Source organism: Undibacterium sp. TJN19, from assembly GCF_049339485.1.
In the GTDB taxonomy this organism is placed as follows: Bacteria; Pseudomonadota; Gammaproteobacteria; order Burkholderiales; family Burkholderiaceae_D; genus Undibacterium.
Window position 1 is genome coordinate 227,547 of sequence record NZ_JBMPPL010000002.1, and the last position, 115,343, is coordinate 342,889.

At 51.1% G+C, this 115,343-nt stretch carries 95 protein-coding genes and 1 other RNA gene (2 of these 96 cut by a window edge); 65 read left to right on the plus strand and 31 right to left on the minus strand.

The features are described 5' to 3' along the window. The 8 genes from aspS to ACO0LH_RS09305 all read left to right on the plus strand — a co-directional run. A protein-coding gene (gene aspS / locus ACO0LH_RS09270; RefSeq protein ID WP_422940790.1) for an aspartate--tRNA ligase crosses the window boundary here: on the plus strand, nucleotides 1-1,466 show its 3' portion. Its footprint begins 337 nt before the window's first position; 1,466 of the gene's 1,803 nt are visible here — the last part of the coding sequence; its start codon lies beyond the left edge, outside the window; it ends in the stop codon at nucleotides 1,464-1,466. Nucleotides 1,467-1,507: 41 nt separating this feature from the next. Then, complete coding sequence (locus ACO0LH_RS09275) at nucleotides 1,508-2,311, plus strand: CsgG/HfaB family protein (protein WP_422940791.1); 804 nt, start codon at nucleotides 1,508-1,510, stop codon at nucleotides 2,309-2,311. A gap of 246 nt (nucleotides 2,312-2,557) precedes the next feature. Then, the gene (locus ACO0LH_RS09280; protein ID WP_422940792.1) at nucleotides 2,558-3,049 is read left to right on the plus strand and encodes a cache domain-containing protein; all 492 of its coding nucleotides are present in this window, start codon (nucleotides 2,558-2,560) and stop codon (nucleotides 3,047-3,049) included. A gap of 165 nt (nucleotides 3,050-3,214) precedes the next feature. Beyond that, nucleotides 3,215-3,658 (plus strand): dihydroneopterin triphosphate diphosphatase, encoded by a 444-nt coding sequence (gene nudB / locus ACO0LH_RS09285; protein ID WP_422940793.1) that lies wholly within the window; start codon nucleotides 3,215-3,217, stop codon nucleotides 3,656-3,658. A gap of 16 nt (nucleotides 3,659-3,674) precedes the next feature. Continuing rightward, the gene (locus ACO0LH_RS09290; protein ID WP_422940794.1) at nucleotides 3,675-4,490 is read left to right on the plus strand and encodes an endonuclease/exonuclease/phosphatase family protein; all 816 of its coding nucleotides are present in this window, start codon (nucleotides 3,675-3,677) and stop codon (nucleotides 4,488-4,490) included. Further along, nucleotides 4,487-5,650 (plus strand): cardiolipin synthase ClsB, encoded by a 1,164-nt coding sequence (gene clsB, locus ACO0LH_RS09295; protein ID WP_422940795.1) that lies wholly within the window; start codon nucleotides 4,487-4,489, stop codon nucleotides 5,648-5,650. Before ACO0LH_RS09290 ends, clsB begins: the two co-directional genes overlap by 4 nt. After that, a complete protein-coding gene (locus ACO0LH_RS09300) occupies nucleotides 5,647-6,456 on the plus strand; it encodes a DUF429 domain-containing protein (RefSeq protein ID WP_422940796.1) in 810 nt (269 codons plus the stop codon). Before clsB ends, ACO0LH_RS09300 begins: the two co-directional genes overlap by 4 nt. A gap of 64 nt (nucleotides 6,457-6,520) precedes the next feature. After that, on the plus strand, nucleotides 6,521-6,949 hold the full coding sequence (locus ACO0LH_RS09305) for a VOC family protein (RefSeq protein ID WP_422940797.1): 429 nt from the start codon (nucleotides 6,521-6,523) through the stop codon (nucleotides 6,947-6,949). A 71-nt stretch (nucleotides 6,950-7,020) separates the two neighbouring features. Here ACO0LH_RS09305 and ACO0LH_RS09310 read toward each other — a convergent pair whose 3' ends face one another. Genes ACO0LH_RS09310 through ACO0LH_RS09320 form a run of 3 tightly spaced genes read right to left on the minus strand, consistent with a single transcriptional unit; the run spans nucleotide 7,021 to nucleotide 8,915 of the window. After that, nucleotides 7,021-7,788 carry a tRNA(His) guanylyltransferase Thg1 family protein gene (locus ACO0LH_RS09310; RefSeq protein ID WP_422940798.1) on the minus strand — a complete coding sequence of 256 codons (768 nt, stop codon included), beginning with the start codon at nucleotides 7,786-7,788 and terminating at the stop codon, nucleotides 7,021-7,023. Beyond that, nucleotides 7,785-8,225 carry an AAA family ATPase gene (locus tag ACO0LH_RS09315; protein WP_422940799.1) on the minus strand — a complete coding sequence of 147 codons (441 nt, stop codon included), beginning with the start codon at nucleotides 8,223-8,225 and terminating at the stop codon, nucleotides 7,785-7,787. The genes ACO0LH_RS09310 and ACO0LH_RS09315 overlap by 4 nt, the downstream gene beginning before the upstream one ends. Nucleotides 8,226-8,276: 51 nt before the next feature. Further along, nucleotides 8,277-8,915 (minus strand): TetR/AcrR family transcriptional regulator, encoded by a 639-nt coding sequence (locus ACO0LH_RS09320; RefSeq protein WP_422940800.1) that lies wholly within the window; start codon nucleotides 8,913-8,915, stop codon nucleotides 8,277-8,279. 269 nt (nucleotides 8,916-9,184) lie between these two features. Here ACO0LH_RS09320 and ACO0LH_RS09325 point away from each other — a divergent pair, with 269 nt between their 5' ends. From ACO0LH_RS09325 to ACO0LH_RS09360, 8 genes are all read left to right on the plus strand, one after another. After that, nucleotides 9,185-9,568, plus strand: a complete 384-nt coding sequence (locus ACO0LH_RS09325; RefSeq protein WP_422941167.1) for an RNA-binding S4 domain-containing protein — start codon at nucleotides 9,185-9,187, stop codon at nucleotides 9,566-9,568. A gap of 231 nt (nucleotides 9,569-9,799) precedes the next feature. Beyond that, nucleotides 9,800-10,402: a TetR/AcrR family transcriptional regulator gene (locus ACO0LH_RS09330; RefSeq protein WP_422941168.1), complete on the plus strand. Its 603-nt coding sequence runs from the start codon at nucleotides 9,800-9,802 to the stop codon at nucleotides 10,400-10,402. Nucleotides 10,403-10,494: 92 nt separating this feature from the next. After that, nucleotides 10,495-12,285, plus strand: coding sequence for an acyl-CoA dehydrogenase C-terminal domain-containing protein (locus ACO0LH_RS09335; RefSeq protein ID WP_422940801.1), 1,791 nt, complete (start codon nucleotides 10,495-10,497; stop codon nucleotides 12,283-12,285). Between the two features lie 57 nt (nucleotides 12,286-12,342). After that, entirely contained in the window at nucleotides 12,343-14,730 is a 2,388-nt protein-coding gene (locus ACO0LH_RS09340; protein WP_422940802.1) for a 3-hydroxyacyl-CoA dehydrogenase/enoyl-CoA hydratase family protein, read from the plus strand. Nucleotides 14,731-14,745: 15 nt separating this feature from the next. Then, nucleotides 14,746-15,942 carry an acetyl-CoA C-acyltransferase gene (locus ACO0LH_RS09345; protein WP_422940803.1) on the plus strand — a complete coding sequence of 399 codons (1,197 nt, stop codon included), beginning with the start codon at nucleotides 14,746-14,748 and terminating at the stop codon, nucleotides 15,940-15,942. Nucleotides 15,943-16,013: 71 nt separating this feature from the next. Next, nucleotides 16,014-16,886 carry an alpha/beta fold hydrolase gene (locus ACO0LH_RS09350; RefSeq protein WP_422940804.1) on the plus strand — a complete coding sequence of 291 codons (873 nt, stop codon included), beginning with the start codon at nucleotides 16,014-16,016 and terminating at the stop codon, nucleotides 16,884-16,886. A gap of 40 nt (nucleotides 16,887-16,926) precedes the next feature. Continuing rightward, nucleotides 16,927-17,703, plus strand: a complete 777-nt coding sequence (locus tag ACO0LH_RS09355; RefSeq protein ID WP_422940805.1) for an enoyl-CoA hydratase — start codon at nucleotides 16,927-16,929, stop codon at nucleotides 17,701-17,703. A gap of 459 nt (nucleotides 17,704-18,162) precedes the next feature. Next, nucleotides 18,163-19,239 (plus strand): diguanylate cyclase domain-containing protein, encoded by a 1,077-nt coding sequence (locus ACO0LH_RS09360; RefSeq protein WP_422940806.1) that lies wholly within the window; start codon nucleotides 18,163-18,165, stop codon nucleotides 19,237-19,239. A gap of 243 nt (nucleotides 19,240-19,482) precedes the next feature. On the opposite strand, the gene ACO0LH_RS09365 is transcribed toward ACO0LH_RS09360, so the two are convergent. From ACO0LH_RS09365 to ACO0LH_RS09375, 3 genes are all read right to left on the minus strand, one after another. Further along, nucleotides 19,483-20,817 (minus strand): alpha/beta hydrolase family protein, encoded by a 1,335-nt coding sequence (locus tag ACO0LH_RS09365; RefSeq protein WP_422940807.1) that lies wholly within the window; start codon nucleotides 20,815-20,817, stop codon nucleotides 19,483-19,485. Between the two features lie 282 nt (nucleotides 20,818-21,099). Then, nucleotides 21,100-22,389: an LLM class flavin-dependent oxidoreductase gene (locus ACO0LH_RS09370; protein WP_422940808.1), complete on the minus strand. Its 1,290-nt coding sequence runs from the start codon at nucleotides 22,387-22,389 to the stop codon at nucleotides 21,100-21,102. A 4-nt stretch (nucleotides 22,390-22,393) separates the two neighbouring features. Then, nucleotides 22,394-24,649 (minus strand): TonB-dependent receptor, encoded by a 2,256-nt coding sequence (locus ACO0LH_RS09375; protein ID WP_422940809.1) that lies wholly within the window; start codon nucleotides 24,647-24,649, stop codon nucleotides 22,394-22,396. Nucleotides 24,650-24,859: 210 nt separating this feature from the next. Between ACO0LH_RS09375 and ACO0LH_RS09380 the strand changes: the two genes are divergently transcribed. From ACO0LH_RS09380 to ACO0LH_RS09390, 3 genes are all read left to right on the plus strand, one after another. Next, on the plus strand, nucleotides 24,860-25,903 hold the full coding sequence (locus tag ACO0LH_RS09380; protein WP_422940810.1) for a LacI family DNA-binding transcriptional regulator: 1,044 nt from the start codon (nucleotides 24,860-24,862) through the stop codon (nucleotides 25,901-25,903). A gap of 42 nt (nucleotides 25,904-25,945) precedes the next feature. Then, entirely contained in the window at nucleotides 25,946-26,899 is a 954-nt protein-coding gene (locus ACO0LH_RS09385; RefSeq protein WP_422940811.1) for a sulfonate ABC transporter substrate-binding protein, read from the plus strand. Between the two features lie 134 nt (nucleotides 26,900-27,033). After that, the gene (locus ACO0LH_RS09390; RefSeq protein ID WP_422940812.1) at nucleotides 27,034-30,843 is read left to right on the plus strand and encodes an ATP-binding protein; all 3,810 of its coding nucleotides are present in this window, start codon (nucleotides 27,034-27,036) and stop codon (nucleotides 30,841-30,843) included. Here the strand turns inward: ACO0LH_RS09390 and ACO0LH_RS09395 are convergent. After that, on the minus strand, nucleotides 30,827-31,651 hold the full coding sequence (locus ACO0LH_RS09395) for a DUF72 domain-containing protein (protein ID WP_422940813.1): 825 nt from the start codon (nucleotides 31,649-31,651) through the stop codon (nucleotides 30,827-30,829). The genes ACO0LH_RS09390 and ACO0LH_RS09395 overlap by 17 nt on opposite strands. A gap of 208 nt (nucleotides 31,652-31,859) precedes the next feature. Then, nucleotides 31,860-33,134, minus strand: a complete 1,275-nt coding sequence (oxlT, locus tag ACO0LH_RS09400; protein WP_422940814.1) for an oxalate/formate MFS antiporter — start codon at nucleotides 33,132-33,134, stop codon at nucleotides 31,860-31,862. 235 nt (nucleotides 33,135-33,369) lie between these two features. Here oxlT and ACO0LH_RS09405 point away from each other — a divergent pair, with 235 nt between their 5' ends. The 3 genes from ACO0LH_RS09405 to ACO0LH_RS09415 all read left to right on the plus strand — a co-directional run bounded on the left by ACO0LH_RS09405 (nucleotide 33,370) and on the right by ACO0LH_RS09415 (nucleotide 36,820). After that, a complete protein-coding gene (locus ACO0LH_RS09405; RefSeq protein WP_422940815.1) occupies nucleotides 33,370-34,158 on the plus strand; it encodes a fumarylacetoacetate hydrolase family protein in 789 nt (262 codons plus the stop codon). Next, complete coding sequence (locus ACO0LH_RS09410; RefSeq protein WP_422940816.1) at nucleotides 34,155-35,156, plus strand: 2-dehydropantoate 2-reductase; 1,002 nt, start codon at nucleotides 34,155-34,157, stop codon at nucleotides 35,154-35,156. Before ACO0LH_RS09405 ends, ACO0LH_RS09410 begins: the two co-directional genes overlap by 4 nt. Before the next feature lie 140 nt (nucleotides 35,157-35,296). Beyond that, nucleotides 35,297-36,820: an acyl--CoA ligase gene (locus ACO0LH_RS09415; RefSeq protein ID WP_422940817.1), complete on the plus strand. Its 1,524-nt coding sequence runs from the start codon at nucleotides 35,297-35,299 to the stop codon at nucleotides 36,818-36,820. 81 nt (nucleotides 36,821-36,901) lie between these two features. Here the strand turns inward: ACO0LH_RS09415 and ACO0LH_RS09420 are convergent, their stop codons facing one another. The 5 genes from ACO0LH_RS09420 to msrB form a co-directional block, all read right to left on the minus strand. Continuing rightward, nucleotides 36,902-37,672 carry a phosphate/phosphite/phosphonate ABC transporter substrate-binding protein gene (locus tag ACO0LH_RS09420; RefSeq protein ID WP_422940818.1) on the minus strand — a complete coding sequence of 257 codons (771 nt, stop codon included), beginning with the start codon at nucleotides 37,670-37,672 and terminating at the stop codon, nucleotides 36,902-36,904. A gap of 357 nt (nucleotides 37,673-38,029) precedes the next feature. Beyond that, nucleotides 38,030-39,472, minus strand: a complete 1,443-nt coding sequence (locus ACO0LH_RS09425) for a coniferyl aldehyde dehydrogenase (RefSeq protein ID WP_422940819.1) — start codon at nucleotides 39,470-39,472, stop codon at nucleotides 38,030-38,032. A 155-nt stretch (nucleotides 39,473-39,627) separates the two neighbouring features. Continuing rightward, a complete protein-coding gene (gene msrA / locus ACO0LH_RS09430; RefSeq protein ID WP_422940820.1) occupies nucleotides 39,628-40,335 on the minus strand; it encodes a peptide-methionine (S)-S-oxide reductase MsrA in 708 nt (235 codons plus the stop codon). A 21-nt stretch (nucleotides 40,336-40,356) separates the two neighbouring features. Beyond that, the gene (locus ACO0LH_RS09435) at nucleotides 40,357-42,195 is read right to left on the minus strand and encodes a cytochrome c biogenesis protein DipZ (RefSeq protein ID WP_422940821.1); all 1,839 of its coding nucleotides are present in this window, start codon (nucleotides 42,193-42,195) and stop codon (nucleotides 40,357-40,359) included. A gap of 21 nt (nucleotides 42,196-42,216) precedes the next feature. Beyond that, nucleotides 42,217-42,705, minus strand: a complete 489-nt coding sequence (msrB, locus tag ACO0LH_RS09440) for a peptide-methionine (R)-S-oxide reductase MsrB (protein WP_422940822.1) — start codon at nucleotides 42,703-42,705, stop codon at nucleotides 42,217-42,219. Nucleotides 42,706-42,851: 146 nt separating this feature from the next. Between msrB and ACO0LH_RS09445 the strand changes: the two genes are divergently transcribed. Continuing rightward, a complete protein-coding gene (locus ACO0LH_RS09445; protein ID WP_422941169.1) occupies nucleotides 42,852-43,568 on the plus strand; it encodes a response regulator transcription factor in 717 nt (238 codons plus the stop codon). Beyond that, nucleotides 43,565-45,040, plus strand: coding sequence for a HAMP domain-containing sensor histidine kinase (locus ACO0LH_RS09450; RefSeq protein ID WP_422940823.1), 1,476 nt, complete (start codon nucleotides 43,565-43,567; stop codon nucleotides 45,038-45,040). Before ACO0LH_RS09445 ends, ACO0LH_RS09450 begins: the two co-directional genes overlap by 4 nt. 5 nt (nucleotides 45,041-45,045) lie before the next feature. Here ACO0LH_RS09450 and ACO0LH_RS09455 read toward each other — a convergent pair whose 3' ends face one another. Continuing rightward, complete coding sequence (locus ACO0LH_RS09455; protein WP_422940824.1) at nucleotides 45,046-47,334, minus strand: tetratricopeptide repeat protein; 2,289 nt, start codon at nucleotides 47,332-47,334, stop codon at nucleotides 45,046-45,048. A gap of 356 nt (nucleotides 47,335-47,690) precedes the next feature. After that, on the minus strand, nucleotides 47,691-48,917 hold the full coding sequence (locus ACO0LH_RS09460; RefSeq protein WP_422940825.1) for a Yip1 family protein: 1,227 nt from the start codon (nucleotides 48,915-48,917) through the stop codon (nucleotides 47,691-47,693). Nucleotides 48,918-49,303: 386 nt separating this feature from the next. Here ACO0LH_RS09460 and ACO0LH_RS09465 point away from each other — a divergent pair, with 386 nt between their 5' ends. Continuing rightward, nucleotides 49,304-50,224, plus strand: a complete 921-nt coding sequence (locus tag ACO0LH_RS09465; RefSeq protein ID WP_422940826.1) for a GNAT family N-acetyltransferase — start codon at nucleotides 49,304-49,306, stop codon at nucleotides 50,222-50,224. Between the two features lie 64 nt (nucleotides 50,225-50,288). On the opposite strand, the gene rtcR is transcribed toward ACO0LH_RS09465, so the two are convergent. Continuing rightward, nucleotides 50,289-51,899 carry an RNA repair transcriptional activator RtcR gene (gene rtcR / locus ACO0LH_RS09470; RefSeq protein WP_422941170.1) on the minus strand — a complete coding sequence of 537 codons (1,611 nt, stop codon included), beginning with the start codon at nucleotides 51,897-51,899 and terminating at the stop codon, nucleotides 50,289-50,291. Between the two features lie 526 nt (nucleotides 51,900-52,425). Here rtcR and ACO0LH_RS09475 point away from each other — a divergent pair. From ACO0LH_RS09475 to ACO0LH_RS09505, 7 genes are all read left to right on the plus strand, one after another. Beyond that, the gene (locus ACO0LH_RS09475; protein ID WP_422940827.1) at nucleotides 52,426-53,991 is read left to right on the plus strand and encodes a vWA domain-containing protein; all 1,566 of its coding nucleotides are present in this window, start codon (nucleotides 52,426-52,428) and stop codon (nucleotides 53,989-53,991) included. 857 nt (nucleotides 53,992-54,848) lie between these two features. Then, a complete protein-coding gene (locus ACO0LH_RS09480; protein WP_422940828.1) occupies nucleotides 54,849-56,084 on the plus strand; it encodes an RtcB family protein in 1,236 nt (411 codons plus the stop codon). A gap of 128 nt (nucleotides 56,085-56,212) precedes the next feature. Then, nucleotides 56,213-57,244: an RNA 3'-terminal phosphate cyclase gene (gene rtcA / locus ACO0LH_RS09485; protein WP_422940829.1), complete on the plus strand. Its 1,032-nt coding sequence runs from the start codon at nucleotides 56,213-56,215 to the stop codon at nucleotides 57,242-57,244. A gap of 13 nt (nucleotides 57,245-57,257) precedes the next feature. Then, nucleotides 57,258-57,710, plus strand: a complete 453-nt coding sequence (locus ACO0LH_RS09490) for a DIP1984 family protein (protein WP_422940830.1) — start codon at nucleotides 57,258-57,260, stop codon at nucleotides 57,708-57,710. 750 nt (nucleotides 57,711-58,460) lie between these two features. Continuing rightward, nucleotides 58,461-59,669, plus strand: coding sequence for an RtcB family protein (locus ACO0LH_RS09495; RefSeq protein WP_422940831.1), 1,209 nt, complete (start codon nucleotides 58,461-58,463; stop codon nucleotides 59,667-59,669). Nucleotides 59,670-59,679: 10 nt separating this feature from the next. After that, complete coding sequence (locus tag ACO0LH_RS09500; protein ID WP_422940832.1) at nucleotides 59,680-59,853, plus strand: hypothetical protein; 174 nt, start codon at nucleotides 59,680-59,682, stop codon at nucleotides 59,851-59,853. Between the two features lie 259 nt (nucleotides 59,854-60,112). Then, nucleotides 60,113-61,246 carry a DUF1624 domain-containing protein gene (locus tag ACO0LH_RS09505; RefSeq protein ID WP_422940833.1) on the plus strand — a complete coding sequence of 378 codons (1,134 nt, stop codon included), beginning with the start codon at nucleotides 60,113-60,115 and terminating at the stop codon, nucleotides 61,244-61,246. Between the two features lie 62 nt (nucleotides 61,247-61,308). Here the strand turns inward: ACO0LH_RS09505 and ACO0LH_RS09510 are convergent, their stop codons facing one another. After that, nucleotides 61,309-63,006: a thiamine pyrophosphate-binding protein gene (locus ACO0LH_RS09510; RefSeq protein WP_422940834.1), complete on the minus strand. Its 1,698-nt coding sequence runs from the start codon at nucleotides 63,004-63,006 to the stop codon at nucleotides 61,309-61,311. A gap of 136 nt (nucleotides 63,007-63,142) precedes the next feature. Here ACO0LH_RS09510 and rnpB point away from each other — a divergent pair. From rnpB to ACO0LH_RS09600, 18 genes are all read left to right on the plus strand, one after another. Then, nucleotides 63,143-63,494, plus strand: an RNA gene (gene rnpB, locus ACO0LH_RS09515) — RNase P RNA component class A. 243 nt (nucleotides 63,495-63,737) lie between these two features. Next, the gene (locus ACO0LH_RS09520) at nucleotides 63,738-66,917 is read left to right on the plus strand and encodes a bifunctional diguanylate cyclase/phosphodiesterase (protein WP_422940835.1); all 3,180 of its coding nucleotides are present in this window, start codon (nucleotides 63,738-63,740) and stop codon (nucleotides 66,915-66,917) included. 527 nt (nucleotides 66,918-67,444) lie between these two features. Continuing rightward, nucleotides 67,445-67,873, plus strand: a complete 429-nt coding sequence (gene mraZ, locus ACO0LH_RS09525; RefSeq protein WP_422940836.1) for a division/cell wall cluster transcriptional repressor MraZ — start codon at nucleotides 67,445-67,447, stop codon at nucleotides 67,871-67,873. 9 nt (nucleotides 67,874-67,882) lie between these two features. Beyond that, nucleotides 67,883-68,842, plus strand: coding sequence for a 16S rRNA (cytosine(1402)-N(4))-methyltransferase RsmH (gene rsmH / locus ACO0LH_RS09530; protein WP_422940837.1), 960 nt, complete (start codon nucleotides 67,883-67,885; stop codon nucleotides 68,840-68,842). Then, nucleotides 68,839-69,114: a cell division protein FtsL gene (ftsL, locus tag ACO0LH_RS09535; RefSeq protein WP_422940838.1), complete on the plus strand. Its 276-nt coding sequence runs from the start codon at nucleotides 68,839-68,841 to the stop codon at nucleotides 69,112-69,114. Before rsmH ends, ftsL begins: the two co-directional genes overlap by 4 nt. Further along, complete coding sequence (locus ACO0LH_RS09540; RefSeq protein WP_422940839.1) at nucleotides 69,111-70,874, plus strand: peptidoglycan D,D-transpeptidase FtsI family protein; 1,764 nt, start codon at nucleotides 69,111-69,113, stop codon at nucleotides 70,872-70,874. Before ftsL ends, ACO0LH_RS09540 begins: the two co-directional genes overlap by 4 nt. Then, nucleotides 70,874-72,424 (plus strand): UDP-N-acetylmuramoyl-L-alanyl-D-glutamate--2,6-diaminopimelate ligase, encoded by a 1,551-nt coding sequence (locus ACO0LH_RS09545; RefSeq protein ID WP_422940840.1) that lies wholly within the window; start codon nucleotides 70,874-70,876, stop codon nucleotides 72,422-72,424. Before ACO0LH_RS09540 ends, ACO0LH_RS09545 begins: the two co-directional genes overlap by 1 nt. Continuing rightward, nucleotides 72,424-73,824 (plus strand): UDP-N-acetylmuramoyl-tripeptide--D-alanyl-D-alanine ligase, encoded by a 1,401-nt coding sequence (locus tag ACO0LH_RS09550; protein WP_422940841.1) that lies wholly within the window; start codon nucleotides 72,424-72,426, stop codon nucleotides 73,822-73,824. The genes ACO0LH_RS09545 and ACO0LH_RS09550 overlap by 1 nt, the downstream gene beginning before the upstream one ends. A 1-nt stretch (nucleotide 73,825) precedes the next feature. Then, nucleotides 73,826-74,995: a phospho-N-acetylmuramoyl-pentapeptide-transferase gene (mraY, locus tag ACO0LH_RS09555; RefSeq protein WP_422940842.1), complete on the plus strand. Its 1,170-nt coding sequence runs from the start codon at nucleotides 73,826-73,828 to the stop codon at nucleotides 74,993-74,995. A 63-nt stretch (nucleotides 74,996-75,058) separates the two neighbouring features. Continuing rightward, nucleotides 75,059-76,582 carry a UDP-N-acetylmuramoyl-L-alanine--D-glutamate ligase gene (murD, locus tag ACO0LH_RS09560; RefSeq protein ID WP_422940843.1) on the plus strand — a complete coding sequence of 508 codons (1,524 nt, stop codon included), beginning with the start codon at nucleotides 75,059-75,061 and terminating at the stop codon, nucleotides 76,580-76,582. Nucleotides 76,583-76,665: 83 nt separating this feature from the next. Beyond that, nucleotides 76,666-77,799, plus strand: coding sequence for a putative lipid II flippase FtsW (gene ftsW / locus ACO0LH_RS09565; RefSeq protein ID WP_422941171.1), 1,134 nt, complete (start codon nucleotides 76,666-76,668; stop codon nucleotides 77,797-77,799). Beyond that, complete coding sequence (gene murG / locus ACO0LH_RS09570; RefSeq protein ID WP_422940844.1) at nucleotides 77,796-78,905, plus strand: undecaprenyldiphospho-muramoylpentapeptide beta-N-acetylglucosaminyltransferase; 1,110 nt, start codon at nucleotides 77,796-77,798, stop codon at nucleotides 78,903-78,905. Before ftsW ends, murG begins: the two co-directional genes overlap by 4 nt. After that, the gene (murC, locus tag ACO0LH_RS09575; protein WP_422940845.1) at nucleotides 78,902-80,287 is read left to right on the plus strand and encodes a UDP-N-acetylmuramate--L-alanine ligase; all 1,386 of its coding nucleotides are present in this window, start codon (nucleotides 78,902-78,904) and stop codon (nucleotides 80,285-80,287) included. Before murG ends, murC begins: the two co-directional genes overlap by 4 nt. 21 nt (nucleotides 80,288-80,308) lie before the next feature. Further along, on the plus strand, nucleotides 80,309-81,274 hold the full coding sequence (locus ACO0LH_RS09580; protein WP_422940846.1) for a D-alanine--D-alanine ligase: 966 nt from the start codon (nucleotides 80,309-80,311) through the stop codon (nucleotides 81,272-81,274). A 15-nt stretch (nucleotides 81,275-81,289) separates the two neighbouring features. Further along, a complete protein-coding gene (locus ACO0LH_RS09585; protein WP_422940847.1) occupies nucleotides 81,290-82,072 on the plus strand; it encodes a cell division protein FtsQ/DivIB in 783 nt (260 codons plus the stop codon). Further along, entirely contained in the window at nucleotides 82,069-83,301 is a 1,233-nt protein-coding gene (gene ftsA / locus ACO0LH_RS09590) for a cell division protein FtsA (RefSeq protein WP_422940848.1), read from the plus strand. Before ACO0LH_RS09585 ends, ftsA begins: the two co-directional genes overlap by 4 nt. A 123-nt stretch (nucleotides 83,302-83,424) precedes the next feature. Further along, a complete protein-coding gene (gene ftsZ, locus ACO0LH_RS09595; RefSeq protein ID WP_422940849.1) occupies nucleotides 83,425-84,621 on the plus strand; it encodes a cell division protein FtsZ in 1,197 nt (398 codons plus the stop codon). A 407-nt stretch (nucleotides 84,622-85,028) separates the two neighbouring features. Continuing rightward, nucleotides 85,029-85,535 carry a peroxiredoxin gene (locus ACO0LH_RS09600; protein ID WP_422940850.1) on the plus strand — a complete coding sequence of 169 codons (507 nt, stop codon included), beginning with the start codon at nucleotides 85,029-85,031 and terminating at the stop codon, nucleotides 85,533-85,535. A gap of 99 nt (nucleotides 85,536-85,634) precedes the next feature. On the opposite strand, the gene ACO0LH_RS09605 is transcribed toward ACO0LH_RS09600, so the two are convergent. Next, nucleotides 85,635-86,129 carry a GNAT family N-acetyltransferase gene (locus ACO0LH_RS09605; RefSeq protein ID WP_422940851.1) on the minus strand — a complete coding sequence of 165 codons (495 nt, stop codon included), beginning with the start codon at nucleotides 86,127-86,129 and terminating at the stop codon, nucleotides 85,635-85,637. Nucleotides 86,130-86,199: 70 nt separating this feature from the next. On the opposite strand from ACO0LH_RS09605, the gene lpxC reads away from it, so the two are divergent. Further along, a complete protein-coding gene (lpxC, locus tag ACO0LH_RS09610; protein WP_422940852.1) occupies nucleotides 86,200-87,135 on the plus strand; it encodes a UDP-3-O-acyl-N-acetylglucosamine deacetylase in 936 nt (311 codons plus the stop codon). A 68-nt stretch (nucleotides 87,136-87,203) separates the two neighbouring features. Here lpxC and ACO0LH_RS09615 read toward each other — a convergent pair whose 3' ends face one another. Beyond that, nucleotides 87,204-87,707, minus strand: coding sequence for a DciA family protein (locus tag ACO0LH_RS09615; RefSeq protein ID WP_422940853.1), 504 nt, complete (start codon nucleotides 87,705-87,707; stop codon nucleotides 87,204-87,206). 70 nt (nucleotides 87,708-87,777) lie between these two features. On the opposite strand from ACO0LH_RS09615, the gene ACO0LH_RS09620 reads away from it, so the two are divergent. Beyond that, entirely contained in the window at nucleotides 87,778-88,725 is a 948-nt protein-coding gene (locus tag ACO0LH_RS09620; protein WP_422940854.1) for a M23 family metallopeptidase, read from the plus strand. A gap of 201 nt (nucleotides 88,726-88,926) precedes the next feature. Further along, nucleotides 88,927-91,686 carry a preprotein translocase subunit SecA gene (gene secA, locus ACO0LH_RS09625; RefSeq protein WP_422940855.1) on the plus strand — a complete coding sequence of 920 codons (2,760 nt, stop codon included), beginning with the start codon at nucleotides 88,927-88,929 and terminating at the stop codon, nucleotides 91,684-91,686. A gap of 99 nt (nucleotides 91,687-91,785) precedes the next feature. On the opposite strand, the gene ACO0LH_RS09630 is transcribed toward secA, so the two are convergent. Next, a complete protein-coding gene (locus tag ACO0LH_RS09630) occupies nucleotides 91,786-92,793 on the minus strand; it encodes a hypothetical protein (RefSeq protein WP_422940856.1) in 1,008 nt (335 codons plus the stop codon). A gap of 218 nt (nucleotides 92,794-93,011) precedes the next feature. On the opposite strand from ACO0LH_RS09630, the gene ACO0LH_RS09635 reads away from it, so the two are divergent. The 4 genes from ACO0LH_RS09635 to ACO0LH_RS09650 all read left to right on the plus strand — a co-directional run bounded on the left by ACO0LH_RS09635 (nucleotide 93,012) and on the right by ACO0LH_RS09650 (nucleotide 96,962). Continuing rightward, complete coding sequence (locus ACO0LH_RS09635; RefSeq protein WP_422940857.1) at nucleotides 93,012-94,205, plus strand: acyl-CoA dehydrogenase family protein; 1,194 nt, start codon at nucleotides 93,012-93,014, stop codon at nucleotides 94,203-94,205. A gap of 204 nt (nucleotides 94,206-94,409) precedes the next feature. Beyond that, a complete protein-coding gene (argJ, locus tag ACO0LH_RS09640) occupies nucleotides 94,410-95,648 on the plus strand; it encodes a bifunctional glutamate N-acetyltransferase/amino-acid acetyltransferase ArgJ (protein ID WP_422940858.1) in 1,239 nt (412 codons plus the stop codon). Between the two features lie 11 nt (nucleotides 95,649-95,659). After that, a complete protein-coding gene (locus ACO0LH_RS09645) occupies nucleotides 95,660-96,529 on the plus strand; it encodes an ATP-binding protein (protein WP_422940859.1) in 870 nt (289 codons plus the stop codon). Nucleotide 96,530: 1 nt separating this feature from the next. Further along, a complete protein-coding gene (locus ACO0LH_RS09650; protein WP_422940860.1) occupies nucleotides 96,531-96,962 on the plus strand; it encodes an NUDIX domain-containing protein in 432 nt (143 codons plus the stop codon). A 61-nt stretch (nucleotides 96,963-97,023) separates the two neighbouring features. On the opposite strand, the gene ACO0LH_RS09655 is transcribed toward ACO0LH_RS09650, so the two are convergent. Genes ACO0LH_RS09655 through ACO0LH_RS09670 form a run of 4 tightly spaced genes read right to left on the minus strand, consistent with a single transcriptional unit; the run spans nucleotide 97,024 to nucleotide 101,576 of the window. After that, nucleotides 97,024-97,650, minus strand: a complete 627-nt coding sequence (locus ACO0LH_RS09655; protein ID WP_422940861.1) for a hypothetical protein — start codon at nucleotides 97,648-97,650, stop codon at nucleotides 97,024-97,026. Then, nucleotides 97,650-99,236: a substrate-binding and vWA domain-containing protein gene (locus ACO0LH_RS09660; RefSeq protein WP_422940862.1), complete on the minus strand. Its 1,587-nt coding sequence runs from the start codon at nucleotides 99,234-99,236 to the stop codon at nucleotides 97,650-97,652. Before ACO0LH_RS09660 ends, ACO0LH_RS09655 begins: the two co-directional genes overlap by 1 nt. An 8-nt stretch (nucleotides 99,237-99,244) precedes the next feature. After that, nucleotides 99,245-100,444 carry a toxic anion resistance protein gene (locus ACO0LH_RS09665; protein ID WP_422940863.1) on the minus strand — a complete coding sequence of 400 codons (1,200 nt, stop codon included), beginning with the start codon at nucleotides 100,442-100,444 and terminating at the stop codon, nucleotides 99,245-99,247. A gap of 25 nt (nucleotides 100,445-100,469) precedes the next feature. Further along, nucleotides 100,470-101,576: a hypothetical protein gene (locus ACO0LH_RS09670; RefSeq protein WP_422940864.1), complete on the minus strand. Its 1,107-nt coding sequence runs from the start codon at nucleotides 101,574-101,576 to the stop codon at nucleotides 100,470-100,472. Between the two features lie 418 nt (nucleotides 101,577-101,994). Here ACO0LH_RS09670 and alr point away from each other — a divergent pair, with 418 nt between their 5' ends. Genes alr through ACO0LH_RS09695 form a run of 5 tightly spaced genes read left to right on the plus strand, consistent with a single transcriptional unit; the run spans nucleotide 101,995 to nucleotide 106,629 of the window. After that, nucleotides 101,995-103,098, plus strand: a complete 1,104-nt coding sequence (gene alr / locus ACO0LH_RS09675) for an alanine racemase (protein ID WP_422940865.1) — start codon at nucleotides 101,995-101,997, stop codon at nucleotides 103,096-103,098. Next, complete coding sequence (locus tag ACO0LH_RS09680; RefSeq protein WP_422940866.1) at nucleotides 103,076-103,198, plus strand: hypothetical protein; 123 nt, start codon at nucleotides 103,076-103,078, stop codon at nucleotides 103,196-103,198. The genes alr and ACO0LH_RS09680 overlap by 23 nt, the downstream gene beginning before the upstream one ends. Beyond that, nucleotides 103,195-104,487: a D-amino acid dehydrogenase gene (locus ACO0LH_RS09685; protein WP_422940867.1), complete on the plus strand. Its 1,293-nt coding sequence runs from the start codon at nucleotides 103,195-103,197 to the stop codon at nucleotides 104,485-104,487. Before ACO0LH_RS09680 ends, ACO0LH_RS09685 begins: the two co-directional genes overlap by 4 nt. Further along, nucleotides 104,484-105,053: a hypothetical protein gene (locus ACO0LH_RS09690; protein WP_422940868.1), complete on the plus strand. Its 570-nt coding sequence runs from the start codon at nucleotides 104,484-104,486 to the stop codon at nucleotides 105,051-105,053. The genes ACO0LH_RS09685 and ACO0LH_RS09690 overlap by 4 nt, the downstream gene beginning before the upstream one ends. A 16-nt stretch (nucleotides 105,054-105,069) precedes the next feature. Further along, on the plus strand, nucleotides 105,070-106,629 hold the full coding sequence (locus tag ACO0LH_RS09695) for a sigma-54-dependent transcriptional regulator (RefSeq protein ID WP_422940869.1): 1,560 nt from the start codon (nucleotides 105,070-105,072) through the stop codon (nucleotides 106,627-106,629). A 29-nt stretch (nucleotides 106,630-106,658) separates the two neighbouring features. Here ACO0LH_RS09695 and ACO0LH_RS09700 read toward each other — a convergent pair whose 3' ends face one another. From ACO0LH_RS09700 to ispB, 7 genes are all read right to left on the minus strand, one after another. Continuing rightward, the gene (locus tag ACO0LH_RS09700) at nucleotides 106,659-106,841 is read right to left on the minus strand and encodes a DNA gyrase inhibitor YacG (RefSeq protein WP_422940870.1); all 183 of its coding nucleotides are present in this window, start codon (nucleotides 106,839-106,841) and stop codon (nucleotides 106,659-106,661) included. A gap of 2 nt (nucleotides 106,842-106,843) precedes the next feature. After that, complete coding sequence (gene zapD / locus ACO0LH_RS09705) at nucleotides 106,844-107,599, minus strand: cell division protein ZapD (RefSeq protein ID WP_422940871.1); 756 nt, start codon at nucleotides 107,597-107,599, stop codon at nucleotides 106,844-106,846. A 156-nt stretch (nucleotides 107,600-107,755) separates the two neighbouring features. Continuing rightward, nucleotides 107,756-108,370 (minus strand): dephospho-CoA kinase, encoded by a 615-nt coding sequence (gene coaE / locus ACO0LH_RS09710; RefSeq protein WP_422940872.1) that lies wholly within the window; start codon nucleotides 108,368-108,370, stop codon nucleotides 107,756-107,758. Beyond that, nucleotides 108,370-109,233, minus strand: coding sequence for a prepilin peptidase (locus tag ACO0LH_RS09715; RefSeq protein WP_422940873.1), 864 nt, complete (start codon nucleotides 109,231-109,233; stop codon nucleotides 108,370-108,372). Before ACO0LH_RS09715 ends, coaE begins: the two co-directional genes overlap by 1 nt. Then, nucleotides 109,233-110,465, minus strand: a complete 1,233-nt coding sequence (locus tag ACO0LH_RS09720; protein WP_422940874.1) for a type II secretion system F family protein — start codon at nucleotides 110,463-110,465, stop codon at nucleotides 109,233-109,235. Before ACO0LH_RS09720 ends, ACO0LH_RS09715 begins: the two co-directional genes overlap by 1 nt. A gap of 15 nt (nucleotides 110,466-110,480) precedes the next feature. Then, the gene (gene pilB, locus ACO0LH_RS09725) at nucleotides 110,481-112,208 is read right to left on the minus strand and encodes a type IV-A pilus assembly ATPase PilB (protein WP_422940875.1); all 1,728 of its coding nucleotides are present in this window, start codon (nucleotides 112,206-112,208) and stop codon (nucleotides 110,481-110,483) included. Nucleotides 112,209-112,405: 197 nt separating this feature from the next. Next, entirely contained in the window at nucleotides 112,406-113,386 is a 981-nt protein-coding gene (gene ispB, locus ACO0LH_RS09730) for an octaprenyl diphosphate synthase (RefSeq protein WP_422940876.1), read from the minus strand. A gap of 255 nt (nucleotides 113,387-113,641) precedes the next feature. Here ispB and rplU point away from each other — a divergent pair, with 255 nt between their 5' ends. The 3 genes from rplU to obgE form a co-directional block, all read left to right on the plus strand. Beyond that, nucleotides 113,642-113,953 carry a 50S ribosomal protein L21 gene (gene rplU / locus ACO0LH_RS09735; RefSeq protein WP_110255243.1) on the plus strand — a complete coding sequence of 104 codons (312 nt, stop codon included), beginning with the start codon at nucleotides 113,642-113,644 and terminating at the stop codon, nucleotides 113,951-113,953. Between the two features lie 46 nt (nucleotides 113,954-113,999). After that, nucleotides 114,000-114,257 carry a 50S ribosomal protein L27 gene (gene rpmA / locus ACO0LH_RS09740; RefSeq protein ID WP_186946996.1) on the plus strand — a complete coding sequence of 86 codons (258 nt, stop codon included), beginning with the start codon at nucleotides 114,000-114,002 and terminating at the stop codon, nucleotides 114,255-114,257. Nucleotides 114,258-114,511: 254 nt separating this feature from the next. Beyond that, a protein-coding gene (gene obgE, locus ACO0LH_RS09745; protein WP_422940877.1) for a GTPase ObgE crosses the window boundary here: on the plus strand, nucleotides 114,512-115,343 show its 5' portion. It continues 284 nt past the right edge of the window; 832 of the gene's 1,116 nt are visible here — the first part of the coding sequence; its start codon is at nucleotides 114,512-114,514; the stop codon falls past the right edge of the window.

Below are 115,343 nucleotides of genomic sequence, written 5' to 3' on the forward strand. Positions count from 1 at the left end.
AGCTCGATGACGACAACCTCTCTGAAACCACACGCCTGACCCATCGCGTGCTGGATCTGCGCCGCCCGCAAATGCAAAACAACCTGCGCCTGCGTTATAAAGTAACGATGGAAGTACGCAAGTTCCTCGATGCGAACGGCTTTATCGATATCGAAACACCGATGCTGACCAAGTCCACGCCTGAAGGCGCACGTGACTATCTGGTGCCATCCCGCGTCAATGCGGGTAACTTCTTTGCTTTGCCGCAATCCCCGCAATTGTTCAAACAATTGCTGATGGTGGCCAACTTTGACCGTTACTACCAGATCACCAAATGCTTCCGTGATGAAGACTTGCGTGCTGACCGCCAGCCAGAATTTACCCAGATCGATTGCGAAACTTCGTTCATGAATGAACAGGAAATCCGCGATATGTTTGAAGGCATGATACGCCTGGTCTTCAAAAACACGCTGGACATCGACCTGCCAAACCCTTTCCCTGTCATGGAATACGCAGAAGCCATGGGCCTGTATGGTTCAGACAAGCCAGACATGCGCGTCAAATTGCAATTCACGGAATTGACAGACATCATGAAAGACGTGGATTTCAAAGTCTTCGCCGGTGCTGCCAACATGGTGAATGGCCGTGTCGTTGGTTTGCGTGTTCCTGGTGGTTCTGCCATCACTCGTGCAGAGATCGATGCCTATACCCAGTTCGTCGGTATCTATGGTGCCAAAGGCCTGGCTTACATCAAGGTCAATAACAAGTCACAGGGCCGTGATGGTTTGCAATCACCTATCGTCAAAAACATCCATGATGCTGCTCTGGCACAAATCCTGGAACGCACAGGTGCACAAGATGGCGACCTGATTTTCTTCGGTGCTGACAAAGCCAAAGTCGTCAATGACGCCATCGGCGCATTGCGCGTCAAAGTTGGCCATAGCGAATTCGGCAAAGGCAATGGCTTGTTTGACGACGTATGGAAGCCATTGTGGGTCGTTGACTTCCCGATGTTTGAACATGATGAAGAAAACGACCGCTGGACAGCGACTCACCACCCATTTACGGCACCAAAAGATGGTCATGAAGATTTGATGGAAACTGATCCGGGCAAATGTATTGCCAAGGCCTACGACATGGTTCTGAACGGTTGGGAACTGGGTGGCGGTTCTGTCCGTATTCACCGTGCTGATGTACAAAGCAAAGTCTTCCGTGCCTTGAAGATTGATGATGCAGAAGCGCAATTGAAGTTTGGTTTCCTGCTGGATGCGTTGCAATACGGCGCGCCTCCACATGGTGGCCTGGCTTTCGGTCTGGACCGTATCGTCACCATGATGACAGGTGCTGAATCCATTCGTGACGTGATCGCTTTCCCGAAAACACAGCGTGCCCAATGTCTGTTGACGCAGGCACCGTCTGAAGTCGACGAAAAGCAATTGCGTGAACTGCACATCCGTCTGCGTGCAGCTGAACCAAAGATCGCGTAATCTGGGTGCATCGTTTTTAATCTGCAAAGCGGGAAACATCAATGAATTTGACAATGCAAGGTAGTAGCAAGAAAGCGCTGTTTTTATTGTTAAGCACAAGCTTGTTTCTCGCTGGTTGCGGAGAAAAGAAAACCGAACTCGGTGAAGGTTCTTCCGAAGTGACAGGTGCGGCTGGTCCCGCCGGTGCCAAAGGGGCCAGCAAGAGCCTGGTCAAGTGTGATGCACCTGTTGCGACGCTGTCTCTGGTGGAAAACCCGAACGGTTACACCATGAGCAGCCAGTACAACCTGCCTTCATCGCCAGTGCCTTTGATACGCCTGCTGGCGCAGCAAAGTGGTTGTTTCCGCGTGGTTGACCGTTCCTCAGGCCTGAAAGCCGTCATACAGGAACAGGAACTGAAAGACCAAGGCATCATCCGCAAGAATTCCACGGTGGCCAAGGGCAAGGGCTATGAAGCGCAATACACCATTACCCCCAGCCTGACTTTTTCTGAAAGCAAGGCCGGTGGCGGCATTGGTGCCATCATGGGCATGATACCCATTGTGAGAAATTTCACCGGTTATGCAGAAAAGGTCAGCTTCAAGGAGGCACAGGTTGTCTTGTTATTGACTGACAATGAAACGACAGAGCAGCTGGCAGCAGCCACCGGTTCTGCCAAATCGACTGATCTTGGCATGGGCGGCCTGAGTTTTGGTGCTGCTGGTGGTGGTTTTGGTGCAGGCTGGAGCAATACCAACGAAGCCAAGGTGATTGTCGCTGCTTTTCTTGACGCACATAATAAACTGGTGCTGCAGGTAAGACATTTGCAGGAAAAAGAATTGCCGCCAGCTGTGCCGACCAAGTAAGTGCGTTAAGCCGGGATGACAAGATGAAAGTTTGAAAAGGGGTCTGCGATTGCAGGCCCCTTTTGTTTTATTTGCTGCTGGATTTCACAGAAATTGCATCGCAGTGCAGCATGATATGTGTTGTCAACTCTTGTTTCTTTTATGTTTTATTGCTGATGAAGCTGCTATAAAGAAACATGCAAAGACTATTTGCATCGGGATGTAGCCAGGATGGCGCAGCTGTGACCACAGAAAAGGAGATAAAGAATGAACGGTTTTGCATATGTGAAGAAGTGCGGCTTCACTGCTATGGCAGTGATTACGATTTTATGCACACCGCTGGCGCATGCAGCAGGTGAACACGGGACCGAGGCAGAAGCTCAGGACATGGTGAAAAAAGCAGTGGCATTGGTCAAATCAGCTGGTGCAGAAAAAGCTCACAAGGTATTTACCGATCACCCCGACGGCGCCTTCAAGGAAAAAGACTTGTATGTATTCGTCTATGATTTTGAGGGCAACTGCCTGGCTCAAGGCGCTAACGCCAAAATGGTAGGGAAGAACCTGATCACTATGAAAGATGTGGATGGTAACGCCTTCATCAAAGGCATGATAGACATGGTGAAAACCAGCTCCAAAGGCTGGTACGGCCCCTATAAATTCAATAATCCTGCCACGCAGACGTATGAACTGAAACGTTCGTATTGCGAGCGCGGAGCCGGTGACAGCATGATTTGCGTGGGTACCTATTTCGCCAAATAGTACATTCACAGTCGAAAATCAGGCAATATTTTTTCGATAAGCGCCAAACTGCCAGACAATGGCGGGGTTGGCGCTTATTTACTTTGTATAACTATAAAAAATGAATTCCATAAAGGCGCTAGAATGGTGTTCTTGAAAATGCTGCATCGCGCTATCTGATCCAACATGCAATTGTATAAAATACCTGAATCCGTACTCGTTGTTATTTATACGCCAGCACTCGACGTATTATTGCTGGAACGTGCTGACAAGCAAGGTTTCTGGCAATCCGTTACCGGCTCCAAAGACACACTGGAAGAAAACTTGCTGGTAACAGCCAGTCGTGAAGTGCATGAAGAAACTGGTATTGATACGGATAAGTTCACTTTAAGCGACTGGCAACTGGTGAACGTCTATGAAATTTACCCGGTATGGCGACATCGTTATGCACCTGGCGTGACAAAAAATACGGAGCATGTGTTCGGCCTTCGTGTCAGTCGTGATGTCCCCATAACGCTGGCACCACGTGAACATTTGCAATATGAATGGTTGCCCTGGCGTGACGCGGCAGACCGCTGTTTTTCTGCCTCCAACGCCGAAGCCATATTGCAATTACCCAAACTTACCTAACCTGAAGAGAGTGCGCATGAAGCTTCGCATCGCGACCTACAATATACACAAGGGCGTCAGTGCGTTTGGCCGTAAGGCACGCATTCACGGCATTAAGGAAGCCATTGATTTGCTTCAGGCCGATCTGGTCTTCCTACAGGAAGTACAGGGGCAGCATGATCATCATGCCGAACTGCATACACACTGGCCACAAGAAGGGCAGCATGATTTTCTGGCTGGCGAATCCCATCATGCGGCTTATGGCATGAATGCCGTCTATGAGCACGGGCATCACGGTAATGCCTTGCTGAGTCGCTACCCCATTTCTTCATTCGTGAACCATGATGTATCTGACCATGCTTATGAGCAGCGCGGGATTTTACATGCTGTCGTGCGGGTGGCCGAGGTAGACGTGCACTGTTTTGTCATTCATCTGGGTTTGTTCGCTGCCAGCCGTCGTCGTCAGGTGCAGGCACTGATACAGGCTATTAAAAAAGACTTGCCTGCCGATGCGCCACTCATCATCGCCGGTGATTTCAATGACTGGGGTAAGCGCCTCAGTCACACTCTGTATCAGGAACTGGGTGTGTTTGAAGCCTTTGATATCGATGCCAGCCATGGTGCATCGCGTTTCTCGCTAAAAGGCATGCGTTCCATGTTTGGAAAAAATACCAGCAAACATGCGCGTACCTTTCCCGCCAGTCTGCCCTGGTTTTGCCTGGATCGCGTGTATCTGCGTGGCTTTAAGGTAAGTGATGCGACTGTCATGACAGGCGCACCGTGGTCCGCCTTGTCTGATCATGTGCCCATTACCGCCAATCTGGAACTGCTGGAAAAAACGCCAAGTAAATGAGCAAATTGCATTTCATTGCGGGCAATGACGTACAGCTTTTACAAAGTGGGGAACAATATTTTCCGGCATTGATTGCAGAAATCAACCAGGCACGCCATGAAGTCTATCTGGAAACCTATATATTTGCTTCTGACCAGACTGCGCAAGCAGTGCAGTCTGCGCTGATCGATGCGGCCGCGCGCGGCGTCTTGGTGCGGGTAGTCATAGACTGGATAGGTAGTGACCGGCAAGCCGCGCTGGACCTGACCCGGCATTTTATTGGCGCAGGCGTTGCCTGTCGCTGTTTTAACCCCTGGTTCAAACGTGGCCTGGCACGCACCCATAGAAAAATTTGTGTGACTGATCAGCAAGTGGCGATTGTAGGTGGCCTGAATATTATCGACGATGCGATTTCCGACGATGGTTCTGCCCGTCCTCTACCGTTTCCGCGCTGGGATTTTGCTGTACGCGTGATGGGGCCACTTGTCAGTCACATACACCTGGAAGTAGAAGCACAGTGGCTGAAAATCGGCAAACTGGATTTGCGCTCGCGGTTCGCCCTGTTGCGGCACTTGCGTGCTGATGCCAAAATGGAGAAGAAGCAAATCACCTCCGCTGCGCTGGTAGTGCGCGACAATTTGCGCAATCGTTCCACCATACAAAAAGCTTACCTGCACGCGCTGGGTACTGCCCGCAAGCGCGCTGTGCTGGTCACCCCTTATTTTGCTCCCGGCAGGAAATTCCGCCGTGCACTGATCGCTGCTGCACGGCGTAAGGTTGAGGTCGTGCTATTGCTTGGCGTGGGACAGTTTGCCCTGCAAGATGCCGTTTCACAGTCTTTTTATCCACGCCTGCTCAAGCATGGCGTACGCATCGTCGAATATCGTAAAACCCAGTTACATGCCAAGGTCGCCGTCATCGATGAAGACTGGGCGACAGTCGGCTCCAGCAATTTTGACGGTTTGAGCCTGTTCGTGAATCACGAAGCCAATATCGTTATCCATGACAAGGGCTTCGCTGAAAAACTGGCTGCCGAACTGGATCAGGGTGTCGCAGACGGCGTCGAGATTTTTCTCAGTGATGTCGAAAAAAAGACCTGGTACCAGCGTGCCTGGTATGGCACGGCTTATCTGATTTATCGGGGTCTGATGCGCATCGTCACTTTCGGGCACTACGGATGAAATTGCACGGGGTCGATTTTACGTCTGCACCGACGCGGCACAAGCGCATTACCATCGCCAGCGGCTGTATGAATGGCGAAGTATTGCAATTGCAGGCATTACATTCCTTGACGGATTTTGCTGCCTTTGAAACCTGGCTGATGCAGCCAGGCCCCTGGATTACAGGCTTTGACCTGCCATTTTCATTGCCTCGCGAACTAGTAGAGCACCTGTGCTGGCCAACTGCCTGGCCTGCATTGATGCGGCATTTGCAAACGATGACAAGGGCTGATCTACGTCTGCAATTCAAGGCCTTTTGCGACGCCCGCCTGGCAGGAAATAAATTTGCCCACCGCGCTACAGATATTCCCGCAGGTTCTTCATCATCAATGAAATGGGTCAATCCACCAGTTGCCTATATGTTGCATGCTGGTGCGCCACGCTTGCTCGAAGCTGGTGTCACAATTCCTGGCATTGTCGATGGTGATCCGCAACGCGTTGCTCTTGAAGCTTACCCCGGCATGGTGGCACGCAGCATTACCAAAGCCTCATACAAAAGCGATGACAAACTCAAACAGACCATGGACCGCAGACATGCACGTGAGCAGATTATAGCGGCGCTGGAAGCGGGCAATACACCGTGGAAAATCAGTCTCGATGCAGGTAAATTCAGGTCAGACCTGCTTGACGACGGCAGCGCTGATTTGCTCGATGCAGTCTTATGTATGGTATTGGCAGCATGGGCCTGGCAAAGATGCGAGCAGAATTATGGTTTGCCGGAGTTTGATGCGTTGGAGGGGTGGATAGTCGGGACTGTGCAAAAATAATGCAGGTGGATTAAGATCTTTGCGGTATTGCATTTCTGCTGTATCTCGATTTTTGGAGCCGGGTATGCCACATTCCTATCTTGAACACGTCAATGTTACAGTCAAAGACATCGATCTCAGTGTTAACTTCATCCAAGCGGCACTACCGGATTGGGAAATACGCGGAGAAGGCAGCATGGACTGGTTTGGCAAGAAAATACGCTGGCTGCACATTGGCACTGGCAGTAGCTATCTTGCCCTGCAAGACGGTGGCGAAGGCGACGGTCTTAATTGGCGCGAACACCAGGTTGGCACCAAACATATCGGTATGGTGGTGCCATCGGTTGACAGCGTCATTCAAAGATTAAGTACGATTGGTTACCTGCCGGATCACTGGGGAGCAGCCCATCCACACAGAAAAAATGTCTATTTCATCGTCAGCGATAATTTGCAGTTTGAATTCATTGAGTATCTTTCTGAACAGGATGCTGAACGTAATGACTATTCGCGATGAGCGACTCCATCCGAGCGACGCCATTCGTTACATCAGATCTTCAAGGCAAGTGCAAAGCTTATCGCTATATATTACTCGTCATCTCTTGTTAGTAATTCCCATAGAAACGCGCTATATGCATCAGCTTGCGGCAATTCATAATCTGTCTTCAAGACATTTCTTTTAATAAGAACTTCTCCATTTTCTTTGGGATTAAAGCCGGTTTTTTCCTCCTCTGCCACGTACAGGCCGGTGCCGCGTTTTTGCCATAATGGCAGGGTCTTGAAATTGATATCCCTGCTTTGCAGCAGAGCTTCTTTTTCAGCCAGTGACTTGCCCTCTATGAAGCTGGTGGTTTCGTTTTGTGATTTGCCTTCTTTCCTGAGCTGCCAGTAACAATGTGCATTCAAGGCATTTCTGTGAGCATCCTCATTGCGCCAGCGAAAATAATCGACAACCAGGTTCCTGCTGGGTAACTGGCAAATGCGGCAATCAAAAGCGGCCACCTGCCCCAGCATAAGGCTGAATTTGGCCGAAGCTTCACCAGCCAGTAGTGAATTGTATTTTCTTAATTTGCGACCAAAGGCATTGATATTCAGGTCGAACAGTAAAGAAATCTCATCGCTCTGGTTATAGGCATAAATAACCTTGAATCCGCAATTCATCAGATGTTTGCAGGTTTCCACCATCAGGTCGCGGAACTTGATGTCAAACGGTGCTTCAAATGCACAGGTTTCTTTGGTCAGACGGGTAAAACCGCGGCCATCAATGCGGGCCACCATATACGTCCCGGTGGGGACATAGTCGTCATGCGCGGTTTCATAGCCGCGCATGACTTTTTCCAGTTCATCAAACTTCATTTTTTCCAATCAGCGGCAGTTAATTTGCCATCTATAAAATCGACGTAATACAAGCGGTCAAAGCCCTCTTCATAGTCGGGAATTTCCAGTTTTCTATGGGTATCCAGGATGCCGACCTTGGGTATCAGGTCCTTGCCTTGCCGCTGGCTATTCCATGCGAGCGCTCTTTCCAGATCAGTTTTGAAATAATAGGCAGTCACCGGCCATTGTCTGGCCTTGATCTGTTGTAAATAGCTTGCCCGGATTACTCTTGTTGGATTGGTGTTGTCGATGACAAAGGGCATGCTGGTGTCTAAGCAGAAATCCAGCAAGCGTGCCCGACGGTTCTTGGTCTTCAGCAGGTCATTGCTGATACGCAGGTGACTATTGAAAAAATGCTCTTTGTAGAAAGAAGATTTACCGCTGGCCTGTAGTCCTATGAAGATGATGGCTTCCATTTATGTGCATGTCAGTTCGTTACGCCTGCATTGTGACATACGATAATGAAGTCAGTTCAGCCGCGTGGCAGCCTTGATGCCATCAGTGATAAAACGCAGCAGGTGTGGTGCTGCTATATCGGCTTGCCGTGCCGGGCACAGGCCATCAGACAGGCGTTCTATGCGGGTGTCGACGACATGGTGCAGCAGGGCACCGAGGGCGAACTGATAGCTCCAGTAGACACTGTCGGCTGGCGCATGGGGCAGGGCATCATGCAATGCAGCAATAAATTCGCGCGCCATCGGGTCATAAAATTCGCGGGTGATGCGTTCACTGGCTTCGTGCTGATCAATGACACCGCGCATGACCATGCGCGAAAAGTTTGCACCTTCGGCTTTTTCATTGAGCTTGAGTACCGGCAGTACAAAGGCGGCGATGATGGCTTCAAGTGCCAGGGCAGGGTCGTCATGCTGTCGCGCTTTGCGCAATTCGCTCAGGCGCTCAGCGATATAGCCACTGTGGTGTTCATAAATGGCATGGTAAAGCTCGTTCTTGGCGCCAAAGTAATAGCCTATCAGTGCGATGGGTACGCCTGCTTCATGCGCAATGTCGCGTATCGACACGCCTTCATAACTTTGCGCGGCAAAGCATTTCTCAGCGGCAACCAGAATGGCGCGTTTTTTTCCACTTAGTTCTTCAACAGAGCTCATGAGCTGATCCGACCAAATTGGGAAATCTATAAAAATGCAAAACCCTGCCGAATTGTACGGTCGTTCAGTTTCTTGTCTATGCGCACTGCAACATGGTTTAGTTTGTTGTATGCACAAAGATTGGGCAAAAATGCCTTGTATTTGCCTGCCAGCTGCCATACATTGCTTCAAAATAGAATGAACGTATTAATTTGGAGACCAGGCAAATTTGTCGGCGCAAAACCCGCTTTTTTTGCCGCGTTACCTACCTCAGAATGAAAAGCAGCTTGATGACCATAAGTGAAACCACCCGCATCGATAAATGGCTCTGGGCAGCCCGATTCTTCAAGACCCGCAGTCTTGCCACAGATGCCGTTGAATTAGGGCGTGCATTACAAAACGAGCAGCGTGTGAAGCCTGCCCATAGCGTGAAGCTGGGTGATCTCATCGAAGTGCATCAGGCTGAACAAGTCTGGCAAGTCAGGGTATTGCGTATTCTGGACGTACGCGGCTCGGCGACTGTTGCCCAGACCATGTATGAAGAAACCGCCGAAAGTGCTGCCCGGCGCGCTAAAGCGGCCGAAGATAGAAAATACTACCGCGAACCGGCTGCAAACCTCAACGGCAGGCCGACCAAGCGCGATCGTCGCCAGATCGATTTCACCCGCGGCTAAGCAGGTATTTGGAACTGAATTCCCCGTGCAAAGACGAAAGGATGGAAAACAAATAGATACTCTCCTCTAAAGACGGAATCTGGTTTGACTTTTCATGCGCTGTGCATAATAGTACGAGCGTTCGATAAATTCATTTGTTTGCATCACTTTTTGCTTCACTTAATGGTCACTACGGGCAGACATGAATCTTTTCAACACAATCAATGTAATATGAATATGACATCAAAATTCATGCGCAAGGGGGAACTGACCCGCGCCGCCATTCTGGATGTAGCCTTGGATGCTGCCAGCCGTGATGGTATCGAGGGGCTGACCATAGGTTTGCTGGCCGACAAGATGAACATGAGCAAGTCTGGCGTGTTTGCCCATTTCGGTTCGCGTGAAGATTTACAGATCGAAGTGCTGAAGCTATACCACCATCATTTCGAGCAAGAGGTGTTTTACCCAAGCATGAAAGAAGAACGTGGCTTGCCGCGTTTGCAGTCCATGTTTGCCTTATGGGTCAAGCGCGTCACGGTAGAGATTGCATCTGGCTGTATCTATATCAGCGGTGCAGCCGAATACGATGACAGGGCAGGGCCCATCAGGGATGAACTGGTTGGTATGGTCCACGCGTGGCAGGGTGCCTTGCACCGCGCTGCAGCACAGGCGATACAACTGGGCCATTTGCGTGATGATGTCGAACCTGAACAGATTGTGTATGAGATGTATGGCCTCATATTAGCCCTGCACCATGATGCGCGTTTCCTGCGCAAGCCGGGCAGTGTAGGCCGTGCCGAGATAGGATTTGAACGAATGATCGAGTATTACGCGCCGGTGCATATCACTGCCTGATTTTGATAGGTTTTGACAGGCTTTTACAGACACCGCCGCAAAAAATTTAGCATCCACATTTACCGTTTTAACTTTGCCGTCAGGAGAAAATCATGGGTCAATATATCGCTCCATTGCGTGATATGCAGTTCGTGTTGCATGAGCTGTTGAATGTAGAAGAAGAATTGAAACAGCTGCCCAAGCACGCTGATGTTGATGGCGACATCATCAACCAGATTTTGGAAGAAGGCGGCAAGTTCACTGCCAATGTATTGTTCCCGTTGAACCACTCCGGTGACCGCGAAGGCTGCCACCACGACAAGACCAACCACACAGTCACGACACCAAAAGGCTTTAAAGAAGCCTACAAACAATATGTCGAAGCTGGCTGGCCTGCATTGTCTTGCGACCCGGAATTCGGCGGCCAGGGCTTGCCACTGGTGGTCAACAATTCTTTCTATGAAATGTTGAATTCATCCAACCAGGCCTGGTCCATGTACCCAGGTTTGTCGCATGGTGCTTATGAATGTATTCATGAACATGGCACACCAGAACAAAAATCCCTGTACCTGCCTAAGCTGATTTCTGGCGACTGGACCGGCACCATGTGCCTGACCGAGCCACATTGCGGCACTGACCTGGGCATGCTGCGTTCCAAAGCAGAACCACAGGCTGACGGCAGCTACAAAATCACAGGCGCAAAGATTTTCATCTCTGCCGGTGAACATGATATGGCTGAGAACATCATCCATCTGGTGCTGGCACGTTTGCCAGGTGCACCAGAAGGATCGAAAGGTATTTCCCTCTTCATCGTTCCTAAATTCCTGTCGAATGCAGATGGCAGCATCGGTGAACGCAATCCTATTTTCTGCGGTGCGATCGAAGAAAAAATGGGCATCCACGGCAATTCCACTTGCCAGATGAACCTGGACGGCGCAACTGGCTGGCTCATCGGTGGTCCTAACAAGGGTTTGAACGCGATGTTCGTGTTCATGAATGCTGCACGCCTGGGCGTGGGCATGCAAGGCCTGGGTCTGACAGAAGTTGCTTACCAAAATGCCCTGGTTTACGCTAAAGACCGTATCCAGATGCGTAGTCTGTCTGGCCCTAAAGCACCGGACAAACCAGCTGACCCTATCATCGTCCACGCTGACGTACGCCGCATGCTGTTCACAGCAAAAGCCTATGCTGAAGGTGCACGTGCATTCTGTTCTTACGTTGCCCTGCAACTGGATAAAGAATTCAACCATCCTGATGAACAAGTCCGCAAAGATTGCGCTGACGAAGTCGCCTTGCTGACGCCAGTCATCAAAGCCTTCATCACTGACAATGCATGGACTGCGACGTCTGAATGTCTGCAAGTTTACGGCGGCCATGGCTTTATCGCTGAATGGGGCATGGAGCAGTATGTACGCGATGCCCGCATCAACATGATTTATGAGGGCACGAACACGATCCAGTCCCTCGATTTGCTGGGTCGTAAAATCTTGATGGACAACGGTGCAAAACTGCGCAAGTTCGGCGCCAAGGTACAGGCTTTTGTTGAAGCCAATGGCACTAACGAAGCACTGGCAGAATTCATCACACCTTTGGCTGAGTTGGGCGACAAGGTCACCAAGCTGACTATGGAAATCGGCATGAAAGCCTTCCAGAACCCGGATGAAGTTGGCGCTGCTGCCGTACCTTACCTGCGCGTAGTTGGTCATCTGGTTTACAGCTATTTCTTTGCACAAATGGCAAAAATCGCTCTTGAAAAACAAGATTCTGGCGACAAGTTCTATGTCTCCAAACTGGCAACAGCACGTTTCTACTTTGCCCGCCTGTATCCGGAAACAGCGATGCTGATCCGCCAGGCACGTTCTGGCTCTGCCAACCTGTTGTCACTCGAAGCTGACTTGTTCTAATCAAACATTCGCGCCATCCCATGTGGATGGGCTGGCGCGAAACTCTTGAGGTTAAAAATGACCAATTTCATCGTTAAAAAAGTCGCCGTTCTGGGCGCTGGCGTGATGGGTGCGCAAATCGCTGCCCACTGCATCAATGCAAAAGTGCCTGTCGTCCTGTTCGATCTGCCAGCCAAGGAAGGTCCGAAAAACGGCATCGTCCTGCGCGCTATCGAGAACTTGAAAAAGTTGAATCCTGCGCCACTGGGCAACAAGGATGATGCAGCCCTCATCGAAGTCGCCAACTACGAAGACAACCTCGACGTGCTGGCCGGTTGCGACCTGATCATCGAAGCCATTGCAGAACGCATGGACTGGAAACATGATCTTTACAAAAAAGTGTCCCCGCACATTGCACCAAATGCGATTTTCGCATCCAACACTTCCGGCCTGTCCATCACTGCCTTGTCTGACGGCTTTGATGCAGAACTGAAAGCCCGTTTCTGTGGCGTGCACTTCTTCAACCCACCGCGCTATATGCACCTGGTGGAATTGATCCCTACCGTCGCAACACGTCCAGAAATCATCGACCAGCTCGAAGGTTTCCTGACAACGACTCTGGGTAAAGGCGTAGTCCGCGCTAAAGATACACCTAACTTCATCGCCAACCGCGTCGGTATCTTCGGTATGCTGGCAACGATTTATGAAGCAGAAAAATTTGGTCTGACTGTCGATGTCGTCGACGATTTGACAGGCAAAAAACTGGGCCGTGCTTCTTCCGGTACTTTCCGTACTGCTGACGTGGTGGGTCTCGATACCATGGGCCATGTCATCAAGACTATGCAAGACAATCTGTCTGATGATCCTTTCTTCGCTGTCTATAAAACACCTGAAGTGCTGGCCAAACTGGTCGCTGCAGGCGCCCTGGGGCAAAAATCTGGTGCAGGCTTTTACAAAAAAGTCGGCAAGGACATCCAGCGTCTGGACTTCGCCACAGCACAATATGTGACTGGCGGCGCCAAGGCTGACGACGTTGTCGCCCGCATGCTCAAAGAAAAAGACCCGGTCAAGAAAATGAAGACCTTGCGTGAATCGACCAATGTACAGGCGCAGTTCCTGTGGGCGATTTTCCGTGATGCCTTCCACTACATCGCTGTGCATGGTGCGACGATTGCTGACAATGCACGCGACATCGACTTCGCCATGCGCTGGGGCTTTGGCTGGAATGTAGGCCCGTTCGAAACTTGGCAGGCATCTGGCTGGCAAGAAGTGGCTGGCTGGGTAAAGGAAGATATCGATGCAGGCAAGGCGCTGTGCAATGCGCCGTTGCCAGCCTGGGTATTTGACGGACGCACTGGTGTACACACCGCTGAGGGTTCATGGTCACCTGCAAGCAACACTTACGTACCACGCTCCACATTGGCTGTGTATGATCGTCAGGCTTTCCGTGCACCAGTACTGGGCACAGGCGTGGCAACTGGCGCAACTGCCGGTACGACTTTCTTTGAAGATGAATCCGTCCGTATCTGGCATCAGAATGATGACGTCCTGGTCTTGTCACTGAAAACCAAGATGCATGTGATTGGCCCAGGCGTGATCGAAGGCATGGAAAAAGCCATCACTGAAGCCGAGAAAAACTTCAAAGGTCTGGTCATCTGGAGTGCAGATGCAGCTGACGGCGGCGCTTTCTCTGCCGGTGCTGATTTGCAAGCGATGCTGCCTTTGTTCATGTCCGGTGGTGTCAAAGCAATCGAGCCAGCAATCTCCCGCTTGCAAAATGCGCATCAGGCCTTGAAATATGCAAACATCCCTGTAGTGGCTGCCGTATCTGGCCTGGCACTGGGTGGTGGTTGTGAATTGATGATGCACACAGCCAAACGCGTGGCATCCATCGAGTCTTACATCGGTCTGGTAGAAGTCGGCGTAGGCCTGGTACCTGGCGGTGGTGGTTTGAAAGAAGCCGCAGTACGTGCAGCGGCAGATGCCAAAGGTACAGATTTGCTGCAGTTCCTGAAAAACTACTTCACCAATGCAGCGACAGCCGCCGTCTCCAAATCGGCGCTGGAAGCACAGAAGATGGGTTATCTGTCTGCGGATGATGTGATCGTCTTCAACCCTTACGAATTGCTGCACGTCGCGAAAGTTGAAGCACGCGCCATGTTTGATGCCGGTTACCGCGCCCCTATGCGCAAACTGGTGCCAGTCACTGGCCGTCATGGCATCGCCACGATCGCTGCACAACTGATCAATATGCGTGATGGCGGTTTCATTTCTGCACATGATTTCAAACTGGGCAAAATGATTGCTGAAGTGGTCAGTGGTGGCGACATCGATAATGGCAGCCTGGTCAGCGAACAATGGTTGCTCGACATGGAGCGCAAGGCGTTTATGGAATTGCTGAATCATCCAAAAACACAAGAGCGCATTATGGGCATGATGCAAACTGGCAAGCCAGTCCGTAACTAATCGAGGTACATTAACATGACTAAACAACTCCAAGACGCCTACATCGTCTCAGCTACCCGTACCCCGATCGGTAAATCTGGTCGTGGCATGTTCCGTAACACCCGCCCTGATGACTTGCTGGTACGTGTGCTGCAATCTGCTTTTGCACAAGTGCCTAATCTTGATCCCAAGCTGGCTGAAGACGCCATCATCGGTTGCTCTTTCCCTGAAGGCCCGCAAGGTCTGAACCTGGCGCGTATGGGCATCTTGCTGGCAGGTTTGCCTAACAGCATCGGTGGCGTCACCATCAACCGTTATTGCGCATCCGGCATTACTGCTGTTGCCATGGCGGCAGACCGCATCCGCGTTGGCCAGGCTGACGTGATGATCGCTGGCGGTGTCGAATCCATGTCCATGGTGCCTATGATGGGTAATAATCCATCAATGAACATGGACATCCTGAAAGATGAGAACGTAGGCATGGCCTACGGCATGGGTTTGACCGCAGAAAAAGTGGCCCAGCAATGGAAAGTATCCCGCGAAGCACAAGATGCATTTGCCCTGCAATCGCATCAACGTGCCATCGCTGCGCAAAACGCAGGCTACTTTGATGCTGAGACAACGTCTGTCGACATCATCGACCGCGTGCCTAACCTGGCAACGGGCGAAATTGAACTGAAAACCCGTACCGTCAGCCGTGACGAAGGCGCACGTCCAGATACCTCCATCGAAGGTCTGGCAAAACTGAAACCCGTATTTGCCGCCAAAGGCAGCGTTACTGCAGGTAACAGTTCGCAAACTTCCGACGGCGCTGGTGCGCTGATCCTCGTCAGCGAAAAAATCCTGAAAGAATTCAACCTGACGCCACTGGCACGTTTCGCTTCTTTCGCAGTACGCGGCGTACCACCAGAAATCATGGGTATCGGTCCTAAAGAAGCCATCCCGGCAGCATGCCGTGCCGCTGGCATCACCCAAGACCAGATCGACTGGTTTGAATTGAATGAAGCTTTTGCAGCACAATCCCTGGCCGTAGTACAAGACCTGGGCCTGGACCCATCCAAGGTCAACCCTATGGGCGGCGCGATTGCCCTGGGCCACCCACTGGGTGCAACTGGAGCGATCCGTTCTGCAACGACTATCCATGCCCTGCATCGCAACAACCTCAAATACGGCATGGTCACCATGTGCGTAGGTACAGGTATGGGCGCTGCCGGTATTTTTGAACGCATGTAATTTCTCGTGTTTGCCTGAATAAAATTAAACCGCGCAGACTGAAACTGCGCGGTTTTTTTTAAGGAGCTGTGATGGAGACGATACAAATTATTCCCGCTGACGGTACTTCGCTGACAGCAAAAAAATTTACACCCACAGGCGCAATAAAATCAGTCGTCGTCATGCCGGCGGCCATGGGCGTGAAGCAGAATTTTTACGAGCCCTTTGCCGAATTTTTGGCAGAAAATGGCATTGCCGTACTGAGTTTTGATTATCGCGGCATGGGTGAATCCATCCCCGCGCAATACCGCAATTCATTACGTGGCTTCGATGCAGACATCCTGGTCTGGGCAGAGCGCGACTACAATGCCGCCCTGAAAACTGCCAAGGAATGGCAGCCGGATGTACCCTTGCTCATCGTCGGCCATTCCCTCGGTGGACAGTTGCCTGGCCTGGTACCAGATAATCACCTCATTGACGGCATGCTGACCGTAGGTTGCGGCAGCGGCTACTGGCGCGATAATGCGCCACAATTGAAACGTATGGTGTGGCTGATGTGGTATTTCCTTGTGCCTTTGTACACGCGTATCTGGGGTTACTTCCCGGGTAAAAAAATGCGCAAGGTCGGCGATTTGCCCAAGGGTGTGATTTACCAATGGTCACGCTGGTGTCGCAGCCCTGAATATTTTGTCGAGAAGGACGGCAGCCCCATGCAAACCGGCCACCATAAAATCCATAAGCCCATACTTTGCATGAGCTTCACCGACGATGAAATGATGAGCCGGCGCAGCATAGACAGCATGCATGACCATTACAGCAACGCAAAGATTGAACGCCGGTATATCAATCCCAAAGACGTTGATGCCAAACGCATCGGCCATTTTGGATTTTTCCGCCCACAGTTCCGCAACACGCTTTGGCAGCAAGCCTTACAATGGCTGACTACTGCACCACAATCTACCTGATCTATACCTGAGCAATACCTGACATTAAGAGACGACAATAATGGATATCCTGACCCACAAAGAAAACGGAATTTTGACGATCAATTTCAATCGTCCAGAAAAGAAAAACGCCATCACCCAGGCCATGTACCAGGCCATGGCAGATGCACTGCGCGATGCAGAAACAGACGTGGCCGTACGCGCCATCCTCATCACCGGCAAACCAGAAATTTTCACCGCCGGTAATGATCTTGAAGACTTCATGAAAAACGCCCGCAGTCTGGCCGAGCCAGATGCCGTGCCACCCGTCTATCAATTCATGCAAACCCTGAATGAGTCTGGCAAACCTGTGATTGCCGCCGTCTCTGGTGCCGCAGTCGGTATAGGCACCACGCTGCTCATGCATTGCGACATGATTTACCTGGCCGAGAACGCCAAACTCTCCATGCCCTTCACCCAGCTTGGCCTGTGCCCTGAGTTTGCCTCCAGCATGATATTCCAGCAAATCGTCGGCTATCAACGCGCCGCAGAAAAACTCATGCTCGGTGAAGCCTTCACTGCCGCAGAAGCGTTTGAAATCGGCTTCGTCAACAAGGTCTTGCCACTCGAAGCACTATTACCCTACGCCCAGGAGCAGGCTGCCAAGCTGGCTGCCCTGCCAGCAGCATCCATACGCGCTACCAAGCGATTGATGAAAGGCGCACAGCCTGCCGCCATCAGTGCCAAGATGGCAGAAGAAAACAAGTACTTCTCAGCGATGCTGAATGCACCAGAAGCAAAAGAAGCGTTCATGGCCTTCTTTCAAAAACGGAAGCCAGATTTTAGTCAGTTTAATTAAAACAGAACCCCAATAAGGACATAGTAACTACCTGAATTGACAATTACATATCATCAGGAGTCGCTCTCTTCGAGACGAAATGCCACATGCACCTTGATTAAATTAACAATAGGTAACACTTCAAATTTTGATTCTCTGATCAGGCTGGGATTTTTTTGAGAAGCCGATTTGATGATCAATAAGCCATCAAAATTCACGTCCATAAATGCGTGCTGTCTGTCAGGCCGCAGTAAGCTTGTAAAGATGAGTGGCAGAATTTTTCAAGCAGAGCCGATTGGTCTGACCAATCGGCTATTTCTTTGTCTGCAAGTGCATCAGCGATGGCAAACTTGCTATTGCGGTCATAAGCACACTACGCTATAAATCGGGAAAGACCTTAAAAAGCTTATGTGAAAGTATCAGCACGAGCAAAAAATGGCTAAATACAAACTGTTGAGACTTTAAAAAGAGAGTGTACCCATGGTTCAAGTTGAACGTCATCAAATAGACGAAACCTCTCTGCGCGAACTGGTAGAAACCCTGCGAACACGCGCTGAAAGTCTGGAGTCAATGGATAAACTGGTCTCCTCGCTTAAGAAGGAAGCCGAACACCATCATCGCCTGACAGACTCCTTGAAGCATGGTTTGGAGCTGGTACAGCAAATAGTCGAAGAGCGCGAAGCCTTCTTCAGTCTGTCACTGGATATGTTGTGCATTGCCACCACCAGCGGATACTTTCATAAAGTCAACCGGGCATTCGAACGTACCCTGGGATATACGCAAGAAGAATTATTGTCGCGTAGCTTTCTTGAACTGGTGCATCCGGAAGATCTTGAAAAGACCCAGCATGAAGTAGAAAAACTGCGCTTAGGTATAGACACCATCAGCTTTGATAATCGTTACCAGCACAAAGATGGTGGTTATCGCTGGTTGAATTGGACTACGCCAGCTCCTATTCCTGGTTCCAATTTTCTGTATGCCGTTGCGCGTGATGTCACCGAACAGCGTCAACGTGATGAACGTACCCTGTATCTGGCTTCGCACGATGATTTAACCGGGCTGGCAAATCGCTGGCGTTTTAACGAAGAACTGAAAGCCAGTTTCGCCAGGTTAAAACGCCATACGAATAGACAATTCGCAGTGCTGGTACTTGATCTGGATCAGTTCAAACCAATCAATGACACTTATGGCCATCAGGCTGGTGACATTGTCTTGCGTGCGATCGGTGGACGCCTGAATGCCATTAAAAGAGAAACGGATGTGTTGTGTCGCCTCGGTGGCGATGAATTTGCCCTGCTTGCACCAGATGCCGATATCACCGAAGCTGGCATGATCGCAGAACGTATGCGTAAGGAAATCATCCGCCCTATCAGTATTGGCGATGCAGACGTGATTGTTGACGTCAGTATTGGTATCGCCTTGGCAGAAGGAGATACCAGTGATGCAAATACTCTGCTCAAATTGGCAGATGAAGCCATGTATGAAGCCAAACGCAATAAGACAAATACCGCGAGGCCTGCCAGGCATGAGTTCAGTTCACACATTCATGTATTCTGAACTACGCGGTTGTTCGCAGCATTGACTCTGTGAATTGATCCATCGCTCATTTCATGAGGAAGATCTTCGTCTGGCCGCAGGTCTTTCAAAGTCCAGTTTTTAGATTCGGATGATTGTTTTAAACTGCATCGCCTTTTTTTGCGGTTTTATGGCTGCCCGAGAGGTACTGTGCATATTTATCAATGGTATTCAGGGAGGTGAGTTCTTGCTTGTTTGTACCCATTGCCGCGTATGAAATAAGTTTCATTTAACTACTGAAGCTGCAGGTTTATTTTCCAGTCTCAAACCTACCGCACTGCGCGCGGGAAAGCCTTTCCAGTAAGTATGATCAGGCTTTGGCTTGCCACTTTCTTCTGTACTCCATTTACCATCGCGGGCATTTTCTATCAGGTTCAGGTAGGTATCCATGCTCCTGTCGTTTTTGAGATATTTCGCCAGGAAGGCAGTGACAAAGTGTTGTGAGATATTGTTCATCCTCGTGTTGTCCCAGACAGCATCTATATAGCTTTCTGCAGGTATTTTCTTCAGGCCTGTGATGGCTGACCATGATTCTTTTGGTGCTGGTATGGGGGCGCCTGCGTTATGGTTGGCGTTTTCAAAGGTCAATAAATAGCGTTGGGCATTGATGCTGTTTTCATAGATATTGCGCACGCCGGGCGCATAGCCTGATACATCGTCAGCACTGCCCGCGATAAAGAAGATGGGCGTGCGTATGGCGGATAAACCTGCGGCATCCCACAAACCCGCATTCCAGCCCCAGGGGGCAAATGCAACTGCTGCCTTGATGCGTTTGTCCTGTGACGCAAGATAGCTGGCATTGCCTGCCTGGCGTATCGCCAGCGCCTTGTCTGGCACGAAGGCGGCGTTGACACTGGCTTCAGTGAGCCCGCCGCCTATGGTATTGACGACGCCATAGCCACCCATGGAATAACCGATCAGGCCGGTATTGTCAGCATTGACGAGACCAGTAAACCTGCCTGTGGCATCACGCTTATTCAGGGCTGCCATCTGGTTTAGTACAAACAACTGATCTAGTGAGCGGTTCAACAAGGTGCTGGAAAAAGCCTTGAGGTCACTGTAAGTGCTGTCAGTATGATCAATCGCCACCACGACATAACCTTTGCTGGCCAGATTTTCTGTCAGATGGCTGAGCAGGAAGCGGTTGCCGGGATAACCGTGTGAGACGATCAGCAGCGGGTAGGGGCCGTGCTGCGTATCTGGAGCCGCATCGCGCACTGCCTGGCCACTCAGGCTGATCTCGGTCTTGCCATCGCGCAGGTAAGTCTGGTATTTGCCACCCGCCGCTTGTTGCGCCTTTAATGTTGCCGGATACCAGACCTCTACCGTCAACGGCCTGTCGTAATACACAGGTTCAGCGCCAGCCTTGCTATTGATGATATCCAGCTGTCTGGGGTTACTCAGGTTCAGGCTGGTGATACCAACTTTATATTGACCATAGGAAGACAGTTCAGGCGCATCTGGTCGTATCTGATCAATACGATTGTCTTGCGCGCTCACCCATAATGGTGAGAGCAGCGTACAGGCAGCGAAGAGTATGTATAGTTTTTTTGATGGCATCACCGGCTTTCACAGAGAATGTTTGATAAATCGGACTTACGCAAAATCGCTCCAAAGCGTTGCAGCTCCTCTCCTAGGAGCCGCGTACTAAATTACTGTCTTCGTCGCTACGGTGTTTTGGGGTTTCAGACAATATGTTGTCCGCCAACGCAACGAACCACCCTTGCAAGGGTGGTTTCCTAAAGCGATAGCCTTGTTGGGACAATTTCGCGTAAGTCCCAATAAATAAAGATGCAGACTAAGCTGTCAGCATACTCCAGATGATAATGAGGGATGATGTCATTATCTGTACTTTGGAAAAGCCAGGCCCAGGTTTTCACGCAAGGTATTGCCCTCATAGCTGCTTCTGAATAAACCGCGCTTTTGCAATTCAGGTACCACCAGTTCAGCAAAATCATCGAAGCCACCTGGCAAATAAGGCGGCATGATATTGAAGCCATCGGCAGCTTCACTTTCAAACCATAGCTGGATCTGGTCGGCAATCGTCTCAGCTGTGCCTATCAGCGTAAAGTGGCCGCGGCCACCGGCGATGCGCAGATACAGCTCACGTATGCTGAGGTTTTCGCCTTGTGCCAACTGTGTCAGTAATTTTTGCCGGCTTTGCTGCCCATCGTCCGTCAAGGGTAATTCTGGCAAAGGTTCATCCAGCGGGTAGGCTGACAAATCAAAATTGCCTATCATGCGGCCCAATAACGCCAGGCCATCCTTGGGCACTACCAAGTCTTGCAGTGTCTGGAATTTTTCCTGCGCTTCTTCCACGGTTTTTCCGACGACAGGAAATAGGCCAGGCATGATTTTCAAACTACCGGCCTGGCGGCCTGCCTGGACTACCCGGCTTTTCAAGTCACGGTAAAAGGCTTGGGCAGATGCCAGATTGGGGTGGGCGGTAAACACCACATCCGCAGTTTCTGCCGCCAGGTTTTTACCCGCTTCCGAGCCACCTGCCTGCACGACGATGGGGTGGCCTTGCGGGCTGCGGCTGACATTCAGCGGACCGGCCACTGAAAAATAATCGCCCTTGTGATTCAGCGTATGTAGTTTTTTCCTATCGAACTGTATGCCTTTTTCTTTATCATTCAGAATGGCGTCGTCTTCCCAGCTATTCCACAAGCCTTGCACTACCTGATGAAATTCTCTGGCCCTGGCATAGCGCTCACCATGTGCTACATGCTCGCTGCGGCCAAAATTGGCGGCTTCGCTGGCATTGTCCGAGGTCACCAGGTTCCAGCCTGCACGGCCTTCAGAGATGCGGTCCAGCGAGGCAAATTTGCGGGCGACGTGATATGGCTCGTTATAGGTCGTGGTGGCCGTGCCTATGAGACCGATATGTTCAGTCACTGCGGCAAGCGCTGACAGCAGCGTCAATGGCTCCAGACCACCAACTCCACTGCTCAGGGCAACACTGTCGGCAAAAAATACTGCGTCGAAGCAGGCACGTTCGGCAGTCTGCGCCAGTTTTTTGTACAGCGCAAACGGATTGCTGCCATTGTCAGCTTGTGGATGCCGCCAGGCCGCCACATGATGGCCGTTATGCAGCAGGAATGCGCCCAGTTTTAATTGACGTGTCGCCATGAGCTCAGAAGTCCTTCCTGAGATTGACGCCAAAATAGCGTTGGTCATCACGTGGTACTGCGCGCGTCACGGTGTTGGTGCCATTCACCAGATTGGTCGCATAAGATTTGTCGCCCAGGTTTTTCGCGATCAGGGCCAGCCGCCAGCCTTTGTCTGGTGCCGACAATGCCACACTGGCATTCCATAAGCCGACGCTGCCTTGTATGGTGGTCGCAGATTGGAACAAGTCATACTGCACTTTACTTTGCCAGCTAAAGTCGCTTGCTACATCCACCTGCAAACCATTGTTGAGCGGTATGGCATAACTGGCGCGGGCAAAAGATTTCCACTTTGGTGAAAACGGCAAGGTCTGGCCATTCAAGTTGCAAGACGCTGCTGCAGCGGCCGGGCAATTGAACTGGTCTATGCGTGCATCGATATAGGCCAGTGATGCGCTCAGGTTCAGGCGGGGTATTGGCCTGGCTTCCACTTCCAGTTCCACACCACGGGTAGATACGTCACCAGCATTAATAAGACGCGTGACAACGGCACCTGCTACTGTGTCATAGAAATTGGCCTGGTAATTGGAATAGTTAGTCTGGAAAGCCGCAACATTAAAGCTTAGTTTGCGGTCTAGCAGCAAGGCCTTGATGCCTACTTCAAATGAATCTGACAGCTCTGGCTTCAAGGCCAGAGTGTCACGGTTGAGCATATTGAAAAATACATTGTAAGCAGGCCCCTTGTAGCCGCGTGACAGGGTAGCATAACTGCTGATGCTTTTGCTGACATCAAATTGCAGACCTATGCGGCCTGAGAAGGCGCTTTCCGTGGTGGAGCCGGCGTTTGCAGTCGCTGGTTGCACGCCCGGGAAGGCAACAGCCTGGGTAGATATGCGCGCATGTTCATAGGCCACTTCATCGCGCGTCCAGCGCAGGCCTGTCAGGAGTTTCAAGTCCGGGCTGAATTTATAATTACCTTCGCCAAACAGGGAATAGCTGTCAGTTTTTACGCTGTAAGGCGCATAGCCGTAATTGATGGCGCTTGGTGAAGTAGTCACGATGCGCTGATAAGTTTCTTCATCCTTGCCATGCAGGTAGTAGGCACCAGCCACATATTCAAAGGCGGCATCTTTAGGTGAGGCCAGCCGCAATTCCTGTGAGAACTGGCTGTAGTGCAAAGTGCCTATATCGCGCGTGGCCGGGAAGGCCGCAATGATACGTGTAGTATCTGCACTATTGCCTATCGCAGATGTTGTGGTTCGCTGTTCATTATCCCACTGTCTTGCCGCAGTAATCGATGTCAAGGTATAGCCCTGATTGCGCCAATCCACCTGAGCTGATAAACCTTTATTGAAATCGGTGATCGCATTCGGCAAATCATAGACAACCTGGCGATTATCCAGTCCCGGCCTGACCGGTGAAATTGCCTGCAGCAGCGGGGTATTGGTGGATTGCAGCACGACATAGGTGGGTGAGCTGCTTGAACGTAGGTAATCTGCAATCACACTGATATCCAGGTCATTATTCGGTGTCAGCAGAAACTTGGCGCGTGCGCCCTTGCGGTCGTAGCCATTCACCTTCTTTTGCGTACTCAGGTTATCGACATTGCCTTCATAGGAACTATCCAGCGCAGTGAATGATGCACTCAATAAATTGGGGGCCAGCGTACCAGAGATGCCTGCGCGCAAGCGTTTTTCATTGCCTTCAAAATAAGAGGCATCAATGAAACCGGTGGTTTCTTTGGAAGGTTTGCGGCTGAGTATATTGAACACACCTGAAGACGCATTTTTACCAAACAGCGTGCCTTGTGGGCCGCGCAACACTTCTATGCGGTCTATATCGAGGAGGTCCAGAGTCGCCTGGCCAGGGCGGGCATATACCACGCCATCCACCACGGTAGAAACCGTAGGCTCAACACCCGGAGAAGTGGAGATGGTACCGATGCCGCGTACAAAAATCGTCGAGTCTTTGTTGCCACCTTGCTGGCGAAAATTCACACTCGGCAATTCAGCAACAATGCTGTCTATGCTGTTGCGATTTGCTTGCTCCAGCAGGTCGCCATTCAAGACAGAAATGGCTACTGGCACTGAGCGTAGAGAAGCTTCGCGCCTGGTTGCCGTGACGGTGACTGATGGCAGTGTTGCCTGCTCTTCAGCCGAAGGACGCGGGCTGCTTTCTTCTGCAGCAACCGTACCCATGCTCAGCGCAGCACCTGCCAGCATGGTGCCCAATAGCTGATAGCGTCGCTGTTGCGACAATTTGTTTTTTGCATTGACTTTCATACGCTTTCCTTTGATTGAAACTTTTTTGTAGTCACTTCGTTGGCTTAGTCGAATTGGTAATAAGCATCGAATTAAATGCAACTTTGTTCATGTAACAGCCGCTGTTAGAATTCGATGGTATCGATACCACTTATTTAGTTTCTGTGATGCCTGTGCATCTCGTCAAAGAATTAAAACAATCATCGATATGTCTTTTAAAAATATGCAGAGATGACTAAAGAAAATAAAGTACGCCAAGGGCGCGGCTCTGGCCGGGCAACTATTCATGATGTGGCGCGGGCTGCCGGGGTGGGTTCCATCACGGTGTCGCGCTATTTCAAGCAGCCTGCGCTGGTCTCGGCTGCGCTCAGCCAGCGCATTGCTGTGGCAGTGAAAAACCTGAACTACCTGCCCAACCTGGCCGCAGGCGGGCTCAAGTCTGCGCATGCGCGCATTGTTGGCATGGTCATTCCCAATATCTCGGGGCCAATTTTTGCGCATACCATACAAAGCTTCAGCGATGTGCTGACTGCGCATGGTTATCAGCTATTGCTGGCATCCAGTTATTTTTCTGTTGGGCAGGAAGAAGCAGCTGTGCGCACTTTCCTGGGCTGGTCACCCGCTGCATTGGTGGTGACGGGGCAATACCATACCAAGGGCACTGTGCAATTGCTCAATGCCGCGAATATCCCGGTGGTAGAAACCTGGGATTACCAGCCGCGCCGCAAATACATGCAGGTCGGTTTTTCACATGAAGAGGTAGGCAAGCAGGCAGCACGCTATCTGCTCAAGAAGGGCTACAATCGCATCGCCTTTGTACAAAACAGCGTTGCCGGTGATGAGAGCGCGATAGACAGACGCGATGGCTATGCCAGCATCATGCGCGAAGCAGGGCTGGAACCCTGGTTCTTTTTACCTACTGCTGCCACACCTTTTGACGCAGGCAAGCAAGCGATGGAAGCATTGGCTACGCGCAAACAAAATGCTGCCGAAGCCATCATTTTTGCCAATGATAACCTGGCAGCCTCAGCCATACTGGCCGGACAAAGAGCAGGCATACGTATGCCTGAGCAATGTGCGATTGTCGGTTTTGGTGACTATGCGATGTCATCCATGCTGTTGCCTAGCCTGACCACCATACGGCCCCCTGCAAAAGAAATAGGTGAAATTGCCGCCTTGCGCATCTTGCAAACCCTGGGTGAAGTAGCGGCCAGTGAAAAGGTACAAAGGCTGAACCTCTTGCAGTGCGAAATGCTGGAACGCGAAAGTGCTTAGTCCCTGATCAACTACGTCTATCCACGACCACGGAAGTGACACATGAAAAAATTCTCCCTTTTTATTCTGTTCAAAATTATTTTATTAATCAGCCTGCCCGCGCTGGCAGCAGATGACAAAATTATTGCCATAGGCTTTCAAAAAGGCAGTGGCTTGCTATCCATCCTGAAGGCCCAAGGTACTTTGGAAAAGACACTTGCTGCGCAGAAGTTGCAGGTAAAGTGGATAGAGTTTCCGGCAGGCCCGCAATTACTGGAAGCCTTGAATGCAGGGAATGTCGATTTTGGTTTGACCGGAGCGCCACCACCGATATTTGCGCAGGCTGCCGGGGTGGATTTGTTGTATGTAGGTGCAGAGCCGTCTTCGCCAGCCTGTGAGGCGATACTGGTGCCTAAAGAATCACCGATCAAGACGGTTGCTGAACTCAAGGGCAAGAAGGTGGCTTTTCAAAAAGGTTCCAGCTCCAATTTGCTGATACTGACAGCCTTGCGCAAGGCTGGCCTGGGCGTGCAAGACATACAGCCGATCTACCTGTCACCGGCAGATGCACGCGCTGCTTTTGTCAGTGGCAATGTCGATGCCTGGATAGTCTGGGATCCTTATTTGGCGTCGGTACAGCGCAGCCTTCCTGTCAGGGTGCTGGCAGATCATCAGGGGCTGCTGCCTGCCAACAGTTTTTATGAGGCATCTCGTCGCCTGTTGGAAAAAAATCCGCAAGCCTTGAATGCCATCCTTGCGGAACTCGCCACTACTGCCGTGTGGGCCAATCAGCATCCACAGCAATTGGCAAGCACGATCGCTGGTCAGCTAGGCATGCCGCTGGAAGTGATCACTACCTGGCAGCAGCGCAGCCGTTATGGTGTCATGCCTGTGAGTGCTGCGATTGTCAGTCGCCAGCAGGAAATTGCTGACCTGTTTTATCAAAATAAACTGATACCAAAGGCGGTCAGGATCAGTGACAAAGCCTGGCTCTGGGTACCCAGGGCAGGTAACTGACTAGCACCAGAAGTGACTGTCACATCTCAGTTCATGCATATCCAGTTTGCCTGGGAAAAACTGGATATGCATCAGGCGAAGAAATCTTAAAAAATGATATCCTTTGCAAGTTACCATTTATGCAGGTCTTCGCCATGCACAGCGATCAAATTGCCACTCTTCTTGAAGACCATAAATTCCTCAGCGCCCCAGGCCAGTTGGGTGGCCTGATTGCAGCGCGTGACTGGTCAACAACATCGCTAGGGCCTATTTCCAGTTGGCCACAAAGCCTGAAGACAGCTGTCAGTCTGATATTGAGTTCACGCCAGCCGATGTGGATAGGTTGGGGAAAAGATATTACCTTTCTCTACAATGATGCTTATATTGAGGTGCTCAGCCTGGCCAAGCATCCGCAGGCGCTGGGTTTGCCCGCTGCCGAGGTGTGGTCAGAGATCTGGGATATTTGTGGCCCACTGGCTGATCGTGTGTTTGCCGTGGGTGAAGCCACCAACGCAGACAATGTACGTTTGTTCATGAACCGTGGCGGTTTTCTGGAAGAGAATTTTTTCTCTTTTTCATATAGTCCAATCCGTGACGAGTCGGGCAACGTCGCTGGCCTGTTTTGTCCCAATCTTGATGTCACCGCAAAACATTTGAACGCACGCCGTTTGCGGACGCTGTCAGAAATGGCAGCAAGGTCCTTACTGGAAAAAACCGTGCGTGCTGCTGCGGACAGTGTCATCGCGGTCCTGGCGGGCAATCCAGACGATATCCCGTTTGCACTGTTGTACCTGAATCATCAAACGCCAGGGCAGCAAGCAGTTGCCACAGGGTTGCAACTCTCGCAGGCAACCGGAATCGCTGTTGAAGATGTTCCTGCCATTATTGCTCTTGATTCAGAGGAGGGTGACGATGCTGTTGTTGGCAAAGTCTCCCTTTCGCTCATACTTGAACGCGCTGTTTCGGCCAGTATGGTCGAAGGCGCATCGCATAAGCTTGAGTTGCCTGCCGGGCAGGCTCTGCTAACTGGTCTTGCAGGACAGCCAGTACGTCAGGCATTGATATTGCCGCTGCTGGTGTCGGGCCTTACTGTTGGCGTGCTTGTTCTGGGCATCAGCCCAGTGCGCAAGCTGGACCATGACTACCGCAGTTTTTTTGACCTGGTTGCTACACAATGTGTTAACGCCCTGCAGAATGCCAGGGCTGCCGAGGAAGAACGCTTGCGACTGGATATGCTGGCTGAGCTTGACCAGGCCAAGACACAGTTTTTCAGCAACGTCAGCCATGAATTTCGCACGCCATTGACACTGATGCTGGGCCCGCTGGAAGAGGCGCTGGAAGAGGCCACCACATTGCCGCCTGCCCAGCGCCAGCGTCTTGAACTGATGCAGCGTAATGCGGTACGCCTGCAAAAGCTGGTTAACACCTTGCTTGAATTTTCTCGTGTGCAGGCAGGCCGGGCAGAGGCTGCTTTTGAACCAGTAGACCTGGCAGCGCTGACTGCGGATCTGGCTAGCAGCTTCCGCTCAACGATTGAAAGCACAGGCATGGCCCTGGTTGTCGATTGTGCACCGCTGACAGAGCCGGTCTATATCGATGTGACCATGTGGGAAAAAATTATCCTCAATCTGCTGTCTAATGCTTTCAAGTTCACTTTTGAAGGTACGATTACAGTCAGCGTGCGTGCTGCGCCAGAGCTGGGAACGGTCACCGTCAGCATTGCAGATACTGGCATTGGCATTGCAGCCGATCAGTTGCCACGCTTGTTTGAGCGCTTCCACCGGATAGAAAGCGCACGTTCGCGCACGCATGAGGGCTCAGGCATAGGTCTGGCACTGGTGCACGACCTGGTGTCGCTACAGGGCGGTACGATCAGAGGTGACAGCGAGCCCGGGCGCGGTACCCGCTTCCAGATTATTCTGCCACTGGGCAGTGCGCACCTTGATCCTGCCCAGATTCGCCAGTCGCGAGAAGGCAGTGCCAACCTGGCCACGACGAGAGCTTATGTAGCCGAGGCAGCAGGCTGGATAGGTGTACCCTTGCAACCCGTTCTGGCTGAAGCAGATGCTACTTCAGCTCCGGCTTCGTCCGAGCGTGTGCTCATTGTTGACGACAATGCGGACATGCGTGATTACTTGATACGCCTGTTGAAGCCGCGTTGGAAAATCGAGGTTGTTGCCAACGGTGTCGAGGCACTTGCTGCCATCAAGAAACAGCGGCCAGACTTGATTGTCTCTGATGTCATGATGCCGCAACTTGATGGTTTTGGCCTGCTGGCCGCCTTGCGTGCCGATGCAACTACGCAAGAACTGCCGGTGTTGCTGCTTTCTGCCCGCGCTGGTGAAGAGGCGCGTCTGGAGGGCTTGCAGGCCGGTGCCAGTGATTATCTGGTCAAGCCATTTTCTGGCCGTGAACTGCTGGCGCGTATCGACGCGCAGTTGCTGCGCCATCGTGTGCGCAGTATAGAAAACAGCGCAACGCGGCGTATGCAAGCCATCTTCAGCCAGGCACCCGTTGCCATCGCTATCCTGAGGGGTGCCCAGCATGTATTTGAGCTGGCTAACGAGCGCTACCATGAACTGGTGGGTCACCGTACATTGATAGGTTTGTCTATTCGCCAGGCATTACCTGAAGTCGAGGGACAACAAATATTTGAACTGCTCGACGCCGTCTATTCCACTGGTGTGCCATATATGGGACGCTCAGTACGTGTTGAGCTCGTACGCGGCAACCCACCTCGACCGGTCGAATGTTATTTTGATTTTGTCTATCAACCACTGTGCGCCGAAGATGGCAGCATAGAGAGCGTAGCAGTAGTGGTATTCGAAGTCACAGAGCTGACCAGTGCCAAGCGGGCGGCGGAAGCAGGCAGTCTTGCCAAGGACGAATTTCTAGCCATGCTCGGCCACGAATTGCGCAATCCTCTGGCGCCGATAGTGACGGCTCTGCAACTCATGCGCTTGCGTGGCGTCGATACCGCCAGGAAAGAGCGTGCCGTCATAGAGCGGCAAGTGCAGCATTTGGTGGCGCTGGTTGATGATTTGCTGGACGTGTCACGTGTCACTCAGGGCAAGATTGAATTGCGCAAGAAAGTGATCGAAGTGGGAGAAGTGGTGGCCAATGCTATCGAAACCATCAGTCCACTCATCGAAGGCAAACTGCATCATCTGACGGTGGATGTCGCTGCTGAGGGCTTGTCCGTGCAGGCAGACCCAGCAAGACTCCGACAGGTAATCGCCAATTTACTCAGCAATGCCGCCAAGTACACTGAACAGGGTGGGCAACTGCGTGTTGCAGCCTGGCGTGAAGGCAAAGACGTAGTGTTGACCGTCAGCGACAATGGTATAGGTATCAGCGCTGCCATCTTGCCAAGCATCTTTGATTTGTTCGTGCAGGAACGTCAGGCGCTAAGTCGTTCGCAAGGCGGCCTTGGACTGGGCCTGGCGATCGCACGCAGCATGATGGCCTTGCATGGCGGCAGCGTAGAAGCATATAGCGACGGTCTTGGCATGGGCAGCACCTTCACCCTGCGTTTGCCGGCTTACGCACAGTTGGAGAGCAGCCTGGCCGAGGCAGAGCCAGGACTGGATGCGCAAAAGGATAGCGTCAGGCATACAGGATTGACTATCCTCATCGTCGACGACAATGAGGATGCAGCAAATGTGCTGCAAGACCTGCTTGAAATACAGGGGCACAGGGTGAAGGTTGTGCTCAATGGACTTGCCGCACTTCAACTGGCGCCGGCATTCAAGCCGGATGTGTGTTTGCTTGATATCGGCCTGCCTGGCATGGACGGTTACGAGCTTGCTGTGCGCTTGCGCCAATTACCAGGCGGCAAAGCGCTGCGCCTGTTCGCAGTGACTGGTTACGGCCAGAGCGAAGACCGTCGCCGTGCAGCCGAGCACGGTTTTGACGAACACTTTGTCAAACCGCTGGACATCGCCCGGCTCAACGCTTTGTTATAAGCCTTTGTTGCCGCTGTAAAGTTACGGCATTGGGAAACGCGGCTCCCTCTGCCGTGTTGTCGAACACGCACCAGATGTGACTGCCAGGTTTTGATAAGGCAGCAATGCGTCGCGATAAATTATTCAGAAAGACCTGGTCATAGCTGGAGTAATACATATGCGGACTGCCATGCAGCCTCAAATAGACAGTGGGCGCTGTGACTGGAAAATCATCCTGTAATACCGTATATCCCGCGATACCTGGATCAGCGGCAACAAGGCAAATCTCATTTTGAAGCAGCAAATCGAACGCCGTACTTTGAAACCAGGTAGGGTGACGAGGCTCCAGCGCAAGCGGGGCATCAGTGAACTGCCTTAACAGGGAAAAAAATTGCTGCACTACTGCGTACTCAAAAGAAAGGCTGGGGGGGAGCTGGATTAACAGACACCCCAGTTTTTCTTCCAGATGCGATACCTCTGCAATAAATTTCTGTAACTCGTCTTCGCAGTTTTTTAAACGCAAAACATGCGTCATGGTTTTGGGTAGCTTGACCGAAAAACGAAATTCATCAGGAACGCTGAGCCGCCATCGCGCATAGGTAGCAGGCAGATGGGGGCGGTAAAAAGATGAATTAATTTCTACGCCTTGAAGAAACTGTGCATAGCGTTGCAGATGTGACAGCGCCGGCTCCTGATTTTTTAAATCGTTCAATTCGCTCTGTAACTGGGGCAGGGACGGGAATTGTCCGGCCAGTTCTTCATTGATCTGGCCAGGCAAAGTCCACCCGGCACAAGCGCAGACAAGAGAAGATGAGGGCTGGTGGGTCATGGCGATATAAAAACGATAAAACAGTATCTTATGACAGGGTAGGCATCTCAAAAAGGAGCTTTATCTGAAAGTTATGTAAGAAATAATGTGGTTAGTGCTGTAAGCACATATAGTCAAAATTAGATAAAAAAAGCCGCAGTCAATGTGGTTTTGATTTCTCCACTATTGACTGCGGCTTCACTGACGCATCAGCCGGTGCAGTAAGACCTTACTGCAAATTACGCATACGCGCGCGCATTGGTTTAAGTACGATGACTGCCATGATGGCGGCCAGTGCATTCATGCCAGCGGCGATGTAAAACACTTCATGCCAGCCTTTATAGGCTTCCACCACATAAACTGACAAGGGCACCAGTAAAGAGGCCGTGCCTTTGGCGGTGTAGAGCAAACCCGCATTGGTGGTGGCAAATTTGCTGCCAAAGGTGTCGCCGCAAGTGGAAGGGAAGAGACTGTAGATTTCACCCCAGCCAAAAAATACCAGGCCTGTCAGCAAGACAAAATAGACCGGGTCTTTACCTAAAATACTTAACGCGAGGATACCTACTGCTTCCATCGCAAAGGCGATGAACATGGTATTTTCACGACCGATATTGTCAGATACCCAGCCGAAGAAGGGGCGGGTAATGCCATTGAAAATGCGGTCCAGCGAAAGCGCAAATGTCAATGCCGGCAAGGTGAAGCCAAGTAATGATACTGGTACATCCGCAATCTTGAAGTCCTTGGCGATAGGGGCGAGTTGTGCCGTAGCGACCAGGCCACCTGCCGCCATCAGGACGAACATCAGGTACATCACCCAGAATACGGGTGTCCTGATCATTTGCTGCCAGGTGAAATCGACCTTGGTCTGGTTGACGTGAGCAGGTGTGGCCACCTTGACGTCTTTTGGTGCGCTCAGCAGGAAAGATAATAAAAATACCACCAGCCCCTGACCCAGGCCAAAATACAGGAAAGCTGCTTCGTAGCCACTGTTCTTGATCACCGATGAAATCGGGATAATGGTCAGTGCTGATCCCATGCCAAAGCCAGCGGCTGTCAGACCCGCCGCCAGCCCACGCCGGTCAGGAAACCATTTGAGTGCATTACCCACGCAAGTGCCATAGACGGCACCAGCACCGATACCGCCTATCGCAGCGGCAATATACAGCAGCGTCAGTGAATCGGCATGTGCATTCATGAACCAGGCGATACCGATCAGCAAGCCGCCAACCAGCACCACTGGGCGCGGGCCGAATTTGTCAACCAGATAGCCTTCCACAGGCACCAGCCAGGTCTCGGTAAATACAAAGATGAAAAATGCGACCTGGATGGCTTTGCGGCCCCAGTGGTATTTTTGATCCAGGGGATCGACAAACAAGGTCCAGCCATATTGGAGGTTGGCGATCATAGCCATGCAAAGGATGCCTAGCAATAATTGTAACCAGCGGTAATGCGGTGCCGTTTCCACTAGGGGGAGTTCTGGCTTGATGGATATTTCCGGAGTCATGCGCCTATCCTTTTTATCAAAATCTAAGGGTTCAATGGAAACAATGTTTGGTAGTACTCGCTGAACAAATGTGCTTATGTGAAATAAATTTCTTGGCTAAATTTGCTAGACGAATCGACTAGACTATAATAATTCATTTAAAGTAATTTAACAATTTCAGCTTCAGCATATGTTTATTCGCTGAAGACGAAAATCAGACACAACTTCTTGCACACCCGCATGGATACTTGCATATATGACAAACTGGCTGCGCTTTGAACATCAAAATCACATCGGCTTTGGCAGCCTGGAAGCAGGTGTCATCACGGTCTTCGAAGGTGATTTATTTAACAATCCCACACCCACAGGGCAAACACTGGCCCTGGATCAGGTGCGTCTTCTGATACCCAGCCTTGCCTCAAAAATGATAGGTTTGTGGAACAATTATCATGAACTGGCTGAAAAACTTGGGCAGGCCATCCCTGCCGAGCCTTTGTACTTTATTAAGACTTCCAATTCTTACCTGCCACACGATGGCATCATCAGGCGCCCTCTTGCTTATGATGGCAAGATTCTCTACGAAGGTGAACTGGGCATCGTGATAGGCAAGTCCTGCAGCAATGTTGATACCGACGTCGCCGCCGACAGCATTTTCGGTTATACCTGTGTCAACGATGTGACAGCGTTAGAACTGTTGCAACGTGATGCCTCGTTCGCACAATGGTGCAGGGCTAAGAGCTGCGATACTTTTGGTGTATTCGGGCCTGTCATTGCCACCGGGCTTGATCCGCAAAACCTGGTAGTGAAAACATTTTTAAATGGCAAAGAGCGACAAAATTATGCCTGTCGCGATATGATCTTTTCTCCCGCGCAGATCGTCAGCATGATTTCACGCGAGATGACATTATTGCCTGGTGATGTCATTGCCTGCGGTACATCGGCAGGCGCAGGCCCCATGCGTAGCGGCCAGATAGTGGAAATTGTGATTGACGGCATAGGTAGTCTGCGCAATAGTTTTGAAAGTGTCGAGGGAAAAACAATATGAAGATAGCAGTCATAGGTGCGGGTGCAATTGGTGGCTACCTGGCGGTAAAACTGGCCCAGACCGGGCATGAAGTCAGTGTGGTGATACGTGGTGCCAACTTGCAGGCCGTGCGTGAAAATGGCATGAAACTCATCATGGATGATGGCAGCGAGCATGTGGCAAACATCTTCGCTACTGACCGCATTGCTGATCTGCCCGTGCAGGATGTCGTCATTCTCGGCATGAAGGCACATCAGGTCGCGGCAGTGGCGGCTGGCATACCTGCCTTGCTGGGGCCAGAGTCCATCGTGGTGACGGCACAAAATGGCGTGCCCTGGTGGTATTTCCACAAGCATGGCGGCGACTATGAAGGCCGGCGGGTAGAAGCGGTAGACCCGGGTGGCGTGGTATCGGCGCACATAGATGTGGCGAAAGTGATAGGCTGCATCATCTACCCAGCCTGCGAAATCATTGCGCCTGGTGTCATACAGCATATAGAAGGCAACCGCTTTTCACTGGGCGAAATCGATGGCAGCGATACACCGCGCATACGTGCGCTGGCTGACGCCTTGCGGCAAGCGGGTTTCAAGGCGCCCATCTCGTCTGATATCCGTTCAGAAATCTGGCTCAAGCTCTGGGGTAACCTGAGTTTCAACCCTATCAGTGCACTGACGCATGCAACACTGGTGGATATCTGTGAATTTGCACCGGTACGTGAACTGGTGGCGCGCATGATGCGGGAAGGGCAGTTGATAGGTGAAAAGCTGGGAGTCAATTTCAAGGTATCCATAGACAAGCGCATTGCCGGTGCAGCCGCGGTCGGCAAGCACAAGACCTCGATGTTGCAGGATATTGAAGCCGGCCGGCCGATAGAACTGGAAGCCCTGGTCGGCACAGTCATAGAAATGGGCAAGATCACGGATACGCCTACCCCGAATATAGAAGCGGTCTATGCGTTGACGGCGCTGCTGGCGCAAACGGTGAAAGAGCAAAACGGCAAGTTGCGGATACAAACATAAGCAGCCGTAAGCTGCTGTACGCTGTCATAAGCTGTCATCAGCGCAGGAAAAGGCTGAAGGGTTGGCCGCATCCAGGCGCTCCAGACCTTGTGCAAGCAGGCCGTGCCGATGGTAATGATTTTTTATTATAGAAAGCTATCATGCAAAGATTTTCCACACTCGTCGATTTACTCGCCGTGGGCGCTGACGATGCCATCGCACTGCAAGCACCAGGTGCCAAACCCCTGACTTACCGTGACCTGCGCGCCAATCAGCAAAAGACCCTGGCTAGCTTAAACAGCTTTGGCATAGGTCGCCAGGACAGGGTTGCCATCGTTCTGCCAAATGGCCCGGAAATGGCCAGCGCCTTTGTCTGCATTGCCGCCGCCGCCACTGCTGCACCATTGAACCCTGTCTACCGTGCTGACGAATTTGAATTCTATCTGTCTGACCTGCATGCCAAAGCGCTGGTGGTAGAGAAGGGCAGTACTTCACCTGCACTTGCCATCGCTGACAAGCTGAAAATACAGGTATTGGAACTGACGCCAAGTGAAGAAGGCATAGGCGCATTTACGCTGACGCAGGTCAATCCGCAAGCTGCCAGTGCATCTTTTACCCCTGGCCCGGCTGCGCCTGAAGACATCGGTTTGATACTGCATACTTCAGGTACTACATCACGTCCCAAGATCGTGCCACTGTCGAATATCAACATCTGTGCTTCGGGCTGCAATGTGCGCGACAACCTGCAATTGACTGCTGCTGACCGTGGCCTCAATATCATGCCGCTGTTCCATATCCACGGACTGATCGCGGGTTTGTTGGCACCGCTGTCCGCGGGCAGCAGCATCTTTTGCACGCCAGGTTTTAATGCCCTGAAATTCTTTAGCTGGATGACAGAAGCGAAACCGACGTGGTACACCGCTGTACCGACCATGCACCAGACCATCGTTGCGCGGGCGGCGCAAAATCATGAAGTGATTGCAGCCAACCCCTTGCGCTTCATACGTTCGTCTTCTTCTTCCATGCCGCCACAAGTCATCAGTGAGCTTGAAGCTGCTTTCAAGACCCCTTTGATTGAAGCCTACGGCATGACAGAGGCGGCACACCAGATGGCCAGTAACCCGCTGCCACCTGCCAAACGCATACCCGGTTCGGTCGGTATTGCCGCCGGCCCTGAAGTGGCAATCATGGATACCGAAGGTAATTTGCTGGAGCGTGGCCTGACAGGTGAAATCGTTATCCGTGGGCCAAATGTCACGGCAGGCTATGAAAATAATCCCAAGGCCAATGCGGAGGCGTACACCAATGGCTGGTTCCGCACTGGTGACCAGGGCATCATGGATGCAGATGGTTACCTCAGCATTACTGGCCGCCTCAAAGAGATCATCAGCCGCGGCGGTGAGAAAATTTCCCCACGTGAAGTTGATGAAATCCTGATGGATCATCCTGCGGTACAACAGGTCGTTACCTTTGGTATCCCGCACGAGAAGTTGGGTGAAGAAGTCGGTGCTGCTGTCGTGTTGCGCGAAGGTGCGACAGCGACAGAAAAAGAATTGCGTGAATTTGCTGCCATACGCCTGGCGGACTTCAAGATACCGCGCAAGATTTTGTTTCTCGAAGAAATACCCAAGGGTGCGACAGGGAAATTGCAACGCATAGGCCTGGCTGCCAAACTGGGTTTGTAAGTGTAAATCTGAAGCATAAACAAAAGGGGCGCAGATCAAAATCTGCGCCCCTTTTACGATGTGTGGATCACTTTACGCTGGCTACAAGCCAAGTCGCTTGGTGGCATCTGTCATCACTGCGTTGTCCCAGGGTACAAAGCCCTTCATGTTAATGCCTTTCAAAGCAACTTTACCTGCCTCATTTTCACTGAGTTTGAGCAGCAGGTTTTGTACTTTTTCACGTTGTTCAGCACTCAGTCTTTTTGAGGCCAGGAATTGCTTGATAGGGACAGGTTTTGTTTCACCTATTACTCGGCCACCCTTGGCTACCCAGTCCTTGGCGACTGCGCCGGAGCCAGTGACACCGGCTTCAACGAAACCATTTTCTACCATGAAGGGTACAGCATCCTGAAAGCGCGTTGCGCTAAAGCGTGAGGCAGGGTCGCGAAAACCAAGCTCAGTCAGGTTGGCGGTAAACATGACCGTCGTAATGGATTCCAGTGACGGTACGCCAATTTTCTTGTCGCGCAGGTCGGCAATGGTTTTTATCGCAGAATCTTTTTTGACGAATACGCGGGCACGATAGTCCGTATAATCTTTGGCAGTCACCAGGCCGATATATTTGCCACTTTTGACTGCGCGCAAACCGATGTGCGCCGGATGGATAAAAACCAGGTCATAACGTTCTGCATCAAGACCCGCTTCAAAACTGCTGTACCTGTCTACCGCCTGTACTTTGACGGGATGCTTGAGTTCTTTCTCCAGCAAATCTACCAGAGGTTTATAGCGATCAGAAATAGGGCTGCCATCCTGATAGGTAACACCTTCGTTGACAGCGAGTATCCACTCCTGTGCATGGCTCGCTTGTGCCACGACAGCGAGAAGAATCAAGATCAAAACGCGTTGGAACAACATTTCTGACAACCCTAGATGATAGATTAAGATAAGACTTGCTATCATTGTAATGCAAATGTGCAAATGCACAAATTTAGTTTCTGGCAATTAACGGCAGAAAGCTTTTGAAATGGCAATATTATTGTTATGAAAATATTGCTAATCTGTATTTCATATAAACAGTATGTTCACTGTATAGAACACAATGCGAGTCAGGCATCCAACAGTTTTTATTTGGTGAGAGGCTCAGGAAATAACAGTACTCCTATTATTTCCACATGGCAATATAAAATTATTTTTGCAATTTAGGCAACGAGCAATGCGAAAACGTACTTGTCAGGCAATTGCTTTCAGCAGTTTCAGCATGCGCGTAAAAGTTTTACCGTAAGGTGGGTACAGCAAGGCAATGCCGTTCATCCTGCTCTGGTAAAAGACCGGCTTTTCCTTGCTCAGCGCGCGGAAACCCCATATTCCGTGATAGGCACCCATGCCGCTGGCCCCGACGCCACCGAAGGGTTGTGATTCCTGGCTCAGGTGCCACAGGCAATCGTTGACTGTTACACCACCAGACACGGTTTGTTCGAGCACCAGGTCGCGGTTGTCATTATCTGTGCCGTACCAGTACAGGGCAAGCGGACGTTCTCTGTGATTAATGAATGCTATCGCTTCTTTCACGTCATCCTGATAAGTGACAATGGGCAACAAGGGACCAAAAATTTCTTCCTGCATGATGCGCATATCTGGCGTGGTATTCAGTACCAGTACCGGTGCCAGCTTCCGCTCTGCTGTCATGCTTTCCGACTGGGCCGTGTTTGTCAGCGGGATCAGTTGCGCGCCTTGTTCAACGGCGTCCGTCAGCAGACCTTGCAAGCGCTGATAATGATGGTCGTTGATGATGGCCGTGTAATCAGGATTGCCTTCCAGCGAAGGATACATCTTGCCAGTTGCGGCGACCAGGGCCGCCACCAGCTCATCACGTCTGCCTGCTGGTACCAGCAGATAATCTGGTGCCACACAGGTCTGGCCGGCATTGAGTAATTTGCCAAATGCCAGACTTGCCGCCGCTTTCCTGATATCGGCGCTGGCATCGACGATTGCCGGTGATTTTCCACCAAGTTCCAGCGTGACGGGCGTCAAGTTCTTTGCTGCTGCAATCGCTACGTGTCTGCCGATTGCGGTCGAACCGGTGAATACCAGATGATCGAAACGCAGTTCAGAAAATGCCTTCGCCACATCTGCCCCGCCTGTCATGACAACCATCTCGTCTTCAGAGAAATAATCTGCCACCAGCTTTGCCAGCAAAGCGGAGTAATGCGGCGTTAATTCAGAAGGCTTCAGCATCACGCGGTTGCCTGCCGCAAAGGCGGCAATTGCCGGCCCCAATGCCAGTTGGTGCGGATAATTCCACGGTGAAATAATGCCAACCACACCCAGGGGCTGACTCAGCAAGCGGTTTTTGGCCGGCAGATATTGCAAGGCGGTCGCTACGCGCCGGGGTTTCATCCACCCGGCAAGATGACGTTTCGTATGTTTGATCGAAGCAACGATGAGCGACAAATCTGCCAGTTCGGTTTCATGTTGCGAACGGTGTCCAAAATCCATGCTGATCGCCTGATTGATTTCGGTGCCATGCTGCACCGTCAATTTTTCCAGACGATTGAGCCAGTCAAGCCGCTGTTGCAAATCAGGGTGAGGCTGGGCGCGGCAGGCAGTATGTAAACGCTTTAGCGTTACCTCTACAGTTTGAGCGATAACTTCGGGTGCCAGATTCATTTCCATACCGGTCTCCTGAGCATAAAAGGAACATAAATGTAATTTTGCTATTATGCGCCATATTTCTCACGACCCTGGTTAAATGCTTACGGACTTTTCATATAAAAAAAGAGAATGGGACGCCGGCCAGAACAGCAGGCCGGCAGTGCGATTAAATCTGCTTAAATACCCTTGCGTACCAGAACCGGATCAGCCCGGTATAGTGCCGGTATGACACGTTTCAGATTCTCGACCTTGGGAAGATCGTTAAAGGCAATATAGGGCTCGTTCGGGTGCAGCGTCAGGTAATTCTGGTGATAGCTTTCGGCAGGGTAGAAGCCTGTATCTGCTTCTACGGTAGTCGCCATCGCTGCGTGAAACACATGCGATGCATTCAACTGGGCGATATACTTTTCTGCGACGTTGCGCTGCATGGGGGTGGCCGGGAAAACAGCAGAACGATACTGGGTTCCTGTATCTGGCCCCTGACGGTTCAGTTGGGTAGGGTCATGCGCCACTGAGAAAAATATCTGTAGCAGCTTGCCGTAGCTGACCTGGGTGGGGTCAAATGTCACTTGCACCGCTTCTGCGTGGCCGGTAGCACCAGAACCGACCAATTCATAATGTGCAGTTGCTGCCTTGCCACCTGCATAGCCAGAGACCGCATTGCTGACACCACGTACATGCTGGAAAACACCTTGTATGCCCCAGAAGCAACCACCGGCAAAAACTGCTGTCTCAGTTTTTGCGCTGCCTGCCGGCACATCCACCGCTGGTGCTGCGATGACAACGGCAGCTTCCCCTGCCTGCACCTGGCCATTCCATGTTACTGCCGCGACGATGCCGCCAATGGCAACCGCCAGCGCTGTCAGTCGATTTGCTATTTTCATGTTTTACTCCTCTTAGGTGATTCAACCGAAAGTAAAGGCATAAGCCTGTACGCCTGAATTCAAAAACTCGATACTGAAAGTGTGGTCGCTGACAGCGCCGGATTGTCTTACCAGCTGATACAGCCGCTGTAAAGTCACTGTACCACTGCCGTCTGCGGCGATGTCGCTGCCATGTGCTGCACCTGGTTCTGCACCGTCGATCATGACGCGAAAGCGTACCGGCTTGCCGTCTTTGCCAGGCCCCAGCACCAGGTGCAGGTCACGGGCGTGGAAGCGGTAAGTGATGCGGCCTGTTCCCTGTTCCAGGGCAGCGTATTCTTGCTGCACCTTCCAGTTGCCAGCCAGACCCCATTGATTCAGCGTGAGCTGGGCTGGTGCTTTGTAATCAGCACTGCGGTTTTGTTGTACGCCACTGGCTGATACGAAGTTTTGCGCGCGGCTATACCCTAAATAAGTCTCTGACGACTTCACCTGGCTGTCATCAGCGGCCATTTGCGCACCAGCGGCACCTGTATCCATGACCACATCATTCGCCACATCCTTGTGACCGGCTTCTTCCAGCAATTGCTGTATCACCTGCTCAGATTGTATGTATTCGCCTTCACCAAAATGATGGTGGCGGATACGGCCATTTGCATCGATGAAATAATGCGCAGGCCAGTACTGGTTGCCAAAAGCACGCCAGATCGCATAGTTGTTATCAATAGCAACCGGATAGCCGATACCCAGGTCACGCACCGCCTTGCTGACATTGGCCGTGTCGCGCTCAAAGGCGAATTCAGGGGCGTGTACACCGATCACGACCAGTCCCTGATCATGATATTTTTTTGCCCAGGCCTGCACATAAGGCAGGCTGCGCAGGCAGTTGATGCAAGAGTATGTCCAGAAGTCGATCAGGACGACTTTGCCTTTCAGGTCTTGTGCTGTCAGTGGTTTCGAATTGAGCCATTGTGTCGCCCCATCCAGCGGGGGCAAAGTCCCCTCCTGTGCCAAAGTACCGGCCGCAACTGTCGCAGTGGCGCCATGCGCAGACATCATGGCGTTCGATGGTGCCATGGTGTTCGACGCCATCATCGCATTGGAAGCCGTCATTGCTCCTTGTTGCGCTATGACTTGTGCCTGTGGTGAAGCAGGTGGCAGGTTTGGCGCAACCCGGTCTATCAACTGCTGTTCCAGACCTGAGGTGGCGACAGTAGACAAACGTGTCAACAAACCAGTGTCCAGACCCAGCGCAATAGCGGCGACACCAGCTAACATGGCGGCGCCCAAAAGGCGGCGTATCCATTCACCGGCACCCAGCGATTTTTTCATTGCCGCGACCACCTTGCCGCCTATCAGCAGTGCCGCTGCCAGCGAGGTCGCGGCACCAGCAGCATAAGCCAGCAATAACAATGTTGTGCCAACACTGGCACCGTTCAATGCAGCACCGGTCAGCAGCAGGCCCAGCACCGGCCCGGCACAAGGTGCCCATAACAAACCCGTGGCTACACCCAGCAATAAGGACGAACCTATACTGCCTCCATCAGCCTGTGCAGTATTGGACAGATGGTTACCCGCCGCCACCAGCGGTTTGGTCAGTTTGTCGGACAAGTGCGGAAACAAAAGTGTCAAACCAAAGAAAGCCAGCAAGGCCATCGCCAGCCAGCGACCATACAGATTGGTTTGCAGTACCCAGTTGCCGCCAACGGCAGCCAGTGTGGCTACGGCGGCAAAGGTCAGCGCCATGCCAACCAGCAGCGGCAAGCCACTACGGCGGAAGGGCTGGCCGGTACGGGCAAAGACAAAGGGCAGCACTGGCAGGATGCAGGGGCTGAGTATGGTCAGTACACCGCCAAGATAAGAAATAAGTATCAACAACATTGTTTGCTTTCTGTACGTCGTTCAGGTGTTACCTGGCGTAAATGCCATCGCCACGCCATTCATGCAGTAGCGCAAGCCTGTGGGACGCGGGCCATCATCGAAAACATGACCAAGATGGCCACCGCAACGGCGGCAAAGCACTTCCGTGCGTACCATGCCAAAAGTGCTATCGGTCACATTGCTGACAGCGCGGTCCAGCGGGGCATAGAAGCTTGGCCAGCCGGTACCACTATTGAATTTGGTCTTCGATGAAAACAGGGGCAACTGGCAGCCGGCGCAACTGAACTGACCACTGCGATGTTCATCGTTGAGTGGACTGCTATACGGGCGCTCGGTAGCACCGTGGCGCAACACTTCATATTGCATTCCGGTCAGCAGGCGACGCCATTCGGCGTCAGTGTGCTGGACTTCCAGAGCCGGGCTGGACGCATTGCCCGCAGGTGCGGCTGACAACATACGGCTCATGGCCAGCAGACTGCCTGCCAGCAAAAATTGACGTCGGGTTTGCATATATCCTCCTTGGTTGTTGCGCTATGGTGCCCATTGTGCACCTGTACTGCTGTCCAAGTCCTCACGTAAAGTTAAACGATTTGTGATACTTTTTTGTATGCAAATCCTGCACAATGACAACATTCAAGCAGATAGCTGGGGTCACCGTGGATTTGCCAAAACGTATATTGATCGTAGAAGATGATATGCCCATCGCCGACCTGTTGCGTCTGCACATGAAGGATGAGGGTTACCAGGTCACCCATTGTGCAGATGGCAGGCAAGGGCTGGCACAATTGCGCACCGGCAAGTGGGATGCATTGATACTGGACATCATGCTGCCAGGTGTGGACGGGCTGGAAATCTGCCGCCAGGCGCGCGCCATGGAAACCTATACGCCGATCATCATCATCAGCGCCCGTTCCAGCGAGGTGCACCGCATCCTCGGGCTGGAACTGGGGGCCGACGATTATCTGGCCAAGCCATTTTCGGTACTGGAACTGGTCGCCCGCGTCAAGGCGATGTTGCGTCGTGCCGATGCAATGGACAAGAGTCGCCGTACTGAAGCCGGTGACGTACAGGTAGATGGCGTGGCCTTGTCGCCAGTAACACGTGTCGCCACTGCCGATGGCAAGTTGCTGGACCTGACACCGCGTGAATTTGACTTGCTGTACTTTTTTGTCCGGCATCCGGGGAATGTGTATTCGCGGCTCGATTTGCTCAACAAAGTCTGGGGCTATGAGCATGAAGGTTATGAACATACCGTCAATACCCATATCAATCGTCTGCGCGCCAAGATAGAGGCGAATCCGGCTGAACCCAGCCGCATACTGACGGTATGGGGTAAAGGCTACCGCTACGCGCTGCCAGGAGAGGTAATGTGAAGCTGACCCTGTCACGGCGCCTGTCGCTGGTATTTTCTGTGCTGCTGCTGGCCAGTTGCGGCGTTTCTGCCTGGTTGCAGATACGCGCGAATGACATGCGCGAAATGGAGGTGGTACAAGGTTTGTCACGCGGTCTGGCCAGCAGTATCGCCCTGAATGCACAATTGACTGAGACAGAAGAAATGGGGCCGGATTCTGTACGCCATCTGTTTGACCAGTTAATGACAGTCAATCCCAGTGTGGAAGTCTATCTGCTCGATGAGACTGGCAACATCATAGGCAATGCAGCACCGCCGGGCCACGTGAAACGCCAGCGTGTTGATCTGGTATCGGTACACAGGTTTCTGGATGGCGGCATGTTGCCCATACTTGGTGACGATCCACGCAGTCTGACGGGGCATAAGGTATTCAGCGCGGCAGCCCTGCGCCGCGATGGCCGTGCAGCACATTATATTTACGTCATCCTGCAAGGTGAAGAGCATGACCGTTATGTTGCGCACGCTGGTATCAATGCAGTGTTGCGGGTGACCTTGTGGTCGATGGCGTTGGTGGCCTTGCTCACCCTGTTGGCAGGATGGGCAGCACTGCGCTGGATCACCAGACCCTTGCACCGGTTGACTGATACCATGCGCCGCTTTGATACCCGGGCTGAGCAGCCAATGGTGGTGCCGCCCTTGACACACGCGGCAGACCAGCGCGACGAAATTGCCGTACTGGAAACCAGCTTCAGGCAAATGGCAGCGCGTATCAGCGAGCAATGGCAGAGCCTGAAACAGATGGATCATGACAGACGTGAAGTGGTCGCCAATATCTCGCATGACCTGCGCACGCCACTGACGTCAATACACGGCTATCTGGAAACCCTGGCCGCGCGTGATGCGACGCTGGATGCCGCTGAACGCCAGCGTTATCTGGCCATTGCACTGGGGCAGAGCAGCAAGGTGGGCCGCCTGGCACAAGCCCTTTTCGATCTGGCACGACTCGAGCATGGCGGTGTTGAACCAATGCCCGAAACATTCCTGCTCAATGACCTGATACAGGATGTATTTGAGAAGTTTGAATTGCAGGCCCAGGCAGGGCAGGTCAGGCTTGACGCGCAATTGCAAGGAAATGCCATGGTGGAGGCTGACCTGGGCATGATAGAGCGCGTGCTGACCAACCTGATCGACAATGCGATCCGTCACACGCCGGTTGGCGGGACGGTGACCGTGGCGGTGGAAAAACGCTTGCAGACAGTTGAAATCTGCATTCGCGATACAGGCCCAGGCATACCTGCCGAATTGCTAGACAAGCTATTCAAACGACCGTTTGCACTCAGTGGTGAAGGGCATGGTGGCGGTCTTGGTTTGCTGATTGTTCACCGCATCCTGCAATTGCACCATCGCAGCATAGAATTGCGCAGCGAAGCCGGATCAGTTAATCCGGGGGCCTGTTTTTGCTTTGAATTACCTTTGGCAGCAACTGCGGTGTGATCGGTCTAACCGACCTTAGCTGTCCAGACTTTCAATTCAGCAGCGACTTCTGCAACGAGCTTGTTCCAGTCACCATGCTCTTTCTGGCGGAACAGGCGCGTGGTTTGCGGGTACCACGGCGTATCATCACGCTCGCGCATCCAGCGCCAGTCACTATTGATTTTTGGTAGTAAAACCCAGCACGGTTTGCCCAGCGCACCGGCTATGTGGGCGATGGCGGTGTCGACGCAAATCACCAGATCCAGTTGAGCAACGATGGCTGCGGTATCGGCGAAATCCCTGATGTCTGCTCCCAGCGGCGTGATGGGCTGATTGGCAGGCGCATTCAGGGCTTCTGTTTCTCCTTGCCCTTTTTGCAAACTGATGAAGCCTGCATCCGCGGCTTGCCAAAGCGCTGCGAGTGATGTCAGACCAGGCAGCGAGCGGTTCCTGTCATTGGCATGCCCTTCGCTGCCTTTCCAGACCAGGCCTATTTTCAGGCGATTCGCTGGCATGCGTATTTGCCACTGTGCCACTCTTTCGCTTAAGGCATGCAGGTAAGGGATGCTGACCGGAATAGTGGCGACTGTCGTATTAAAATGTAGTGGCAGGCTTAAAGCAAGGCACCAATAGTCATGTGCGGGCAAAGAGGCCAGGTCAGTGATGACGGCATCAACACCTTTCGCGGTTGCCAGCAGTGCTTTTAAGGCTGGAGCACAAAATACGGTAAAGCGGGTAAGACCACGTTCTTTTAACAACGCGGCATAGCGGATGAATTGTATGTAATCACCAAAACCCTGTTCTGGCCAGATGACCAGCGATTTGCCTGCCAGTGATTCTCCCTGCCATTGCGGGAACGGCAGTTTTGGGATTTTAGTGTTGCTTTGCAAGGTGCGCGGGTCATGCCGGTATTCATGATAAGGCCAGGCTTCGGCATAGCGCCCCTGCGTGAGCAACAGCAGACCAAAATTGAAAGATGCACTTGTCATTTCGGGAGCCAGTTTCAAGGCCTGTTTATGGCTGGTTTCGGCCTCATCGAATTCACCGCAGTCGCTTAGTATCATTCCCAGATTGTTATGTGCCTCAGCCATGTCTGGCATCAATTCCAAAGCGCGCCTGCAACTGGCTACCGCTTCTGTCAGTTTGCCAAGGGCGTGCAATGCGCTGCCTAGCGTATTGTGGGCACTTGCCAGCTTCGGGTTGATTGCCAGTGCCTGGCGACAGCTGTTAACTGCTTCTTCAAGCTTGCCATTGTCTTTCAAGACGATGGCCAGGTTATTGAGCGCATCGGCAAAATGCGGATGGTATCTTAACGAATTACGATAGCTTTCGATGGATAAGGCTAGCTGCCCTGATTTATGCAGCGCATTGCCGAGATTGAAATGGGCTTCTGCAAAATCAGGTTTGATTTTCAGCGCGGCACGACAATTTGCCGCGGCATCGTCAAACAGGTTTTTTTCAAACAATGCAACGCCCAGATTATTGTGTATGTGCGCTAATCCAGGGTCGATTTCCAGCATTTTCCGCCAATTGACAATGGCACCATTGAGCTGGTTTTTGGCGAGATGGCTATTGGCCAGATTGTCATAGGCTTCGATGTTTTGCGGATTAATTGCAACTGCCTGATTGAAGCTGGCAATGGCGTCTGAAAATTTTCCCTGCTTATGAAAGGCATTGCCAAGATGGGTCAATAATTCAGCATTTTCAGGTTGAATGGCACTGGCTTGCTGGAAGTTTTTTGCCGCCAGGGCAAATTGATTTTCTTCGTAGTACAGGTTTCCCAGAAAATAGTGCAAATCAAGAGAACCCGGGTTGGAAGCAATACCACCAATCAGCACTTGCCTGGCCGCTTCGCGCTGGCCATTTTGCAGCAGCAGGAAAAACCAGTCGCGGTAGGCAACTTCAAAATCCGGTGTCAGCGTCACTGCTTTTTGAAAGGAGGCCTGTGCCAGGTCTGGCTTTCCCTGTGCTTGATAAATGCCGCCCAGAAAATAATGGGCGTCCGCAATGTCGGGGTCCAAGGCGATTGCCTGTCTGAGTAACGCTTCAGCTTCGTCATTGCGACCTTGCTCCTTGAGTACAAAACCCAGGTTGCCATACGCCTTGACCAGCGTGTTGTCGATAGCGATGGCCTGGCGATAACATTGTTCTGCTGCTGAAAGATTGCCTTCACCCAGATATTGATCGCCTTGTTTTTTGTGACCGCCGGCCAGGTTGGTACTTTCAGGCGGCAAGATGTTAGTCACAGGCGTTATTGCCCCGGCTTTTTGCTCTGGCGTTGTGCCTGTGAAAAATTTTTTGAGTTTATTCAGCATCTTTGTTTTTCTGGATAGTCAAAAATCGCAGTCATGTTCTCATCACTGTTTATGCGTCAGTATGCCTCGCTAAGGCTCACTCAGCTTCACTCAGCATAATGTCGACAAGCAGGGAATGAAATGGGGTCAGGTCATCAGGCGCTAGTATAACCTGCGTCATCGCCATTTTTTTAATCTGCGAGACTGGGAGGGAACAGACTTCGAAACACCATCAGTGATATGCAAACAAAGACACGCAGAAAAGTTCGTACCTTTGTTTGATAATTAAGGTAGAGGTATAAGGCAGGGCGTGATCAATGCAGAATAGTCATGATGAGATGGCCAGACGGTACTAAGCTCATCATGACCCATCTCTGTTATTTGACGCCTTCGTTTTTCATGGCTTCCAGTTTGTCGTAACCCAGTGCCGCAGAGGCTGCTTTGATAGCTGCCATGTCAATATTCTGACCTCTGGTTTCGATAATGAAACGACCGGCTACCAGCAGACTATATTCACCGGATGGGCCATCTTTTTGAAATTTTTCAAAAGTAGGACGACCGTTTACCTTGCCCATTTTTTCGTAGCCGGTATCGGTTTCCTTGTCTTGTTCCATTATTCCCCAGGCAAACATGGCACCAAACATTTTACTGCCACCGGTATCGGTGACCGTGAGGCTGATTTGCTGGTTGTTGTCGCCACTATATTTCGCTTCTGCCTTGGAGATTTTAAATTCACCCATGGCCGTCTTCTCGCCTTCGATACTATTGCGTTTCAAGTTGCCCAGTGCTTCCGGGAACAGGGCTTTGAGTTTATCCTTGTCAACCACTTCTGCCTGGCCACCCGCACCCATGACCGTGCCCAGTGCATCGGTCGCAGCCTTCATTTCTGCCTGAGGGTCACCAGATTTTTTTGCGGCTTCCATTTTTTTGTTGGCATCTTCCATTTGCTGGCCCATTTTTGCCAGTTCACCGAGGGCACCACCTACTTCTTCAGTTTTTGCTGAAGTCGGTATCCGGCCTGCACCAATCATGGAGGCACCGCCTACCATACCGATCACATAGGTAAACGCGATCATCATGACGATGGAACAAACGACCGATACAGCTGTGTAACCAGCAGCTTTTTCCTGCGGTGCCTTCATCAGCACGGGCAGACCAAGGTAAAGCACGTAGATACTATACAAACCTGCCAATGCGCCGAGAATGCCCAATGACGGAATAATATGCAAAATACCAGCCAGCCATGCCGGCGTAAATGCATAGGCAGTGACCTTAAGTGCCTGCATGGGATTCTTTTCACCGCCAAAACTGGGTGCCAGCGCATCAACAATGAGTGAGATCAGATAAATACCGACCAAGCCCATCACAAAGGTCAGGATTAAAGTGGTGATCCCCGACATGATGGGCGTGCGTATGGTTCCCAGAAAAGGAATGCTGATACCGATCAGTGTCATGCCCAAAAAGCTGGCAATCGCGGGGATGGCAGACAGTGGAGCGACATAGTTCTTGAACAGATCCGCAGTATTGGTCGTTTCTTCAGCGATCACAGGCCATTCAGCCTTGGGGTCTAGCGTAATATTTTTCGCACGTTGTATAAGGTTCATGAGTTTTTCCTTCAGTTGAGGGGCGGGATACGCGACTACCTGTTACGGCTATGACAAAAACCAAAATCATGCTACTTAGCTTTTCAATAACTGGCAAATTCTATTACAGTTTTTTGCAAGATAGCGATGATTTTGTTTCAGTCTGGCAGATAGTTGGCTTTTAGCGCCGCTTATGTCGACACTGTGAATGACAAATGTCATAAATTGCCCTAACGCATGCTTGATTATTTGGGAATATAAATTGATAACTGCACGTGTATTCAAAGGCTTGCCACAAGCTTGCTTACAAGTTGCTGACTTGGTAACAAATTGAAACGTATTCAGCTTGTAAAACATGGCACACTGCGTGCACTTGCTGCAATCTGAAACTCTGATTTATCCTTGTCATGTCGCCCTCCTTATTCGCCTCGCTGGCTAAAAGCAAAATCGCCAAACTTGACCGGCGCTGGGCATTGCTTTGGCTGTTGTTGCTTGAAGTGGCGATCTACGGGTTGGATGAATATACGGGTCCATTGATTTCTTTTGCACCGTTTTACATCTTTCCCGTCGTCATCAGCGCCATCCTGCTGTCGCGTCGCTGGGTGCTGGTGTTTGTTATATTGTCCAGTCTGGCCAGGGTGCAGGTCTTCAGCCAACTCTTTCCGGCCGGTAGTCTGCTGCTGATTGCCTTCGATATTTTTCAAAGTTTTATACTGTACGCAGGCAGCGCAATACTGGTCATCGCGACCAAAAAAATCGTGCAGCGTCTGTTCAAATATACCTATTACCTGGAAAACCATCTACGGCAAATGCGTCAGCAAAGGCGGCTGAAAGCCAGCATCCGCCGCGCGCTGCCAGAAGATGCTGATGACATCGTGGGTATCGCAGTATGTGGTGCAAAAAGTGGTGGTTTATCAGAAGACATCCTCAATGCCGTCATGCAAAAAACACTGACCATCGCATTCAAGCAGGGCATTATTGACGGTAATACCATGCGTGACGTGTGGACCGGTGGCAAACAGAAGGTGCCAGTTGAGTTCTGGGTGTCCATCATTAATGGCCGCATGGCCGGTTTTTTCATGCTGTATGGTGTCGATGACCAGCATGGCTCCGAAAGGGAGCTGCATGCCATGGTCGTGGCTGACCAGTATCTGGGGCTGGGGGTTGGTACAGCGATGACGGATTTCTTTTGCATGCATTTTAAAAATCGCCGCTTGTTTGCTGCCTGCAAGCCAGGTTCCAAAATGATTAAAATGCTCAAACACCGGGGGTTTTCTTTTTTCTCAGAAACAGATAATGACTACGTCATCATTGAGCGTCATAACTGAGTAAAGCCATGCTACCCCGTAGGCTGAAGTGGAATGCGCAAAAGCCGGCTGCTTTGCCGGCATCTCAGACTGACCTGTTCAATACGTCCCAGTTCAGGCCAAATTTATGCAGGTATTTTTTCAGCCTGTCAGCATCATTCGGATTCGCTTTTCCACTGCGCGATGCTGCAAATAATTTTCTTCCTGCATCTGACAATGAACGGGCATTTTTACAAATGCCGAGCACGGATTTGAGTTGCATGGCATCAAATAAATCGAGTTGCGTGATTTGTTCTGTCGCCAGATAGTCAATCAGATCTATGTCGTCATGTCTGATGTCCGAGGTTTGACCATGCGACCACAGTTTTTGCAATCGTTTGAGTTCGCCATTGACTATATCATCGTTAATGCGTCCCGCATCTGCCAGTGTGGCCATGCGCGTCACTGACGCTGACAAATCGCGGAAATTACCTGACCAGATGGCTTCCGCAGAAGTTGCAAAATCCAAAAAATGCGCTTTGGCTTCTTTGTTGAAGCGTACCATCTGACCATGTTCGGCGCTAAATTGTGTCAGCAGATAATCCGTGTTTGGAGCGATGTCTTCTGTGCGTTCAGCCAGCCCGGGTAATTCATATGTCCATAAATTGATGCGGGCAAACAAGTCTTCACGAAAGCGGCCTGCTGCCACTTCCCTACTCAGATCACGGTTGGTGCCAGCAACGAGCTGGAAATCGCTTTGCACTTCATGGTCACCACCAACCGGGAAAAACCGCTTTTCTTCCACTGCTTTGAGCAGCATGGCTTGTTCATCCAGGCCCAGTTCACCAATTTCATCAAGAAACAGCAAGCCCTTGTGTGCTGTCCTCAGCAAGCCGGGGCGGTCAGACATGGCACCGGTGAACGAACCCTTGATATGGCCAAACAGGGTGGAACCCGCGCCATCACCACGCAGGGTAGCGCAGTTGACTTCGACAAACCTGCCTTCCAGCCTGTGCCTGGCTTTTTTCAATTCAAAGATACGCCGCGCCAGGAAAGACTTGCCCGCACCAGTCGGCCCCATCAGCAGGATGGCAGCCTTGGATTTGATGGCGACACGCTCTATCTCATCAATCATGGTATTAAAGCGTGCATTGCGGGTGGCGATGCCCGACTTCAGGAAGGCCACACCTTCTTCCTGCTCACGGCTAAAGCGCTGGGCAATCTGGTCATAGCGTGACAAGTCCAGATCAATGATGGTCATCTCACCAAAATTGGCCTTGGTCTGGCGCCGTGGCGGCGCAGTCTGCAAGAGCTTGCCGGGCAGGTAATTGGCTTCTGTCATCAGGAACAGGCAAATCTGCGCCACGTGGGTGCCTGTGGTGATATGCACCCAGTATTCTTCTTTGTCGGTATCGAAGGGATAAGACCTGGCAAAGTCAAACAGGCAACCATACACATCTTCAAAATCCCAGGGGTCTTGTATATCCAGCTGATGTGAACGTAGCTTGGTCTCTGGCGAAGTATCAGCGATGTCCTTTTCCAGTTGCGCGAGCAAGGGCGCATGCTGGCCGCTATGCAGCAAATCAATACGGTCAATGAAGATGTCTTCATGCTGGGTCAGGGCTACGGTGGGCCGCCATTTTTCCCAGCGGCCACTGCCACGGCCACTATCGAGTTGTGTGCCTATAAAACCGATGACGACTTTTTTCTTCTTGATCATTTTGGATAAATATTTATCTAATAAGATAATTATATAGGAAATGTATTTTCCAGGTAGATCTTGCGAATTTCGTTTATTTATCAGTTTTTTCTATTTAAATCAATAGCTTAGGGTTGGGTGTGACGTGATGGCGCAGACCTGGCACGCCCATTGCAATAGATGACGCGTAGGGCATGCAGGCATGAAGGGAGTGCCACCACCGAAAACGATTATGTCCCGGGTGGGCTGGATAAAACCAGATGCAGTCTAAGTACTGTCATGAGCAAGGTTGCAGATGCAGGTTGCCGCTCCTCGTAAGGGTGTCAACTGGCGCGCGTTTCCAATCATGGCAGTGGCCAGAAGTAATGCTCTGGTTGTTGCATTGTGCGGGTTCGAATCCCGTCGTGTCCACCAATGAAAAAACGGGGTTTGGACGAAATTGTCCCGGCAAGGCGTCAGCGACGACGACAGTACGACTAGTACGGCTAGGAGCTGCAACGCAACTGGGGCGGTTTTGTGCAAGTCCAAAAAAAAAGGAAATGAAATGGTTAATACACACTTGTTCCAAAGTTTAAAAAACTCACTGACAAACAAATTTTTGCCGGTAACGGATGCAACAAATTTTTCTGGCGTAGCCGCCTACAAGTTCACCGCCGAACACAAGCTGGCGCAATATGCAGCCACTGGTTGCCTGAACGCGACTTACTACGCCAGTGCAGAAGCACAACTCGCAACAGTGCTGGATTTGACCAAAGAGGTGTCTCCTCTGTTCGTTGCGCAAACAGCGATCTACTGCCGTGAGCGTGGCTATATGAAAGACATGCCAGCCTTGCTGGTAGCAGCACTGACCATGCGTAATGCGGTCGAGTTACCGCGTACCTTCAAGCGCGCGATGAATAACGGCAAGATGCTGCGTAACTTTGTGCAGATTCTGCGTTCAGGTGCGATAGGTCGTAAGTCTATGGGTAGCCGTCCTAAAAAACTGGTACAGGCATGGTTGAATACTGTCAGCGAAAAAGAATTACTGTCAGCAGCGGTGGGTACGACACCATCACTGGCCGACGTGGTGAAAATGGTGCATCCAAAACCTGCCGAAGCATGGCGTGAAGCTTTCTTCGCCTGGTTGATAGACAAGCCATACAAGGCAGAAGCGTTGCCACCAGTCGTAGCAGCGTTTGAAGCTTTCAAGAAAGACCGCAGTCTGGCTTTGCCGGATGTGCCTTTTCAAATGTTGACAGCGATGGATTTGACGACAGAAGACTGGGCACAAATTGCCCGTCAGGCTGGCTGGCAGATGTTGCGTATGAACTTGAACACCTTCGGCCGTCACGGCGTGTATGACTTGCCAGGCATGGTGGACTTGATTGCTGCCAAATTGAGTAATGCAGAGGCAATTGCCAAAGCAAAAGTATTTCCTTACCAATTGATGGCGGCATACAAGGCAGCGAATGAAGAAGTGCCGTTGCCCATCAAGAATGCCTTGCAGGATGCGATGGAAATTGCCTTGAGCAATGTACCGGAGATAGCTGGCAAGGTCGTGGTGTGTGCTGACGTGTCAGGTTCCATGTCGTCTGCGGTCACAGGTTACCGTGGCTCTGCAACGACAGCAGTACGTTGCATAGACATCGCTGCTCTGGTTGCTGCTGCCATGTTGCGCAAGAATCCATCGACCCTGGTTTTGCCGTTTGAAAACCAGGTCGTGAAATGCGATTTGAACCCACGTGACAGCGTGATGACCAATGCACAAAAGCTAGCAGCGATAGGTGGTGGTGGAACCGATTGCAGCGCGCCACTGGTGCAGTTGAATAAACAGAAAGCGCATGCTGACCTGGTGATCTTTGTTTCTGACAATGAATCATGGATGGATGCAAGTCGTAGTCGTACTACTGCCACCATGGTGGAGTGGAATGTGTTTAAACAACGCAATCCACAAGCCAGACTGGTGTGTATAGATATTGCACCTTATGGCACGACACAGGCAGCAGAAAGAGATGATATTTTGAATGTAGGTGGGTTTTCTGATGCTGTATTCAAGATCATTGCTGCCTTTGCTGCTGGTCAGCTGAGTGCAGAGCATTGGGTAGGTGAAGTAAAGGCAATTGATATTTAGAGAACCGCTGGCGGGGCATATGTAGTAACTGCTTCGCCAGTTCAGGTAGTAAAAGTTTTTGAACGCAGCATGAATGTCAATGTGATTACATCTGAAAACTGTAAAATCACTTTTAAATCTTGTCATGCTGTGCTTCAAAGACCATGTGATTGTGGTCTTCAGTTTGAAATGCAGTACGAATGCGCAGGCGATTACATCCAAAAAAATCGCAAGCCTTCCTTGTCGTACAGTATTTCTCGATACCGTAATCAGATGTCGCAGTACAGGTTTTGAATATGGTATGAATGCAGGCGTAATTACATATGGGATGACTATCACGTTTTTAATCTTGTCATGTCATATTCAATAAATATCGGTTGTTGCAATTTTTTAAATGCTATGTGAATGCTTCTGTGACTACATAAGATATGTTCACATAAACCCTTGTCGTATAGCCGTTCAAAGAGATGCAATGCGTATAGGTTTTGAGCAGTACAAGAATGCTGACGTGACTACATTCTACGAAAATGAGATGTCACATTAAATTTTTGTCTTGTTGCTGTTCAATTTTGTTTTACCCGAATGCCATCAGGATTACATAGGTTAAATTGGTTCGACTCCAATCTGGGCCACACCGAAAGGATGGGTCAGAAGGTCCTGGTAACACTTGTCGGGGTTTGTTTTAATGAATTTGATAATGAAATAAAGTTTAGGCGAATGCTGGTGAAACTACATCTCCAATGCGGAAGTCGCGGGTTCGATCCCCGTCACGGTATTCAGGTAGCGTGTAGCTCAGTTGGTAGAGCACCGAGTGGGCAACCACGATGTTTTACTTACCCTTGTCGCCACCCTAATTTGAAGAAGAAAAAAGAGAAAATATGAAACACGAAGATTATGATGTAGTACAACACGAAGGTGGTCGCCCTATCAAAATGTGGACCAAAGGCGTCCCCGTTGAAGATGAGGCAAAAAAACAATTGGTCAATACCGCGCGTATGCCTTTCATCTACAAACATATTGCCGTGATGCCTGACGTGCATTTGGGTAAGGGTTCTACCATCGGTAGCGTGATACCTACCCTGGGTGCGGTGATCCCGGCGGCGGTTGGTGTGGATATTGGTTGCGGGATGATGGCTGCCAAGACTACCCTGTTCGCCCATGATTTGCCAGATAACCTGGGCCCTTTGCGTACCGCGATAGAAAAAGCCATACCGCATGGTATGTCACCTAAGACCCGTAGCTTCAAAGGCCGTGATAAGGGTTCATGGGAATCGCCACCAAGCGCTGTGGATAACGCCTGGGCACAATTGAAAGATGGTTTCGATGAAATCTGCTTGAAGACGCCGCGTTTGAAAAATACCAATAACTACCGTCATTTGGGAACTTTGGGTAGCGGTAACCATTTCGTTGAAGTGTGCCTGGATGAAGCCAATGCCGTATGGTTCATGTTGCATTCCGGTTCACGTGGCGTAGGTAATGCAATCGGCAGCCATTTCATTGAACTGGCCAAAGAAGATATGCGTACCCATTTCATTAACTTGCCTGATCAGGATCTGGCATATTTGCCAGAAGGTACCGAGCATTACAATGATTACATTGAGGCAGTAGGTTGGGCGCAGAAATTTGCACGTATGAACCGTGAAGTGATGATGCAGAATTTGATTGCTGTTGTGCGTACCGTAATCAGCAAACCGTTTGAGACGCATGTGGAAGCGGTGAACTGCCACCATAACTATGTACAGAAAGAGCATCACTTCGGTAAAGACGTATTGGTAACCCGTAAAGGTGCAGTATCTGCGCGTGCCGGTGAATTGGGGATTATCCCTGGTTCCATGGGAGCGAAAAGTTTCATCGTGCGTGGTAAAGGAAATGAAGAAAGTTTCCATAGCTGCAGTCACGGCGCAGGCCGTACCATGAGCCGTACCGCAGCCAAGAAGTTGTACACCATTGCCGATCAGATCGCTGCAACCGAAGGTGTGGAATGCCGTAAAGATGCCAATGTGATTGATGAAATTCCAATGGCGTATAAAGACATCGACGCCGTCATGCTGGCTCAATCTGCCCTGGTGGATGTGGTACACGTATTGAAGCAGGTAGTGTGCGTTAAGGGTTGATTTTTAAACTCAAGACCTCTCAACACAGAGGCACAGAGGAAAGAAAGACTGCTTGCAAGCAGTCTTTCTTTCCTCTGTGCCTCTGTGGTTAATGGTCTTGAACTTGATTTGAATTGAAAATAAAAATAATGAATAAGAAAATGATAGAGCTGGATGGCTCTTTGGGTGAGGGTGGTGGGCAGATATTGCGTACGTCTTTGAGCCTTTCCATGATTACCGGTCAGCCCTTTCGCATCGTCAATATTCGTGCTGGCCGTGCCAAGCCGGGTTTGTTGCGCCAGCATCTGGTGGCAGTGCAGTCTGCTGCGGCTGTCAGCGGTGCGCAGGTGACTGGCGCAGAACTGGGTTCGACCACGCTGGAATTTATTCCATCGGGTATCTATGGCGGTACTTACCAGTTCGCCATCGGCAGCGCCGGCAGTTGTACCCTGGTGTTGCAAACACTGATACCAGCTTTGCTGTATGCAGATAAGCCATCCACTATCAAGATCACTGGCGGCACCCACAATGACATGGCACCGCCTGCACAGTTTTTGCAAAAGGCTTATGGGCGGATATTGCAACAGATGGGGGCAGATGTCAGTTTTGAATTGAACCGTTACGGCTTCGTACCTGCCGGTGGTGGTGAAATCGTCGCCCAGGTACAGCCATGCAAGCAGTTGAAGAAAATCGATTTGCTGGAACGTGGTGAAAGACGCAAAGGCTATGCAGAAAGCTTTGTCGCCGGTGTACCTGTCGATGTCGCCAAACGTGAGCTTGAATGCATAGGCGTTGGCATGGGCTGGACTGCGGATCAATTGCTGGTGCGCGGATTAAGCAATGACCAGGGGCCGGGCAACGTATTGCTGATTACGCTCGAACATGAACAAGTCACCGAAGTGTTTTGTGGTTTTGGTGAAAAAGCCGTGAAGGCAGAAAATGTCGCCAAGCGCACAGTGCAGGAGTTGCGTGAGTATGTCGCATCTGGTGCCGCCTTGGGCGAGCATCTGGCTGACCAAGTCATGTTGCCATTTGCACTGGCGGGTGGTGGCAGCTTTACTTGCAGTGTTGTATCGCAACATGCCAAAACCAATGCTGATGTGATTGCCAGGTTCTTGCCTGTCAGTACAGAATTTAAATTACAAGATAAACGCTTTATCTGCACGATGAAGCACAATTAAAAAGGAGCGCAAGATGAAACTTGCAGAAGCCTTGTTATTGCGAGGCGATTTACAGAAAAAACTGGCGTCCATGCGTGAGCGCATAGTGCGTAATGGCTTGGTACAGGAAGGCAATACGCCACAGGAAGATCCAGAGGCCTTATTGCTGGAAGCTTATGCCGTGACCACGGAACTGGAAAAACTGGTACTGGCGATTAATGCGGCGAACATGACGAACAAATTGCCAGATGGTCGCAGCCTGACAGCCGCTATCGCTGAACGCGATAGCTTGATACAACGCCATGCCTTGTTGCAAGCAGCCATAGGATCAACGCATAAAGAACCAGATCGCTATAGCGCGCGTGAAATAAAATGGGTGTCCGTATTCGATGTGAAAAAATTGCAGAAGCAGTCGGAAGACCTGGCCAAAAATTTGCGCGAACTGAATGCGAAAATCCAGGAAAGTAACTGGCAGGTGGTATTGTAACTAAGCGTGTAAATCAGCTTGTAAAGTTTCGGAACATAGGGCGAGCGTGGAACCCCGGCCCGATGACAGGGGGTGGAAAATATACTGGGATCGCTCACGGAGCGCGATGGGCAGCGCCAACAAATGACAACTCAGCCCATCACATCGCACTGTTGAAATTGCATACTGCAAACTTGACTACCACATGCTGACTATGTTCCAACCCGTTTAAAAAATTCACTCAGTCATTCGCTTTTTTTTGCGCAATGACTTTTGTGGATTTTTCGTCGATAAAAATAATTTTTGTTGACACAGTAATTTAATCTCATGCAGAATCGAGTTTCTTCGATATGTAGCAATTTAGAAATCCGCAGCAATTCGATTTTTTCCGATTTTTTCATTAACACCCAATTCAAGAAAGGAACGGCCATGCCACGGAATACGGCTAATAACAATCAGAACAATATTTAGCCCCGTGCACGACGCTCGGGGTTAAGGCAAATCGCCAACCCGAGCCGGTCGTTTTTTTCGAAAACCCCGGTGAGGAAACTCGTCGGGGTTTTTTACTTTTCAAAACGCTGATTTTTGTTGGAACGCCAGAACCTTGCATGGTCTTGAACCCTGCAGGCAGGGACGGTGTCCGCCAAAAAAAAACGCAGGCTTATTGACGAAGAAAAGCAGCCAGATAAGTCTCATGCCAGCAGCACGATTTGCTGCAACAGCAGGAGCAACTCGCTGAAAAAACACCGGCATCACAAGAAGGAAAATTGTATGCCTATAGCTCAAAGTTTGCACAAGGCCAAAGTGCCTGTGCATATATTTACCGATGATGTTGATCACACTGCCATACAGCAGTTGCTCAATATCGCCAGTTTACACATCGTCCATCCTTACGTGGCCGCCATGCCTGATGTGCATGCGGGCGTGGGTGCTACGGTAGGCAGTGTGATACCTACCCGTGCAGCCATCATCCCGGGTGCAGTTGGGGTGGACATAGGTTGCGGCATGAATGCCGTGCGCACGACTTTGACTGCCAGCCAGTTGCCTGACAATCTGGCGAAATTGCGCAGCGCCCTGGAAGCCGAGATACCAGTCGGTTTTCGCCAGCATGCCTGGAACCGGATGCGCGGGTCTGCCCTGGTCAGGGTGGGCAAGCCTTTGAATGACAGGCTGGACAAGATCGTCGCCAAGCACAAGAGCATCATGAAAATGCTGCCGAAGTTTTACCAGACCTGGATATGCCAGTTGGGCACCCTGGGTGGCGGCAATCACTTCATTGAAGTGTGTATTGATGAGGAGCAGCGCGTCTGGATCATGCTGCATTCCGGCTCGCGCGGCGTGGGTAGTGTCATCGGCAAGCACTTTATCTGGGCCGCAAGAAAAGAAATGTGGCGGCACCAGATACACTTGCCAGATAAGGACTTGTCTTATTTCACTGAAGGCTCGGAATTGTTTGATGACTATATCGAAGCAGTGCAGTGGGCGCAGGATTATGCATTGGCTAACCGCAGTGAAATGATGCGTAGGGCATTGGCTGTGCTGGAAAAAGAAGTCACCGGCTTCAAGCTGGATGGTGAGGCCATTAATTGCCATCACAATTATGTGTCGCAAGAAACCCATAATAATGAAAATCTGTTTATTACGCGCAAGGGAGCCATTTCTGCCCGCATGGGTGAGATGGGAATTATTCCTGGCAGCATGGGGGCGCGTAGTTATATCGTCAGGGGTAAGGGGAATCCTGAATCATTCTGTTCGTGCTCGCATGGAGCAGGGCGCAGGATGAGCCGGGGTGAGGCCAGGGAGACGTTTGATGCTGATGACCTGGCAGCCCAGACTCAGGGTATAGAATGTCGCAAGGACAAGGGAGTCGTCGATGAAATTCCGGCAGCGTATAAGGATATCGATGCCGTCATGGCGCATCAGCATGATCTGGTTGAAGTTGTGCATACCTTGCGCCAGGTCGTTTGTGTAAAAGGATAGGGGATAAAGAATGAAGATCAATATCAAATTACCCAAACCACGTAACCCGCTGGCTGTGCTGGTCAAGCAGCGCAATGCCGGTGTCCACGGCGCACTCAATCCCAAGCGTACTGAACGCAGACAAGAGAAGCAACGCTTGCAACATGCATTGAAGGGGAAACTAAAAGACGGCGATGCTGAATAAGCACAAGCCTGATTTTCATGTTGTAGCTGTAGCTTTCGTTATAGCAGTTGTTGATACATTGATAGCCTTCCATTTTCACGAATGGAAGGCTGTTTTATTTCACTCAATGCAATAGTGTGATGGAATACGACAAATGCGGTGACGAATGAAAAATGAGGCGAAGATCACATGAAAATCCTTTGCTGTCAGCGCGCTTAGCTCGGTAGAATCTGAGCATAAAAATTTGAAATTCCATTCTGCCGGATTGAGGAGAACAAGCATGGCGCACACCAGACGGCTACAGGCGATTGATTTATTACGGGGACTGGTGATTGTATTAATGGCACTGGATCATACCCGCGATTTCTTTTCCCCCACTGCATTTGATCCCCTGGATCTGGAACTGGGCTCACCAGGCTGGTTTTGGACGCGTTGGATTACCCATTTGTGCGCACCGATATTCGTCACGCTGGCAGGCATGTCCGCTTTTTTGCGGGCGCAACATAAAGACAAGAAAGAAATGTCGCGCTATCTGTTAAGCCGTGGCGCCTTGCTGGTGGCGCTGGAATGGACCTGGGTCAGCTTTAGCTGGCAATTTGGTCTGAGCGTATTTATCCTGCAAGTGATCTGGGCCATAGGCATGGCGATGATCGCGTTGAGTGCCTTGATCTGGCTGCCACGCTGGGCCATTATTCTGGTTGCGGCAGTGCTGATCTTGCCGCATAACCTGCTTGACAGCCTGCATGGTAAAGATAGCGGCATTTTGTTCATGGCCTGGCACCAGGGCGGCTTTTATCCCTTGCCAGGAAAAATGGGCATCGCTTTTGCCTATCCGCTCATGCCCTGGATAGGTCTGATGGCCGCCGGTTATGCGCTGGGGCCGGTGATGTTATGGGATGCGGCCAAACGCCAACGTTTTTTGTTTTCTGCAGCGGCGGTGCTGTTGTTGACGTTTGTTATTTTGCGCAGCGGGAATTTCTATGGCGACCCTGACCCGTGGTCGGCGCAGGGCAAAGGCTGGTTCTATGACCTGATGTCTTTCATCAAGGTTCACAAATACCCGCCTTCATTGCTGTATCTGTGTATTACCTTGAGCATAGGCTTAAGTACCTTGGCCGTGTTTGACCGTTATGTGAAAAAACCGTTGTCGATGTTGATGCTGTTTGGTAACTCGCCGATGTTTTTTTACCTCATCCATATCTCTCTGATCCACGCGCTGGGCTGGATATATATGCAATCGCGTTATGGCCAGCAGCTTGATTTCCGCAGTCAGGGCGTGGTGATACCGGATTATGTGCCGTCTTTGCTGATCTGTTATCTGGCCTGGTTGCTGGTCTTGTGCATTATGTGGGTGCTGACAACATGGTGGGTGACGCGTAATAAAAAACTGCCTGCTGTGCCCCAGGCAGTCTGAAATCTTTCTCATTATTTGTGTCAGGGGATAGCACGACGCTATCCCTCTTGATGAAGTCGGTATTATTTACTTGCCTCTTGCGCTGTCTTGCGCATGGTTTCCAGAGTGGCCCCGGGTGTAATCAGGTTGCCGTCGTAACGCAGTTCTATCAGGGCTGGCAAATTGTGTTGGCGGCTATGTTCCAGCGCACGCTGTAAGGCGGGTGCAAATTCAGCCGTGGTATTCACAGTTTCGCCACTCGCACCGAAGGCGCGGGCCAATGCGGCAAAATCAGGATTATGCAACTCGGTGCCAGAAACGCGGGCCGGGAAGGTTTTCTCCTGATGCATGCGTATCGTGCCATACATGCCATTGTTGAAAACGATAATCACCACGCCCGCCTTGTATTGCACGGCAGTTGCCAGCTCCTGCCCATTCATCAGGTATTCGCCATCACCGGCAAAGGTGATGACGGTGCGTTGCGGGTCTATGATCTTGGCGGCAACGCCAGAAGGCACACTGTAGCCCATGGCACCAGAGGTGGGTGCCAGTTGGGTGCGCATGCCACCATACGGGAAGTAGCGGTGTGCCCAGGTTGCATAATTGCCTGCCCCATTCGTGATGATCGTGTCTTTTGGCGCATGTTGCCTGATGTCTTGCACGACTTGCCATAAATTCAGCGGCGCATTTTCTTTGGCAAAAATGGCCGGTTCGGTTTGCCATGCGTGCAGGTCGGCTTTGGCTTCTGTTACTGTGGCTTGCCATTTGCTGGCGGCATCCAGACCTTCCATTTCGGCCAGTGCTTCGGCAATTTCTTTCATGCCGCTGTTGATCATCAGATCAGCCTGGTAGACCCGGCCCAGTTCCAGTGCATCGCTATGGATGTGGACAAGCTTTTGTTTCGGTATGGGTGCTTCCAGCACGGTATAGCCGCCGGTAGTCATTTCACCCAGACGCGGGCCGATGGCAATGATCAGATCGGCTTCCTGCAGTCTTTGCGCCAGTTTGGGGTTGATACCTATGCCAACATCGCCGATGTAATTGGGGTGCGCATTGTCCATCAGATCCTGGAAACGGAAGGCGCAGGCGACCGGCAAGCGGTTGCTGACGGCAAATTCACTGATATGCTGGCAGGCGGTAGCATCCCAGCCACTGCCGCCCAGTAAAACTACAGGGCGTTGCGACACAGCCAGCATATTGCGCAGTTGCGCCAGTTGTTGTGGCGAGGCAGATGCCTGTACCGGTGTGTAATGGCGGGTATCAGCCACTTCTGCCACCTGGGCCAGCATGTCTTCCGGCAATGCCAGCACAACCGGGCCCGGACGGCCACTGGTGGCGACCTGGAAGGCGCGGGCGATATATTCAGGCACGCGGTCGGCGTGGTCTATCTGCGCTACCCATTTCGCCATCTGGCCAAACATGCGGCGGTAATCAATCTCCTGGAAGGCTTCGCGCTCGACAAAATCATTGCCGACCTGGCCTATGAACAAAATCATTGGCGTTGAATCCTGGTAAGCCGTATGCACACCGATAGAGGCGTTGGTCGCACCTGGCCCGCGGGTGACAAAACAAATGCCGGGTTTGCCTGTCATCTTGCCATAGGCGTCAGCCATGAAGGCAGCTCCGCCTTCCTGGCGGTTGATGATAAAGCGTATAGGGCTGTCATGCAGGGCATCCAGCACCGGCAAATAACTCTCGCCAGGTACACCAAAGATGGTATCGACACCGTGGACTTGCAGGGCATCCACAATCAACTGGCCGCCAGAACGTGATTTCAGCATGATAGACAATGATAAAAAGTAAAAGCAGTACGCTACCAGAAAGCCTGCTTAATTTGCATCGTATTTGAGGCTTATGCACGGAATTATCATTGAATAGCTTAGATTAACTAACCCTGAATGAGGTAGAATAGCGCCCGAAGCAGGCCAGACAATCGCTGGTTGCCTTGAGCAATCAAGGTGACGGGAGGAAGGTCCGGACTCCATAGAGCAGGGTGACGGCTAACGGCCGTACGTCGAAAGCCAGGGTGTAAGCCCGGGTATAAGACGAGGAATAGGGCCACAGAGACGAGCGTATTAAGTTACGGTGAAACGCGGTAACCTCCACCCGGAGCAATTTCAAATAGGCACGCGTTGATGTTGCTCGCGGAGCGTGCGGGTAGAAAGCTTGAGCGGCGGAGCAATCCGTCGCCTAGAGGAATGATTGTCATAGCAGACGGCAGCAATGTCTTATGCCGTAACAGAATCCGGCCTACCGGCCTGCTTTATTTTTTCTCCTGATATGCGTTGTAGCATAAGGATCGCTTTCCAGCGATTTCCTGCTCATTGCCAGATCACCTGCAGTTCATTTCCATCAAAAAACATCAGGCGCTGTCCTTTGGCTTGCCTATACCTTCGTGATTTGTCTCCATCAAGCATCATTCCCTGCAAGCAAGTCAATTTTATGAAAATACCAGTGGTACACTGGCAAGGGATAAAGTTGTACGCTTTTCAAACCAACACATTGCAAGCGCATGGAGACTGGCGGGATTAGAAAAGAGCGTGACGTACCTATCGCGGCATTTGCACTTTGCATTTGCCTGATCGCTGCCGCGATCATCGGACAGAGTTGGTGGTCAATGGCGCAAGATAAGTCATTGACGATTAATGCTGCCCAGGAACACAATTTCCTCGCAGTCCGCATCCTGGAAGAGCATGTCAGCAAGATTCTACGCGATGCCGTACAGGTCATGGGCGTGGTCAGTGATGAAGTGCTCACTGAAACCAAGGTTGCCCCCAGTGATGAAGTCCTTATTCGTCAGATGCTGGTCAGACAGCGCCAGGAATCCGAATTCATTTTTGCCATTTCCCTTTTTGACACACAAGGCAAGCGCTGGGTATCGAGCCAGCAGGCCGCTGCCCTGGCCGATATCCAGGTTGATCAGACGCACATCAAGTATCTGCTTGATAGTCCTGAAAATACCAGGGTGGTACTTGGCAAGCCATTCCAGTTAATACAGACTGGGCACTGGGTGTTGCCTATTGCTAAAAGTTTTTTTGACATCAGCGGCAAGCAAATTGGGCTGATACAGATTGATATTGATTTACGTTATTTCCATGATTTTTACGAGCGCATTGCTTTAGGCAGCAGTGCCAGCATCGCCTTGTATGATGAATCCGGCAAACAATTGACTGGTGCGCAGGCGAATACAGAAAATAAGGAAGCCGATTTTTCCAGAACAGCGATTGATCTTGTCGTTCGCACCAAATCTAATGAAGGTGTTGTTCGTGGCACCAACGCTGATGGCAAAGGGGTTTTGATCAGTTATCGCAAGATTGCAGAATTCCCTCTCACACTTGTGTATTCCCGCGATATTGAAACCATCCTGGCGGACTGGAACACGCGGGTTGCACAAAAAGTCATGGTTACTGCAATGACAGCCGGGTTTATTTTTATTCTGGCCCTGATTTTGCTCTGGCAGATCCGCCATTTGCGTGATTCCAAGGCCCGGCTGGAAGCCAGTGAGAGCCGTTATCGCCTGTTATATCAGGGCGCGCAGGACGCCATTCTTTTAATTGGTCGTGACTACAGCTATGTAGATTGCAATCCGGCAGCATTGCAGTTGTTTGGCAGACAAGTCGAATCCGAAGTCATAGGCCGCAAGGTTGGCAGTTTTTCTTCCAGCATGCAGGCAGTTGAAGGCTTGCCAGGTCAGGATAAAGATGTGCTGGTGGTGACCCTGATCGATCAGGCTTTCAAGGGCGAGCCGCAAAGATTTGAATGGGTAACCGTCAGGCATGACCAGATTCAGTACAATGAAATTTCACTGAGCCGTGTAGAGGTTGACGGCGAAATGCTGGTGTTCTGTGTCATCCGCGATACCAATGCCCGTAAATATACTGAATTGCTGATGGAGGGACAAAACCACCTTTTGCAACTGATAGGTGGTGACGATGATCTGCCTTCCATATTGGAGGCCATCTGTCAGTTTGTCGAGAAACTTTGCCCCCACTGGCGTTGTGGCATCCAACTGCTGTCAGAAGACAGACGCAGTTTTGCCCAGGCGACAGGAAGCCGCTTCCCTACGGTACTGTTGACGCAAATCCCAGGCATGGTCGTGACGCATGGCAGCGGGATATGGTCAGAGGTCGTGTTGACGGCACAATCGGTGTGGCTCAGTGATTTTCAGCATGCGCCTGCCATGCAGTTTGTCAATGCGGTCGAAACCCTGTCCGAATTCCCTTCCTGCGCAGCCTGGCCCATTTTTGGCAAGAATGGTCAGTTGCTGGGCAGCTTTACTCTGTTTTCCTACAGTCGCAAGGCTTTCGACGACAAAGACCTGAGTCTGATACGGATAACGGTAGATATAGCCGGAATAGCGATAGAAGGGCGACGTTCAGAGAAAAAAATCATGCAGCTTGCGCATTATGATGAGCTGACAGGCTTACCCAACCGCTTCCTCTATAACCAGCATCTGTCGCGTTCGCTGGCCATTGCCGAGCGTAACCGCAGCCAGCTGGCGGTTCTTTTTCTGGATCTGGACCGTTTTAAAAACATCAATGACACCTTCGGGCATGATGAAGGTGACCACGTCTTGCGCACTGTTGCGCGCAGCTTCCGCCAGTGTCTGCGTGAATCAGACATCATTGCCAGGATAGGTGGCGATGAATTCATTTTACTGATTGATCAGTTCAACGAGCCGCGCGATCTGGGAGATGTCGCCGACAAGCTGCTGTTTGAAGCTGCCCAGCCATTTGATATCAATGGCCAGGAATGCCAGCTCAGTGCCAGCATAGGGATTGCGACTTTCCCCGCAGATGGCAAGGACGCCCAGACCCTGCTGAAAAATGCCGATATCGCCATGTACAGGGCGAAAAACAAGGGCAAGGACAATTACCAGTTCTATGCCTCGGAAATGAACACCCACACTGTTGAAAGGCTGGCATTTGAGGCAAGACTGCGCAAAGCGCTGGAGCGACGTGAATTTGTGGTTCATTATCAGCCCAAGCTTGATGTCATTACAGAGCGCATCGTAGGTGCTGAGGCGCTGGTGCGCTGGAATCACCCTGAGCGCGGTATTCTATATCCGGTTGAGTTCATCGCGCTGGCCGAAGAAGCTGGTCTGATAGCCCGCCTGGGCATGCTGGTGCTGGACATCGCATGCCGCGACATGCTGAGTTTCCGTGGCATCGACAAGGACTTTGGGCGAGTGGCCATCAACCTGTCAGGTGCCCAGTTCAATGATGCCAATATGCTTGATGAAGTCAAAAGCGTCGTGGATTTCTGGCGGGTTCCTTCCAATTCTATCGAATTCGAAATTACCGAAAGCATGGTCATGCATAATCGTGAGCAGGCCATACAGCTGATGGACGGCCTCAAGGAGGCTGGCTTTACTCTCTCGATTGATGATTTTGGCACCGGTTATTCGTCGCTGGCCTATCTCAAACGCTTTCCTGTCGATAGCGTCAAGATTGACCGCTCGTTTATCAAGGACATCCCTGATGACCCCAACGATACCGCCATCGTGCTGGCCATCGTTGCGATGGCCCATACCCTGGGTATCAAGGTCATCGCTGAAGGGGTAGATTCTGCAACTCAACTGGCAACCCTGCGTGAATGCAAATGCGATGAATACCAGGGCTTCTATTTCAGTAAGGCCGTGTCGGATAAAGAGTTCTTGCAGTTATTGCAGCGCCAGGCCAAAGTCGGCTAAAACAGCCAAAGACAGCTAAATAAGCACCTGCTTCGCTGAGAGATATCTTCGTCAGTTGGTGATGTTTCCCCCATCTCAAATCATCAATTTTTTGTTATTTCAGCCACGTGATGGCCTTGAGTGCTTGTTAATAGGCCAATCCTCGATTTTGCGTTCATAAAATTGATCGCAGGCACTTCCTTTCTCCAGGGCATTTATAGCCGTACTAACGCTTGCATTACAACATGCAGACACAAACACATGGTTATATATGAGACGCTACTTTCACTATATTTCGTAAGTCTCTAATTTATCAGGGTAAATTAGAAAAGGCCAACCTCAAGTAGTTGCGCTAAGTCATTGACTTCATTACATAATTTCAAAAATCACCCCTTAAATTCGCTTGACCCGGCTCAAGTCCTACTCTAAAGTGGGCAATAGTGTGAAAAAGTGTAATTTTGTGGAACAAATATCCCGATTTCGCTTACATTCCATGCTTATATTTAACCAGCAATAGTTCGAACCATTTTCAAAAAGAAGGTAATAGCGTGTTTCAGGGTGCGTCTTCACTCAATCTCGATGCCAAAGGCCGGATGTCTATCCCAGCCCGGCACCGTGACGCGCTCAATGTACAGTGCGAAGGCCGGATTACCCTGACCCGCCATCCTGACGGCTGCCTGCTGTTATTTCCACGCTCTACCTGGGAATCCCATCGTGAACAAATCGCTGCCTGGCCCATCCAGGCGCGCGACTGGAAACGTATTTTCCTTGGCAATGCCTTTGATGTGGACATGGACAGCGCTGGCCGTATTCTGGTTGCGCCAGAACTGCGCAGCGCCGTTGGCATGCAGCGTGATGTCATGCTGCTGGGCATGGGCAGCCATTTCGAAATCTGGGATGCGGCCAAACTGGCTGAAAACGAAGCGAAAGCCATTGCTGGCGGCGCTCCTGATGTATTAAACAATTTTTCTTTCTGATCGCAGGCAATGAGTATTCAGCAAGCGGCAGATTTTACACACCAGACGGTGTTGTTGCATGAGGCTGTAGATGCCCTGGGCATTGCAGACCAGCGTGCCAGTGGCATTTATATAGATGGCACTTTTGGCCGTGGCGGCCATAGTCGCCTGATTCTCACACAATTGGCAGGCAATGGCCGCCTGATCGCTTTCGATAAAGACACACAGGCGATTGCCAGTGCTGCCCAAATCGAGGACAGCCGTTTTCAAATCGTACATGACAGCTTCGCCGCGATGGGTGAAGCCCTGCCTGATTGTGGCGTAAGCCAGGTTGACGGCATATTGATGGATCTGGGCATTTCATCACCACAGGTTGATGACGCCACACGCGGTTTCAGTTTCAGGTCAGACGGGCCGCTGGACATGCGCATGGATACCACACGTGGCATTTCGGCAGCCGAATGGCTGGCGACTGCCGACGAAGAACATATTACGGAGGTTATAAAAAATTATGGGGAAGAACGGTTTGCTTTTCAGATTGCAAAGGCGATTGTTGCTCGCCGGAAGACAGAGTCCATTTCTGGAACACGACAGCTCGCAGAAATCGTCGCACACGCCGTCAAAACTCGCGAGAAGGGTAAAGACCCGGCAACTCGCACCTTTCAGGCTATACGGATTTTCATCAATCAGGAACTTGAAGATCTCGAAATAGGCCTGGCAGCGGCATTTGATGCCCTGGCACCGTATGGCCGCATGTCGGTGATCAGCTTTCATTCGCTGGAAGACCGTATCGTGAAGCAGTTCTTCGCGTCCAAGGTCAAGCTTGAGCAGCCGGACCGGCGTTTGCCAATACGTCATGTGGATTTGCCGCAGCCGAAAATGCGTCTGCTGAACCGCATCAAGCCGTCAGAAGCCGAAGTCAGTGCCAATCCACGTGCAAGGTCGGCGATTTTACGCGTGGCAGAACGCCTGCCTGAGGTGAACGCGTGACTACCCGCATCAATATCATTTTGGCCATCGCGTTGATCGCCTGCGCCCTGTCTTTGATCAATTCGCAATATCAGGCGCGACGCCTGTTTATCGAACTTGAGCGTGAGCAGAGTTTCAGCAAGCAATATGAATTGCAGTGGACGCAACTCAAGCTCGATCAATCCACCTTCGGTAAGCATGCGCGTATAGAAACAAGCGCTGTGCGCGAGCTGGACATGGTGGCGGTCACGCCGGAGCGTACGCAGTACCTGAAAGCGGTGGAGGTCAAATGAGCCGCTCAGCGACCACCGCACGCACGGCCGGTTCCCGCGGCGTGGCATTTTCTTCCAGCCCCGTGCTGGATGTGAAACTGCCTACTTGGCGTTCTCGCCTGATATTGTTTGTTTTATTTGCGGCCTTTTTGACCCTGATTGCCAAAGCCTTGTATCTGCAAGGCATGACCAAGGATTTTTTACAGCAGCAAGGTGCAAACCGCTATGCGCGCACGCTTGAATTGCCGGCTACCCGCGGCAAGATTACTGACCGTAATGGCCAGGTGCTGGCATCGTCGGTGCCGGTGAAAGCCATCTGGGCCATCCCTGATGACGTGCTGGAAGCACCGAAAGAAAAGATACAGCAACTGGCAAAGCTGCTGGACATGACAGAAGCAGAGTTGCGCAAGAAGCTCGATTCCGATCGCCAGTTTGTCTATCTGAAACGCCAGGTGGAAACCGATGTTTCAGACAAGATATTGGCGCTGGGTATAGAAGGCATAGAAACCCGCAAGGAATACAAGCGTTTCTACCCCGAAGGTGAAGTCATGGCCCACGTTGTGGGCTTTACCAATGTGGAAGACATAGGCCAGGAAGGCATAGAACTGGCGTCAGAAAAAAACCTGGCAGGCAAGACGGGCAGCCGTCGCGTCATCAAAGACCGCCTCGGCCATATCGTTGAAGATATACAAGCTGTGCGTGAACCGCATGATGGCAAAGACCTGACCCTGTCGATAGATAGCAAGATTCAGTACATCGCTTTTACGCATTTGAAAGAAGCGGTAGAAAAACACAAGGCCAAGGCCGGTGGTGCAGTAGTGCTCGACGTGGAAACCGGCGAGGTGCTGGCCCTGGTCAACCTGCCTACCTATAACCCGAATGACAGGTCGGTGTTGACCGGTGCCCAACTGCGTAACCGCGTGATGACCGATACTTTCGAGCCTGGCTCAACCATGAAGCCTTTCACAGTGGCACTGGCACTGGAGACCAACCGGGTGACGCCTGACACGGTTTTCCAGACCGCGCCGGGTGTGATGGCCATCGGCCCTGCGCTGATCCATGATGCGCACAAGCAGGGATCGCTGACCGTAGCCCAAGTCATCCAAAAATCATCGAATATTGGCACCGTCAAAATGGCGTTGCAAATGCCGCCGCAGGAAATGTGGGAGTTGTTTACGACGGTAGGTTTTGGCCAGCAGCCAAAATTTGGTTTCCCTGGGGCAGTCGCCGGTCGTTTGCGTAACTACAAAAACTGGCGTCCGATTGAACAGGCCACCATGAGTTATGGTCATGGCGTTTCTGTTTCCCTGATACAGATGGCACGTGCCTACATGATATTTGCCAGAAACGGCGACATGATACCGCTGACTTTTCAAAAGTCGGCAGAAATGCCACCAGGTTCCCGTGTCATTTCAGAAAAGACCGCGCGCCAGTTACGCCAGATGATGGAAACCGTGACCGAGCCTGGCGGCACTGCTACCCAGGCCAGGGTGGCCGGTTACCGTGTCGCTGGCAAGACAGGCACGGCACATAAATTAGAAGGCGGTCGCTACGTCAATAAATACGTCGGCGACTTCGTAGGTTTTGCACCGGTATCACATCCTCGCATCATCGTTGCCGTCATGATAGACGAGCCCAGCGTCGGTGGATATTACGGCGGCACTGTTGCCGCGCCGGTTTTTGCGGCTATTACGGCGAACGTTTTGCGTTCCATGAATGTGCCACCAGATTCATCAGTCACCAGCATTATTCCTGACACCAGCGTACAGGAAAGCATGTAATGACTAACACAAATATCACTATGAATGATTTGCTGGACTGGCTGAAACAGAATGTGCCAGAACCCGATGCGCAGCTGAGTTCAGACTCGCGCGCCATAAAAATGGGCGATGTCTTTTTCGCCCTGCGTACCTTGATTAACGACGGTCGGCAGCACATTGCCCACGCTGTGGCAAATGGCGCCGCAGCGGTAGTGTTTGAGGCAGAAGGTTTTAACTGGGATACTTCACTTGATGTCCCACATCTGGCCGTATCAAATTTGCAGGAACTTGCTGGCCCGGTCGCCCATGCCTGGTATGGGCAAGCAGATCAGGACTGGTTCAATGTTGCCGTTACCGGCACCAATGGCAAGACTTCGTGCTCGCAATGGATAGCCAAGGCCTTGTCACTGAGTGGCACGCCCGCTGCCGTGATTGGTACTTTGGGTGTAGGCCAGTATCGCAACGGCATGCTGGGTCAATTGGCAGAGACAGGTTATACCACACCAGACGCCATCGCCTTGCAGCAAAGACTGGCAGAACTCAATCGTGAAGGTGCGCAGGCTCTGGCGATAGAAGCTTCTTCCATAGGCCTGCATCAGGGGCGTTTGAACGGGCTGCATTTTGATGTGGCTGTTTTCACCAATCTGACGCGTGATCACCTTGATTATCATGGTGACATGGCAGCGTATGCCGAAGCAAAGGCCAGCTTGTTTGACTGGAAGAATCTGGGTACGGCCGTAGTGAACCTGGATGATGCATTTGGTCTTGAACTGCTGGCGCGCGTACAGAAAACACAGGCAAATCCGAAGATTATCGGCTACAGTCTGGAAAAAACACTCCCCTCCGGTCTGGCAGAGATGCCTGACCTGGCGATCCTGTCTGCCAGCAACCTGAAAACCAATTATGCCGGTACCAGTTTTCATCTGGACTCGCCGTTTGGGTCTGGCCTGGTCAAGACACAATTGATAGGCAAGTTCAATGTCAGCAATGTCCTGGCGGTTCTGGCCGTATTGTTCAGTAAAGGCATCACCTGGAACAAGGCTGTTGCCGTTCTGGAAAAACTGACCCCCGTACCAGGTCGCATGCAGTTATTGGGCACGGCCGGGCACGTCATGGTCGTCATCGATTATGCCCATACGCCAGATGCGCTCGAAAAAACCCTGGAAGCCTTGCAGCAGGTAGCGCAAGAACGCTCGGGCCAGTTGTGGTGCGTGTTTGGCTGCGGTGGTGATCGCGATCCTGGCAAGCGTCCGCAGATGGGCAAGATTGCCGAGATGGCACAGCATGTCGTCGTGACCAGTGACAATCCACGTAGTGAAAGCCCGGCGCAAATTATTCAGGATATCTTGCAAGGCATGAGTACCGCACCCCAGGTCATCGACGACAGGGCGAATGCCATCCTGTATGCGATCAAGCATGCCGATCATCATGATGTCGTGCTGCTGGCCGGTAAAGGTCATGAAACCTATCAGGACATCAACGGCAAGAAATGGCCGTTTTCTGATGAAGAACATGCTGCGCTTGCGCTGGCCACTGTCGCGACCAGCGGCAATATGAAAAGGGGAAGCTGATGCAATTTTCCCTTCATGAATTGCAGGGCGCTCTGACTGGTGCAAGTCTGACAGGCGATGCGCAAATCACCGGCCTGACCACAGACAGCCGCAAGATCAGTGCTGGTGATGTGTTCGTCGCCTTGTGCGGTGAAAATTTTGATGCCCATGATTTCCTGCCGCAAGTCGCTGCTGCCGGTGCTGCTGCGGTGATTGCTGAATCGCTGCCGCAGGGTTTTACCCTGCCGTCATTGCAAGTGCCAGACAGCAAAATGGCCCTGGCAGAAACCGGACGTTTCTGGCGCGAGAAGTTTAGTTTGCCCATCATTGGTGTCACGGGCAGCAATGGCAAAACGACGGTGAAAGAAATGATCGCCTCCATCCTGGCTGCCGCGTATGGTGCAGATGGCAAATTATCGACCAGCGGTAACCTGAATAATGAAATTGGCGTGCCTTTGACCATCCTGCAATTGCATGAGGGGCATAAGGCCGCCGTCATTGAAATGGGCATGAATCATCCTGGTGAAATCGCTTTGCTGGCTAGCGTAGCCAGGCCAACTGTTGCACTGGTGAATAACGCCCAGCGTGAACATCAGGAATTCATGCAGACAGTAGAAGCTGTTGCGCGTGAAAATGGCGTTGCCATTCAAACTCTGCCTGATGATGGCGTAGCCGTATTCCCGGCAAATGATGAATTCAGCACCTTATGGCAATCCTTTGCGTCTGAACGCGGCAGCCGTAAAACCTTGAGTTTTGGTCTGACTGATGATGCCGATGTGCAGGCAACTTATCTGCCCGGCGTATTTGGCAATGATTTGCAGGTCAGCCTGCTGGGGCAGCCGATGGCAGTGCGTCTGCAGGCAGCTGGTCAGCACAATGTCATGAACGCACTGGCTGCTATAGCCTGTTGCCACGCCATAGGGATCAGTAAGGACGCGATTATTTCTGGCCTCGAAAATTTTTCGCCAGTTAACGGACGCTTGCAACGCAAGCAGGCGAAGTGCGGGGCCACGGTGATTGACGATAGCTATAACGCCAATCCCGATTCTGTGCGCGCTGCGATTGATGTGCTGGCGCAAATTGGTGGAGACACCACGCTGGTGCTGGGTGACATGGGTGAAGTCGGTGAAAACGGTGCGCAGTTCCATCAGGAGATTGGCGATTATGCACGTCAGCGCGGTGTGCAGCAACTGATGTTGTTGGGTGATCTGGTCGCCCATGCCGCCACAGCTTATGGCCCCGGTGCACAGCATTTTTCCAATCTCGGCAGTTTGCTGGCGGCACTTGACAAAAATACCCGGAGTGAAACTACGGTCCTGGTGAAAGGTTCGCGTTTCATGAAGATGGAGAGGGTGGTCGCTCATCTGTTGACACCCGGCGATACAAATACATTACAACAAAAAATAATAGGGAATCACTAGTATGTTGCTTTGGTTGGCTGATATGTTCAAGCAGGATCTGGGCTGGCTGCGCGTCTTCGGGTTTATTACCTTTCGCGCAGTGTTTGCCACGATGACGGCCATCTCGATTGGTATTTTTGCCGGTCCTGCGGTGATACGCATGCTGACCCGCATGAAAGTTGGCCAGGCTGTACGCAGCTATGGCATGGAAACGCATCTGGTCAAATCCGGCACGCCTACCATGGGTGGCGTATTGGTGCTGATTGCAATCGGTGTGTCGACCTTGTTGTGGGGTGACTTAAGCAATCGTTTTATCTGGGTGGTAATGATCGTGACACTGGGTTATGGTGCCGTCGGCTGGGTCGATGATTACCGCAAGGTAGTGCACAAAGACCCTGAAGGTATGCGTTCTCGTGAAAAATATTTCTGGCAGTCGCTGATTGGTCTGATTGCAGCGTTTTACCTGGCATTTTCTGTTTCCGCACCGAGCAATTCAAAAGTACTGGAATTGTTTATTGCCTGGGTACAGTCGGGCTTCAATATGGATTTGCCGCCAAAAGCAGATCTGATCGTACCGTTCTTTAAAACGGTCAGTTATCCGTTGGGTGTGTGGGGCTTTATCGCCTTGACCTATTGTGTGATTGTCGGCACCAGCAATGCTGTCAATTTTACCGATGGTCTTGATGGCCTGGCCATCATGCCGACCATCATGGTGGGGTCAGCCCTGGGTTTGTTTGCTTACCTGACCGGTAATGTGGGCTATGCAAAATATTTGCTGATACCGCATATCCCGGGGGCGGGTGAATTGCTGATTTTCTGCGGTGCGATGGCAGGTGCGGGTCTGGCATTTCTGTGGTTTAACGCCCATCCGGCCCAGGTGTTCATGGGTGACGTTGGCGCTCTGGCGCTCGGTGGTGCCCTCGGTACGGTGGCCGTCATCGTCAGGCAGGAAATCGTACTCTTCATCATGGGCGGTATTTTTGTCGCAGAAACTTTGTCTGTGATGCTGCAAGTGAGCTACTTCAAATACACAAAAAGAAAATATGGCGAGGGCCGCCGTTTGTTATTGATGGCACCACTCCACCATCATTTTGAAAAGAAGGGCTGGAAGGAAACACAGGTCGTCGTGCGTTTCTGGATCATCACCATGCTGCTGGTCTTGATTGGTTTGTCTTCACTGAAGTTGCGTTGATTTTGCGTTGATTTTTTTGCGCTGATATTGAGTTACAAGTTTGATTTATAGAAATAGTGGTATATGGATTTTTCGGGAAAAAATGTCTTAGTTCTGGGCCTGGGTGAAACCGGGCTGGCGATGGCGCAATGGCTGCTGCGCGCTGGCGCGCGCCTGCGTGTTGCCGATACCCGTGAAGCGCCCGACAGATTGCCCCAGTTGTTAGCGCTTGCCAATCCGGAAGCTGAAGATACACAAATTGAATTTGTCGCTGGCAATTTCAATACAGAATTACTTGATGGCATTGATCTTGTCACCGTCAGCCCTGGCCTGTCGCCCTTGCGTGAACTGAGCGAATTGCTACCAGCCGCGAAAGAGAAATCACTGCCAGTCTGGGGTGAAATCGAATTATTTGCGCAGGCATTGGCAACACTGAAAGCAGAGCGCGAGTATCAGCCCAAAGTCATCGCGATTACTGGTACCAACGGCAAAACCACGGTGACCAGCCTGACAGGTCTGTTATGCGAACGCTCCGGTCTGTCGGTAAAAGTAGCCGGCAATATCAGCCCGGCAGTGCTTGATGTCTTACGTGTATGTCTGGATAACGAGCAGTTGCCCCAAGTCTGGGTACTGGAACTCTCAAGTTTTCAATTGCATACTACCCTTAGCCTGCAAGCAGATGTGGCAACCGTATTAAATATCAGCCAGGATCATCTGGACTGGCACGGCAGTCTGCAATCCTATTGTGCAGACAAGGCACGCATCTTTGGCGAGCACACTTTACAGGTCTTGAATCGCGATGATGCACTGGTCATGTCCATGGCAAGACCGATGGGTAATGCGATCAGCTTTGGTGTGGATGCGCCCAAACATATTGGCGACCTGGGCTTGCTCAATGAACATGGCATGGGCTGGCTGGCAGCTGCCAGTTCTGCGGACGATACGCCAGTTAACACCAATAGCCGTCGCAAGAAAAAAGAAGTTGAAGAAATTCCTGTTCTCATCACGCGCCTGATGCCTACCGATGCATTGCAAATCCGCGGGCAGCACAATGCTGCCAATGCTTTGGCCGCACTGGCACTGTGTCGCGGTATCGGTTTGTCATTTGCCCCTTTATTACACGGCTTGCGTGACTATAAGGGTGAGCCGCATCGTGTGGAACAAGTCGCCAATATCGCCGGCGTTGATTTTATCGACGACAGCAAAGGTACCAATGTCGGTGCTACCGTAGCTGCATTGAAAGGTTTAGGACAACAGTCAGATGCTTTGCATAAACGCATTATCCTGATTGCTGGCGGCGAAGGAAAGGGGCAGGATTTTTCTCCCCTGGCTGACCCGGTTGAGCGTTATACCAAAGCGGTATTTCTGATAGGTAAAGCGACGCCAGAACTGCAACAGGCTCTGGCAATCACCGGTGTCAGTTTGCATGACAGTGCCAGCCTGGAAATGGCCGTGCAGGCAGCGGCTGACATGGCGGCGGAAGGCGATATCGTCTTGCTGTCACCGGCATGTGCCAGTTTTGATATGTTCCGCAACTATGCCCACCGGGCCCAGGTATTTGTTGACGCCGTGCGCGAAATCGCACTGGCGCGTGGGGAGGTCTGCTGATGCGGCAGTTGTTGCTCCCATTGCAGAGATGGTCACCGTTCGGTAGCCCGGCGGCGAACACCAATCTGGTCAGTCGTTCCAAGATGATGGATTACGATCAGCCGCTGGTGTGGGTAACTATTATTCTGATGCTGTTTGGTATGGTGATGGTGTATTCAGCCTCCATCTCTTTACCTGATTCACCCAAGTACGCAAATTATAAAAATTCGCATTTCCTGATACGCCAAGCAATTTTCGTATTTGTATCCGTGATTGCCGGTGCATTGATTTTCCGCATACCGATCGCCGTCTGGCAAAAATATGCACCGTATTTATTCGTTGCCACGCTGGTATTGCTGGCAGCTGTCCTGATACCGGGACTGGGCAAGGGTGTGAACGGCGCGAAGCGCTGGCTGTCTTTCAAAGTATTCAATTTGCAGCCTTCGGAATTGATGAAGCTGTTCATGGTCTTGTACGCCGCAGATTACACCGTGCGCAAGCAGGAATACATGCACAAACTGACCAAGGGGTTCATTCCCATGATGGCGGCAGTGGGTGTGGTTGGCCTGCTATTGCTGTTGGAACCTGACTTGGGCGCTTTTGGCGTCATCGTCTGTATCGCCATGGGCATCTTGTTTTTAGGGGGCATCAACGGTATCTGGTTTGGGGGTATTGCAGCAACCCTGGTCGGTATTTTCACCATGGTTATCCTGATTTCACCATGGCGGCGTGAACGTATTTTTGCTTACTTGAAACCGTTTGAAGAAGATCATGCCCTGGGCAAGGCATATCAGCTCACGCATTCGCTGATTGCTTTTGGCCGTGGTGAGTTATTTGGTGTTGGTCTGGGTGCCAGTGTGCAGAAACTGCATTACCTGCCGGAAGCGCATACAGATTTTTTGCTGGCTGTCATCGGCGAAGAGCTTGGCTTCGTTGGTGTACTGGTGGTGGTCTTGCTATTTTACTGGCTGCTCAAGCATGCTTTTGAAATTGGCCGCCAGGCGATTGCGCTTGATCAGACCTTTGCCGGTTTGACTGCCAAGGGCATAGGTATCTGGATAGGTGTACAGGCATTTATTAATATGGGCGTCAATCTCGGTTTGTTGCCAACCAAGGGTTTGACTTTGCCATTGATGAGTTATGGTGGATCAGGTGTCATGATTAATTGCATAGGTCTGGCGATCTTGTTACGTGTGGATTATGAAAACCGCGTCTTGATGCGTGGAGGCCGCGCATGAGCCAAACTTTCCAAACCGCCCAAACCATGCAAAAAATACCAAAAAAATTATTGATCATGGCAGCTGGCACTGGCGGTCATATCTTCCCTGGTCTGGCCATTGCCGACATCATGCGTGAGCGTGGCTGGCAAGTTACGTGGCTGGGCACCAGGATTGGCATGGAAGGCCAGATCGTACCAAAGCATGATATCGCCATGGACGCCATCGATTTTTCTGGCCTGCGTGGCAAGGGTTTATCGCATACAGTCAGCGGTGCTTTCAAGCTGATCAAGAGTTTCTTCAACTGTTTTAGCATTATCGGTCGCCGTCAGCCAGATGTGGTTCTGGGTATGGGGGGGTATGTGACAGTACCTGGTGGCATCATGGCTGCATTGCGTGGTAAGCCTGTCGTCTTGATGAATGCCGATGCGACGCTGTTATTGTCAAATAAAACCCTGCGCCCGTTTGCCAGCAAATTGTTGTTTGGTCTGCCATCTGCAACCGTCAGCGCCGACAGGAAAACCCAGGTCACGGGCAACCCGATACGAAAAGAGATCTGCGAAATGCCGGTACCGGACCACCGTTATACCGGCCGCACCGGGCCATTGCGCATACTTGTCGTTGGTGGCAGCCTGGGTGCCAAAGTCTTGAATGATGCTGTGCCGCAGGCAGTGGCGCTGATGTCGGCGGCGGCGCGTCCGCAAATTACGCATCAATCTGGCAAGCAGCATATTGCGGCCTTGCGCGAGAGCTATGCCAATGCCGGTGTAGAGGCAGAAGTGCTGGATTTTATCGATGACATGCCACGCCGCTATGCCGAGGCTGATCTGGTGATTTGCCGCGCTGGTGCCATTACGGTATCCGAGCTGACCGCGGCGGGTGTGGCCAGCATACTCGTGCCTTTCATGGCGTCGAGCACTTCGCATCAAAAAGAAAACGCCCAGTGGCTGGCAAATCAAAAAGCGGCAATCCACTTGCCGCAAAAAGAACTGACGCCAGCCGTACTGGCAGAAAAATTACAAGCAATTGACCGCGCCCAGTGCCTGGCGATGGCAAATACAGCCTATGCCCTGGGGCAACGCGAAGCAAGTGTGAACATTGCACATATTTTGGAAGCATTAGCATGAAGCACAAAGTCAAACACATACACTTTGTTGGTATCGGTGGCTCAGGCATGAGCGGCATCGCTGAAGTCTTGTTGAACCTGGGGTACACCATTTCCGGCTCTGATCTCGGTAGTAACGCCGCGTCAAAACGCCTGGCGGCACTGGGCGCCGATGTCAAGCTGGGCCATACCGCAGAAAATATTCAGGGTGCGGATGCCGTCGTCACCTCCACTGCGGTCAAGGCAGATAACCCTGAAGTCATCGCTGCACGTGCCAAACATATCCCTATCGTGCCACGCGCCATGATGCTGGCAGAACTGATGCGCCTGAAAAGCGGTATCGCGATTGCCGGCACCCACGGTAAAACCACTACCACCAGCCTGGTTGCCAGTGTCCTGGCACAAGGCGGCCTGGATCCCACTTTTGTCATTGGTGGCTTGCTCAATAGCGCGGGTGCCAATGCCAAACTCGGCAGTGGTGATTTCATCGTGGCTGAAGCAGATGAATCCGATGCGTCCTTTTTGAACCTGTTGCCAGTGATTGAAGTCATCACCAATATCGACGCTGACCATATGGAAACCTATGGTCATGATTTCGCCAGACTGAAGCAGGCCTTCATCGAATTTACCCAGCGCCTGCCATTTTATGGCGTGGCCGTACTTTGCCTGGACGATGCCAATGTGCGTGAAATCATGCCTTTCGTGTCCAAGCCCATCGTCACATATGGCTTTCATGAGGATGCCGATGTACGTGCCGTGGAAGCGACTGCATCTGGTGGCAAGATGCATTTCACAGTCGTGCAAGATGGTTATGAGAATATGCAGGTCAGCCTGAACCAGCCTGGCATGCACAATGTACAAAATGCCTGTGCAGCGATTGCGATTGCACGTGAAGTTGGCGTCAGCGATGAGGCAACACAAAAAGCGCTGAGTGAATTCAATGGTGTTGGCCGTCGCTTTACACGCTATGGCGAAATCGCTCTGGCCAATGGCGGCACCTTTGCGCTGGTCGATGACTATGGTCACCACCCAGTAGAAATGGCAGCGACACTGTCAGCAGCACGTGGTGCTTATCCGGGGCGTCGTCTGGTATTGGCGTTTCAGCCGCACCGTTACACGCGTACGCGGGATTTATTTGAAGATTTTGTCCGTGTCATTTCCACTGCTGATGCGGTGGTACTGGCTGAAGTCTACGCAGCAGGTGAAGCGCCGATTCTGGCGGCAGATGGCCGTGCGCTGGCACGTGCCTTACGCGTCATGGGCAAGGTGGAGCCGGTGTTTGTTGAAGATATACAAGAATTGCCGTCGAGTTTGTTGCACGTGTTGAAAGATGGCGATGTCGTCATCGTCATGGGTGCGGGTTCTATCAATGCAGTGCCGGCAAAACTGGCACAGGCAGTGTAAAAATTAAATGATCAAGACATCATGAGCGAATTGAATTTGAAATCATTGGGTAAAGTCGGCGTGCTGTTTGGCGGGCGTTCTGCTGAGCGGGAAATTTCCCTTATGTCTGGCAACGGTGTTTTGCAGGCGCTGATCAGCAAAGGTGTTGATGCCCATGCTTTTGATACGGCGGAACGCAGTATCGCTGAACTGGCAGCAGAAAAATTTGACCGTGTTTTTATTGCTCTGCATGGCCGGTATGGTGAAGATGGCAGCCTGCAAGGTGTGCTGGAACAATTGAATATTCCTTATACTGGCAGCGGCGTCATGGCGTCGGCCATAGCAATGGACAAGATATTCACCAAGCGCATCTGGCAAACCTATGGCCTGAGCACACCGGCTTATGCCGTGTTGACCGGGCAGACTGAATTGCGCCGCGTGCCTGATGACCTCGGTTTGCCGCTGATCATCAAGCCGCCACATGAAGGTTCTACCATAGGCATCACCAAGGTCGTTGGTTATTCCGACATGCAGGAAGCCTATGCGCTGGCAGCTCAATTTGATGAAGTCGTGCTGGCAGAGGAATTTGTTGAGGGGCGTGAACTGACCGTGGCGATATTGGGCAAGGGTGAGCAAGCTTATGCCTTGCCAATTACCGAAATCGTCGCACCTGATGGCAACTATGATTACCAGAATAAATACTTCACCGACGATACCAAGTACTTATGCCCGGCACCGCTCGACGAAACCTTGACCGATGCCATACGCAAAATGGCGGTCGATGCTTACCGCGCACTGGATTGCGAAGGCTGGGCCAGGGTGGATGTCTTGCTGCGCAAGACTGACAACAAACCGTTCTTGCTGGAGATTAATACCTCACCAGGCATGACAGGGCATTCGCTGGTGCCGATGGCAGCGCGTGCAGTAGGGATGAGTTATGAAGATTTATGTGTAGAAATTTTGAAAACAGCCAGCTTGAAAATCAAGTCTGAGCAAAAAAATAAATAAGGCCGGAACAGAAAAATGTGGCATGACAGCAAATTAATGAATAACACAGCGAATGCCTTGTTCGCGCTGGTGTTGTTCATTCTGTTGATGTCAGGTGTGTGGTGGTTGATACAGCGGCCCATTTTTACTTTGCGGGTCATCCGGGTTGAAGCAGCCAATGCTGCCCAGCTCAAGCATGTAAATCCGCTGACGATCAGAAATACGGCTTTACCTAAAATCAGGGGAAATTTTTTTACCGCCAATCTGGATGCAGTACGTCAGGCCTTTGAAACCGTACCCTGGGTACGCAAGGCCAGTGTGCAAAGGGAGTGGCCCAATAAACTGGTCGTGACTCTGGAAGAACATACGGCATTGGGAACCTGGGGCGAAGCAGGTCAGTTGATTTCGGTGAAAGGCGATGTGTTTACCGCCAACCTGGCTGAAGCAGAAGAAGATGCCGACCTTATCGAATTGAGCGGGCCGGATGGCAGTGAAAAAGAAGTGCTGGCGCAATACCAGGAATTTAAAAACTGGTTTGCCAAAATCAGCCTGGAACCGGAATCCGTGAATTATTCCAGTCGTTATGCCTGGAGCCTGAAATTGAATAACGGTATGCAGGTACAGTTGGGCAGGGTGCAGGATGGAACGACGCTTAAGAGCAGGGTAGACAAGTTGATGACAGTTTACCCGCAATTAATCGCCAGTTTGCAGGACAGTATTGAAAGTGTGGACATGCGTTATCCGAATGGCCTGGCGCTCAAATCGAGTCATAGCAATATCGGATTGAAAAAGCAAACAAAAGCAAGTGGAAAGACATGACAAAAGACGCTAAAAATCTGATCGTTGGCCTCGATATCGGCACCTCAAAAATTGTGGCGGTCGTGGCAGAAGTCATGCCCGACGGCAGGCATGAAGTGATAGGACTGGGCCAGCATGAATCCAAGGGTCTGAAAAAGGGTGTGGTCGTCAATATCGAGGCGACAGTGGAATCCATACAACGCGCTTTGGAAGAGGCCGAGTTGATGGCTGACTGCAAAATCCGTCATGTCTATACCGGCATTGCCGGCAGTCATATCCGCAGTTTCAATTCCAGCGGCATGGTTGCCATCAAAGACAAGGAAGTCACCGCCGCCGACGTATCGCGGGTGATAGAAACTGCCAAGGCTGTCAACATTCCGACTGACCAGCAATTGCTACACACCTTGCCGCAAGAATTCATCGTTGATAACCAGGATGATGTGCGCGAGCCGATAGGCATGAGCGGCATACGTCTCGAAGTCAAAGTGCATATCGTCACTGGCGCAGTGTCGGCAGTGCAGAACATCGTCAAATGCGTGCGCCGTTGTGGCCTGGAAGTGTCCGACCTGATCCTGCAACCGATGGCATCTGCTGAAGCCGTGTTGACCAAAGATGAAAAAGAACTCGGTGTTGTCCTGATCGATATCGGCGGCGGCACGACAGACGTGGCCGTATTCAGTGAAGGCGCGATACGTCATACCGCGGTGATACCGATTGCCGGCGACCAGATCACCAACGATATCGCGATGGCCTTGCGCACACCGACATCAGAAGCAGAAGAAATCAAGGTACGTTTTGGTGTTGCCAAGCAGGTGCTGGCCGACCCGGCAGATACGCTGGAAGTGCCTGGTCTTGGTGACCGTGGTCCGCGTTCATTGTCACGTCAGGCTTTGGCCGCGGTGATAGAACCGCGCGTTGAAGAATTGTTTGCGCTTGTGCACCAGGTGGTGCGCGAATCCGGTTATGAAGATGTGCTGTCATCCGGCATCGTTTTGACCGGTGGATCGTCGGCCATGCCAGGCATGGTGGAAATGGCGGAAGATATATTTTTGAAGCCGACCAGATTAGGTATGCCAGCGTACAGTGGACAACTGGCAGATGTGGTAAGAAGTCCTCGTTACGCTACGGTTTTAGGGTTGTTGTTGGAAGCGAAGAAGCAGTATTTGCGCGGTCATCTGGTCACTCGGCAGGAAGGTTCTGCCAAAGCGGTCTGGCAACGCATGAAAGAGTGGTTTTTAGGGAATTTTTAGCTTGTATTTTGTATCTAAATTGGTGTAGTCATTTTATAATAGTTCGATATACAGTTATTAGTCGCTAGGCGTCACATCCGGTGATGCCTAGCGACTGATAACTGCCTACCTGGAGGAGTCATGATGGAGTTCGATATGGTTGATAACGCCACACAAGGCACCGTAATTAAGGTTGTCGGCGTGGGTGGTGCAGGCGGCAATGCGGTTCAGCATATGATTAACAAAGGTGTTTGCGGCGTTGAGTTTATCGCTGCAAATACAGATGCACAGGCGCTCTTGCTTTCCAAAGCGCATAACGTCATACAGATCGGTGAAACCGGCCTGGGCGCAGGCATGAAACCTGAAGTCGGCCGCAAGCTGGCAGAAGATTCCCGTGCGCGTATCGAAGACGCTTTGCGTGGCGCGCACATGGTGTTCATCGCTGCCGGCATGGGTGGTGGTACCGGCACCGGTGCTGCGCCTATCGTTGCGCAAGTGGCGAAAGAACTTGGCGCGCTGACAGTGGCAGTGGTTTCCAAACCATTTTCCTACGAAGGCAAAAAATGCATGGACATCGCTGACGAAGGTCTTGAAGCCTTGTCCCAGCATGTCGATTCCCTCATCATTATTCTCAACGAAAAACTCGAAGAGATCTATGAAGACGACAGCATGATCGAATGGCTGCAACATGCCGATGATGTACTCAATAATGCCGTCGCCGGTATCGCGGAAATCATCAATGTGCCTGGCCATATCAATGTCGATTTCAATGACGTGAAAACGATCATGGGCGAACAGGGCAAAGCAATGATGGGTACGGCAACTGCTTCTGGCGTTGACCGCGCACGTATCGCTGCTGAACAGGCGGTTGCCTCACCGCTGCTTGATGGTATCGATTTGTCCGGCGCGCGCGGCGTGTTGGTCAATGTGACTGCCAGCCGTGGTCTCAAAGGTAAAGAGATCAAGGAAGTCATGGCAGCAGTACGCGCTTTCGCTGCACCAGATGCATCGATTGCTCAAGGTATTGCCTATGACGACACCATGGGTGACGATATCCGCGTGACGGTTGTAGCAACTGGTTTGGGCCGTGGCAAGAAAAATATCCAGCTGGTGCAAACACCAATGCTGCGTACCGGTACTCACAATGAACCGGTCATGGCAAGTCCTGTCATGGCTTCTGGCAGCCTCAACAGCGGCACGGTCTCCACTTCAGGATTTGATGGTTTGAGCAAACCCGCCGTATGGCGTCGTGAATCAGCCTCTGAAACTGTACGTGCGCTGGAAAAAAACGGTATGGAAACTTACGATATCCCGGCTTTCCTGCGCAAGCAGGCTGACTGATTTATTTCGGTTTTCTGCACAACGCCAGCTTCGAAAGAGGCTGGCGTTTTTTATTTGGTGATCGAAATGGCAGACCAAAAAGCTCACCACAGAGACACTGAGACACAGAGAAGAGCATGAGAAATCGAAAGCAGTTTTCGATATTCAACAGATATTCGCGGAATAGTTTTGTGAACATTGATGGGCATTATTTTAAGATATGATTTGTTTTTCTCTTGCCTTTCTCTGTGTCTCGGTGGTTCATGACCTTAAGCCTTACTCTTTTAAGCTCTGCAAGAAAATTCTAGCTCAGGCATACTGGCGTCCTTCACTGTCGGTGTTGATATGGCTCAAACTTCCTGCTTTTACAGGGAAGCAGCATTCAGCAAGGCTTTGAATATCCGAATACTCATCTAGGGAGCAAAAAAATGACAATCAAGATTGGCGATACCCTGCCTGAAGGCAGCCTGGCAGAATTTATTGAAGTGGAATCAGAAGGATGTTCACTGGGACCCAATAATTTCAAAGTTTCAGAAATCACCAAAGGTAAAACCATTGCGATTTTCGGTCTGCCCGGCGCGTATACGCCAACTTGCTCAGCCAAGCATGTACCTGGCTATGTGGCACACGCAGCCGAATTGAAAGCCAAGGGCGTTGATGAAATTTGGTGCATTTCTGTGAACGACGCATTTGTCATGGGTGCATGGGGCCGCGATCAAAAATCGACAGGCATCGTACGCATGATGGCTGACGGCAATGCTGATTTCAGCAAAGCCCTGGGCCTGGATGCAGACTTCAGCAAGTTTGGCATGGGCACACGTTCGCAACGTTATTCCCTGCTGGCAGTTGACGGTGTCGTCAAGCAATTGAACATAGAAGAAGGCGGCAAGTTTGAAGTGTCCAATGCAGAAACACTGCTGTCACAATTAGGCTGATTGCTTGCATAAAGAAGCTGCAACGAGCTGGTTTTGTGATGGCTTCAAAGCAAAAAAACGGTACTGGTCACAGTGCCGTTTTTTTTTGCAGCACGCCGTTTATGACAAAGTTTTGCACATGATGTGCGATTGCATGCCATAACCCAGGGCTTCGTAAAAACCGATGGCATTGCGGTTGAAGTCAAAAACCTCAAGCCGGATTTCTACAGTCTGGTGTTCACGTCCCCAGGCAGTTGCCGCCTCCATCAACAGCTTCCCTATGCCGTTTTTCTGACAATGCTCTGCCACCACGATGGTGCCAATGCGGCAGATTTTTCTGCTGTAGAGAAAAGGGATAGTCAGGTTTTCATGCCAGCTCAGCGTGATAAAGCCGAGCACACCCGTTTCGTCGCAAGCTAACAGGGCAGTGCCATGCTGGCTCTGAAATGTCGCTTGCCAGAATAATCTGTCCAGTTGCCGGTTGGGTTGCGCAACGAAAACAGCCGGTGCATGCAAATGATGTTGTGCATTGATCTGGTCGCTGAGATCGCATATGGCTTCAATATCAACATCACTTGCGGGGCGAATTTTAATTTTTGTTGTATTTTCAATCATATTTGCCGTTCATCGTCTTCGATTTCTCTGGTAGCGCATGAGCAGCTGCGCTAAACGCTATAATAGCGTGATGTTAAAACAACGAACAATCAAACAACAGGTCAAGACCGTTGGTGTGGGCTTGCATTCAGGCACCAAGGTAGACCTGATCATGCGCCCGGCACCGGTCAATACCGGCATCATCTTTACGCGCACCGATTTGCAGCCACCGGTCATTCTGCCGGCGCAGGCGCTGATGGTGGGGGATACCCGCATGGCATCTACCTTGTCAAATGAGCATGGTAAAGTGTCTACGGTCGAGCATTTATTGTCGGCCTGCGCGGGCCTCGGTATTGATAATCTGTATATCGATGTCAGCGCGGAAGAAATCCCCATTATGGATGGCTCGGCTTCGTCCTTCGTGTATTTATTGCAGCAGGCCGGCATGCAGGAGCAAAATGCCGCGAAGAAATTCATCCGTGTTTTAAAGCCGGTTGAAATACGCGAGGGCACAGGTAAGTCAGAAAAATGGGCCAGGCTTGAACCATTTGATGGCTTCAAGCTGCATTTTTTCATTGAATTCAATCATCCGGCAGTCGATGGCACAGTGCAAACAGCCGAAGTCGATTTTGCTATTGCCACTTTCGTGCAGGATGTTGCCAGGGCCCGTACCTTTGGCTTCATGCAGGATGTGGAAATGTTGCGCGGCATTGGTCTGGCGCGTGGCGGCTCCATGGAAAACGCCATCGTCATGGATGAATACCGCATTTTGAATTCAGACGGTTTGCGCTTCGATGATGAATTTGTCCGCCACAAGATACTCGATGCCATTGGTGATTTATACCTGATTGGCCATCCCTTCCTGGCCAGCTATACTGCCCATAAATCTGGTCACGGGCTCAATAATCAGTTGTTGCGCGCTTTGCTGGCCCAGCCTGATGCCTATGAAATTGTCAGTTTTGACGATGTTGATGCCGCGCCAGCAACCTATGCTACCCAGGTTGAGCGTGAATGGGCGCTGGTTTAATCATTGTCAACCTTGCTGATTATTCAAGTCATAATGACATCTGAATCAGCATAAAATCGGTAAAGCAGTTAGCCACTTGTCTGGTGGCGTTTCAATAAACGACCCAGTGCCGCCCGCAAGGCGGCATTTTGCGGCGTGTCTTCCAAAGCATGTTCAAGATTACCAAAAGCCTGCAAGGCTTTGCCAGTAAACGCTATTTGCTTTGTGGCAACTGGCTTCTCGATAACGCGCTTTACTTGTACTTTGATACGGATTGCGTTAATCTGCCAACCCCGTTCTTGTAAATTTAATTGCAATTTCGGACATTGTTGTTTCAACTTGGTCGCCAGTGCAGCATTCGGAGCCGACAGTATCAGCTGTCCTTCGCTTACTTGCATTACCTCACAGGTTTCAAAGATCGGCGGCAGTATCGCCCCACAATCTTTTTGCAGCGCCAGATTGCGCTGTACCGTGGGTAACAGTGGCGAAATTTTATCGTTGCTACGTAAAAAGTCAGCCGCACCGCTGGCGCCAGGCACTTTGCGACCACGTTTGATATTAATTGGATAGGAGGGGCGTGACGATGTTGACATGCACAACACCTTACCACAAACAAGACTTTCGGACTGCCGCAAAGACGAACGTTTACAGAGGAGCATATTGATGCAAATCATTTTGATGCACTCCCGCTTTACCCAGGCCAAATCCGTGACCTTATCGTCACGCCATGTGATTTTCGCGCTTTTTAGCTTCCTGCTGGTTACCACCGTATGTGCTGCTTTCATGGCCGCCCTGACCTTGAAACTGGCAAGTGCTGACTTGCCGGTTTTGCGTGACCTGGTGCCGGTGGCTGCGACTGACACAGGCAATAAAGATCGCTACGTCAAAGAAAACTTGGCAGCGATGGCCACCAAACTGGGCGAAATGCAGGCGCAACTAATACGCCTAGATGCACTGGGAGAGCGGGTACAGGGCTTGGCTGGTGTCAAGCCGGAAGAGTTTAATTTCAAGGAATTGCCTGGTCGCGGCGGCCCTGAAGTCTCGACGCAGCCAGCGAAAGAATTGAATATGGCCGAGTTTCAGGCCGCATTGGATGCCATGTCCAAAGATGTAGAGCATCGCTCCGATTACATGAATGTGGTGGAAACCAAGCTCATGGGTTTCAAGGTGCAGTCCAAACTCTTGCCAACCATACAACCTGTAAACGTTGCCTATAACGCATCGGGTTTTGGCTGGCGGCTCGATCCCTTCTCTGGCCGCAGCGCCTTCCATGAAGGCATCGACTTTTCCGGCCCCAGTGGCACGCCTATCGTTGCCGCAGCCGGTGGGGTGGTGGTGGCTGCTGAATACCATCCACAATTTGGCAATATGGTCGAAATTGATCATGGTGGTGAAATCATGACCCGTTATGCCCATTCTTCCAAAATCTACGTCAAGCTGGGTGATATCGTGAAGCGTGGCCAGCATATTGCCGATATCGGCTCTACCGGCAGGTCAACAGGTGCGCATCTGCACTTTGAAGTGCATGTCAAAGGCGTACCGCAAAACCCGCATAAATTTCTGTCGGCAGGCGCAAATCAGGCAAATTTAGCTGCCTTAAGCCAAAAATAGACTTGAGTTTGCAGGATTTGCCTCCAATTCCGTATTTGTATATGGTGTCCGGTTAACTGGTAATTCGGTAGTAATTCAGCATTTGCTAGTTAATTGTATGCCGCATGGTAAAATCACGGGTTATCCTATTGTTGCTGTTGAATTAATTATGTTTATTGATTTGCGGCCGCTTTTTTCAGAATTTAACTTTCCGTTCATAGCATGTCATTCCTGACCAAGATATTCGGCAGCCGCAATCAGCGGCTTTTGAAGCAATACCAAAAGACGGTGCGTGAGATCAGCGCATTGGAACCCCAGCTGGAAGCTTTGTCGGACGAGGCTTTAAAAGCCAAGACTGCCGAGTTTAAGGCACGCGTTGCGAACGGAGAGACCTTAGACGATATTCTTGTTGAAGCCTTTGCGGTGTGCCGTGAAGCCAGCAAGCGCGTTTTGAAAATGCGCCATTTTGATGTGCAGATGATAGGCGGCATGGTGCTGCATTACGGCAAAATCGCTGAAATGGGCACGGGCGAAGGCAAGACCCTGATGGCAACCCTGCCGATTTACCTGAATGCCTTGTCAGGCAAGGGCGTGCATGTGGTGACCGTCAATGATTACCTGGCGCAGCGCGATGCCGAATGGATGGGCATACTGTATAGCTGGCTGGGTCTGAGTACAGGTGTCAACCTGTCGCAACTTGATCATGATGCCAAGCAGGTCGCCTATGGCTCTGATATTACTTACGGTACCAATAACGAATTCGGCTTTGATTATCTGCGCGATAACATGGTCTATGAAGCCAAGGACCGCGTACAGCGCAGCCTGAATTTCGCCGTTGTCGATGAAGTCGATTCGATTCTGATCGATGAAGCACGTACACCACTGATTATTTCTGGCCAGGCTGAAAATCATACTGAGCTGTATTACAAAATCAATGAAGTACCGAAGCTGCTGACTTTGCAAATTGGTGAAGAAACACCAGACGGCAAAGGCAAGATAGAAGTGCCGGGCGATTACACCAAAGATGAAAAAGCCCACCAGGTATTGCTGACTGAAGCTGGTCACGACAAGGCTGAGCGCATTTTGACGCAAATGGGTTTGCTGCCAGAAGGCGCATCCCTGTATGACGCTGCCAACATCACCCTGATTCATCACCTGTACGCTGCTCTGCGCGCACATGCCCTGTATTTCAAGGACCAGCACTATGTCGTGCTGGACAATGAAATTGTCATCGTCGATGAATTCACCGGCCGCATGATGACAGGTCGCCGCTGGTCGGATGGCTTGCATCAGGCTGTCGAGGCAAAAGAAGGCGTCAAGATACAAAACGAAAACCAGACCCTGGCTTCGATCACCTTCCAGAATTATTTCCGCATGTACAGCAAACTGTCAGGCATGACAGGTACTGCTGATACAGAAGCTTACGAATTCCAGGAAATCTATGGCCTGGAAACGGTGGTGATTCCACCAAACCGTCCATCGCAGCGTAAAGACAGACAAGATCAGGTTTATAAATCTGCCGAAGAAAAATACGGCGCGATGCTGATTGATATCCAGGATTGTTACGAACGCGGTCAGCCAGTTCTGGTGGGTACGACGTCGATTGAAAATTCTGAATTGTTGTCCGGCATTTTGACAAAAGCCAATCTGCCGCACAATGTATTGAACGCCAAACAGCATGCCCGCGAAGCGGAAATCATTGCCCAGGCAGGTCGCCCTAAAGCCATTACCATCGCCACCAACATGGCGGGTCGTGGTACCGATATCGTATTGGGTGGCAATGTCGCCAAACAGGTGCAACTGATAGAAGCCAATCCTTCCTTGTTAGATCTTGACAAGCAGGCGCAATCTGAAAAATTGCGCGAAGAATGGCAATCTCTGCATGAGCATGTAGTCAATGCCGGTGGTCTGCATATTGTCGGTACAGAACGCCATGAATCCCGTCGCGTGGATAATCAATTGCGTGGTCGTTCCGGCCGTCAGGGTGATCCGGGTTCTTCCCGTTTCTATCTGTCACTTGATGACACCTTGCTGCGTATATTTGCCGGTGACCGTGTCCGTGCCATCATGGACAGGCTGAAAATGCCTGAAGGCGAACCGATTGAAGCAGGTATTGTTTCCCGCTCCATTGAGTCTGCACAACGCAAGGTCGAAGCGCGTAACTTCGATATTCGCAAGCAATTGCTCGAATACGATGATGTAGCCAATGACCAGCGTAAAGTCATTTATCAGCAACGTAATGAATTGCTGGAAGCGCAAGATATGTCTGAGCTGATTTCCTCGCTGCGTCACGGCATGTTCCAGGACGTCGTGCGTGAATACGTACCGGCAGAATCGGTCGAAGAGCAATGGGATATCCCAACACTGGAAGCTACACTCAGCAACGAATGGGCGCTCGATCTGCCATTGGTAAAAATGGTGGCTGCTGAAGCCAGCCTGACTGATGAAGATATCCTTGAACGTGTACAAAAAGCTGCTAACGAAAGTTATGAAGCCAAAGTGGCGATAGTCGGCAAAGAATCTTTTGCCGGTTTCGAGCGCAGCGTGATGTTGCAAAGTATCGATACCCACTGGCGCGAACATCTGGCAGCACTTGATCATTTGCGTCAGGGCATACATCTGCGCGGTTATGCACAGAAAAACCCTAAACAGGAATACAAGCGCGAAGCCTTCGAATTGTTTGGCCAGATGCTCGAAGCCATCAAGAACGAAGTGGTCAGGACCGTGGTGACGGTACGCATACAGTCTCGTGAAGAAATTGAAGCGGCTGAAGAACAAATGGCACAATCACAAATTGAAAATGTCCATTACCAGCATGCTGACTTTGATGCCGATGCTTCACCTGAAGAAATGCTGGCACCGACGCCAAGCTTTGGTGACAATCAGCCAGAAATTGGTTATGCACTGAAGGTAGGCCGTAATGACCCTTGTCCTTGTGGCAGCGGTAAGAAATTCAAGCACTGTCACGGCAGCCTTGCTTGATCATTAAGTCGCTGGTTTGATGAGAAACCGATGAAAAAGGGAGTGAAGAAATTCACTCCCTTTTTGCTGCCCGGTCACCGCGGTCTGGTGTAGCAGGGACTATGAAGCCCAGCGCAAATAGTGGTGCCATTGCGCATCAAATTCTGAACTGATATCAAATTCTGCAGGCGCAAAACTGCTTGCCAGTTTTTGCGCCTGGCCCAGCGCTTTCTCAATATCACTAACCTGCCACTCCATTGTACGGACATTTCCCTGCAAACTGATTTGCGTGCAGATGCCTTCTTGCATGCGTTCTATCAGGGTACTTAACTGATCTTCGAATTCGCGCGCCTGTTCCAGTTCGGTGCTATTGTTGACCTCGGTCTGTACTTGCAGATACCAGACCATATCAGCTCTACCGACCAGCGACTGGGCTGACTCATTGCGTTGAACCACCATTTCATCTTCGGGATCGGTATTACTGACCAGAGTGAAGCCGGTCCAGTTGTGCTCGCCATCCGGATAAATCGCCGTATGCAGTAAATCGTCACGCCAGAATGCATCCATGACAGGCGGGAATTGATCCAGCGTGATTGTTGTCTGCTCAGGTGCATCGGTCATAAATTCTACCGGCCCTATCTTGATGGCAAAATCGTATTCACCCAGCACATGATCGAGCAAGATAAAGGACATATGCTTTGCATGATCAATAAAGTCTTGCGGTATCACTTTATTGAACCATAGCTGCAATCCGACTTTGCCCGCATCGGCAAAATGATTGACCAGAATATCCGTTGGGCTCAGCGAAAAATCATTCATCGACATGGTAAAGCCAGCCGTGTCCGTCCGCATCCTGAATGGGATGACCTTTTCAAATAAGGGCATGCGCGGGGCACTGGCCGTCAATGCCATGACATCCTGAAAATTCTCACTGGCACCGTGTGCGGTAAATATTAATTCATATCGTAACTCTTCACCGTCATTATTCTTCTTTTGCAGTTCGGCAGACAGGTCAGGAAAATGCGGTTGCAACAACTCGTTTATCTTCTCCATCGCGTCGCGTTGTGACAGCGTTGCCAGTTCGGTTTGTGTTTGTTCCAGGGCTTGCCAAAATAATTCAGAGCTCATAGGTGAAGTTCCATGCAAGGTTTGAGTTAGGCATTGGGCGAATGTAAGCGTGGCAATTTTACTACTTTTTATCATGTACATTTTACACAGTGATAATTCATGATTAGCACAAGCGTACGCAAAAATACCCAAGCCTGAGCTGGCGGTGTATGCTTGTACGCAGATGCTATCCTGTGCTGCAATGTGTTTGCGTTTAAACCTGTTTTCCAGAAATCATCATGGACTTAAATTTCACTTCCGCTGAACTAGACTTCCGTCACGAAATCCAGTCATTCCTGCAGCATGCCTTGCCGCCAGACATACGGCAAAAGGTCAGGGATGGCAGTTTGCTGAAAAAACAGGATTACCAGCGCTGGCAAAAGATTTTGCATGCACAGGACTGGGGCGGCAGCTCGTGGCCAGTCAGCTTTGGCGGCACCGGCTGGACTGCGGTGCAGCGATATATTTTTGAAGAAGAGTGTGCCGCCGCAGGTGCGCCGCGTTTGCCGCCATTTGGCATCAAAATGGTGGCACCCGTATTGATGGAATTTGGGTCACCAGAACAACAGGCCAGGTTCCTGCCCAACATACTGGCAGCGGAAGAATGGTGGTGCCAGGGCTATTCAGAACCCGGCTCTGGTTCAGATCTGGCATCGGTCAAAACCACGGCCGAGCGCAGACTGGATGCCGATGGTGAATATTACCTGGTGAATGGCCAAAAGACCTGGACGACGCTGGCGCAATATGCAGACTGGATATTTTGCCTTGTCAGGACGGACAAAGAAGTCAAACCTCAGCGCGGCATCTCTTTCCTGCTCATCGACATGAAATCACCAGGTGTGACGGTCAGGCCTATCATCACCATGGATGGCGTACATGAAGTTAATGAAGTCTGGCTTGATCATGTCAAGGTGCCGGTCGCCAACCTGGTTGGAAAAGAAAATCAGGGTTGGACATATGCCAAGTTTCTGTTGGGGCATGAACGCACCAATATCGCCGGTATCGGCATCGCCAAACGTGAATTGACGAGATTGAAACGGGTCGCCACGCAAGAACAAAAGAATGGCCTGCCATTGATTGAGGACCCCTTGTTTGCTGCACGCATGGCACAGCTGGAAATTGACCTGATGGCACTGGAAATCACCAACTTGCGCGTACTGTCTGACGAAGAGCAGCGCCGTGCCCCCGGCCCTGAAGCGTCCATCCTGAAAATCAAGGGCACAGAAATCCAGCAGGGCATTACCGAAATGCTGATGCTGGCAGCCGGGCCGCAATCACTGCCGGTTGGCAGGGAAGAGGGCGAAATTGCCCAGCCAGTCCAGCAAATTGGCTACCTGGCCAGAAATTACCTGAATATGCGCAAGCTTTCCATCTATGGCGGATCAAACGAAATCCAGAAAAATATCATTGCACAAATGATCATGGGCTTGTGATACTCGTGTGATGCCCATGTAATGGCGATGTAATAAGGTTGTGATGGCGTTGTGGTAACGCTGCTGTAGCGACTTGATGGCGACTTGATAGCGATACGAATGTGGCAGGGCGGGGGATGGGTGAAATTTCCTCAGCGCAAACATGCGTCGCATTGCAGCAAAATGTCCTACAATGTCGGCTTGATTTCATCGCAAGGAAAAACCATGGCCGTCAATTCACCTATCCCTGTCGCTGCAGATTTGAAGCCGGTCGCCGGTATCCGCCTGGGTCATGCCGAAGCCGGCATACGCAAACCCAATCGTAAAGACGTGCTGATCATGGAACTGGCGCCGACCGCGACTGTAGCCGGTGTGTTCACCACCAATCGTTTCTGCGCAGCACCCGTGCAGGTCTGCAAGGCGCATCTTGAAGGTTTGCACATGACGTCCGGCCCGATACGGGCGCTGGTCATCAATACTGGTAACGCCAATGCTGGCACCGGTGACGCCGGCCTGGCGGCAGCCAATGCCACTTGTGCCGCGCTGGCTGAATTACTCGGTTGCGAAGCTGCCCAGATACTGCCGTTTTCCACAGGCGTGATTCTGGAGCAACTGCCAGTTGACAGGCTGGTGGCAGGGTTGCCACAAGCGATAGCCAATTTGCAGGCAGACAACTGGTTCAACGCGGCGGCTGCCATCATGACAACCGACACGCAGCCCAAGGCTGCATCGGCAACGGTCGACATTGGCGGTAAAACCGTAACCATGACAGGCATCAGCAAAGGTGCAGGCATGATCAAGCCAAATATGGCGACCATGCTCGGCTATCTGGCAATGGATGCCAAAGTATCTCAGGCGGTGCTGGATCACCTCGTCAAGCAGGCCGCAGATAAATCCTTTAATTGCATCACCATTGATGGCGATACCTCGACCAATGATTCCTTCATGCTGATCGCCACCGGTGCTGGCGAAGTCGAAGTGAATGATATCGATACAGCCGAGTACGCAATCCTGGCCGAAGCCGTGACAGCCTTGTCGCAAAAACTCGCCCACATGATTATCCGTGATGGCGAGGGCGCGACCAAGTTCATGACCATTGCCGTTGAAGAAGGGCGTGATGTGGAAGAATGCCGCAAGATTGCCTATTCCATCGCCCACTCACCACTGGTCAAAACCGCTTTTTTTGCTTCTGACCCCAATCTTGGCCGCATCCTGGCAGCCATTGGTTATGCAGGTGTGAACGACCTGGATGTCGGTAAGCTCAATCTGTATCTGGATGAAGTCTGGGTTGCCAAAAATGGTGGACGCAACCCTGATTACCGCGAAGAAGATGGCCAGCGCATCATGAAACAAAGTGAGATCACCATACGCGTCAAGCTTGCCCGTGGTGATGCGTCTGCAACAGTCTGGACCTGTGACCTGTCGCATGACTATGTTTCCATCAATGCAGACTATCGTTCTTAAGCGGCCAGCTCATGACTCAGCTTGATCAGTTTTTAGCGCGCGCAGAACATTTGTTGAACCGGCTGGAAATCTTGTTACCAGCCGCGTCGCCACTGCCTGAGTGGCATCTCGGCCACGCTTTTCGCTGGCGCAAGCGCGGTGGACAAGGCTATTTGCAAGTGGTCAGGCATGCGTCCAGCATTGCACTCGATGATTTACGCAACGTGGCAATCCAGAAAGCGCAGATAGAACAGAACACCCTGCAATTTGTTCGCGGCAAACCCGCCAATAACGTATTGCTGACGGGCGCGCGTGGTACTGGCAAATCATCGCTGATCAAGGCTTGCCTGAACCAGTTCGCCGACCAGGGTCTGCGCCTGATTGAAGTTGATAAAAGCGATCTCGCTGATTTGCCGGATATCGTCGACCTGATCGCTGAGCGCCCCGAGCGTTTCATCGTTTTTTGTGATGACCTGTCGTTCGAGGAGGGTGAGGCAGGTTACAAGGCATTGAAGGTGGCGCTTGATGGCAGCATCGCCACGCAATCAGACAATGTACTGATTTATGCCACGTCCAACCGTCGCCATCTGTTGCCAGAAAAAATGTCAGACAACGCCAGCTATAAATATAGCGACGATGGTGACTTGCATCCCGGTGAAACGGTAGAAGAAAAAATCTCCCTGTCTGAACGCTTTGGTCTGTGGGTGTCGTTTTACCCTTTCAAGCAGGACGATTATCTCGACATCGTGGCGCACTGGCTGACAACAATGGGCTGCGATACCGCTCAAATTACCGAAGCGCGTGGCGATGCCTTGCGCTGGGCCTTGCAGCGCGGCTCTCGTTCTGGTCGTGTCGCCTGGCAATTTGCCCGCGATTATGCTGGTCGCATGGCGCAATCCTGATATGACGGCTAAACCTGTTGATGTCGCAGTCGGCATATTGATGAAACCCAATGGCGATGTCCTGCTGGGGCAGCGCCCTGCTGGCAAGCCCTATGAAGGTTACTGGGAGTTCCCTGGCGGTAAAGTTGAAGCTGGTGAATCTATCCTGGCGGCGCTGAAGCGCGAATTTGTCGAAGAACTGGGCATTGAAATTGTGACTGCCGAACCCTGGTGCGGTGTCGAGCATATTTACCCACATGCGCATGTCAGGCTGCATTTCTATATCAGCCATGAATGGCAGGGCGAACCGCAAAGCCTGGAAGGCCAGGCATTTGCCTGGCAGGGCAGCGTCGGGCTTACACCATTGCTGCCTGCCACGATTCCCTTGCTGGAATGGCTCGATGCTTTCCGACATGAAGCCGCGGCATCCAGTAGTGCGGGTGCACAGTGCTAACTGTCCTGCACAATATTGCTTCTCTACGACCTACCCCGGCCCTGCCATTTATTCCATCTGACTACTGGATAAATGAAACAGAGTGAAATTTCTCTTTTAGAAATTCACCGTTTGCTACCAGTGAGTCAGCATCATTTTTATAGATGTCAGTAGCGATTTTTGACAACTGGTTTTCAAGTAAATCCAGTTGTTCTATCAAAAGTTGTTTGCAGGTCTTGCCATTTTCTACTGCATGCATGCTGGCAAAAGCGGCAGGCAGGTGCAGGTAATTTTTCACTGTTTGCGGCAAGTCACGATTGACCGCATTGATGAGTGAGCTGACATAAATCATGGCCACTTCACCTGAAAAAACTTTCGGTGCCAGCTCTTGCAGTGTCGTTTGAATACGTGTCAGACGGTCAATTGCTTCATGCGGCAAACGAGATTTGGACTGACGTATCAGTTCACCGATGCTCTCTGTCAGATTGCTTTGCGATGATTCACTCTTGATTTGCAATTCCAGTTCTTTATCTGGTGAAATAGCCAGCCAGGCGACGGTATACAAACCTGCGACTATGGGAAACCACCAGTCAGAAATGATGCCGGCAAAGAACAGGCCAAGGCCGCCCAGCGCCAGCAGGCTACCCACCAGGTTTTGCGTACTGTATAAAAATAACAGCATACGCATCTTGAAAGTCAAAACCTGCATTACTGGTATCCCCGGATCTCTTTGAAAATGGATTGCAGGTTCGCTTTACGGCTGTCAAACATCCTGCCACCAGACAATTCTGCCAGTTTTTGTAACTCTTCTGGCTGTGCCTCGCCGAACAGTACCGGGAAAATCTTGATACCTTTCTCCGCTTCTGGCAGTGCTGCATACCACCTCGTAAACTCACTGAGCCCAATCCCGTCATTGTTGACGCCATCGGTCATCACGATGATGGAGTAGAAGCGCGAAGGATCGTCATGTTTGCGCGCTATGGCTTCCCTGTATGCCTGTTGGGTCGCTGAAAATATGGCTGTTCCCCCATTGGCGCGCAATTTCTGGATACGGTCGCTGATGGCTTTCAGCGTCGCCTGGTTGCTGCTCTCATCGCTACCCATTTCATAGCGTTCCGAAGGCTCAACCACGGCATTGAAAGGCAACAGGATGATGCGTTCACGATTGCGGAAACGGGAAAATCGCCCACTGATAGTCGCATCTGCACCTGACAGGCCCTGCATCGCAATCTTCAATCCCTTGATGCGCTCACCTTGCATGGAACCACTCGTGTCGAGCACGAAGCTGCTGTCCGTAGGCAGGCGCAGATGATTGTCGAACGCGGTCAATATCGCATCAACCACGCTCAGTTTTGCGGGGAAGGACAATTCAATCAAAGACTGTTTCGGCGCGTCAGTCACCGCCACGTCAGGGTTGACCGGGTGGCGTAGCGTTGTCGTGTACATGGCCTGCTGGAATTCAATACCGCGCAAATAAGCCACGACTTTGTCATAGCTGGCCCTTGCTGCCGGATTGGTCAGCATGATGGGGTAGTCTGCGGTGACTATGCCGTCCTGCGGGTAGATCAGCACCAGCTTTTCCTTGAGACCAGGATTACGGTTCAGTGACTGCAAGGTAGAGGCATAGTTGATGATGCCGTCGACTTTTCCCTGCTCGCGCAGATAGGCTTCCGCCAGCCAGCCAGAACTGCCAGCTGTCAGGCGCTGGGCCTGGAAAAAGGCTGTCAGGCTCTTTGCATCGATATCTTTTTCTTCCAGTGCGTCACCCTGTCCTGACAGGGCCGCTGCCAGGCCAAGCAAGCCGGAAAAACCGGTATTGGAAGAAGAAGGGCTGGTCATGCCAAAGGTAAATCTGGATTTTCTGGCCGCTTCTGCAATATCTTTCCAGCTGACTTTGGGATTATCTTTCCAGCCCAGTGCGACCGCCTTGCTTTCTTTCAGTCCCAATACAATCGGGGTCAGCATGGTTCTTTCTGATGCCAGAATGCGGGCTTTTGCAGCAGGCACGAGCATGGCATATTTGTTACTTGCCAGCCAGGCGATATCGACCTGTTCACCTGCCTGCAACTTCTCCACAGCTTCCAGCGTACCGGTGTAACGCATTTGCAGGTTGACACCCGTTGCTTTCGTGATGGCAGGCAAGAGCGGTTCTATGTCTTTCAGTTCTGAACCGGCCATGACGGTCAGCGTAGCCTGATCCTGGCTGGTTTGCCGGGTATTTTTATTGTTGGCGTCCTTGCAGGCAGCCAGGCTGAGTACCAGGATAATGCTGGCCAGTGTGGAAATAATTTTCATTACAACTCCTACAATTTGACCGGGCCATCTGGTGCAGCTGATGTCAGTGCGCTACGTGCCTGGTCCGTGCGGTTACGGTCCAGGTATTGTTCTGTCCTGCCAATCTGCTCTTTCAGCATGGCATTGTTTTTACCCATGCTGTCGATGGCTAGTGAACGGAAATTATCCATCGCATCGATTGCCTTGAACGTGTTATCAAACATTTCCTGGATTTTCTGTATGCCTATCAATGGATTGGCAGCGAATTCACCGGTTTTTTCCACATGCGCACCCAGTTGCCGTGACGTTTCCGTGACCAGGTCACCTATTGTGCTGCTCACGCCATTGAGCATTTCCATGACCTGCATCTGGTTGCCGGTGGCACGTGCGACGGTTTGTGCAGTTGCCATTGCGGACATGCCGGTCGTTGCTACGCGATTACAGCCATTCACCATTTCCCTGGCCGTTTTTTTCAACAAGTCCATGGACAGGTAACCGTTGACGTTGACTGCCATCTGGGTTTGCATGTCCTGCAAATTTTGCCTTGCATAGAACAGGACCTCCTGTTCCAGCGCCTTGGCACGCAAGGGATCAGATGTCTTGATCGCAGCAACATGGGAGGCCACACGGGTATCGAGCTGTTCGGCAAAATAGATGGCGCCCTTCAGTTTTTGCATGGCATCCCACAGCTTGGTCTTCACCAGCTCTATTTCCGTGGCGTCGCGCTGCATATCGTCGCGGGCAGCGTACAGTTGTGTCATCAGGGTCTGTAATTGCGAGCTGGCAGTCTGGAATTTACGAAAATACGCTTGCAGCTTGTTACCGAAAGGGATAATGCCAAGGATCTTGTTCTGGCTTAGCAAGTCACCCTGTTTGCCGGGGTTCAGGTCATCAAGCATGACGCGCATGTCTTGCAGTGACTTGAATGCGCTGGAATCTTCAATACCAACAAAATTACGTTCCATGAAGCGCCCCGTCATCAGTGCGGCGGCATTCGAAATTTCCTCCTTGCCAAGACGGAAGGCCGAGTCCAGTTTGACCTGGAAACTGCTGCTCTGGACATCATCTTTCAAGATACTGTCCAGATAAGACTGGACCTGCGCATCTATTTTTTCCTGTACATCGGCTTTCAGGGGAACGAGTTCAGGCGCCTTGTTGTCGCTTACCGGTGCCAACACTTCTGGCGGCGTCAATGTCATTGTTACTTCTTGCGTTTTGATGTCGGTCATTTTTCGCTCTTGGTCAGGGATGGGCTTACTGGAATTTTTTTTCTATCGACTGGATCAGGCGTTCCAGTATTTCAAAACTGGGCGGGTCAATCACATCCACCAAAGACGCTGGTGCCCGCAAGTTCTTATTTTTCAGGAAATCAGTGAAATACTCGGGCGTTGCGGTGCGGTAGCCATATTGTGCAGCCAGTTTTTGCAGATCAGGATCCGTGGCCAGTGCCTCGCCCAGGCGGCGTCCATTTTCAGTGAATGGAACCACAATATGCTTGGTGTAAATGGTTGGTTGCGGGTACAGCAATACCATGTCGGCGTTAGGCTTCTGGCGTTTGGACTGATATTCAAGAAACTGGCTTTCATAGATCATCACCAGCGGTGCTTTGCCCATGCCCATGGTGGTGTAATCTTCGAACGGCCCTGCGCTGCTTGATTCCTGCAGGCCCTGGCGTAAAAACAATGAAGACACGAAAGGCAGGATTTTATTGACCTGTTCATTGTCGTCGACAACGTTATTGTCATTGGCGACATAGCTGGCGAGGGACAGATACATCGCCGCTGAATTTGATTTCCTGACATCAGTAGAACTGATCAGTATGCTTTTGCCGGTGGCATAAGCTGTATTGTCTTTCAGGTCGCGCCAGCGTGCCCCTTTTTCACTCAGGCTCAGCAGTCGCTTCATGTCGACAATATAGTAAGCATCATCAATTTTCTTGATGAGGCCTTCTTTTTCGAGGACAGGTACAAGTTGTACCCATGATGCGATCGCCATGGGGGTGAAAAAAGTCGGATATACCTGTTTGGCCTTTGACTTGGTTTGTAAAGCCAGTGCCGCCGGTGAGCCTGCCGGAAATGCAAAGTCATAGGTATTGAAATCACGCGAGATAATTTCACGCGAGCCTATTTTTTCAATCTTGACGCGCAAGCCTTTTTTCGCCAGCAGTTCAATCACTTTGGGATCTGAAAAATACGATTCCTTTTCTGAACCTATCATGCCTTTCACTTCGACAATGGAAGCTGAAATCTGCCGGGCTGCCTCTACTTCATGATTTTTCTGGTACGAGGTATACGTCGCGGCAGCGATGCCAGCCAACAAAACCACGGCAAGCGCTGGGCCGAGAATCCGCTTAATTTCCATTGATGTATTTTCCTTAGTTAACAGGCGTGTTGCTTCGTTAATTATACGCATGCATTAATTACAGCCTCAAAACATGAAAATTAATTTTAGAAATTTCAACTGTTTTCTTTTGCGTAGTTTCCACAATTGCTCATTAGTTTGCAGACGGGAATGATGCGTTTCTATTTCTGAAATGATTTAGTGTATTTAAATAAGTACACTGTATTAAAAATAATACAGTGTGTCGTTTTAAGTACATTATCAAGCTCTTGCTCTGGATAAAATAATAAATATTCGCAAGACTGTATTGAATTGCATACGGATGCTAAATCTATTTGCGATAAGATTTCTATAAGTGATTGAATTTATTCAATAAATTTTTTTGGCACAGGGATTGCTTCAACTAATCACGTTAATCAACGTGATGGAGTGGTGAAATATGATGCAAGTAGCTGGAAAAGCAGGGGCAGTTCTTCGTATTGATCTGAAAGCGATACGCAGTAACTATCGACTGTTGCAAGGCCTGCTGGGTAGTGCTCAATGTGGCGCAGCCGTGAAAGCGGATGCCTATGGCCTGGGGGCTATCCCGGTTGCCAGGGCATTGCTGGAAGAGTCTTGCCGTCATTTTTTTGTTGCCCATCTGGAAGAGGCGATTTCCCTGCGACCACATTTGCCAGTTGAAGCAAATATTTATGTCATGCACGGTTCGCCTGTCGGTTATGAGGCCGAATTCCTTGAATATGGGTGTATCCCGGTCCTGAACAGCGCGCAGCAAGTTCTTGCCTGGCGCGATCTTGCAGTAAAGATGCAGACCAGGCTTCCGGCAATTTTACAGTGTGATACAGGGATGGCGCGGATGGGCCTCTCTCCGGCTGAATTACAGCAATGCCTGGCAAGCAGTGATTTCATGCAAGGCATTGATTTGCTGTACCTGATGAGCCATCTGGCCTCTGCCGAAGATCAGGCGCACCCCATGAACCAGCTTCAGTTGCAGCAGTTTAATGCGGTGAGGGCAGCTTTCCCTGGCGTTAAAGCCAGTCTCGCCAATTCTTCCGCTATTTTCCTCGGTAAAGACTTCCACTTTGATCTGGCCCGCCCGGGCGCTGCCTTATATGGTGTCGCCCCTGTGGCCGGGCAAGCCAATCCTCTGCAGGCAGTTGTGCACTTGCAGGGACGTATTATCCAGACGCGTGAGATCCCTGCGGGTGCGGGTGTTGGTTATGGTGCCAGCTGGCGTAGTCAGCAGGCCAGCCGTATCGCGACCGTCGCCGTTGGTTATGCCGATGGCTGGTTACGCAGCCTGAGCAACCGCGGTGTTGCACAAATCGCCGGGCATACCGTGCCCATGGTGGGCAATGTCTCGATGGATACCATCACCCTGGATGTCACCGGTGTTGCAGAAACGCATTTGCAGCCTGGTGCTTTGGTAGACCTGATTTCAACTGACAACACAGTCGATAAAGTGGCAGCCCGTGCCGGAACCATCGGTTACGAAATCATCACCAGCCTGGGAGGCCGCTATGAGCGCACCTACAGCAATTAAGCGTGAAGCCGGAACAGCGCTGGCATGCAAAAAAAAATCAAACGCACACAGAATAAATCATAAAGTAATAGATAAAGTATTGATAGGAGACACAAAATGAAGGTAGTTATCTTGGGCGCAGGGGTCATAGGAACGGCATCTGCCTATTATCTGGCGAAAGCCGGTCACGAAGTCACCGTGATAGAGCGGCAACCAGCAGCTGGGCTGGAAACCAGTTATGCCAATGCAGGCGAGGTATCACCTGGCTATTCGGCCCCTTGGGCTGGTCCTGGTGTACCACTAAAAGCCGTCAAATGGCTGTTGATGCAGCATAGCCCGCTGGCGATACGCCCGAGTTTTGACCCTGCCATGTGGCGCTGGGTCATGCAGATGCTGATGAACTGCACCAGCAAACGCTATGAAATCAATAAAGGCCGCATGTTGCGCATGGCAGAATACAGTCGTGATGTTTTGCAACAATTGCGTAGCGATACCGGTATTGCCTATGATGAGCGCACGCAGGGTACGCTGCAACTGTTCCGCAACCAGCAGCAACTTGATGGTGCCGCCGCAGATATCGCTATTCTGAAACGTTACGACGTCCCTTATGAAACCCTGGATAAGGCCGGTTGCCTGAAGGTAGAACCGGCGCTGGCAAATGTGCAGGAGAAGTTTGTCGGTGCCTTGCGTCTGCCTGGCGATGAAACCGGCGACTGCTTTAAATTTACCCAAAACCTGTCCAGGCTGGCGCAGGAACTGGGCGTGCAGTTCAAATATGGCGTCAGTATCCAGCGTCTGGTGAAGGCGGGTGACAAGATCAGCTCAGTCATTACGTCAGAAGGTGAAATCAAGGCTGACAGCTTTGTGCTGGCCCTGGGCAGCTATTCACCGATCATGTTGCGTGAGCTTGATATCAAAATCCCGGTCTACCCGATCAAGGGCTATTCGATTACCGTGCCTATCACCGATGCGCAAAGAGCACCTGAATCCACCGTCATGGATGAAACCTATAAAGTGGCCATTACCCGCCTGGGTGACCGCATACGTGTCGGTGGTACGGCAGAAATTACCGGTTACAACCTCGATTTGCGCGCTGACCGCCGCGCCACGCTGGAGCATTCTGTGACTGACCTGTTCCCCGGCGGTGGCGATGTCAGCAAGGCTGAATTCTGGACTGGCCTGCGCCCGATGACACCGGATGGCACACCCGTCATCGGGCCGACGCCTTATCGCAACCTGTATCTCAATACCGGCCACGGCACGCTGGGCTGGACCATGGCCTGTGGTTCCGGCCAGTTCATTGCCGATGTGGTGTCCGGCAAGCGACCGGCCATCTCGACCGAGGGCTTGTTCATGGATCGTTATGGCAGTGCAAATCGTCCTATTATCATCTCCAAGGAGTTGGCATGAATCACTTTGAAGAATTACTCTCATCGACCCAGGTTTTTTCTGATGCCAGCCTGAATGCCAGGTTTTATACAGCAATAGAATTACTGGCGCAGATCATGATGGTCATGCCACGTACGGCCAATATCACGACACTGGCGCAAGCTACGGGCAAGACACCGCGTGTCATACGTTCGATCCTGGCTACCCTGAGCAAGGACACGCTGGTCAGTCGTGATGCCAAAGAAAAAGATGCATGGCATTGTCGCGATTGCAATGGCATCATTACGCTCGCTGATGTTTACCGCTGTTTTGTCATGGCAGAAGAAAAAGCCGCTGCCAAAGCGGCTGAAAAACTCGGACAGGTAGAGGATCAGGATGCCGATGTACCGCAGGAAAAACGCAATATGCGTACATCCAGCCAGCAAAGTGTTGATTTGTTGATGATGCAGGTCAAGATGACGCTGAACCGCGCTGTTTTGCAGCAGCTTGAGCAATTCGACCTGGGGCGCTTGCGTGGACTGGCGTCAAATAGTGCATTCCGCCGTCAGCATGCGCGCCCGCGTGGTTATATTCCCGAACCGTATTAATTTTATATAAGACCAGATGCGCATCAACATTCAATTCAAGGACAGGGTCGGTATTGCCCATGAAGTATTGGCAGTGCTGGCACGCCGGGGTCTGAATGTGGTGGCAGTGGAAGTCGATCCACCGAATATTTATATCGATAGCCCGGAACTGCTGGAATTCATGCTGCCGTCCTTGCAGGACGATTGCCAGCAGGTGCGCGGTGTTGGCGAAATCAAGGTGCTCGATGTCTTGCCCGGCATACGCCGGCAACTCAATCTCGATACCATGATGGCCGTCATGGAAGACCCGGTGCTGGCGATTGACGCTGGCGGCCATATCGTGATCGCCAACGCTGCTGCTGCCACCGCCGTTCGCATGAGCGAAACCAGCCTTTGCCAGCGCAGCCTGAATCAGGTCCTTGACGATGCTGGCATACAGGAAGAGCTGATCGCCTGTAGCTTTCGCCTGCCCAGCCGCGAGGTCAACCTCAACGGCGAACCCTACTTCATGGACGTGACACCGGTATCCGAGCCCCAGGGCCTTGATATCAGCCACCATGGGCGTTCGGTCGGAGCCGTGCTGACCTTTCATGCCCCCACCCGTATCGGTGGCCGCCTGCACGCGCTACAGCATTCGGAAGGCAGTGGCTTTCACTTCATCATTGGTGAATCCGAGCAGATACGCTCACTCAAGACACGGGCTGCCCGTGTTGCCGTGGTGGATACGCCATTGTTGATTACTGGCGAAACCGGTACCGGCAAGGAATTGCTGGCGCAGGCCTGCCATGGCGTCAGTGGCCGCAGCAGCGCGCCTTTCCTTGAACTCAATTGTGCTGCCTTGCCCGAAAGCCTGGCCGAAAGCGAATTGTTTGGCTATATGTCCGGTGCGTTTACGGGCGCTCAGCGTGGTGGCAAGCCTGGTTTGTTCGAAATGGCCGATGGCGGCACCGTGTTTCTCGATGAAATCGGTGAAATGTCGATGTATTTGCAGGCAAAGTTATTGCGCTTCTTGAATGACGGCAAGTTCCGCCGCATCGGTAGTGACAAGGAAGTCAAAGTAAATGTACGCATCATCAGTGCAACGCATAGAAATTTGCGCAAGATGGTGCAGGAGGGCAGTTTCCGCGAAGACTTGTTTTACCGCCTGAATGTACTGCATCTGGAAATGCCCGCGCTGCGCGAACGGCCTGATGATATATTGCCACTGGCCAGGCATTTCATAGAACGCGCGTGCACCCAGGCGCAAAAACCGGTTTGCCGTCTTAATTCTGCTGCCTGTGCGGCACTGGTATCGAATCACTGGCCAGGTAATGTCAGGCAATTGCAAAACGTGGTATTTCGCGCGATTACCATGTCGGATCAGCGCATACTGGATGCCACTGACCTCGATTGGGCCGAGGGCAGTATTACTGCCGATGTGGTGAAATCCGATGTCACTGAAAGCTGGGAATTGTCAGTCAATGCTTTTGAACGCAGCTTGCTGGAAAACCTGTACCCACAATACCCGTCCAGCCGTAAACTGGCAACCCGTCTGGCGACATCGCATTCCATGATCGCCACCAAATTGCGTAAATACGGTATTCCGCAAAAACGCTGAAACTGAACTTTTCCTGGCAGATTCAGAAATTACTGTGTTAGCTCGGTATCTGGGTCTTCTGGCAGATTGACTGCCGGTATCGTGTATTTTTCTTCTGCCCAGGCACCCAGGTCTATCTGTTTGCAGCGTTCAGAGCAAAAAGGACGCCAGCGATTGGCTTCTATCCATTCCACCTTGGTTTTGCAAGTGGGGCAATCAACAAAAGTCGCCATGTTCAGAAATTACAGAGTGTCAGGTCAAAGGGGATATCGTTTTCGAAAGCCTTGGGCTTCATGTCGCCATCTTGCGACATATAACGTATCCACAGCATATATTTGTTTGCAGAGATTTCCGGGATGGCACCCAGTTCCTGCGCCACGCTGACGCGCAATAGCTGGTAAATCTTGCCTTGCAGCATTTGCTGGTAACTGCCAGCCTGGGCGATGACCTTGGAAGTGGCACCCGATTCGCGCAGCAGGCGTAATACCACGTTAATGGCGTCAAACAGCGGGGCGATAGGGGCAAACCAGTTGGTAATATCGGTATAGCGTTTTTCAGGGGTATTTTTTTGCCAGGCGTGGTAGCTGGGTAAATCAAATTCACAGGCCCCGCCGGGAATAATAGTGCGGCCACGTATGCTCATCAGCCATTCATTGTCACGTATGTTCTGCCCGGTCTTGCCGGTACTGGTGACCAGGGCACTGCTGGCGCGATCGACGTCTTCAAGGACTTTGTCGAGCATGTCGGCCTGCACATTAGGATTGGATTTGAAACTGATGAGTGTGTGTTTTTGTCTTTCGAGTTCTTGCAAAAGATCAGATTTGAGGTCGGCGCGACCAGCAACTTCCAACATTTCGAAAATGGTGGCTAGGGCAACGTGATGCTGCATGGGGTCAGACTGATGCAGGAAAAATGTAAATTTTTCGTATAAGTCTTCCAGCCGCAATAACGTGCGAATACGCTCGTTAAAAGGGTATTCGTAAACAATCAAAATAGTTTCCCTGTCAAAATTGGTGCTAATCCAAGCTGCTCATGATTCTGAACCATACTGTGTGAAATTACAAACGTCACGTGCAAATTTCTTTTGTTTTTTATTTGCACACCTGCTGCTGCCGATGGTGGTGCTGCCTGCAAACTGTACCGCAATTCAGTTTTTCTTGCCTGCCAATGACAGGTAGTGCCTGTGCAGTGCCGTGACTGCTTCGCGTATCTCTGCGATTGAACCTTCGTTCACAATGACATCATCTGCGGCTGCCAGTCTTTGCTGCCTGCTCACCTGATTTTGCATGATTGCGACAACCTGTTGCCTGCTCAGATCATTGCGTGACATGACCCGCTGTATCTGTACTTCTTCGTCGCAATCGACTACCAGTATACGGCTGACTCGTGTTTTCCAGTTACCGGATTCCACCAGCAGGGGCACCACAAAAATCGGGTAATCGCCACTGGCGATGCTTGCGGCACGCTCTGTCTCCTGACGTATCAGAGGGTGGAGTATGCTTTCCAGGCGGCTTTTTTGTACGGGATCTGAAAACACCAGTTCGCGCATGGCAACCCGGTTCATGGCGCCGTCCATGGTCAGGAAGCTGCTGCCAAATTGTGCCTGTATGGCTGCGATGGCCACGCCCCCGGGGAGGGTTAATTGATGAGCGATCAGATCGGTATCAATTAATGTGGCACCCAGCTCGCCGAAGATATTGGCAATCGTGGTTTTTCCACTGCCTATGCCACCTGTCAGACCAAGTGAAAATGTGGCGGTCATTACACCAGGCTAAGGTAATAATCGCTTAACTGATGCCCCCAGACGAGAGCAATCAGGCCAGCGCCTGCCAGGTAGGGGCCAAACGGAATATGCGTTTCCCAACCCAGCTTGCTCAGGATGATCATGGTGACGCCAATCACAGATCCCACCAGGGAGGACAACAAGATGACCACAGGCAGCATGCTCCAGCCCATCCATGCGCCTAAAGCCGCCAGCAGTTTGAAGTCGCCATAGCCCATGCCGTCTTTGCCTGTGATGAGCTTGAAAGCCCAATAGACAGACCATAGCGCCAGGTAACCGGCGACTGCGCCAATCACCGCATCCTGAAGTGGGGCGAAGGTCGCATTGATGTTAAGTAACAGGCCTATCCATAGCAAGCCCAGTGTCATGTCGTCAGGCAATAACTGGGTATCAATATCGATAAAGGTCATGGCGATCAGCAGCCAGACAAAGACCACCGCTGCCATGCCGGCAATGCCGCTGCCGAAATGCCAGATCATTCCAGCAGACAAGGCGGCCGTGAATAACTCTATCAGGGGATAACGTACCGAGATTTTTGCCTTGCAGGACTTGCACTTGCCTCCGAGCAGCAGATAACTGACGACAGGAATATTTTCCATTGCTGTGATCTTGTGACCGCAATGCGGGCAGGCGGAGCGTGGCACCACCAGGTTGTAGCGGTCGGTATGTGGCAGTGGCAGCCCTTTTTCACTGGCGTAATAATTATCTTCATTACGTTGCATGATCCTGGGCAGGCGATATATCACCACATTCAAGAAGCTGCCAATCAATAACCCCAGTACGCCAAAGACAAGGCTGCTTAGCCACGAACCGGGATTAACAAACAGTATTACTTCTTGCATCAGACCACCGAACCCAGTTTGAAAATTGGCAAATACATCGCAACCACCAGGCCGCCGATGACGACCCCAAGGATAGCCATGATCATTGGCTCCATCAGGCTCGACAGCGAGGCAACGGCTTCATCGACTTCATCTTCATAAAAATCGGCTACTTTGCCCAGCATCGCGTCCAATGCACCGGATTCTTCACCAATCGCCACCATTTGTGTGACCATATTGGGGAAGACGTTCGAATTCTGCATGGCGACTGTCAAACTGATACCAGTACTGACTTCAGTTTGTATCTTGATTGTTGCATCCAGGTACACAGCATTGCCTGCTGCACCACCTACTGAATCGAGTGACTCTACCAGCGGTACACCGGCAGCGAACATGGTAGCGAGCGTGCGTGTCCATCGGGCAATAGTGGCTTTTCGTATAACGTCACCAAATATAGGAATTTGTAGCAGCAGCTTGTCCATGAATTGCTGCATTTTTAAAGAGCGCTGCCATGACTGGAAAAAGAAGTAGACAACACCAAAAATGCCACCAAAAATCAGATACCAGTATTTGACGAAAAAGTCTGAAATCGCCATGACGAATAGTGTTGGCGCGGGCAAGTCGGCACCAAAGCTCTTGAAAACCTCTTTAAACGCAGGTACCACCCAGATCATGATTACTGCGGTAACGATGAAGGCAATCGCCAAAATCGCGATAGGGTAGGTCAGCGCGGATTTGATCTTGGCCTTGATTGCCAGGGTTTTTTCTTTGTAAATTGCCAGTCGATTGAGCAATTCTTCCAGAATACCGGCTTGCTCACCAGCGCCCACCAGATTACAGAACAAGGGATCAAAATACAGTGGAAACTTGCGGAAGGCCTGATTCAGGCTGGTACCGGTTTCGACATCGCCGCGTATGTCCTGCAACAATTTTGAGACGGAAGGGTTGCTATTGCCTTTGGAAACGATGTCAAATGATTGCAACAAAGGCACGCCTGCCTTCATCATGGTTGCCAGTTGGCGCGTAAATAAAGTGATATCTTTTTCGGTAATCTTTTTGCCGGAGCTATAGTTTTTCTTCTTCAGCTTGGTAACCAGCACACCCTGACGACGCAGGGTGGCATTGACGATCGCTTCGCCACTGGCACGCAATTCTCCGCGCACTGTCTTGCCAAATTTGTCTTTACCTTCCCAGGCATACAGGTGTTCTTTGACCTGATTTGATTTGAGATTTTTTGCCGCATTGGTAGCCATATCACTGCTCTCTTATTATTCGTTGGTACATCCGAGTACTTCTTCCAGACTGGTCAGTCCTTGTCTTACTTTCATGAGTCCGGATTGTCGTAAATTTCTGATGCCCTCACGCTGTGCCTGCTCTTCAATTTCCATGGCACTGCCACTAGCCAGAATAATGCGTTCTATCGCCTCCGAGATCGGCATTAATTGATAGATGCCCACACGCCCCTTGTAACCGCCGCCACTGCAACGATCACAACCAACCGGGCCATAAGGTTTCCAGGTGCCGTCCAGGTCTTCATCCTTGAAGCCGGCTTGCAACAACACCTCATCAAGAACATCAACAGGTTTTTTACACGTACAGAGGCGGCGCGCCAGCCTTTGTGCAGTGATCAGGATGACGGATGAAGCGATATTGAACGGCGCCACGCCCATGTTCATGAGACGCGTCAGGGTAGCTGGCGCATCATTGGTATGCAGGGTGGAAAACACCATATGGCCCGTCTGCGCCGCTTTGATGGCAATGTCGGCAGTTTCCAGATCGCGAATCTCACCCACCATGATGACGTCAGGATCTTGCCGCAGGAAAGATTTCAGCGCTGCTGCAAAAGTCAGTCCAGCCTTGTCATTCACGTTGACCTGATTGACGCCCGGCAAGTTGATCTCAGCCGGATCCTCAGCGGTAGAGATATTAATGCCCGGCTTATTGATGACATTTAGGCACGTATACAAGGAAACTGTTTTACCAGAACCAGTAGGGCCGGTGACCAGCACCATGCCGTACGGCCTTTGAATGGCTTCCATCAGTATGGCTTTATGATCGGGGTCATAACCCAGCGCATCAATACCCATTTGCGCCTGAGAGCCATCCAGAATACGCATAACAATCTTTTCGCCAAACAGTGTAGGCAGTGTGCTCACACGAAAGTCGATGGATTTACTCGCAGAAAGCTGCAATTTCATGCGGCCATCTTGCGGAATACGTTTTTCCGAGATATCCAGCTTGGAGATAACCTTGATACGCGAAGCCAGTTTTTCCTTGATGGCCAGCGGTGGCTGGGCAATTTCCCTTAACTCGCCATCGACGCGGAAGCGGATGCGATAGAATTTTTCAAATGGTTCAAAATGTAAATCTGATGCGCCAAGATTGATGGCATCAATCAACATTTTTTGCAGGAATTTTACAACTGGCGCATCATCAATCTCAATGGCTTGTGCTTCAGCACTGGCAGCACCGAGATCTTCTTCCTTGAAATCTATCTCAAAATCATCGCCAGCGATATCAGCCAGGCTTTGTTCAGAAGTCTTGCCCAATTTTTCGAGCAGTTTGACCAGTGCATCATGTTGCACGATGATCAGATCTACACCCAGGCCGGTCTGGAACTTGACCTGGTCGAGCGCAGAATTATTGGTGGGGTCAGATACTACGAGTGACACCTTATTGCCCTTTTTAGCGATCGCGATCATGCGCTGTGTCTGCATGAGTTTTTGATCAACCAGTTTTTCCGGGATCAGCGATTCATTGATCAGCGACAAATCAAGCAAGGGATAACCAAAGGCATCTGAGCAAAAAGTTGCCAGATCACGTGCACTGAGAATGCCACTTTGCAGCAATCCATCAATAAAATGTGTCTTGTCTGCCTGGGCTTTTTTACTGACGACATCGACCTGTGCCGCAGACAATAAATTTGCCTGAGTCAGCGCTCTGGCTAGGCCAGAGGTTGGCATCTGGGATGCCGAATTTGGTTGGACTGCGGACATAGGGTCTTTTAAGTAAAATTTGCCAATACAATCAGTTGCTTCAGGATAATGCAACTAAGCCTGCTATTTGTAAAGGCGTTCCATGAAAAGCCCTGTTGGAACTTACAAAATATTACCAAAATTGTTACTTTCGTATCACCACCTGCACGCTGGTGGTGTCGCCATCAGCGATGTCCGCTTTCTGCTAATTGTGCGGCTTAATGATTTCTGCCAACAGCAAACGCACACAAATTGATCAAGGCCTGCTTGAAAGGTGTTTCTGCCAATGTATGGATGGCCGCTGCCGCCCGTTCGGAAGCCTTGACAGCCTCGCTCTGTGTGTAGGCCAATGCGCCTGAATTGGTGATCGCTGCCAGAATGGCATCAAACTTCGATTCATCGCCATTTTCTATGCAGGCGCGTACCAGTTCCTGTTCCGCAGCAGAGCCGTTTTTCATCAGGTAAATCAGTGGCAGTGTTGGTTTGCCTTCACGTAAATCATCGCCGACATTTTTGCCGATGTCATCTGCATTGCCGGAATAATCGAGCACGTCATCAATTAACTGGAAAGCCGTACCCAAAGAACGGCCATATTCCCCCGCGGCTTCAATCTCATCACTATTGGCACAGGCAATCAGCGCACCGATCTGCGCGGCGGCTTCAAAAAGTTTGGCGGTTTTTGAGCGTATCACTTGCAGATAACGTTCTTCGGTTACATCCGGGTCATGCATGTTTAGCAATTGCAAGACTTCACCTTCTGCAATCACATTGGTGGCATCGGCCAAAATTTGCATGATTTGCATGCTATTGATGGAGACCATCATCTGAAATGCACGTGAATACAGAAAATCACCGACCAGCACGGAAGCGGCGTTACCAAACAGCGCATTCGCGGTTTTGCGCCCACGTCGCAAGGACGATTCGTCCACCACGTCATCATGCAACAGTGTTGCCGTATGAATAAATTCGACGATGGCAGCCAGTTCGTGATGATGACTACCTTTGTAGTGATAGGCATTTGCCATCAATAAGACCAGCACCGGGCGGATTCTCTTGCCGCCCGCGCTGATGATGTATTCGGCAATCTGATTGACCAAGGCAACATCGGAATGCAGCTTGTTGCGTATTACCTGATTCACCTCGGACATATCAGAGGAAATAAGGTCGGTAATGGCGTTTGGGTTGTTTGTGGCAGACAAGGGAGAACCTGCTTAAGAATCCTGGATGGCCGTGATTATACGATGCCATGCCAGTATTTTGCTTGGACTGCATCATTGCATTTTCAGTTTTGCCAGTCGTGGAGGGTGTTTGCGCGCCAGTGCTGCTGAAAAAATATGCAAATAGTCTTTGACGATGGGGCGGGATTTATGTACAATTTGGGGTTTTCCCGATTTCCCGGATGGGTTTTCGTCTGGTGGGAGAAAATCCCTAATATTTATTTGATGAGGTTTCACATGTACGCGGTCATAAAAACCGGAGGCAAACAATACAAAGTTGTCGCTGGTGAAAAACTTAAAGTAGAACAGATACCTGCAGACATTGGCTCCGAAATCACCATTGATCAAGTGCTCGCTTTGGGCGCTGGAGAAACCATTAAATTCGGTGCTCCATTGGTCGCAGGTGCTACGGTGCTGGCTAAGGTTATAGATCACGGTCGTCACGACAAAGTGCGCATTTTCAAAATGCGTCGTCGTAAGCATTACCAGAAACGTCAAGGCCATCGCCAAAACTATACTGAACTGCAAATCGTATCTATTAACGGCTAAGCCGTAAATTAACAAGTTAATTTACCTGTATCCAAGGAGCTAATAAATGGCACACAAAAAAGGCGGCGGCACCACGCGCAACGGCCGTGACTCAGAGTCAAAACGCTTAGGCGTTAAAGTTTACGGCGGCCAGGCAATCAATGCTGGTGGTATCATCATTCGTCAACGCGGTACACGTGTACACGCTGGTGAAAATGTTGGTATGGGCAAAGATCATACTTTGTTCGCTCTGGTCAATGGCAAAGTACAGTTCGCGATCAAAGGTGCAGCACGTCACCAGTTCGCAATTGTTGTTCCAGCGTAATGCATTGAAGTAATTCAAAGCAGGGCGCAAGCCAGTATGATAAAAAGGCTCTGCCATCGGTAGGGCCTTTTTAGTTGGATCAGTCTCCGTTCCAACTTATTGCGGCAGCATCTTATCGCAAGCTCACCTCTCCATAAACACACCCTGCCTGCATGACAGTTTGGTGTTAGCCCTTTTAATTTGAAGAAATCCTGTATAAATTTATTGTTCCATCAGGTTACAAAAATTTATACAAGCTTTTTTAGGTGGTAAAAATGAAATTTATTGATGAAGCCAGAATTGAAGTAATCGCCGGTGATGGCGGAAATGGTGTTGCCTCGTTCTGTCGTGAAAAATTCCGTCCATTTGGTGGACCTGATGGTGGTGATGGTGGCCGTGGCGGCAGTATCTGGGCAATCGCTGACCGTAATATCAACACCCTGGTAGATTATCGCTATTCCAAACTGCACAAGGCAAAAGATGGCGAAAATGGCCGTGGTGCAGATTGCTATGGCAAAGGTGCTGATGATATACGTCTGCGCATGCCAGTGGGCACCCTGATTGTCGATAGAAATACTGATGAAGTCATTGCCGATCTGACCGAGCACGGCCAGGAAGTCGAGCTTGTCAAAGGTGGCGAAGGCGGCTGGGGTAATATCCACTTCAAGACCTCGACCAATCGTGCACCGCGTCAGCGCTCTGAAGGCAAAGAAGGCGAACGCCGCGAATTGCGTCTGGAATTGAAAGTATTGGCTGACGTTGGCCTGCTGGGTTTGCCGAATGCCGGTAAATCAACTTTCATTACCGCTGTATCGAATGCACGTCCAAAAATTGCTGATTATCCTTTCACAACTCTGCACCCCAATCTGGGTATGGTACGTGTCAGCCATGAAAAAAGTTTCGTGATTGCCGATATCCCGGGTCTGATTGAAGGCGCGGCTGACGGTGCTGGTCTGGGTATCCAATTCTTGAAGCATTTGCAGCGCACTGGTTTGCTCTTGCACATTGTTGATCTGGCACCGTTTGATGATGCGATTGACCCAGTCAAGGAAGCCAAGGCCCTGATCAAGGAATTGCGCAAATACGACGAGAGCCTGTACGACAAGC

Excerpts from the sequence above, each read along its gene's own strand:
- ACO0LH_RS09330 (WP_422941168.1), top strand. The coding sequence starts at position 9,800 with ATGCGCAAGGGGGAACTGACCCGCGCCGCCATTCTGGATGTAGCCTTG.
- rplU (WP_110255243.1), top strand. The coding sequence starts at position 113,642 with ATGTACGCGGTCATAAAAACCGGAGGCAAACAATACAAAGTTGTCGCT.
- secA (WP_422940855.1), top strand. The coding sequence starts at position 88,927 with ATGTCATTCCTGACCAAGATATTCGGCAGCCGCAATCAGCGGCTTTTG.
- murC (WP_422940845.1), top strand. The coding sequence starts at position 78,902 with ATGAAGCACAAAGTCAAACACATACACTTTGTTGGTATCGGTGGCTCA.
- ACO0LH_RS09465 (WP_422940826.1), top strand. The coding sequence starts at position 49,304 with ATGTCGCCCTCCTTATTCGCCTCGCTGGCTAAAAGCAAAATCGCCAAA.
- ACO0LH_RS09335 (WP_422940801.1), top strand. The coding sequence starts at position 10,495 with ATGGGTCAATATATCGCTCCATTGCGTGATATGCAGTTCGTGTTGCAT.
- ACO0LH_RS09585 (WP_422940847.1), top strand. The coding sequence starts at position 81,290 with ATGTGGCATGACAGCAAATTAATGAATAACACAGCGAATGCCTTGTTC.
- ACO0LH_RS09720 (WP_422940874.1), bottom strand. The coding sequence starts at position 110,465 with ATGGCTACCAATGCGGCAAAAAATCTCAAATCAAATCAGGTCAAAGAA.
- ACO0LH_RS09415 (WP_422940817.1), top strand. The coding sequence starts at position 35,297 with ATGCAAAGATTTTCCACACTCGTCGATTTACTCGCCGTGGGCGCTGAC.
- ACO0LH_RS09630 (WP_422940856.1), bottom strand. The coding sequence starts at position 92,793 with ATGAGCTCTGAATTATTTTGGCAAGCCCTGGAACAAACACAAACCGAA.
- ftsW (WP_422941171.1), top strand. The coding sequence starts at position 76,666 with ATGATGGATTACGATCAGCCGCTGGTGTGGGTAACTATTATTCTGATG.
- ACO0LH_RS09680 (WP_422940866.1), top strand. The coding sequence starts at position 103,076 with ATGAGCGCACCTACAGCAATTAAGCGTGAAGCCGGAACAGCGCTGGCA.
- ACO0LH_RS09365 (WP_422940807.1), bottom strand. The coding sequence starts at position 20,817 with ATGCCATCAAAAAAACTATACATACTCTTCGCTGCCTGTACGCTGCTC.
- ACO0LH_RS09510 (WP_422940834.1), bottom strand. The coding sequence starts at position 63,006 with ATGCTGAAATCACGTTCTGGCGGCCAGTTGATTGTGGATGCCCTGCAA.
- ACO0LH_RS09540 (WP_422940839.1), top strand. The coding sequence starts at position 69,111 with ATGAGCCGCTCAGCGACCACCGCACGCACGGCCGGTTCCCGCGGCGTG.
- oxlT (WP_422940814.1), bottom strand. The coding sequence starts at position 33,134 with ATGACTCCGGAAATATCCATCAAGCCAGAACTCCCCCTAGTGGAAACG.
- ACO0LH_RS09340 (WP_422940802.1), top strand. The coding sequence starts at position 12,343 with ATGACCAATTTCATCGTTAAAAAAGTCGCCGTTCTGGGCGCTGGCGTG.
- ACO0LH_RS09690 (WP_422940868.1), top strand. The coding sequence starts at position 104,484 with ATGAATCACTTTGAAGAATTACTCTCATCGACCCAGGTTTTTTCTGAT.
- ACO0LH_RS09695 (WP_422940869.1), top strand. The coding sequence starts at position 105,070 with ATGCGCATCAACATTCAATTCAAGGACAGGGTCGGTATTGCCCATGAA.
- msrB (WP_422940822.1), bottom strand. The coding sequence starts at position 42,705 with ATGCAAACCCGACGTCAATTTTTGCTGGCAGGCAGTCTGCTGGCCATG.
- ACO0LH_RS09325 (WP_422941167.1), top strand. The coding sequence starts at position 9,185 with ATGACCATAAGTGAAACCACCCGCATCGATAAATGGCTCTGGGCAGCC.
- ACO0LH_RS09505 (WP_422940833.1), top strand. The coding sequence starts at position 60,113 with ATGGCGCACACCAGACGGCTACAGGCGATTGATTTATTACGGGGACTG.
- ACO0LH_RS09500 (WP_422940832.1), top strand. The coding sequence starts at position 59,680 with ATGAAGATCAATATCAAATTACCCAAACCACGTAACCCGCTGGCTGTG.
- ACO0LH_RS09645 (WP_422940859.1), top strand. The coding sequence starts at position 95,660 with ATGACTCAGCTTGATCAGTTTTTAGCGCGCGCAGAACATTTGTTGAAC.
- ftsZ (WP_422940849.1), top strand. The coding sequence starts at position 83,425 with ATGGAGTTCGATATGGTTGATAACGCCACACAAGGCACCGTAATTAAG.
- ACO0LH_RS09345 (WP_422940803.1), top strand. The coding sequence starts at position 14,746 with ATGACTAAACAACTCCAAGACGCCTACATCGTCTCAGCTACCCGTACC.
- ACO0LH_RS09620 (WP_422940854.1), top strand. The coding sequence starts at position 87,778 with ATGCAAATCATTTTGATGCACTCCCGCTTTACCCAGGCCAAATCCGTG.
- ACO0LH_RS09480 (WP_422940828.1), top strand. The coding sequence starts at position 54,849 with ATGAAACACGAAGATTATGATGTAGTACAACACGAAGGTGGTCGCCCT.
- ACO0LH_RS09615 (WP_422940853.1), bottom strand. The coding sequence starts at position 87,707 with ATGTCAACATCGTCACGCCCCTCCTATCCAATTAATATCAAACGTGGT.
- ACO0LH_RS09385 (WP_422940811.1), top strand. The coding sequence starts at position 25,946 with ATGAAAAAATTCTCCCTTTTTATTCTGTTCAAAATTATTTTATTAATC.
- ACO0LH_RS09315 (WP_422940799.1), bottom strand. The coding sequence starts at position 8,225 with ATGGAAGCCATCATCTTCATAGGACTACAGGCCAGCGGTAAATCTTCT.
- ACO0LH_RS09395 (WP_422940813.1), bottom strand. The coding sequence starts at position 31,651 with ATGACCCACCAGCCCTCATCTTCTCTTGTCTGCGCTTGTGCCGGGTGG.
- ACO0LH_RS09435 (WP_422940821.1), bottom strand. The coding sequence starts at position 42,195 with ATGTTGTTGATACTTATTTCTTATCTTGGCGGTGTACTGACCATACTC.
- ACO0LH_RS09635 (WP_422940857.1), top strand. The coding sequence starts at position 93,012 with ATGGACTTAAATTTCACTTCCGCTGAACTAGACTTCCGTCACGAAATC.
- ACO0LH_RS09520 (WP_422940835.1), top strand. The coding sequence starts at position 63,738 with ATGGAGACTGGCGGGATTAGAAAAGAGCGTGACGTACCTATCGCGGCA.
- mraY (WP_422940842.1), top strand. The coding sequence starts at position 73,826 with ATGTTGCTTTGGTTGGCTGATATGTTCAAGCAGGATCTGGGCTGGCTG.
- ACO0LH_RS09580 (WP_422940846.1), top strand. The coding sequence starts at position 80,309 with ATGAGCGAATTGAATTTGAAATCATTGGGTAAAGTCGGCGTGCTGTTT.
- ACO0LH_RS09290 (WP_422940794.1), top strand. The coding sequence starts at position 3,675 with ATGAAGCTTCGCATCGCGACCTACAATATACACAAGGGCGTCAGTGCG.
- ACO0LH_RS09475 (WP_422940827.1), top strand. The coding sequence starts at position 52,426 with ATGGTTAATACACACTTGTTCCAAAGTTTAAAAAACTCACTGACAAAC.
- ACO0LH_RS09455 (WP_422940824.1), bottom strand. The coding sequence starts at position 47,334 with ATGCTGAATAAACTCAAAAAATTTTTCACAGGCACAACGCCAGAGCAA.
- ACO0LH_RS09425 (WP_422940819.1), bottom strand. The coding sequence starts at position 39,472 with ATGGAAATGAATCTGGCACCCGAAGTTATCGCTCAAACTGTAGAGGTA.
- ACO0LH_RS09650 (WP_422940860.1), top strand. The coding sequence starts at position 96,531 with ATGACGGCTAAACCTGTTGATGTCGCAGTCGGCATATTGATGAAACCC.
- ACO0LH_RS09670 (WP_422940864.1), bottom strand. The coding sequence starts at position 101,576 with ATGGAAATTAAGCGGATTCTCGGCCCAGCGCTTGCCGTGGTTTTGTTG.
- ACO0LH_RS09380 (WP_422940810.1), top strand. The coding sequence starts at position 24,860 with ATGACTAAAGAAAATAAAGTACGCCAAGGGCGCGGCTCTGGCCGGGCA.
- pilB (WP_422940875.1), bottom strand. The coding sequence starts at position 112,208 with ATGTCCGCAGTCCAACCAAATTCGGCATCCCAGATGCCAACCTCTGGC.
- ACO0LH_RS09320 (WP_422940800.1), bottom strand. The coding sequence starts at position 8,915 with ATGAGCTCTGTTGAAGAACTAAGTGGAAAAAAACGCGCCATTCTGGTT.
- ACO0LH_RS09655 (WP_422940861.1), bottom strand. The coding sequence starts at position 97,650 with ATGCAGGTTTTGACTTTCAAGATGCGTATGCTGTTATTTTTATACAGT.
- ACO0LH_RS09280 (WP_422940792.1), top strand. The coding sequence starts at position 2,558 with ATGAACGGTTTTGCATATGTGAAGAAGTGCGGCTTCACTGCTATGGCA.
- ACO0LH_RS09715 (WP_422940873.1), bottom strand. The coding sequence starts at position 109,233 with ATGCAAGAAGTAATACTGTTTGTTAATCCCGGTTCGTGGCTAAGCAGC.
- rsmH (WP_422940837.1), top strand. The coding sequence starts at position 67,883 with ATGAGTATTCAGCAAGCGGCAGATTTTACACACCAGACGGTGTTGTTG.
- ACO0LH_RS09310 (WP_422940798.1), bottom strand. The coding sequence starts at position 7,788 with ATGAAGTTTGATGAACTGGAAAAAGTCATGCGCGGCTATGAAACCGCG.
- murG (WP_422940844.1), top strand. The coding sequence starts at position 77,796 with ATGAGCCAAACTTTCCAAACCGCCCAAACCATGCAAAAAATACCAAAA.
- ACO0LH_RS09545 (WP_422940840.1), top strand. The coding sequence starts at position 70,874 with ATGACTAACACAAATATCACTATGAATGATTTGCTGGACTGGCTGAAA.
- murD (WP_422940843.1), top strand. The coding sequence starts at position 75,059 with ATGGATTTTTCGGGAAAAAATGTCTTAGTTCTGGGCCTGGGTGAAACC.
- clsB (WP_422940795.1), top strand. The coding sequence starts at position 4,487 with ATGAGCAAATTGCATTTCATTGCGGGCAATGACGTACAGCTTTTACAA.
- ACO0LH_RS09700 (WP_422940870.1), bottom strand. The coding sequence starts at position 106,841 with ATGGCGACTTTTGTTGATTGCCCCACTTGCAAAACCAAGGTGGAATGG.
- coaE (WP_422940872.1), bottom strand. The coding sequence starts at position 108,370 with ATGACCGCCACATTTTCACTTGGTCTGACAGGTGGCATAGGCAGTGGA.
- ACO0LH_RS09605 (WP_422940851.1), bottom strand. The coding sequence starts at position 86,129 with ATGATTGAAAATACAACAAAAATTAAAATTCGCCCCGCAAGTGATGTT.
- ACO0LH_RS09460 (WP_422940825.1), bottom strand. The coding sequence starts at position 48,917 with ATGAACCTTATACAACGTGCGAAAAATATTACGCTAGACCCCAAGGCT.
- ACO0LH_RS09660 (WP_422940862.1), bottom strand. The coding sequence starts at position 99,236 with ATGAAAATTATTTCCACACTGGCCAGCATTATCCTGGTACTCAGCCTG.
- ACO0LH_RS09685 (WP_422940867.1), top strand. The coding sequence starts at position 103,195 with ATGAAGGTAGTTATCTTGGGCGCAGGGGTCATAGGAACGGCATCTGCC.
- ACO0LH_RS09350 (WP_422940804.1), top strand. The coding sequence starts at position 16,014 with ATGGAGACGATACAAATTATTCCCGCTGACGGTACTTCGCTGACAGCA.
- ACO0LH_RS09360 (WP_422940806.1), top strand. The coding sequence starts at position 18,163 with ATGGTTCAAGTTGAACGTCATCAAATAGACGAAACCTCTCTGCGCGAA.
- ftsA (WP_422940848.1), top strand. The coding sequence starts at position 82,069 with ATGACAAAAGACGCTAAAAATCTGATCGTTGGCCTCGATATCGGCACC.
- ACO0LH_RS09370 (WP_422940808.1), bottom strand. The coding sequence starts at position 22,389 with ATGGCGACACGTCAATTAAAACTGGGCGCATTCCTGCTGCATAACGGC.
- ACO0LH_RS09305 (WP_422940797.1), top strand. The coding sequence starts at position 6,521 with ATGCCACATTCCTATCTTGAACACGTCAATGTTACAGTCAAAGACATC.
- ACO0LH_RS09550 (WP_422940841.1), top strand. The coding sequence starts at position 72,424 with ATGCAATTTTCCCTTCATGAATTGCAGGGCGCTCTGACTGGTGCAAGT.
- ACO0LH_RS09300 (WP_422940796.1), top strand. The coding sequence starts at position 5,647 with ATGAAATTGCACGGGGTCGATTTTACGTCTGCACCGACGCGGCACAAG.
- ACO0LH_RS09355 (WP_422940805.1), top strand. The coding sequence starts at position 16,927 with ATGGATATCCTGACCCACAAAGAAAACGGAATTTTGACGATCAATTTC.
- ACO0LH_RS09390 (WP_422940812.1), top strand. The coding sequence starts at position 27,034 with ATGCACAGCGATCAAATTGCCACTCTTCTTGAAGACCATAAATTCCTC.
- ACO0LH_RS09275 (WP_422940791.1), top strand. The coding sequence starts at position 1,508 with ATGAATTTGACAATGCAAGGTAGTAGCAAGAAAGCGCTGTTTTTATTG.
- nudB (WP_422940793.1), top strand. The coding sequence starts at position 3,215 with ATGCAATTGTATAAAATACCTGAATCCGTACTCGTTGTTATTTATACG.
- ACO0LH_RS09665 (WP_422940863.1), bottom strand. The coding sequence starts at position 100,444 with ATGACCGACATCAAAACGCAAGAAGTAACAATGACATTGACGCCGCCA.
- ACO0LH_RS09405 (WP_422940815.1), top strand. The coding sequence starts at position 33,370 with ATGACAAACTGGCTGCGCTTTGAACATCAAAATCACATCGGCTTTGGC.
- ACO0LH_RS09410 (WP_422940816.1), top strand. The coding sequence starts at position 34,155 with ATGAAGATAGCAGTCATAGGTGCGGGTGCAATTGGTGGCTACCTGGCG.
- ACO0LH_RS09600 (WP_422940850.1), top strand. The coding sequence starts at position 85,029 with ATGACAATCAAGATTGGCGATACCCTGCCTGAAGGCAGCCTGGCAGAA.
- msrA (WP_422940820.1), bottom strand. The coding sequence starts at position 40,335 with ATGAAAATAGCAAATCGACTGACAGCGCTGGCGGTTGCCATTGGCGGC.
- argJ (WP_422940858.1), top strand. The coding sequence starts at position 94,410 with ATGGCCGTCAATTCACCTATCCCTGTCGCTGCAGATTTGAAGCCGGTC.
- ACO0LH_RS09490 (WP_422940830.1), top strand. The coding sequence starts at position 57,258 with ATGAAACTTGCAGAAGCCTTGTTATTGCGAGGCGATTTACAGAAAAAA.
- alr (WP_422940865.1), top strand. The coding sequence starts at position 101,995 with ATGATGCAAGTAGCTGGAAAAGCAGGGGCAGTTCTTCGTATTGATCTG.
- ACO0LH_RS09495 (WP_422940831.1), top strand. The coding sequence starts at position 58,461 with ATGCCTATAGCTCAAAGTTTGCACAAGGCCAAAGTGCCTGTGCATATA.
- rpmA (WP_186946996.1), top strand. The coding sequence starts at position 114,000 with ATGGCACACAAAAAAGGCGGCGGCACCACGCGCAACGGCCGTGACTCA.
- lpxC (WP_422940852.1), top strand. The coding sequence starts at position 86,200 with ATGTTAAAACAACGAACAATCAAACAACAGGTCAAGACCGTTGGTGTG.
- ACO0LH_RS09375 (WP_422940809.1), bottom strand. The coding sequence starts at position 24,649 with ATGAAAGTCAATGCAAAAAACAAATTGTCGCAACAGCGACGCTATCAG.
- rtcA (WP_422940829.1), top strand. The coding sequence starts at position 56,213 with ATGAATAAGAAAATGATAGAGCTGGATGGCTCTTTGGGTGAGGGTGGT.